We start from the raw sequence: 112,856 nt of genomic DNA on the forward strand, positions 1-112,856 counted from the left end.
TGGGGGGGTCCCTCTTTCTTCTGTTTAAACCCGCCGCTCTTTTTTTCACCCGCTTCCGCGACAGCCCCCACCCGCACTGGATTCGCCAACAGCATCGGAAGCGCGTCGCGGGGCCCAGCCGTTGTCCTGCCGTACATCACACAAGCGGCACGGTCACCGCGTTGTAAGAGGTGTTGTCATCCCGGTCCGGGGTGTTGAAGCGTGAGTTGGGAAGGTACAGCCGACCCCGGTAGGCGGCGGCCGTGGTGGGCTCGTCGAAGCTGTCGTCCCTGATCACCCCGATCGCGGTACCCCGCGACCCCGACCGGTTGAGCCGGATCACATCCACCTGGTTGCTGCCTGGCTGGACGACGTAGAGCGTACGGCCGACGAGCACCAGCCCGTCGCCGCTGGGCAGCGTGGTGTCACCCAGGTCGACCTTGCGGGCCACGCCGGTGCGCGGGTTGACGCGCATCAGCGAGCCCCCGTCGGCGGCCGCGTTGGTGACGAGCAGGGCGCTGCCGTCGGGGGTGAGGGCGATTCCGTTGGCGGCGAAACCCGTCTGCACCCAGTCACCGCTCAGCGTGAGGGTCTGCGGTTCGCCGAGGCGACCCCACCGCCCCAGCGGCAGCTTGTAGAGCCGTGCGCCGAGGGACTCGGTGAACCAGGCGGCGTCGTGGGTGAGCAGCACATCGTTGACGAAACTGCCCTCTCCGCCGACGGTGTGCGAAGCGAGCAGGGCGCCGTTGCGGCCGTCGACGACCCGCAGTTCACCACTGCCGCCGCCCGCCAGGAACAGCCGTCCCCAACCGTCCACCTTCAGCCCGACCGTGTGGCGTCCGAAACCCTCGTGGACCACCTTCCCCTTGCCGGTCGCCAGGTCCGCCCGGTACACGCCACCGGTGGCGAGCGATCCGAAGTAGGCGTACGGCGCGTAGCCGATCGCGATTCCCTCAGGCCCCCAGCCGTTGGGCAGCGCGAGCTCCGAAGGCCATGACCCGGAGGTGCGCCCGGGGGAGGCCTGTGCCGTACCGCCGACCAGGGCTGTCGCCCCAACGGCGAGGCCCGCGCCGAGAAGCTGCCTGCGTGCGAGTGAACGGGTCATGATCATCCTTCCTCGGAAAACGGACGCGGTGTGCGCCGTGCGAACTCAATTATTGAGAGTTCAACGAGATTCCCCCAGAGACGAATGTCCTGACTCTCGGCGGCACAATCGCCCGAACACGCGTGGCTACTACTGCCAGACGTAGAAACAGCGGTGGTACGAACCGCGGACGTACTGACCCGGAGTTATACAAACGCTGCTCGCTGGTTGTCCCGCGCCGCCTGCCGCAAGGTGGACGCCGCGCACACGATCGTTTCCCGGTACGCCACCCAACTCCCGCCGACCAAGAGAGTGGGCATGACCACCGAACTTCCCGAGTCAGCTGTTTCCCCTTCCGAAGGATCTCCGCCGGCCCCTTCCCGGCGCACGTTCATCGCGACCACCACCGTCGGCGGTGCCGTCATGGCGGGCGGCCTGGTCACCGGACCTTCCGCGTTCGGCGCCGAGGCGACGGCCACCGCCGAACCGCCCACCGGCCGCCTCTCCTTGACCGTGAACGGCGAGCCGCACACCGTCACGGTCGACAACCGGACCTCGCTGCTGGACCTCCTGCGCGAACGCCTCGGCCTGGCCGGCACCAAGAAGGGCTGCAACGCCGGTGCCTGCGGGGCCTGCACGGTCCTGGTCGACGGACGCCGGGTCAACTCCTGCCTGACACTGGCGATACGGCTGGAAGGCGCCGAGGTCACCACGATCGAGGGCCTGGCCGACGGCGACGAACTGCATCCCCTGCAACAGGCGTTCATCGACGAGGACGCGTTCCAGTGCGGCTACTGCACCCCCGGCCAGATCATGTCCGGCGTCGGCTGCATCCAGGAGGGCCACACCGGTTCCCCGGCGGAGATCCGCGAGTGGATGAGCGGGAACATCTGCCGCTGCGGCTGCTACGTGAAGATCGTGCGCGCGGTCGAGCAGACCGCCCGCGGGAAGTGAGGTTCGGCCCTCCATGCATCCTTTTTCGTTCACGAAGGCCTCCGACACACAGGCCGCGCTCGCCGCCGGGCGACGCGGCGGCCGCTACATCGCCGGAGGCACCACCCTGGTCGACCTGATGCGCGAGACCGTCGAACGCCCCGAGACACTGGTCGACATCAGCGCACTGCCGCTGCGGGAAGTCACCGTCACCGAACGCGGGGGCCTGCGCATCGGCGCACTGGTACGGATGGCCGAGGCTGCCGCCCATCCAAGGGTGCGCGTCGCCTACCCCGTCGTCTCGGAGGCGCTGGAGCTGAGCGCCTCCGCGCAGCTGCGCAACATGGCCACCATCGGCGGCAACATCATGCAGCGCACCCGGTGCACGTACTTCCGCGATGTGACGGCCGCCTGCAACAAGCGCGAGCCGGGCTCGGGCTGCGCGGCACGGAACGGCTTCAACCGCACCCACGCGATCCTGGGCACCTCCGAGTCCTGCGTGGCCACGCACCCCTCCGACCTCGCCGTGGCCCTCACGGCACTGGAGGCGCACGTGCACCTGCTGGGCCCGGACGGCGAGCGGACCATTCCCTTCTCCAGGTTCCTGCTCAAGCCGGGCAGCACCCCGAACCGCGAACAGGCCCTACGGCAGGGCGAGTTGATCACGGCGGTCGAGGTCCCGGCCCACCCGCGCCCGCTCAAGTCGGGCTATCTGAAGGTCCGCGACCGGCAGTCGTACGAGTTCGCCCTGACCTCGGCGGCCGTCGCGCTGCACATCCGCGGCGGCGTGATCCGCGGGGCGAAGGTCGCCGCCGGAGGCGTGGGCACTGTGCCCTGGAAGCTGCCCGCCGTCGAGCGGTACCTCATCGGCGAACGGCCCACGAACACCCTGTGGGCCAAGGCGGCGAAACGGGCGGCGGACGGGGCCCGCCCCCTGGAGCACAACCGCTTCAAGGCCGAGTTGCTCAAACGCACCGTCGAACGCCAGCTGCGCGTCGTAGGAGGTACCAAGTGAGCCGCCAGCCGCAGGCAGCCGTCGGAGCGCCGCTCTCCCGGGTGGACGGGCGGCTGAAGGTCACCGGCCAGGCCAAGTACGCCGCCGACCACGACATCGAGGGTGTCGTCCACGCCGTCGTCGTCGACAGCACCGTCGCGCGCGGACGCATCACCCGTATCGACACCGGGGGCGCCGAGGCCCAGCCCGGCGTCCTGAAGGTGATCACCCACCTCAACGCGCCCACGCTGCCGTACCACGACTACCCGGGGATGAACCCTCCGGGACGGCGGCAGCGTGTCTTCCAGGACGACCGGGTCCTGTTCTTCGGCCAGCCGGTCGCCGTCGTGGTGGCCACCACCCTGGAGGTCGCGCAGCACGCCGCCGACCTGGTGAAGGTCCGCTACGACGCCGAACACCCCACGACCGACATGGCCGGCGCACCCGCCAACGAGGCCCAGACCTATGAGCGGGGTGACGCGGACAAGGCCCTGGGCTCCGCGGACGTCCGGCTGGAGACGACCTACCGGCTCGCCCGCAACCACCACAACGCGATGGAACTGCACGCGGCCATCGCCCGCTGGGACGGCGACCGGCTCACCCTGTGGGACAAGACGCAGTGGGTGCAGGGCGCGCAGATGGAACTCGCCGCCGTGTTCGGCATCCCCCGGGAATCGGTGCGCGTCATCTCGCCGTTCGTCGGCGGCGCGTTCGGCAGCGCCGGACGGACCTGGTCCCACGCCCCCATCGCGGCCCTCGCCGCCCGCGAGACGGGCCGCCCGGTGAAGCTGGTGCTGACCCGCCGACAGCTGTTCTCCTGGATCGGGTACCGGCCCGCGTACGAGTACAAACTGCGCCTGGGCAGCGACCGGCGCGGGCGGCTGAGCGCGATGGTCCACGACCTGCGGGGCGAGACCTCCCGCCACGAGGACTTCCGGGAAGCCGTCCTGGTGCTCGGGCAGATGCTCTACGCCACGCCCCACGTCAGCCAGGAGTACCGGACGGTACCGCTCGACGCGAACACCCCGCTGTGGATGCGCGGCCCCGGCTACGGCAGCGCCGCCATCCCCATCGAGTGCGCGATGGACGAACTCGCCTACGAGCTGGGTGTCGACCCGATCGCGCTGCGGCTGCGCAACGAACCGGAGGAAGACCCGTCGAACGCACGGCCGTTCTCCACCCGGCGGCTGCGCGAGTGCTTCCGTGTCGGCGCCCGCGAGTTCGGCTGGAGCCGCCGCAACCCCCGGCCGCGCTCCACCCGTGACGGCGACTGGCTGATCGGCACCGGCGTGGCCACCGCCTGCTACGACATCGGGCGCAGCCCCGCCGAGGCCCACGCCCGGCTCGACGCCGACGGCACCGCGGTGGTCCAGTCGGCGGCCACCGACATGGGCCCGGGAACGTACACCTCGATGACCCAGGTCGCTGCCGACGCCCTCGGCCTGCCCTGGCGGAGCGTCGAGTTCCGGCTCGGCGACACCGATATGCCGCCGGCCCCGCCGCAGGGCGGCTCGCAGCTCATGGCGAGCGTGGGCTCCGCCGTCCAGGACACCTGCGACAAACTGCGGCGGCAGGCGATCACGCTGGCCGTCGAGGACGAGGACTCGCCGCTGTACGGCGTCGCTCCCGACGCCGTCGTCGTACGCAACGGCCGACTGCACGTGAAGCGCAACCCGGCACACGGCGAGAACTACCGGCAGCTGCTGGCCCGCCACAACCTCACCCACCTCGAAGCGCGTGGGTCCTGGACCCCCGATCAGTCCCGGTTCTCGCTGTACGGCTACGGCGCGGTGTTCGCCGAGGTCGCCGTCGACGCCCGCCTCGGCCTCGTCCGGGTGCGGCGGATGCTCGGCGTCTACGACGCGGGCCGGATCATCAGCCCGAAGCTCGCCGACAGCCAGGCCCTCGGCGCCATGGTCGGCGGTATCGGCGCGGCCCTGCTTGAGCACACGGTCACCGACCACCGCGACGGCCGCATCGTCAACGCCAATTTCGCCGACTACCTCGTGCCCGTCAACGCCGACATCCCCGATCTGAAGGCGATCTACCTCGACGGGGAGGACCCGCACGCCGACCCCATCGGCGTCAAAGGACTGGGCGAGCTGGTACAGATCGGGGTGGCGCCCGCCGTCGCCAACGCGGTCTTCCACGCCACCGGACGCCGGGTCCGTGAATTTCCCATCACCGCCGAGGCCCTGCTCTGAGCCGCACGAGACCGTCCGGCGGCAGGTGAACGGACCACCGCGACGGACCCGAGGGCCGCCGCCGCGACCTCCGTACCCATGGCGCGGCGGCGGCCCGCCCACATCGCCCCCACCACCGGCCAGGAAGACCCCGTCCATGCTGAACATCGCGGACACGCTGCACACCTGGTGCCGCGAGGACCGCCCCTTCGCCCTCGCCACCGTCGTCCAGGTCAGCGGCAGCGCACCCCTGCCCGTCGGCACCGCACTCGCCGTGGACGCCGACGGCACCGTGGTCGGCAGCGTGTCCGGCGGCTGTGTGGAAGCGTCCGTCTACGAGCTGTGCCGACAAGTGCTGGAGACCGGCGATCCGCCCGCACGGGCATGGTTCGGCTACTCCGACGACGACGCCTTCGCCGTGGGCCTGACCTGCGGCGGCGAACTCGAAGTCCTGGTGCAGCGCGTGGAACCCGCAGCCCGGCCCCACCTCACCGCGGCCCTCGGACAAGCCGTGGCCGGTCGGCCCGTCGCGGTGGCGCAGATCGTGGACGGCCCGGAAGACCTGCTCGGCCGCACCCTGTCCGTCCTCGGGGACGGCAGAGCGTACGACGGAACCCTGGGCCGCGAGCGCGAGGACCGTGCGGTGCTCGCGCAGGTCCGCGCGCTGCTGCGGGCGGGGCGTACGGCTCTCGTCGAGGTCGGCGGGGACGCCGACACCTGCCCGGAGCAACTGTCCGTCGTCGTCCACACCCACGCGTCCCGCCCCCGCATGCTGATCTTCGGCGCCGTCGACTTCGCGGGCGCGCTCAGCGAGGCGGGACGGTTCCTCGGCTACCGGGTCACCGTGTGCGACGCCCGCCCCGTCTTCGCCACCGCGGCCCGCTTCCCGCACGCGGACAAGATCGTGACCGACTGGCCCCACCGCTACCTCGCCGACACAGAGGTGGACGCCCGCACCGCCGTCTGCGTCCTCACCCACGACGCCAAGTTCGACATCCCGCTGCTGCGCCTGGCAATGAGCCTCCCGGTCGGCTATGTCGGCGCCATGGGCTCCCGGCGCACCCACGCCCGCCGTCTGGAACTGCTGCGAGAGGCGGGCGTACCCGAGGAGCACCTCGCGCGCCTGCGTTCACCCATCGGGCTCGACCTCGGCGCCCACACGCCCGAGGAAACCGCGGTCTCCATCACCGCGGAGATCATCGCCCACACCCACCACGGCACCGGCCTGCCCCTGTCCCGCAGTACGGGACCCATCCACCACCCCGACCACGCTGACCGGCGGTCGTCCGCCGCGCTCAGTGACGCGGCTCCGTTCCCCAATCGGCCAGCGTCCGCAGGGCTTTCTCCGACCGGGAGCCCGGCTCGGCATGGAAGGTGACCAGGAGTTGTACGGTGTCGTCGGGCAGCGACATGGTCTCCTGGCAGACGTCGAACTCTCCCACCAACGGGTGCCGCATCCGCAGGGTGCCGTAGCTCTTGCAGCGCACGTCGTGCCGTGCCCACAGCCGCCGGAACTCCTCGCTCTTCTCCGACAACTCCTTGATCAGGCAGGCGAGTTGCGGGTCGTCCGGGTGGGCGCCCGCGTCCATGCGCAGAACGCTGAGGATCGACTGTGCCATGACGCCCGGGTCGGCGAAGCGGTCACGTGTCCTGGGGGAGAGGAGGATCAGCCGGGGCCAGTTGCGTTCGCCGGGCGACAGTTGCGCCCAGTCACCGAAGAGGGCGGCGGCCAGGCGGTTCCAGCCCAGGATGTCCATGCGCCGCCCCGCGACGTACGCGGGTACACCGAGTGAGTCGAGCAGATGCCGAACGGCGGGCCGCAGCCGTTGCGGCGGGGAATCCTCCTGCGTCGCGCCCTGCCGTCCGGGCTGGGCCAGCCGGACCAGATGGGCGCGCTCGTCCTCGTTCAGGCGCAGCGCCTGGGCGACGGCGTCCAGCACCTCGGGCGACATGTTGTCGCCGTAGCCCTGCTCCAGCCGCGTGTAGTACGCGAAGGACACCCCCGCCAGCTGCGCCAACTCCTCGCGCCGCAACCCGGGAACGCGTCGCCGCCCGTACGACGGCAGCCCGAGGTCCTCGGGTTTGAGCCGGGCCCTGCGGGAACGCAGGAACTCCTTCAGCTCGGCACGCCGGTCGAGTCCGGACGCCGCCTCTTCACCGGGCGCGACATGAATCGCCATCTCTGCTCTCCAGTCGTCGGACGTGGCATGGAAGACATTAAACGTTTTCGGGGGCGAAGGTGATCGAGGTGCCCTGCGGCGGGGAAGGGGGAGGCGACCGGGGAGAAAGACGACCCTGATGATCGCTCGCCGCAAGGCCTCGTGGAAGCTTGTCGTGACCAACTCTCCGAGGAAACAGGGGACATGATGCGCGGACTGTCGCGTAGGACGGTGCTGGGCGGGGCCGCAGGCGCCCTGGCTGTCGGCATGACCGGAACGAGTGCCGCGTCGGCACGGGCGGCGGGGGACCGGAGCGGTGGCGTCCGTGGCGCGGGCGGGGAACCGTACATGCCGGTGGAAGTGGGCGACGGCGGGGGACCGGCGGGGACGAACCGTGTGCATGTGCTCAAGGTCGGACCCGGGCGGGCGGAGACGGTACTGGTCCTGGTGCCGGGCATGTTCGGCGCGGCCAATGACTTCCGGCTGCTGGCCCGGGACCTGGTCGAGGCGGTCCCGGGGCTTCAGGTGTGGGCCCTCGACCGGCGCGAGGAGAACCTGGCCGACCGCTCCGGCTTCGCCGGCCCCGACCCCGTCGGCTACTACCTGGACGGCCGCTACCGCTCCCAGGACCCGGCCGCGTCCGGGTACGTCGCGGGCTGGGGCCTCGGGCTCGTCCTCGACGACCTGCGCGCGGTCGTGCGGGCCGCGAGTGGCGGCGGCCGGCGGCGGGTGGTGCTGGGCGGCCACTCCTGGGGCGCGACCACCGCGTTGGCGTACGCGGCCTGGGACTTCGGCGGGCGCCCCGGGTACCGGGACCTCGCAGGGCTGGTCGTGATCGACGGGGGAGTGCGCGGGGCGTTCACCGGGACGGGACAGCCGGTGCGGGACTCGCCGGAGGAGGTACGGGAGCGGCTGGCGGCGATCGACGCCGGGGCGGTCTTCGACATGACCCTGAGCGCGGTCGGGCTGGGCGGCCGGGCGGAGAGCACACAGATCTGGTACCAGCTGGCCGGGTGGTACGCCCACCTCGACCCGGAGGGCCGGTCGGTGCTGCAGCCCCGGCTGCCCGACGCACTGCGGCCGTCGTTCCCGGTCACCAACGCCGCCCTGCTGGGCATCCTGGTGGACGCGGGCTTCGGCTGGCCGAACGACATCAGCGTGCACTCGGGCCGCCTCGCCGACAGCGGCGACGTACGCGGCTGGGTCGACGAGGGCATCACCCCGATCAGCCGCGTCGCCATGTCGTACGCGGGTCCGGTGCCGGCGGTCTGGGAGTGGTACTGGCCCTCCCGGCTCTCCGTGGACCTGGACGTCGCCGACGCCTACGCCGACACCGAGTTGGCCCGCTCCCTGGGCCTGCGCCTGCGGCACGCGACGGAGTTGGACGTGCCGCTCTACGCCTTCGGGACGAGCTACGCCAACGGCACGATCGAGACGGCGGCGCGCGAGGTCGTGGCCGACTCCCGCATCCCGTACGCCGCTTACGAGACCGACGAGGGCATGAACCACCTGGATCCGCTGTTCGCCGCGCCGTCCCACAACACCCTGACACGCACACTCGCCCCGTTCCTCTTCCATGTCCAGCGAGGTTTGCGTGGGACCGGCGGGACGTGATCAGGGTTGCGGGGATGTTGTGCGCCGACACAGAACCCGCATTGGCTGAAGGACGCGCGATCGTCGGCCCGGACCGTTCAGGGAGGGCCGATGCGTGACACCGCGCGCCCGGCCGCCGACCGGACCCGGGACGGGCAGACGCAGACCGGAAGGCCGCCTCCGAGGGCCACGCCGTCCACGACGGGAACCCCAACCGAGAGCGCGGCACCGAAGGGCCCGAACGGTCCGAACAGCCCGAACGGGGAGGACAAGCGGCGCGACGCGTTCTTCGACAACGCCAAATACCTTGCCATCGTGCTGGTGGGGCTGGGCCACGCATGGGCGCCGCTGTACAGCGGCAGCCGGACCGCGGCCGCGCTGTACATGGCCGTCTACGCGTTCCACATGCCGGCGTTCATCGTCATCTCCGGCTACTTCTCGCGCGGCTTCGACGCGAGTCCGGGTCGGATCAGACGCCTGGTGACCGGCGTCGCCGTCCCGTACGTGGTCTTCGAGACGGCGTACGCGCTGTTCAAGCGGTGGGCCGTCGACGACCCCGCCCACCCCGTCAGCCTGATCGACCCCGGCTACCTGACCTGGTTCCTCGTGGCGCTGTTCGTGTGGCGGCTCACCACTCCGCTGTGGCAGACCGTGCGCCGTCCACTGTCGATCGCGCTCGTCATCGCGGCCCTGGCGTCCCTCTCGCCCGACATCGGCGGCAACCTCGATCTGCAGCGCGTCCTGCAGTTCCTGCCGTTCTTCGTGCTCGGGCTGCGCCTGAAGCCGGAGCACTTCCAACTGGTCCGCCGCAGGGAGGTGCGGCTGCTGTCACCGCTCGTCTTCGCGATGACGCTGATCGTGGCGTACTGGGCGGTCCCGCGGATGAACGCGGCCTGGTTCTTCCATCGCGACAGTGCCCAGGAACTCGGTGCACCGGCCTGGGCCGGACCCGTGATGACCCTGTTCCTCTTCGGCTGCTCGCTGCTCCTCACGGCGTGCTTCTTCGCCTGGGTGCCCCGGCACCGGACCTGGTTCACCGCCCTCGGCACGGGCACGCTGTACGGCTACCTCCTGCACGGTTTCGTCGCCAAGGGCTCCCGCTTCTGGGGCTGGTACGACCACGACTGGATCCACACCCCGTTCGGCGAGATCGCCGTCACCGTCCTCGCCGCCGCGCTGATCACCGCGCTGTGCACGTCGCCGGTCCGGCGGATCTTCCGGTTCGTGATGGAGCCGAAGATGGAGTGGTCCTTCCGCCGGGACCCGGCCGAACTCGTCCGTGGGCGGCTCTGAGCGGCTCCGGCGCTCGCGGGCTCTTCGCGAGTTCCGTTGTGGCCGGGGTCCGTTGGCCTCCGACCTGCGCCTAAAGTGGTGGCGTGTCCTCAGGAAACTCCGTGGTGTCACGCAATGTGCGCCTTCTCAGAGAGCAGCGTGGCCTGTCCCTGGCCGAACTGGCCCGGCAGGCGGGGCTCGCGAAGCAGACGCTGTCGAAGCTGGAGCAGGGTACGGGCAATCCCACGGTGGACACGCTGTTCTCGATCGCGGCCGCACTCGGCGTGCCGGTCACCAGGCTGGTGGCCGAGCGGGAGCAGGTGATGACCGTGCAGCGGGGCGACGAGGTCGTCTGGGAGCAGCGCGGCGGATACGAGTCCCGGTCGCTGGACCATGTGTACGGCTCCGGCGTCATCGAGAACTACCTGGTACGCATCGGCCGCACCCCGCAGGGCGCGGGCAAGCCGTCCGACCCGCACCCGGTGGGCACCTTGGAGCACCTGTACGTGATCAGCGGCCGGGTGCGGGTCGGCCCCGTCGACAGCCCGGTGGAGCTGTCCGCGGGCGATTTCGTGCGTTACCCGGGCGACCGGCCGCACGTGTACGAGTCGCTGGACGCGGAGAGCCTGGTGCACATCGTGGTGAGCGTGCCCCGTGTCCAACCCGGCACCGGCAGCCCGAACCTCGCGCGAACCCATGGGGAGAGCCGGGGCTGAGACCGCCCGGAGCGGCCCCGAGGGCCAGGGCCTGCCCGGCGGGTCACGCCTGGGCCGCGGGGTCTGGCACGCGCTCCCCAGGGGGTGCCCCCCAGCCGCGTTGCCGTGCCGTCGGTCGCCGACGCTCCGCGTCGCCCGCCGCGGCGGCGGGCGACGTCACAGCCTCCTCCGCCTCGCAGCCGCGTGCTCTCCCACGCGCGAACCGGCTTCGCCCGGCTCGCGCGCAAGCACCGGGGGCACCCCCATGCCCCCGCTCACCGGCGCTTTCAGGGGCATCGCAGGTCGAAGCCGACGTGATCCGCCGGACAGACCCTGGCCGCGGACGCGTCGCGCCGTCCGGACGCCGGGCCGGGGGAAACCGGCGGCCGGACGGCGTTCCACAGGGGGCCATACGGGGCTCAGGCCACGGGCAGGCCGCTGAGTCCGGGCGGCGTTGCCGTGTGCCGTGCTCTGGCCGCGGTGACCGCTCGTGCCGCTTCATGGGCGACGCGGCGCAGGGCGGGGGCGAAACGGGCGGGGTCGAAGCGGTGGTCGGCGCCCGCGACGGAGAGCGCCGCCACGGGGCGGCCGAGGGGGCCCATGATCGGTACGGCGACGCAGGTGAGGCCGAGGGAGACCTCCTGCCGGTCGTAGGCGATGCCGTCCTGGCGGATGCGGAGCAGGTCGGCCCGGAAGCGGTCGGGATCGGTGAGGGTGTACTCGGTGCGGGCGGGAAGCCCCGCCTCGATGGCCGCCTCGGCGGCGTCGTGGTCGAAGGCCAGCAGAGCCTTGCCGACACCCGTGCAGTACGCGGGCAGCCGGGCGCCGATCCTGGAGGGGGAGCGGGCCGCACGGTGACCGTGGATCTTGTTGACGTACACGATCTCGGTGCCGTGCAGCACGGCCAAGTGCACGGTCTCGTGGGTCAGTTCGTACAGATCCGCGAGATGGGGCAGCAGCCGTTCCTGGAGCAGCAGGGGAACGGGGCCGTAGACGCGGTTGCCGATGTCGAAGAGCTGCGTGCCCAGTCGGTAGTTGCTGCCGACCCGCTCGACGAGTTCGTTGCGCTGCAGGATGCCGAGCAGACGGAAGGCCGTGGACTTGGTGAGCCGGGCACGGCGGGCCAGTTCGCTGACCCCGACCTCCCGGTCGTGCTCGGCGAGCGACTTGAGCAGGACCAGCGCCTTGTCGACGGCGGTCTGCTGGTCGGACGCGGTGGTCGGCCCACAGGGGCGCGGGGTGTCGGCAGGCTCGGACACAGGGGTGGGCATGGGCGGACTCCGGGGACGTACCGAATGCGACCATTGAAGTGGACGCGTGTCCAATCTAGGAGACTGTGTCGGCCTTGTAAACGGCTCGCGCAAAACGACCGCCCGTAGCGCCGCTGGGGCACTACGGGCGGAACGACGGCTGTCCGCGGACCGGCGTCAGAGGGCGAACTCCCGGTCACGGGTCTCGGGCAGGGCCAGCACGCAGCCCAGGCTGATCAGACACAGTCCGCCGGCGTAGGCGCCGAGGACGAGCGGCGACTGCCAGTGGGCGTTGAGCCAGGTGGCGACCAGCGGGGCGAAGCCGCCGCCGAGGGTGTTGGCGAGGATGAAGGTCGCCGATGCGCCGGTGTACCGCAGCCTCGCCGGGAACAGCTCCGGCAGGAACGCCGCGATGGGGGAGAACATCAGGGTGAACAGCACCAGGCCGATGGTGAAGGCCCCGGTGATCAGCACACCGTTGCCGGTCTTCAGGGAGCCGAACATGGGCAGGGCCCACAGGACGCTGCCGACCGCGCCGGTCAGCATCACGGGGCGTCTGCCCACGCGGTCGGCCAGCCGTGCCGCCGGTATGGTGGCGGCCGCTCCGGCCGCGGCGGCGATGCTCGCGGCGGTCAGCATCGTGGGCTGCGGAATGCCGAGCGCCACCGGCCCGTACGACAGGCTGTAGACGATCGTCAGGTAGTAGACGGCCGAGCCACCGATCGCCGCGCCGATGCCGAGCAGCAGCCGACGGGGGTGCTCCTTGATCAGGGTGCCGAGGGGGAAGCGCGGCGCCGACGCGCTGTCGGCGGCGTGCCGCTCGCTGAACACCGGGGACTCGGTGACCCGGGTGCGGACCCAGAGGCCGATGACGATGAGCACGGTGCTCAGGAGGAAGGGGATGCGCCAGGCTCCGGCGGCGAAGCCGTCCCGGCCCGCGATGGCCATCGTCGGCAGGATCACCGCGCTGGACAGCAGGAAGCCGAGCGGCGGGCCGGCCTGCGGAATCGATGCGAACAGCGCCCGGCGTCCGGCGGGCGCGTGCTCGGCCGCCAGCAGCACCGCGCCGCCCCACTCGCCGCCCATGCTCACGCCCTGGAGCAGTCGCAGGGCGACCAGGAGTACCGGGGCGGCGAGGCCGGCGGTCTCGTACGTCGGCAGCAGTCCGACGCCGACCGTGGCCGCGCCCATGAGCATCAGGGAGAGGACCAGCGCCCGCTTGCGGCCGAGCCGGTCACCGATGGTGCCGAAGAGCACCACACCGATCGGGCGGGCCAGGAACGCGGCGGCGAAGGTCAGGAAGGCGGCCAGTGTCGACACCGTGGCGTTTCCGGACGGGAAGAAGGCCGGGCCCAGCACGAGTGCGGCTGCCGTGCCGTACACGGCGAAGTCGTAGTACTCGATCGTGGTGCCGATGAGGCTGGCGACGGCGACCCGGGACACATTGGGCTTCTGTGCGGCGGGTTCCGCGGAGCGGGTGGCGGCGCCGACTGCTGTGGCGTCGCTGGTGGTCTCGGACATGAGCGACTCAATTCCGATCAGGCCCGGATCATGAGTGATCCAGGGCACAGTGGGGACTGAGCGGGGACTGTAAGGCCCGGGCCGCCGAGCGTCGGATGCGTGTTCCGCTCTGCGGCACGAAGGAAACGAGTCGCTGTCCGAGGGTTGGTTTCGCCCCCGCCGCCCCTACCCGTCCCATCCCTGGGGGCTGCCGCCCCCCAGACCCCCGCATCGGCCTGAACGGCCTCGTCCTCGAACGCCGGACGGACTGGGTATGTCAGCCTCTCCGGCGTTTGAGGAGCGGGGGTTCGGGGGCCGGCCCCCGAGGAGGGGACGGGTAGGGGCGGCGGGGGCTACCACCGGCAGTGCCCCACCCGCGCACCGGCGTGTCGCACCACGGAACAGCGACTGGGCTGCCCCTGCCCGGGTGGCGTCTGCTGGGCGCATGCAGCGAGACCACACCGCCGACGCCATCGCCCCGGCGCGCACCACCGAGGCCCGGAACGCGCCGTCCTCCGAGGCCGCGTACGGCTACGGCGTCGGCACCGTCCCGGACCCGTGGACAGCCACCCGGACCGACGGCCCCGGCCCGCTCGGCCACCGCCGCGCGGCGGGCAAGGCACTGCCCGAGGAGGCCCAGCGATGACGTCCACCCCTGCCCGCCGCGCGTCGCACCGCCTCGCTCGCGCCCCCGAGCCGTCCGTCGACGTCAGCGCGTACTTCGACCTCGACCACGGCCTCGTCGACCGCACGATCTTCGGTGACGCGGCCCTCTACCGGCAGGAGCTGCGCCGCGTCTTCGCGCCGAGCTGGCTGTTCCTCGCGCACGAGAGTCAGTTCAGGAAGCCCGGTGATTTCTTCAGCACGTACATGGGCGAGGCCCCGGTCGTCGTCGCCATGGGCCGCGACCGGAAGCTGCGGGCCTTCCTCAACGCCTGCCGCCACCGAGGCATGCGGATCTGCCGCGCCGACGCGGGCGCCACCAAGGCGTTCACGTGCAGCTATCACGGCTGGGCGTACGACACCTCCGGAAAGCTCGTCAGCGTGCCCAACGGCGAGGACTACCCGGCCGGCTTCGACCAGGACCAGTGGGGACTGATCGAGTCAACGGCAGCATCCGCGTCTGGTACCCCAAGGGCCCGGACAAGATGGAGGTCTGGGCCTGGACGATCGTCGACAAGTCCATGCCGGACGAGGTCAAGGACGCCCAACGGCTCTACAACCTGCGGACGTTCGGGCCGACCGGCATCTTCGAGCAGGACGACGGCGAGAACTGGAGCGAGGTCCAGGCCACCTCCCACGGCTTCATGTCCGGTTCGATGACCCTGAACTACCAGATGGGCCTGGGCCTGGAAACCGAGGACGACATCCACCCCGGAACCACCGGCCGCCTCTACACCGACGGCGCCGCCCGCGGCTTCTACGCCCGCTGGCGCGACCTGATGAACACGCCCGCCTGGCACGAGAAGGACACCCCATGAGCACGACCAGCACCGGTACCGGTATCCAGGTAGCCGCCGTCGGCGACATCGAGGACGGCGAGGCCCTGAAGGTGCCCGCGGAGGCCACCGGCCACGGCGACGCCATCGCCGTCTTCCACGACGGCGGCGCCTACTACGCCCTCGACGACACCTGCTCGCACGGCCGGGCCTCGCTGTCCGAGGGCTGGATCGAGGACGGCGAGGTCGAGTGTCCGCTGCACAGCGCCCGGTTCTGCCTGACGTCGGGCCGGCCGCAGTGCATGCCCGCCACCCTCGACGTACGCACCCACCGCGTGGAGGTGCGCGACGGCGCCGTCCGGCTGCACCCCGGCGAGGAGGCCACCGGATGAGCCTCCCGCGCCGCGTCGCCGTCGTCGGCGCGGGCCTGGCCGCCGTCTCCGCCTGCGACGCCCTGCGCGCCCAGGGCTACGACGGAGAACTCGTGCTGTACTCCGCCGAGCACGGACTGCCGTACGACCGGCCGCCCCTCAGCAAGGACACGGGACAACTCGACGACCTCCCGGACGGTGTGCTCGGCATCCCCGGTGACGTACGCTCCCCGGACGATCTGCACCACGCAGTGGAGGCCACCGTCGACAGGTTCGGCAAGCTGGACATCCTCGTCCCGAACGCGAGAATCTGGGACTACCACCGCAGCGTCACCCGGCTGACCGGCAAGGAGCTCTCCGAGGCGTTCGACGAAGTCTTCGGTATCAACGTCAAGGGCTACGTCCTGGCCGTCGAGGCCGCCTGGCGGCGGCTCGTCGCCACCAGCGGAAGCATCGTGATGACGCTGTCCAACGCCTCCTTCCACACCGACGGCGGCGGCGCCCTGTACACCGCCAGCAAGCAGGTCTGCCTCGGCCTGGTCCGCCAGTTCGCCTACGAGCTGGCGCCGAAGGTCCGCGTCAACGGCGTCGCCACCGGCGGCATGCGCACCGGGCTGCGCGGCCCCGAGAGCCTGGGCCTGCAGGACCGTACGCTGGCTGCGTCCTTCGCCAGGAACGAGGCGTCGGGCCACAAACAGCCGCCGCTCATTCCGCTGTACGACTCCGGCGTCGAACCGGAGGACTTCACCGGGCCCTATGTCCTGCTCGCCTCCCGCGCCAACAGCGGGAGGCTCGCCTCCCGCGCCAACAGCGGCACCGTCACCGGTGCCGTGATCCCCGCCGACGGCGGCATCGCAGTCCGCGGTTTCCGTGCTCCAGCCGGCGGCGCCGGCCTCTGAACCGTCCCGCTTCCCGCTCGACAGCCCACGAAGGAGCCGCCGCCATGGCCAGCGTCGACATCAGCCCCGCCGCGGCACTGCACCGCAGAACCCAGGCGGACGTCTCCGGCTTCCTGATGATGAGCCACATGGCCCCGGCCGCCGAACTCGCCTCCCAGGCCCAGCTCATGGAGTCCTACGGCGCGCACTGCGTGTACGTCACCGACTCCGGCGGCCGGCTCACCATGGACGGCATGCGCGACCGCGTCCGCGCCTACCGCGACGTACTGGATCCGGCCACCGAAATCGGTGTACACGCGCACGAGAACCTCTCCCTCTCGGTCGCCAACAGCGTCGTGGCGGTCGAGGAGGGCGTCACACGGATCGATGCCTCCCTCGCCGGGCAGGGCGCGGGTGCGGGCAACTGCCCCATGGAGGCCTTCGTCGCCGTCGCCGACCTCCAGGGCTGGAAGCACGGCTGCGACGTCTTCGCCCTCCAGGACGCCGCCGACGACCTGGTCCGCCCGCTGCGCGACCGCCCGGTCCAGGTGGACCGCGAGACCCTCACCCTCGGCTACGCGGGCGTCTACTCCTCCTTCCTCCGCCACGCCGAGATCGCCGCCGCCCGCTACGGCGTCGACGCCCGGTCGCTCCTGCTGGAGGTCGGCCGCCGACGGCTGGTCGGCGGCCAGGAGGACATGATCGTGGACATCGCCCTCGACCTCACGTGGGGCAACACGGCCGCTGCCGCGGGCTGAGCGCGGGAACCTCTCCGACGGGTGAGCGAGGCTCCGGCGGGAGAGTGGTTGCGCTGGGCATGGGCGGCGCCGATGCGGAGGAGTACGGGGGCGGCCCGCGCCCGGCCCGGCGTCGCCCTCGCCCCTCGTGCGCGCCCCTGGTCGCGGCGACTTCGCTCGGTGCCGCACTCCGCCGGGCAGGGCGGCCCGCCGGCGGGTGCCCTCGCCCGTGAACGAACCATCCCGCGCGCCTTCGTCGGCCGCGGCCACCGCCTGGGTCTCGAACACGTCGGCCCGGACCGCGCCCCGCAGCGGGATCGCCGCCCGCCGCTGCCCTGTACCCGGCCCGCCCGGGCTGCCCGCGAGGCGCGGCAGCCCGGGTTCTTCTGCGGTGCGTGAACGGAAAGAAGCCGCCCCGGCCGGAAGTGATCCCGGCCGGGGCGGCTACGACGTCGAAGTCAGGAGCGCCAGGCTCCGGTGACGGAAGGTCAGGCGAGCGTCGCCAGCGCCTCGTTCCACGTCGCCGACGGGCGCATGACCGCCGAGGCCTTGGCGACATCAGGCTGGTAGTAGCCGCCGATGTCGGCCGGCTTGCCCTGGACGGCGAGCAGCTCCTCGACGATCTTCTGCTCGTTCGAGGTGAGCGTCTCGGCGAGCGGGCCGAAGGCCTTGGCGAGGTCGGCGTCGTCGGTCTGCCTGGCCAGCTCCTGAGCCCAGTACAGGGACAGGTAGAAGTGGCTGCCGCGGTTGTCGATGCCGCCGACACGGCGGGTCGGGGACTTGTCCTCGTTGAGGAAGGTCGCCGTGGCGCGGTCCAGGGTGTCGGCGAGGACCTGGGCGCGGGCGTTGCCCGTGGTCTGCGCCAGGTGCTCGAAGCTGGCCGCCAGCGCGAAGAACTCGCCCAGGCTGTCCCAGCGCAGGTAGTTCTCCTTGACCAGCTGCTGGACGTGCTTCGGGGCGGAGCCGCCGGCGCCCGTCTCGAAGAGGCCGCCGCCCGCCATCAGCGGGACGACCGACAGCATCTTGGCGCTGGTGCCCAGCTCCAGGATCGGGAACAGGTCCGTCAGGTAGTCACGGAGCACGTTGCCGGTGACGGAGATCGTGTTCTCGCCGCGGCGGATGCGCTCCACGGAGAGCTTGGTCGCCTCGACCGGGGACAGGATCTTGATGTCCAGGCCCTCGGTGTCGTGCTCCGGCAGGTACCGCTTGACCTTCTCGATGAGCACGGCGTCGTGGGCGCGGCCCTCGTCCAGCCAGAACACGGCCGGGTCGCCGGTCGCGCGGGCGCGGGTGACGGCCAGCTTCACCCAGTCCTTGATCGGCGCGTCCTTGGTCTGGCAGGCGCGGAAGATGTCGCCGGCGGCGACCGGCTGCTCCAGGACGACGTTGCCGGCCTGGTCGACGAGACGGACCGTACCGGCGGCCGGGACCTCGAAGGTCTTGTCGTGGCTCCCGTACTCCTCGGCCTTCTGCGCCATCAGGCCGACGTTCGGGACCGAGCCCATCGTCGACGGGTCGAAGGCGCCGTTGGCGCGGCAGTCGTCGACGACGGCCTGGTACACGCCGGAGTAGCTGCTGTCCGGCAGAACCGCGAGGGTGTCGGCCTCCTGGCCGTCCGGGCCCCACATGTGGCCGGAGGTGCGGATCATGGCCGGCATGGAGGCGTCCACGATGACGTCCGACGGGACGTGCAGGTTGGTGATGCCCTTGTCGGAGTCGACCATCGCCAGCTCCGGGCCCTCGGCGAGCTCGGCGTCGAAGGAGGCCTTGATCTCGGTGCCCTCGGGCAGGGACTCCAGGCCCTTGAGGATGCCGCCGAGGCCGTCGTTGGCAGAGAGGCCGGCCGCGGCGAGCGTCTCGCCGTACTTCGCGAAGGTCTTCGGGAAGAAGACGCGTACGACGTGGCCGAAGACGATCGGGTCCGAGACCTTCATCATCGTGGCCTTGAGGTGGACCGAGAACAACACGCCCTGGGCCTTGGCCTGGGCGACCTGCTCGGCCAGGAACTCGCGCAGCGCGGCGACCCGCATCACGGAGGCGTCGACGACCTCGTCCTTCAGGACCGGCACGGACTCGCGCAGCACGGTGCTGGTGCCGTCCTCGGCGACCAGCTCGATCTTCAGCGCGCCGTCCTCTGCGATGACCGCGGACTTCTCCGTGGAGCGGAAGTCGTTCTCGCCCATGGTCGCCACGTTCGTCTTGGACTCGGCGGTCCAGGCGCCCATGCGGTGCGGGTGGGTCTTGGCGTAGTTCTTCACCGAGGAAGGGGCGCGGCGGTCGGAGTTGCCCTCGCGCAGGACCGGGTTCACCGCGGAGCCCTTGACCTTGTCGTAGCGGGCGCGGATCTCGCGCTCCTCGTCGGTCTTCGGGTCGTCCGGGTAGGCCGGCAGCGCGTATCCCTGGGCCTGCAGCTCGGCGACCGCGGCCTTGAGCTGCGGGATCGAGGCCGAGATGTTCGGCAGCTTGATGATGTTCGCCTCGGGCGTCTTGGCGAGCTCACCGAGCTCCGCGAGGGCGTCCGGGGTGCGCCGGCCCTCCTCCAGGTACTCCGGGAACACGGCGATGATGCGCCCGGCCAGCGAGATGTCACGGGTCTCGACGTTCACACCGGCCTGAGAGGCGTACGCCTGGATCACCGGCAGGAAGGAATGGGTCGCCAGGGCGGGCGCCTCGTCAGTGTGCGTGTAGATGATGGTCGAGTCAGTCACCGGGTGCTCCGCTCCACGTCTGCAACATTGCTCGACATCAAGATATCTCGTGAGCGATGGGGTCTCGACAGGGGTCCGGGCTTCGGGGGTGCCTACGGGTTGTGCGTGACTGGCCGTGCCCACGCGGCGGAGCCGCATATGTTCACAGCCCGGGCCAAGCTCCATCAGCCCGTCCGGCGTTTGAGGACGAGGCCGAAGGCCGATCCACCACCCACCGGCCCGCACACTTCCAACCCACCCCAGGCCCCCTCAGCCCGTCCGGCGCTTGAGGACGAGGCCGTTCAGGCCGATCACACAGCAACCCCCACCCACCCGCACACACCCCACCCACCCTGAGCCCTCTGGCGGGGTCGAAGGGGCGGCAGCCCCTGGGGATGGGACGGGTAGGGGCGGCGGGGGCGAAAACCGGTCCGGGCGACCCAGGGCACGGTCAAGGCCCGAAAGGAACCCCCTCCGGCGCGATCTCCGTGGTCGTCTCCCGCTGGTGGGGAATCCCCACGCCGCCCTGCTGGAGGGCGATCGTCCGAGCAGGAGCGGGGATACGGATGCCCTCGGCGCGATAGCGCTTGTGGAGCCGTTTGATGAACTCGTGCTTGATCCGGTACTGATCGCTGAACTCCCCGACACCGAGAATCACGGTCATTCCGATCCGCGAGTCACCGAACGTGTGGAAGCGGACGGTCGGCTCATGCTCGGGCACGGCACCGCTGACGTCGGTCATGACCTCGGCGACGACCTCGTTGGTCACCTGCTCGACATGCTCCAGATCGCTCTCGTAGCCGACACCCACCTGAACGAGCAGGGTCATCTCCTCCTCGGGGCGGTTGTAATTGGTCATGTTCGAGCCGGCGAGCTGACCGTTGGGGATGATGACCAGGTTGTTGGAGAGCTGGCGGATGGTCGTCTGCCGCCAGTTGATGTCGACGACATAGCCCTCCTCGCCGCTGCTGAGCTTGATGTAGTCGCCGGGCTGGACCGTCTTCGAGGCGAGGATGTGGATGCCGGCGAAGAGGTTGGCGAGGGTGTCCTGAAGGGCCAGGGCGACCGCCAGGCCGCCGACGCCCAACGCCGTGAGCAGCGGCGCTATCGAGACGCCCAGCGTCTGGAGCACCACGAGGCCGCCGATCGCCAGCACCCCGATCCGGGTGATGTTGACGAAGATCGTGGCCGAACCGGCGACCCCGGACCGGGACTGCGTGACCGTACGCACCAGACCGGCGATCACCCGGGCAGCCGTCGCCGTCGTCACGACGATGAGCAGCACCGTCAGGACCTGGTTGACATGGTGGCCGACGGTCCTGGTGAGCGGCAGCACCGCCGCCGCGGCTGCCACGCCCCCGGTGACCGCCGCCCACGGCACCAGCGTCCGCAGCGCGTCGACGATCACGTCGTCCCCGCTCCAGCGCGTCTTCGTCGCATGCTTGCCCAGCCACCGCAGCAGCATGCGCAGCAGGAACGCGCCCAACAGGCCCGCGGCCAGGGCGATCCCGGCCATGACGAAGTCGTCGACGGTGAGGCCCCGGTTCATCGGCTGCCCCCCGAAGGACGCGTCACCGAAGGACACGTCACCGAAGGACGCGGAGAGCGGCCCACGGGCCGGATGTGATGTGTCGTCACCTTGCCACCTGCTCGAATCCGGTTTGCACGACTCACGCCCGGACGCGTGTGTGGCGCGGGCGCGACGGCTCATCCTGCCGTATCCGCCGGCCCATTCGTCACCAGGCCTGCACGGACCGGCCATTGAAGCGACACAGCTCACGGCGTCGCACAGCTCGCCGCACATCCCGTACCGCCCGGCACCCGCAGCGAACCCGGCCGTCCCCCTCCTGAGCTGCCACCAACACCCCCGTACCGTAATGGAGTTCACCCCGCAGGCCGGCGGCCCCTTCCGGCCCCTCCTGGTCGAGGACGAAGGCACGGTCGACCCGTGGACAGGACGGACTGGGAGAAGCAGGCGACGGCGGCGGCCAGTCGCTCGGCCTCCGCGCGGGTGCGGCCGGTCGGTACGACGCGGCTGGCGAGCCCCACGCCGTACGCCCCGGCTACGGGTACGGGGCGTCCGTTGAGGATCATGCCCATCGCGCTGCCGGTGCCGATCAGGTGGGGGAGCCGTATCGTGCCGCCGCCGACGAGCGGCACGCCCCAGCGGCGGCAGAAGACCCGAAGCCCGCGTCCTCCTCGGCGACCCGCAGATCGCGCCGGAGGGCCGACTCCAGGCCGCCGGCGACGGCGTTGTCCCGCGACCGCCACGATCACCGGCTCGGACAGCCACAGCCGGGTCGCCCCCTCGGCCCGTCACCGTCCTCCGCGACGGGGCTGCCGCGCTCCGTGCCCATCGCCTTGGGATCGCCGCCCGCGCAGAACACACCGCCCTCGCCCTACAGCACCACAGCACCACCACCTGTGCTCCGCCCACGACCGAGGTGGCCGTGCGGGCAAGCCACGCCCCGCCCGGGGCCGGCCCAAGGTCGGGCCCGGCCTCAGATCACCTTCAACCGCACCAGCGCCCCCAGCGTCAACGCCCCCGGCAGCAGCGGCAGCCACACCGTGATGATCCGGTACGCCAGTACCACCGCCGTGGCCACGGCCACCGGACCGCCGGCCGCCACCAGCGCCACGACGAGCGCGGCCTCCACCGAGCCGAGGCCGCCCGGCGTCGGCACCAGGGCCACCGCGACCGTGGCGGCGAGATACGCGACGATCACGTGGGTCACGGGCACGTCGAGCCCCAGCGCCAGCCCCACGGCGACCAGTCCGGAAGCCTGGAGCGTGGGAAAGGCCAGCGAGCCGCCCCACAGTGCGAGGGCGCGAGAGGGCCGCGTGTGCACGGAACGGGCCTCGCCCAGCGCCGTACGCAGGAAGGACACCACGGCTGTACGGACGCGGCGTACGAGAAGCAGGACCGCCACCGCCCCGCAGAGCACGATCGCGACGACGGCCGCCAGCGGGCCGAGCGCGCCCTCGGGGAGCAGCGTGCCGAGGCGCAGCGCGCCCGGGAAGGCGAGCAGCAGGGCCAGGAGCAGGCCCACACGGGCGATCGACTCCGCCAGCAGGTACAGCGCGAGCGCCGCCGAGGAGCGGGCGAGCGGTACCCCGTGCACCGTCATGAACCGCAGGTTGACCGCGCTCGCGCCCAGGCCGGTGGGCAGCAGATGGTTGGCCGCGCCCGCCGCGAACTGCGTGGCGAGCAGCCGGCGCGCGGGCAGACGCTCGACGAGCGCGCCCTGCCGGGTGAAGGCGGCGGCGACCCAGGTGAGGCAGGTCGCCCCGACGGCCGCCGCGAGCCATGGCCACCGGGCCGTCGCCAGGTGGGCGAAACCGTCGGTGAGGACGGAGCGATGGCGCACGGCGACGAACAGGACCAGGGCGAGGGGGAGCAGGCACAGGATCCGGCGGACCGGGATACGACGGCTGAGACGGCTGAGCTGTCCCTCGGGCAGCTCGGGCAGTCGGGGGCGTCGTATCGCTGTCACACCGGGAGAGGTTTCCCGGCACGCGCCAACGGGGGGTTGCGGATGCGGGGACGGCGGCTGACCGGCGGCGGACTTCACCGAGTCCGTGCGTACGTCGGCGCGCGTGTTGACCTCAACGTTGCTTGAGGTTCTAGCGTCCTTCTCATGAGCATGGAAACCACCGCCTGGACCCAGCTGTACAGCGTCATGAACGCCAACGAACAGCGCCGCCCCCTCGCACGCGCCACACTGCGCCGTATCGCCGCCTTCGCCCGCCCGCACCGCCGCCGTATCGTGCAGTTCCTGCTGCTGAGCGTGGTGACCGCGCTGCTCGCGGTCGCGACGCCGGTGCTCGCGGGGTACGTCGTCGGCGCGATCGTGTCGGGTGCCGAAGCTGACACTGTCGTACGCCTTGCCGTGCTCATCGCCCTTATCGCACTCGGCGAAGCGGCGCTGGGACTGCTCGGGCGGTGGCTGTCGTCGACGCTCGGCGAGGGACTCATCCTCGATCTGCGGACGGCTGTGTTCGATCATGTGCAGCGCATGCCGGTCGCGTTCTTCACACGTACTCGTACGGGCGCGCTCGTCAGTCGTCTCAACAACGACGTCATCGGCGCGCAGCGCGCCTTCAGCAACACCCTCTCCGGAGTGGCGAGCAACCTGGTGACGCTGCTGCTCACCCTCGCCGTGATGCTCACCCTGTCCTGGCAGATCACCCTGCTCGCGCTCGTGCTCCTGCCCGTCTTCGTCGTGCCCGCCCGGCGGATGGGCCACCGCATGGCCCGGCTCCAGCGCGAGGCCGCCGACCTCAACGCGGCGATGGGCACCCGGATGACCGAACGCTTCTCGGCGCCCGGCGCCACACTGGTCAAGCTCTTCGGGCGGCCTGACGACGAGTCGGCGGAGTTCGCCGCGCGGGCCCGGCGGGTGCGGGACATCGGAGTGCGTACGGCGATGGCGCAGTCGGCGTTCATCACCGCGCTCACCCTCGTATCGGCCCTGGCGCTGGCCCTGGTCTACGGCCTCGGCGGCTGGTTCGCGCTGCGCGGCAGCCTGGAGCCGGGCGCGGTGGTGTCCCTGGCTCTGCTGCTGACCCGTCTGTACGCGCCGCTCACCGCGTTGGCCGGGGCACGCGTCGAGGTCATGAGCGCCCTGGTGAGCTTCGAGCGGGTCTTCGAGGTGCTGGACCTCAAGCCGCTCATCGAGGAGAAGCCGGACGCGCGGAAGGCACCGGACGGCCCGGTCGCGGTCGAGTTCGACAACGTCCGCTTCGGCTACCCGTCCGCAGACAAGGTCTCCCTCGCCTCCCTGGAGGAAGTGGCCTCCCTCGACACCCGTGGCGGCGCCGAGGTCCTGCACGGCGTTTCCTTCCGCGCCGAACCCGGCCAGACCGTCGCCCTCGTCGGCTCCTCCGGCGCGGGCAAGTCGACCATCGCGCAACTACTGCCCCGGCTGTACGACACCGACGAGGGCACCGTCCGCATCGGAGGCGTCGACGTACGTGACCTGAGCGCCCGGTCGATGCGGGAGACCCTCGGCATGGTCACCCAGGACGGCCACCTCTTCCACGACTCGGTGCGCGCCAACCTGCTCCTGGCCCGGCCCGGGGCGACGGACGCCGAACTGTGGGACGTCCTGCGCCGGGCCCGCCTGGACACCCTCGTACGCTCCCTGCCCGACGGCCTCGACACCGTCGTCGGCGAACGCGGTTACCGCCTCTCCGGCGGCGAGCGCCAGCGCATGACCATCGCCCGCCTGCTGCTGGCCCGTCAGCGCGTCGTCATCCTCGACGAGGCCACGGCCCACCTGGACAACACCTCGGAGGCGGCCGTGCAGGAGGCGCTCACGGAGGCTTTGCAGGGGCGGACGGCGGTGGTCATCGCCCACCGGCTGTCGACCGTGCGGGCCGCCGACCTGATCCTCGTCGTCGAGGCCGGGCGGATCGTGGAGCGGGGGACGCACGAGGAGTTGCTCGCGGCGCAGGGGCGGTACGCGGAACTGCACCGGACGCAGTTCGAGAAGCATGTGGGCGTGGTCGACGAGCCGGCAGCCGGCGACGAACAGGCCGAAGCGGCATAGACAGTGGAGGTACTGAACGCCCGGCCGGCGTAGTGCGCCGGCCGGGCGTTCGACCGGAACCACAACGCCGCGACGAACAGCAGGCTCCGGTCGCTCCGGCCGCATGCCGCCGTAGGCTCACGGCATGGAGATCAGAGGACCGTGGCGACAACACCGCCAGGAAACCCTGTGCGCGACCCCGCGCCTGGTGGCCTACCGGGACGAGGTCACCCTGCCGGACGGCGGGGCGGGCCACTACGACTGGGTCCAGGTGCCCGATCTGGTCCGGGTCGCCGCGCTGGTCGACGGGCGCCTGCTGCTGATCGAGCAGTACCACTACCTCGCCGGGCCGATGTGGCAGCTCCCGGGCGGGAGCGTCGACGCGGACGACCCGGACAGCGGTGCGGCGGCGCGACGTGAACTCGCCGAGGAGACCGGCTACCGCGACGGCCGCTGGAGGGCGCGCGGCGCGCTCCACCCCCTGCCCGGCCTCACCCCGGCACGCGTCCACCTCTGGAGCGTCGACGGCCTCACCCCGGGCGAGCCGACTCCGGAGGCCGGGGAAGCGGACCTGAAGGTGCATCACGTCCCCCTGGACGAGGCGGTCCGGGCGGCCCGCGACGGCCGTATCGGCTGCGCGGCCAGCGCCGCCCTCGTCCTGGCCGTGGCCACCGAGGACACCGCCGGGGCGGCGGCCACCTGAGGGACCGTCCGCCCGGACGGCAGCCCGGTCAGTGAGCGACCCGGCGAGGTTGAGCAGTACCACGCCGCCGATGACCGTCACTGAGCAGCCTGTCGTCCGTGACGGGGCGCAACCGCACCCGGTCGTCGTCGAGGCCGCCCTCCGGACAACTGCCTCCGTCGGCGCCGAAGTCCACGATGGCCGATGACGCTGGGTGCGCCGGTCCACTGTCCGGCGGCCGGCTCCCAAGTCGTACGCCGCCGTCGGCCTCGTGGATCGTGGGTACCCGGCCGTCCGGCGGTCGGCCCGAGTCGGTCCGGTGGTGGGTGGCCGCGTCCCGGGGCCGACAGGCACGGTCGGCAACGCTGAGCAGGTTGCGGCCGGAGTCGGTGAGGAAACGGGAGGGGCCGTTCCCGGGCGCTGGGTCGATGAAGCGGCCCCGCTCGGTCTTGCTCGGAGAGGTGACGCTCGCCCTGATGGGTGTCGGGGGAGGGGCCCCGATCGCCGGTGCCCTGCTGGAGACGAAGTCCTGTGGGGACTGCCGCTCTTCCCCTACATGGACATCACGGTCACGCCGCTCGCCCGGCACCCTTCGGCCATCCACTGAGCCTTCGTGAGAGAAGGGGCTCCGACCGCCAACGCGGTCGGAGCCCCTTCTCTCTGCTCGCCCTGCTCAGCAGTAGACCGACTGGATCTGCAGGTACGATTCCAGGCCCTCGGGCCCGAGCTCGCTGCCCAGCCCGCTCGCCTTGACACCGCCGAAGGGGGCGACGGGATCGGGCAGGTAGCGGTTCACGCCGATGGTGCCGGTACGCACGCGCCGGGCGACGGCCGCTCCCCGTTCGGGGTCCGAGGTCCACACCGTGCCGCCGAGGCCGTAGTCGGAGTCGTTGGCGATGCGTACGGCGTCGTCGACACCGTCGTACGGGATCAGGCAGAGCACCGGCCCGAAGATCTCCTCCTGCGCGACGACGAAGCCGTTGTCGATGTCGGCGAAGACCGTGGGTTCGACGAACCAGCCCTTGTCCCGGCCGGCGGGGCGTCCACCGCCGGTGGTGAGGCGGGCCCCTTCGCCGCGTCCCTTCGCGATGTAGCCCTCCACGCGGTCCCGTTGCTGCGGTGTGGCCATCGGGCCGACGAGAGTGCCCTCGTCCAGGGCGTCCCCGACGGGCAGGGTGCGGACCAGGTCGGTGACCAGGTCGACGATCTCGGTGTAGCGGCTGCGCGGGGCCAGGAGGCGGGCGCTGAGGAAGCAGGTCTGGCCGTTGTTGGTCAGCGTGGCGGCGACCAGGTCCTGCCCGATCTTCCCAGGGTCCAGTACGGCGTCGTCCAGGACGATGTCCGCCGACTTGCCGCCGAGTTCCAGGGTCACCGGGCGCAGCAGCCGGCCGCAGGTCTCGGCGATGGCCCGGCCGGCCGCCGTGGAGCCGGTGAACGCCACCTTGTCCACGCCGGGGTGGGATACGAGATGGGTACCGGCCTCGCGGCCTCCCGGCACGACATTGAGCACTCCGGCCGGGACCCCGGCGGCCTCGGCCGCCTCGGCGACGAGGAACGAGTCGAGCACGGCCTCGGGGGAAGGCTTGAGGACCACCGTGCAGCCGGTGGCCATCGCCGGTGCGATCTTGAACATGGACAGTACCTGCGGGTAGTTCCACGGCACGATCGCCGCGACGACCCCGACCGGTACCCTGCGCACCTCCACCGAGCCGCCGAGCAGCCCGGCACGTACCTCGGAGAAGGCCGTCGCACGGGCCAGCCCGGCGTAGTAGCGCAACACCGCGGTCGGATAGCCGACCTCCAGCTGCCGGGCCATGCTGATCGGCATGCCGTTCTGGCTGCTGACCGGCTCCGCCATGCGGCCGGCTCGTGCCTCCAGCTCCGAGGCGAAGCGCTCCATCACCTCGGCTCGGCGCTCCGGCTCCCAACTCGCCCATCCGCCCGGCTCGTCGAAGGCCCGACGCGCGGCGTCGACCGCGGCATCGACGTCCGCCGCCAACGCTTCGGGCACGCTGCCGAGCACGTCCTCCGTGCTCGGGTTGACAGGGGTGATGGCACGGCTGCTGGAGGGCCGCACCCACTCCCCGCCGATGTAGAGGCGTTCGTAGCGTTGATCCATCAGCACTCTCCTGGCGATCCGGCGCCCGCTCCGGAATCGGGTACGGGACTTTCGTCGACCTTCGCCCGATCCGTTGGCGGCGGGGTGCCGCCGGGTGCACGGGTAGTCACCAGGAAATGCATGCGATCGCAGTGTGAGGCGCCTCTCCGCGGAGCGCGGGGCCCTCGGTGTGCCTGCGCCGTATCACCACACAGGGACACCGTCCTCGTGTGGCGGTCGGCCGGCGACCGTGCCGTCCCGTCGTCAGGAAGGTCAGCAATGGATCAGTGTGAGTCCTGAAACACCTGGGGACAGCTGACCGAACATGCGGATCGTTATAGGGTGCGGAGACCGCCTCTGACCTGCATATAACGGGCAGAGAGCAGATAGATCGGGAGTTTCTCCGTGTTTCGTACAATGTTCAAGTCGAAGATCCATCGCGCCACGGTCACCCAGGCCGACCTGCACTACGTCGGGTCTGTGACGATCGACGCCGAACTGCTCGACGCGGCGGATCTGCTGCCGGGTGAACTCGTCCACATCGTCGACATCACCAATGGCGCCCGCCTGGAGACGTACGTCATCGAGGGCGAGCGGGGCTCGGGTGTGATCGGGATCAACGGGGCGGCGGCCCACCTCGTGCGTCCCGGGGACCTGGTGATCATCATCAGCTACGCCCAGGTTTCCGACGCCGAGGCGCGGACCCTGAAGCCCCGGGTCGTGCACGTGGACCACGGCAACCGGATCGTGGCCCTGGGGGCCGATCCGTCCGAGCCGGTGCCGGGGTCGGACCAGGAGCGCAGCCCGCAGGCCGTCACGGTCTGAGCCGCAGACCGAGCTCTACGAGCGAGCCGCACGACCGAGCCGAGGAGCGGCCATGCGCGACATCGAGATCCGCGACGACCGGGCGGCCGGCCGGCTGGAGGCCCTCGCCGGGGAGGAAGGGGGCGAAGTCGTCGGCCACATCCAGTACTTCGTCCTCGCGGAACCCGAGCGCGCGCTCGTCCCGGTCCACACGATCGTCGAGCCCGAGCACGAGGGGAAGGGCATCGCGGGCTCGCTCGCGCGGGAGCTGTACGGCATCGCCGCCCGCGAGGGCAGCGCGGTCGCCCCGCTGTGCCCGTACGTCGTGAGGTGGGCCGCCCGTCACCCCGAGGAGGCCCCGGCAGCCGCCCCGGAGCTGCTGCGGGCCGCGGAGGAGTGGCTTGTCGCACACCCCGAAGGGTTCTGACGCGAGGCCCGGTGCGCGCCCTGCCGCGCCCCTCACCCATGACCGTGAGCCTTCGACGGGCACGCGCCGGAGGCTCACGGCCGCCGTCGACACGGTCACCGGCGCCGACGCGACCGTCCTCGCTCAGACCTCCATGGACCTGGTCCAGCGCGCCTCGCCACGACCGGGATTCCGGTTCCGTCGAGCCCCGGCCGGGACCGACGGTGGGTGCGAAGGCGGGGCCCTCCGGCTGACCGGCCGTCTGCCAACGGGGTGACTGCCCGTGCGGGCGCCGGGTACACGTGGGAAGAGTCCAGAGCCGACGTACCGACTGGCTGGAGGACACCATGACGCATCCGCACCCCGACCCCACGAAGCCGGGGCCTCCGCCCGGCCCGGGGCCCGACCGGCCGCAGCCGTATCCGGACCCCCAGCCGTTCCCGGACCCGGTGCCGAGCCCGGAACCGCGTCCTTCCCCGGAGCCCCCGCCGTCCCCGATCCCCAAGCCACCGGGTCCGGACCCGGTCCCGGAGCCCGAACCGAAGCCGGTCCCTTAGCGGTTGCGCCGGTGGCCCGGCGCGGAGCGGGCGTCGCTCCGCGCCGGGCCACCGGCGTACGTATCCCTGGGCGGAGCCGCGCCCCTTGAGGGGCGCGAGCAACCACACACGGTCCGCGGTCTCAGAACTACCCCTCGACGAACTACCCCTCGACCTCGGAGCGGTCCCCGCCCCACAACGTGTGGAACGACCCCTCCCGGTCCGTCCGCCGATACGTGTGCGCCCCGAAGAAGTCCCGCTGCCCCTGCGTGAGCGCCGCGGGCAACCGCTCGGCGCGCAGGGCGTCGTAGTAGGCGAGGGCGGCGGCGAAACCGGGGGTCGGGACGCCCTGGCGGGTGGCGGCGACGAGGACCTCGCGCCAGTCGTCCTGGGCCGCCGCGATCTCCTGGGCGAACGTCTCGTCGGCGAGCAGGCTCGGAAGGTCGGCCCGGGTGTCGTACGCGGCGCGGATGCGGTCCAGGAAGGCCGCGCGGATGATGCAGCCGCCGCGCCAGATCGAGGCCACCTTGCCCAGGTCGATGTCCCAGCCGTACTCCTCGGTGGCCGCGGTGATCTCGTGGAAGCCCTGGGTGTACGACACGATCTTCGACGCGTACAGCGCCTGCTCCACCCGGTCCGCGAACGCCCCGGCCTCCGCCTCGCTCAGCGGGGAGGCCTTCGGACCCGCGAGGGAGCGTGAGGCATCCCGCAGCGCGCTGTGGCCCGACAGCGAGCGCGCGAACACGGCCTCGGCGATACCGGACACCGGCACGCCCAGGTCCAGCGCGATCTGGACCGTCCAGCGGCCCGTGCCCTTCTGCTCGGCCCGGTCCTGGACAATGTCCACGAACGGCTTGCCCGTTGCCGCGTCCACGTGCGCCAGCACCTCGGCCGTGATCTCGATCAGATACGAGTCGAGCCGGCCGGTGTTCCAGGTGCGGAAGATCTCCGCGATCTGCGCGGGGGTGTATCCGGCCACGTCGCGCAGCAGTTGGTACGCCTCGCCGATCAGCTGCATGTCCGCGTACTCGATGCCGTTGTGCACCATCTTCACGAAGTGCCCGGCGCCGTCCGGACCGACATGGGTCACACAGGGCGCCCCGTCCGCCGCCTTCGCGGAGATCTTCTCCAGCATCGGACCGAGCGAGTCGTACGACTCGGCGGGGCCTCCCGGCATGATGCTCGGCCCGTGCAGCGCGCCCTCCTCGCCGCCCGAAACGCCCATGCCGACGAAGTGGATGCCCTGCTCACGCAGGTCGCGCTCACGGCGCCGGGTGTCCGCGAAGTGCGCGTTGCCGCCGTCGATGATCATGTCTCCGGGCTCCAGGAGGGGCGCGAACTCCTCGATCACCGCGTCCGTGGGCCCGCCGGCCTTCACCATGATGACCAGGCGCCGGGGCCGCTCCAGCGCCGCCACGAACTCCTTGGCGGTCTCCGCCGCGATGAAGTCGCCCTCGTGCCCGAACCCCTCCACCAGCGCGTGCGTCCGTGACGCGGTGCGGTTGTGCACGGCGACCGTATAGCCGTTGCGCGCGAAGTTGCGGGCGAGGTTGCGTCCCATGACCGCGAGACCCGTGACGCCGATCTGGGCTGTTGTGCTCATACGGTTGGCTCCTATGGATCCTGGAATAGGTGGTGCCGTTGTGTCGTGCACTGGTGGTGCCGATTGGTCCTGATGTCGGCAGCAGTACCCGTGCCCGCCAGTATTGCCCCTCGGGCCATCCTGACGTGCCGGTACGCCGACCGCACATCGTGACGTGACGAGGTTGAATACGCAGAAGAGGCCCCGCCTGCCTCAGCGGTCCGCGAGATCCAGAACCGGTCGTGCCGAACGAGGGGCGTTTCCCGGTCAGTTGGCGGGAAAGGGCGGCTGATTGCCGTCTTGTCACGGCCTGTTGACGGCGCTTATTTTTGCGGCTCCTGGCATATGTGCGTGAGGGGGCCCAGTCATGGCCGTACGCGGTCGGCACCGCCGGTACCAGCCCAACAGAATCAACCGCGCCTCACTCACCGTCACGGCGGGCGGTGCCGGTATGGCGCTCCCGCTGATGGGCACCGGCGCCGCCCACGCGGCCGACGTGGACACCTGGAACAAGGTCGCGGCCTGCGAGTCCAGCAACGACTGGAACATCAACACCGGCAACGGCTACTACGGCGGGCTCCAGTTCAGCCAGTCGACCTGGGAGGCGTACGGCGGCACGGGCTACGCGCAGCGCGCGGACCTGGCCACCAAGGACCAGCAGATCGCCATCGCGGAGAAGGTGCTCAAGGGCCAGGGCCCCGGCGCCTGGCCCGTCTGCTCGGTCCGCGCGGGCCTCACCCCGGGCGGCGACACCCCCGACATCAACCCGTCGGGCACGTCGCAGTCCACCCCGGCGTCTACCCCGACGTCCACCTCGACGCAGGGGGCGCCGAAGCGCACGGTCCGCGACGTCACCCCGCAGACCACCCCGCAGTCCCAGGCGGGCAGCGTCGAGATGTACACCGTCGTCCGCGGGGACACTCTCTCCGGCATCGCCGACACCCGGAACGTCCCGGGCGGCTGGCAGAAGCTGTACCAGGCCAACCGCAAGACCATCGGCGGAGACCCGGACCTGATCATGCCGGGGCAGCGGCTGAGTCTGCGCCCGTCGTCGGGAACCTCCTCGTCCACCGGCAACTCCTCGAACCAGAGCACCGGTTCGCAGACCAAGGACAAGGACGACAAGAAGGGCCGGACCGGGCGGACGGCCACGTCGCCGACCCGCGTCGCACCGGTGAACGCCTCGACCGGCACGGCCTACCGGACCGCGGGCTCCTCCTGGTCGAAGGGCTACCACACGGGTGTCGACTTCCCGGTACCCACCGGCACCTCGGTGAAGGCCGCGGCCGCGGGCAAGGTCGTCACCGCGGGCTGGGGCGGCTCGTTCGGCTACCAGGTGGTGATCCGGCACGCCGACGGCCGCTACACGCAGTACGCGCATCTGTCGGCGATCACCGTGAAGTCCGGGCAGAGCGTGGACGCCGGCCAGCGCATCGGCCGCTCCGGGTCCACGGGCAACAGCACGGGCCCGCATCTGCACTTCGAGGTGCGGACGGGGCCCGGCTTCGGCAGCGACATCGACCCGATCGCCTATCTGAGGGCGGGGGGAGTACGGGTCTGACGCGCGGTCGTCCACTGTGCCCGCCGTGCTCGCCGTCATGCCTGTCGTCGTGCCTGTCGTCGTGCCTGTCACGAAGGGTCGGCTCAGGAATTGACACGGGTGCGCTGCCGGTCGACGACGGGCATCGGCACGTACGGGCCGCCGTAGAACGGGCCGTAGTGCGGCGGCGGCTCGTCGCCGGAGGGCCGCCCCCGGTCCCCGTTCCCGTACGCGACGTCCATGTCCGGAACCGGCGCCGGTACGAAAGCGTCCTCGCGGGCCACCTGCCGGGGAAGCCGCCCGGCGAGCAGTTCCTCGACGGAGGCGGAGGCGGCCGCGGACGCGGAGGTCGACTCGGCCTCGGCACCCTCCCTCGCGGCGGCCGGCGCGCCCACGGGCTCGGGGTGTGCGCCGCCGAGCCGCTCCGTGGTCAGCAGGATCAGGCCGCCCGCGGCGACGACTCCGCAGCTCAGCGCGAGGACGGTGCCGGTGGTGCCGTAGCGGAAGGTCTCCCCGAACATCGTGATGCCCACGGTGGCCGCCACCACCGGGTTCACCACCGTCAGGATGGCGAGGGGAGCCGCGAGTCCGCCACTGCGGTAAGCGGCCTGCGACAGGAGGAGACCGGCGACGGCGAACACGCCTATCGCCGCCAGGCTGGGCAGATCGCCGAGCGAGACCCCGCCGGTCCAGTCGACGGCGACCGTCTTCGTGAACACCGAGGACATACCGAAGGCCACACCGGAACCGATCGCCAGCAGCACACCGCGCACGGCCGGGTGCCGGTGCACCGCGCGCGCCGCCACCATCAGCGCCACCACACCACCGCCGGTGACCACGGCCACGGCCACCTGCTGGGCGCTGCCCAGGGACTGGGAGTCCGCCGATCCGACCAGCGACAGCAGGCCCGCGAGACCCACCGTGGCCATGATCGCGCCCCGCCACGCCGTCGCCCCGGCCTTGCGGCCCACGAAGAGCGCCGCCATCGGCAGTGCGAACACGATGGTCAGCGCGCCCAGCGGCTGCACCACGCTCAGCGGCCCGTAGGCGAGCGCCGCCACGTGCAGCAGTCCGCCCAGGCCGTTCAGCGCGACGGCGGCCCACCAACTCGGCCTGCGCAGCGGCGCGTACGCCTCGTCCGAGGACTCCGCGACCCGCTCCTGCACGATCGCCCCGCCCGCGTAGGCCACGGCGGAGACGAACGACAGCAGCACGGACAACGCGAGGGCGCTCATGAGTGTCTCCCTCGCGGGCGGCGGGGGCCCTTGGCCCGGCGCGACGAACGGTCGGCTTCCATGACCTCTACGATGCCTCGCAAAAGCCCCGGCGTCGTCGTACCTGAGCACGCATTGAGTCCTACTGCCGATGGAGTACGACCCGGCCTCCGTCATACCCCAGTCGGGGGTCCCCCCTGCAACCCGCCCGGTGAAGACCCCTAGGGGTCTTGGTACTACTGCTCTTCGTGGACCTCGACCCCCGGCTCACCGCCCTGCGCTCCCTCGGCGGCTTCTTCGTCCTCCGCACGGGCGTACCGCCGCACGGCCCGCTGCCGACGCTCGCGGAAGCGTACGCGGCACGGAACGCCGACGGCGGCGAGGAGGTTCCCCCGGATCCGATGACCTTTCGTGTCCGGAAAGTCGCGGAAAGCCTTCGCGTGCCCGAGCCGCGGATCGCGGTCTCCGTGGCGCAGCAGGGGTTCGTGGCCCGGCTGTGGTCGGTCGTGCTCGGCTCCGCCTGCCTCTACGGGTGCGTCCCCGACCTCGCCCCGGGGCTGCTGCGCTGGGACCCGAACGGCAGCGCTCCGGACGACCTGTGGCTGACCGAGGTGCGGGCGCTTCCCGCGGGGATGATCGGTGAGGCCGTGGTGGAGGGGCACCTCAGGCCCCTGTCGGCGGCGCTGCGCGCTCAACACCGCATGTCGGAAGGGCTGTTGTGGGGCAACGCGGGCTCCGCGCTCGCCGGTGCCGTGCGGCAGCTCGACCGGTGGGCCCGCGCGGGCGGCCGTACGGACGTGGGGGACCGGGCACGCGCCCTGGGCGCCCAACTCCTCACGTACCCCGGCCTGTCCGGCACCCTCGATCCCGCCACTCTCCGGCGCCGCAGCTGCTGCCTCTACTACCGTGTGCCCGGTGGCGGACTGTGCGGGGACTGCTGCTTCGACCGCCCGCCCCGCCGGTCCTGACCCACGGGCCCCGGACGACCGCGGTCTTCCCCAACCGCCACATCTGGGTGACCATGGGAACCGATCGCGAGAACAGGGGGTTCCGGGTGCGAGTGGGACTGCTGACCCGGGAGTACCCGCCGGACGTGTACGGCGGCGCGGGGGTCCATGTCGAGTTCCTCGCCCGGGAGTTGAGATCCCTCGTCGACCTGGACGTGCACTGCTGGGGCGAGGGCGCGTCGGGCGGAGTCGTACGGCACCGGCCCTGGACCGCGCTCGACGGTGCCAACGACGCGCTGCGCACCTTCTCCGTGGACCTCTCCATCGCCGCAGGCCTCGAAGGCCGCGAACTCGTCCACTCGCACACCTGGTACGCGGGCCTCGCCGGTCACTTCGGCAAGCTGCTGCACGGCATCCCGCACGTGATGACCGCCCACTCGCTGGAGCCGCTGCGCCCCTGGAAGGCCGAGCAGCTCGGCGGCGGATACGCCCTGTCCAGCTGGGCCGAACGCACCGCCGTCGAGGCCGCCGACGCGGTGATCGCCGTGTCCGGCGCCATGCGCGAGGACATCCTCGGCTGCTACCCGGCCCTGGACCCGGCCAAGGTCCGCGTCGTGCACAACGGCATCGACACCTCCCTCTACAAGCCGGACCACGGCACGGACGTCCTCGACCGCGTCGGCCTCGACACCGGCCGCCCGTACGTGCTGTTCGTAGGCCGCATCACCCGCCAGAAGGGCGTGCCCCATCTCCTGCGCGCCGTACGGGACATCGACCCGTCCATCCAGGTGGTGCTGTGCGCGGGCGCGCCCGACACCCCGGAGATCGACCAGGAGTTCCGCGAGCTGTTCCAGGAGCTGAGCCGCGTACGGGAAGGCGTGCACTGGATCCCGCAGATGCTGCCGCGCCCGGATGTCATCCAACTCCTCACGCACGCGGCCGTGTTCGTCTGCCCGTCGGTGTACGAGCCGCTCGGCATCGTCAACCTGGAGGCGATGGCGTGCGGAACCGCCGTCGTGGCCTCCGGGGTCGGCGGCATCCCCGAGGTCGTCGAGGACGGCGTGACGGGTCTCCTCGTACCGACCGGGGACGCCTTCGAGGCGGAGTTGGCCCGGGCCCTCGACTCCGTGCTCGCCGATCCGGAGACCGCCGCGCGCATGGGCGAGGCCGGACGGGAGCGCGCGGTACGGGAGTTCGGCTGGGACGCGGTGGCCCGGCGCACGGTCCACCTGTACGAGGAAGTCCTCAAACAGGGGTAACACAGGGGTAGTCAGCGAACAGGGCACAGCAGCACAACCGGGTGTAGAGGGGCGGCGGCATGCGGCGCGGTGGACCTTCGGTGCTGGGAATCGTACTGGCGGGCGGCGAGGGCAAGCGGTTGATGCCCCTGACCGCCGACCGTGCGAAACCCGCGGTGACCTTCGGCGGGACGTACCGTCTCGTCGACTTCGTACTCTCCAATCTCGTCAACGCGGACATCCTGCGCATCTGCGTGCTCACGCAGTACAAGTCGCACTCGCTCGACCGGCACATCACCACGACCTGGCGGATGTCGAGCCTGCTGGGCAACTACGTCACACCGGTCCCGGCGCAGCAGCGGCTCGGCCCGCGCTGGTACCTGGGCAGCGCGGACGCGATCCTGCAGTCGCTGAACCTGGTGCACGACGAACAGCCCGAGTACGTCGCGGTGTTCGGCGCCGACCACGTCTACCGCATGGACCCGCGGCAGATGCTCAAGCAGCACATCGAGGGCGGCGCGGGCGTGACGGTCGCCGGCATCCGCGTCCCGCGCTCGGAGTCCTCGTCCTTCGGTGTGATCAGCCCGGGTTCGGACGGCCGGAGCATCGAACGGTTCCTGGAGAAGCCCGCCGACCCGCCGGGCCTGGCGGACGACCCCGAATGCGTGTTCGCCTCGATGGGCAACTACCTCTTCACCACCAAGGCCCTCGTGGAGGCCCTGCAGCGGGACGCCGAGGACGAGACCTCCGTGCACGACATGGGCGGATCGATTCTGCCGCAGCTCACCGACCGCGGCGAGGCCCAGCTGTACGACTTCAGCGCCAACCACGTCCCCGGTGAGACCACCCGCGACCAGGGCTACTGGCGTGATGTCGGCACCCTCGACGCGTACTACGACGCCCATATGGACCTGATCGCCGAGCGCCCGGTCTTCAACCTCTTCAACCGCAGCTGGCCCATCTACACCCACTCCTACCAACTGTCCCCGGCCCGCTTCAACGCCGGCGGCATCGCCAGCGAGTCGATCATCAGCGCCGGATGCCTGATACGGGGGCAGGTGACACGGTCCGTCCTCTCGCCGGGCGTCGTGGTCGACCCGGGAGCCGTGGTCCAGGGCTCGGTCCTGCACGACAACGTCCACATCGGGCGGGGCGCGGTCGTCCGGGGCGCGGTCCTCGACAAGAACGTGCAGGTCCCGCCGGGCGCGACGATCGGCGTCAACCCGGAGCGGGACGCCGAGCTCTACACGGTCTCCAAGGGCGGGGTGATCGCGCTGGGCAAGGGGCAGCGGGTGTCGTAGCCCTCGCTCCGGAGAAGGACCGCCCGGGCCGAGGATGCTGCCCCGGGGCGTACGTACGCTCCACCGACGGCGGCCGCACCCGGTCCGAGCCCGTGAAAAGTGAACCGGACCCCGACCGGCGTCCCCGTGCCGAACCAGCAGACCTTCACCGTCACCCTGGCCGTCGGGCGGGACGGAACGGTCGCGGTCTCGTACTCGGACTTCCGCCACGACGATACGGGCGTCCCGCTTCTCACCGACCGCTGGCCGGAGCGCTGCCGCCCGCAGCGCTCCGCCGGCGCAAGCGACAGGGTGACATGGCGGGAGACCCGGCTGGCCCCGGCGTCGTACGACATGCGCCAGGCGCCCCGCATCCCCGACGAGGCGAGCCCTCGCGGGTACTTTCTGGGCGAGCAGACGGGCCTGGTCGCCACGGGACACGGGTTCACCTCGGCGTGGGCCGAACCGGACGCGCCGGGCAGGGCGGCCGTCCACGCCACCACCGTGCGGTGACACCACGGGTGCCGGTGACCTGGATATCGAACGCTTGCTCTAAGGGCTCCGCCTCATGGGTCCCTCTGGCCCCTTAAGTTCCGCCTCCCTCGCGGTGGCGGGACTTAATCTGCTGTTAACTGTGCGTAGCTTGATCGTACTTGACCGTAATCGCCCGAGGGCGATTGACTGCTCACCCACCCGTCGTCGACGCGAGAGCAAGCCATTGACCTCTGACCTTCTCGCACCACTCGACCTGGCGTTCTGGAACATCGAGTCCGCCGAGCACCCGATGCACCTGGCCGCACTCGGTGTGTTCACGGCGAACTCGCCCACCGCGGGCGCCCACGCGGCCGACCTGCTCGCCGCCCGTGCCGCCGCCGTGCCGGGGCTGCAGATGCGGATCCGCGACGTGTGGCTGCCCGACGTACGGCTGCCACTGGCCTTCGGCGGTGCGGCCCGCGTACCCGTGGACGACTTCGAGCCCTTCGACCACGTACGGCTGCACGCGCCGACCGCCGACTTCCACGCAGTCGCCGGGCGGCTGATGGAGCGCCCGCTGGAGCGCGGCCGGCCGCCGTGGGAGGCGCACGTCCTGCCGGGGGAGGACGGGGTGTCCTTCGCCGTGCTGTTCAAGTTCCACCACGCGCTGGCCGACGGACTACGGGCGCTGACGCTCGCCGCCGCGGTCATGGACCCCATGGAGATGCCCGAGCCCCGACCGCGCCCCGCGGAGCCACCGCGGAGCCTCTTCCCGGACGTACGCAAGCTGCCGGGACTCGTCCGCGGCACGCTCTCCGACGTCGGCCGTGCCCTCGACATCGGGGCCTCCGTCGCCCGCTCCACGGTCGGTGTGCGTACCTCGTCCGCGCTGACCGCCGAACCCAGCGGAACCCGCCGTACCACGGGCGTGGTCCTCGACCTCGACGAGGTGCACCGGGTGCGCAAGACCGTGGGCGGCACCGTCAACGACGTACTCATCGCGATCGTCGCGGGCGCCCTGCGCCGCTGGCTCGACGAGCGCGGCGACGGCAGCGACGGCGTCGCGCCCCGGGCACTCATCCCCGTCTCCAAGCGCCGCCCGCGCACCGCGCACCCGCAGGGCAACCGGCTCTCCGGCTATCTGATGCGGCTGCCCGTCGACGACCCCGACCCGCTCGGCCGGCTGCGGACGGTGCGGACGGCCATGGACCGCAACAAGGACGCCGGGCCCAACCGAGGAGCGGGCGCCGTGGCGCTGCTCGCCGACCATGTGCCGGCGCTCGGCCACCGGCTCGGCGGGCCGCTGGTCGGCCAGGCCGCCCGGCTCTGGTTCGACATCCTGGTCACCAGCGTGCCGCTGCCGAGTCTCGGCCTGAAGCTGGGCGGCTGCCCGCTCGCCGAGGTCTACCCGCTCGCCCCACTGGCCCGCGGGCAGTCCCTCGCCGTCGCCGTGTCGACCTACCGCGGGCATGTGCACTACGGGCTCGTCGCCGACGCGGAGGCCGTACCGGACCTGGACCTGCTGGCCAAGGCCGTGTGCCGGGAGACGGAGGAGCTGCTCGCCGCCACCGCTCCTTGATCATCCCGTTTTTGGTGACCCGGCCCGGCGCTCCGTACAATTCCCCGTTCGAAAGCGAGCGCGGTCGGAGCGCCGCGGGTGACCAGGGAAACGGCAACGCGATGACGGTGACAGAGGACGGCCCGGCGACCACGGACGAGGTGGCGTACGGCCCTGGTATCGACCCCGAGCGGCTGGCCGTCTGCCTCAGCGTGCTGGAGGAGCTCGACAAGCTGGAGGTCGACCATCCGGACGCGATCGCCGTGCGCCGGGCCACCGCGGGCGTCTACCGCGCGGTCAAGCAGCGCCGCCGCCAGGAGCGCCGGGCGGCGAAGACGGCGCACGACAAGGCGGTCACCGAGGCCACCGCCACCGGCTCCGCCCAGCGCATCGACGACGAGACCGAGGGCATCCTGCCGTCGTCCGCCGTCGACGACGGGCAGATCGCGGGGATACTCCAGCGCCCGCGCTCCTGCTACGTCTGCAAGACCCGCTACGTCGAGGTCGACTACTTCTACCACCAGCTCTGCCAGAAGTGCGCGGCCGAGAACCGGGCCCGCCGCGACGCCCGCGCCGACCTCACCGGCAAGCGCGCGCTGCTCACCGGCGGCCGCGCCAAGATCGGCATGTACATCGCGCTCCGGCTGCTGCGCGACGGTGCCCACACCACCGTCACCACGCGCTTCCCGAACGACGCGATCCGCCGTTTCAAGGCCCAGCCCGACAGCGCCGACTGGATCCACCGGCTGAAGATCGTCGGCATCGACCTGCGCGACCCGGCCCAGGTCGTGGCCCTCGCCGACTCGGTCGCCGCCGAGGGCCCGCTCGACATCCTCATCAACAACGCCGCGCAAACCGTACGCCGCTCCCCGCAGGCCTACAGCGAACTCGTCGCCGCCGAGTCCGCCCCGCTGCCCGCGGGCGAACTCCCCGCCGCCGAGGTCATCGGCACCTTCGGCTCCGGCGCCGTGGCCGCGCTCCCGGTCGCCGGGGGCGGCGCGCTCACCGCACAGGACGTCACCGACCTCGCACTGGTGTCCGGCTCGGCGTCCCTGGAGCGCATCGCGGCCGGTACGGCGATCGACGCGGGCGGCCTCGTGCCCGACCTGCACGACACCAACAGCTGGATCCAGGCGGTGGAGGAGGTCACCCCGGTCGAGCTCCTGGAGGTCCAGCTCTGCAACTCGACGGCTCCCTTCATCCTGATCAGCCGCCTGCGTGCGGCGATGGCGGCCTCCGGGGCCCGCCGGACGTACATCGTGAACGTCTCCGCGATGGAGGGAGTCTTCAGCCGCGGCTACAAGGGCGCGGGCCACCCGCACACCAACATGGCCAAGGCCGCCCTGAACATGCTCACGCGCACCAGCGCCCAGGAGATGTTCGAGAAGGACCGCATCCTGATGACCGCCGTCGACACGGGCTGGATCACCGACGAGCGCCCGCACCCGGACAAGCTCCGCCTCGCCGACGCGGGCTTCCACGCCCCGCTCGACCTTGTCGACGGCGCGGCCCGCGTGTACGACCCGATCGTGCGCGGCGAGCAGGGCGAGGACCTGTACGGCGTCTTCCTGAAGGACTACGCGCCGGGCAAGTGGTGAGGCGCCCGGGTACGGAGCCGGTCATGGACGGCGTACGCCGCTGAGCCGGGCGTTCCTGGGGTGCGCGCTCTTGAGGTGTGCGCCGCTCGTACCCGTGTCCCGCCGTCCACCAGCAGATCCGCCCCGGTGACCCACTCCGCCGCGTCCGACGCCAGCCACACCACGGCCCGGGCGACATCGGCGGGCTCCCCGATCCGGCCGAGGGGCAGCCCGGCGGCCACGTCCTCCTCGGCGCCCTCCCAGACGAAGCGGGCCATGTCGGTGCGGACGAGCCCGGGGGAGACGGAGTTGACCCGGACCCCGGGCGCCAGTTCACCGGCGAGCTGCCGGGTGAGGTGAACCAGCGCTGCCTTGCTGGTGCCGTAAGCGCCCACGTTCGGGCCCACATGGGCGGCGCCCTCGGTGCAGACGTTGACCACCGCCCCGCCGTGCTCGTTCATCCACGCCCGCCACACGCACTGCGTCAGCCGCAGCGGCGCCTCGACGTTGACGGCGAAGGCGTCCCGCCAGCGGTCCGGGTCGGCGTCCATCAGCGGTCCGTACGGCTCGTTGGTCGCCGCGTTGTTCACGACGACGTCGATCCGGCCGAACTCCCGCAGCGCCAGCTCGGTCAGCTCCCGGAGGTGGGCGGGATCGGCAACCGACCCCGCGAGCCCGACGGCACCGAGATCCCCGGCGACCCGCGCCACGGCCGCCGGATCACGAGCGGTCACACATACCCGCGCGCCCGCCTCAACCAGGGCCTCGGCGACGGCCAGCCCGATCCCACGTGTGGCCCCGGTGACGATCGCGGCCTTTCCTTCCAGCCCGTACGGCGATGTCATCCGCGTACGTTCTCATGACGGGCCATGAGGCAACAGCCCCAGGTGTGTGCGGGCGCGACGGTCTCGTGGGCCTCCCTGCCCACGGGGTGCTTCACCCGTTCGGCGGTGTGCGGCGGTCCGCTTTGGCTCGACAGGGCACACTCGTGCCCTGGTCACCCGAGGGAAAACGGTTCGACCTCGTACGACTTGAGACAGTAGCCTCGTGTTTTCGGCCCTATCGAGCGGGCGCCCGCTCATATGGGTACTCTGTAACGGACGGACAGCAGTATTTGGGTCCCACCCACACCCACGGTCCGTCCCGGGACAAGCCAGTCATCACGGCCTGCTCTCACACAAGTTGACAGGCGCCACCGCGTCCGAACCGAAATCGACTCAGACCCGAGCGGACGTCAGGCGCACAGCAGCAGAGTGGCCGATGAGTCCCGAGGGTGACCCGACACATAAGGAGTGCGCGGTGACACCGGAGAAGAGCAATCGCGATCAGCGCCCCAAGGAACGCACGGAGCGTGCGGTCCGCCGGCCGAAGAAGGACCTCGGAAGCCTCGACGTGTGGGCCAGGTCCGCCCCGATCCGCCTGGCAGGATACGAGGACGACCTCGCGGAGCCCCACATCCTGCCCAGCGTGGACTGACCCCGGCAGGACCATCGCGATCGCTGACGGCATGGGCGTGCCAGACTCACGTCCATGCCGATCAGAGAAGCCACGGCCGACGACTGGCCGCGCATCTGGCCCTTCTGGCACCGCATCGTCGCCGCGGGCGAGACCTACACCTGGGACCCGGACACCTCCGAAGAGGCAGCCCGCGCCCTGTGGATGGCCCCCGCCAAGCGCGTGTACGTCGCCGAGGACCACACCGGAGCCGTCGTCGGCTCCGCCTACGTCACCCCCAACTACGGCGGTCCCGCCGCCCGTATCGCCAACGCCGGCTTCATGGTCGACCCCGACCACGGCGGCCACGGCATCGGCCGCGCCCTCGCCGGGCACATCCTCGCCGCCGCCAAGGCCGACGGCTACCGGGGCATGGTCTTCAACGCCGTCGTCGAGACCAACCCGGCCGTCAGGCTGTGGACCTCACTCGGCTTCACCATCCTCGGCACGGTGCCGGACGCGTACGAGCACCCGCGGCATGGGCGGGTCGGGCTGCACATCCTGTACAAGGCGCTCTGAGCGACCCCGGGGAAGTGCGGGCCCGCCCCTACGCCGCCCGGCACGCCGAGAGCACGCACCGGCGGCGACACGAGCCGCTGCCGCGGCGGGCGCGGGAACGCACCCTCACTTCCCCGGCGCCGCTGAGCCACCCGGAAAATGGCTGGGGGCGTGCCCCCTCCCCGTGCTTGCATGTGCCGCATGGTGCCCACCGACCGCCTCCTCGCCTTCGCGGCCATGTCGTTCCTGCTGATCGTGATACCCGGCCCCAGCGTGCTCTTCGTGATCGGACGCGCGCTCGCCCAGGGCCGCCGCGCCGCGATCACCACCGTCGCCGGCAACACGATGGGCGCGTACGCGCTCGTCGTCGCCGTCGCCCTGGGGATCGGCTCCGTCGTGGAACGCTCGGTCCTCGTCTTCACGGCCCTGAAACTGACGGGCGCCGCCTACCTCGTCTACCTCGGCGTGAAGGCGTGGCGGCAACGAGGCGCGCTCCAGGCCTCGTTCACCGCCGACACCCCCACGTACGGCAACCGGCGCACCCTGTGGGAAGGGTTCGCGGTCGGCGTCGCCAATCCCAAGACCATCGTGTTCTTCGCCGCCGTACTGCCGCAGTTCGTCGACCGCGACCAAGGGCACGTCGTGCTCCAAATGCTGCTGCTCGGCCTCGTCTTCAACGTCATCGCGATCGTCTCGGACAGTGTGTGGGGAGTGGCCGCGGCCACCGCACGGGACTGGTTCGCCCGCTCACCGCGGCGGCTCTCCCTCGTCGGCGGAGTCGGCGGCCTCACGATGATCGGCCTCGGCGTCACCGTCGCCGTGACGGGCCGCAAGGAGTGACGCGGCGCGCTACGCGAGCGGTGCCGTACGCCGCCACGGGCGCAGCTCCTCCAACTGTCCGGCCAGCGCGAGCAGTTCGAACTCGGAGCCGGGACGTCCGACCAGCTGTACGGCACACGGCGCACCGGACGGCAGCGTGCCGAACGGCACCGACATGGCCGGCCAGCCGGTGAGGTTCCACGGCGGCGTCAGCGGCGAGTAGTTCGTGTTGGCGAGCAGATTGCGCAGCCATCCCCTCTCGTGCCAGTTCGCGGAGGCGGGCCCGCGCCGGGCGAGCGCCGGGGTGAGTAGAACATCGTGCTCGGCGAAGAAGGGCTCCAGACGCTGACGCAACCGCTCCCGTCCGGCACGTCCGGCACCCTCGCGTACGCCCTTGACGAAGCGCCGCCCCACGGCCGCGTGCACCCGCGTACGCCGGGTGAGCCGCCACCGGTCCAGGCCCACGGCGTCCACCGCGGTACCCGCCGTCCAGTGCGCGAGCGATGTGGTGGCCAGCGAGAGAGGGTACGGCGGATCGGCGGGCCGCACCCGGTGACCGGCCCCGGCCAGCAGTTCGGCGGCCTCGCGGGCAGCGGCGGCGTACGGGCGGCTGACGGTGACGCCGAGGAGGGGGCTGCGCACGGAAAGGGCGATCCTGCGGGCGGCTGACTCGGGCGGAGGTACGGCCTCCGTGCCGGCCAGCACCGAGAACATCAGCCGGGCGTCCTCGGCCGTCGTCGCGAGCGGCCCGTTCTCCGACATGCCGAACCAGTCGCCGTGGCCGATGTCCGCCGGGACGACACCGAAGCCCGGCTTGAACCCGACCAGCCCGCAGTTGGCGGCCGGTATGCGCAGCGAGCCCATGCCGTCGTTGCCGAGCGCGATCGGCACCATCCCGGCGGCGACCGCGGCCGCGCTGCCGCCCGACGAACCGCCCGCCGTGCGGGAAAGGTCCCACGGATTGCGCGCCACGCCGTGCACGCCGTCGGTGGTGCCGAAGACACACAGCTCGGGCACGTTCGTCTTGCCCACGACCACCGCCCCCGCGGCACGCAGCCGGGCCACCGTGACGTGGTCGTGCCCGGCCGGGGTGTCGGAGGTCGCCGCCGAGCCGTTGCGGGTGGCCTCACCCCGTACCGGCAGGTTGTCCTTGACCGCCACCGGCACGCCCGCGAGGGGCAGTCCGGCCAGGTCGTCGCGGGCCGCCAGCTCGTCGGCCTCGGCGAGCGCGGCCTCGGCCCGCACCGTGCGGAACGCACCGACCCGGGCATCGAGCCCCTCGATCCGCGCCAGATGCTCCGCCAGCACCTCACGGGGCGCGACCCGCTTCTCCCGTACGGCGGCGGCGATCTCGGTGGCGGTCCGGCCGACCCAGCTGGTCACGAGCGCTCCCTCGTTCCTGTCCTACGTGACGTGTGCGTGCGTACTCGCCAGTAGCGGGTGAGTACGAGGAGCACTGTGCCCTGCTGAACCGCACCGCGTCGAGAGGTGTTCCGCGTGCTCGACACCGACCAGTGGGCCCGCGCCCCGTACGCACCGAGCACACCATCCCCCCCCGGTCCCCGGCGACGACCGCACCCACGGGAGTACGGGCGTGCGAGACGCGGGCCCACTTCGCCTCACTCGGGCCCGAGTTGGGCCCGCAGCCACTCCTCCACCTCGCCCACGTGCGCGGCCGCCGCCGCGCGTGCCGCCTCCGGGTCGCGGGCGACCAGGGCGCGGTGGATGGCCGCGTGTTCGCGACGGGTGCGTGCGAAGGCGCCCTCCTCCTGGTAGCCGCGCCAGACGCGGGCGCGGAAGGTGCGGGAGGACAGGCCCTCCGGGATCGCGGCCATCGTCTCGTTGCCGGCGGCGGTCACGATCGCGCGGTGGAAGGCGAGGTCGTGGGCGAGGATCTCCTCGGGATCGTCGGTGGCGTTCATCGCGGTCAAGTGCTCCTCGACCTCGGCCAGTTGGTCCGGGGCGATGCGCGCGGCGGCGAGCGCGGTCGCCGTCGACTCCAGGATGCGGCGCACTTCCAGCAGCTCGGCCAGACGGGGGCCCCGGGAGAGGTCGGCCACGACACCGAAGGTCTCCAGCAGGTCCCCGGCCTCCAGCCGGGTGACGTGGATGCCGGACCCGTGCCGTGCCTCCAGGACACCGAGGACGGTGAGCGCGCGGATCGCCTCCCGCATCGAGCTGCGCGACATGCCCAGCCGGGCCGCGAGGTCACGTTCGGTCGGCGGCCGCTGCCCGGGCTCCAGCCGGCTCTCGGCGATCATCGCCTTGATCCGCTCGATGGCGCGCTGCGTCACGGTGCCCTTCTGGGGAGCGACCTCGGTTGCCGGGGCGGTGTCTCGTCCACGCCACTCGTCCTGTCGTCGGTGCGCGGCAGTCCAGCCACCCAGGTGGTCGGACCTCTGAGGCCGGAAAGGGAGGGTATTTGACTCGGAAGGTTGTTCTGATGGCGAAGTGGTCTGATAAATAACAGACACCAGCTCAGATCCTGCTCGACGAGGCGCCTCCCGTACGCGACCCGAAGGGCCATCCGTGTCACCGACCAGCGCCCGCGTCACCGCGGTCGAGACCTACGACATCCGCTTCCCCACCTCGCGTGAGCTCGACGGCTCCGACGCGATGAACCCGGACCCCGACTACTCGGCCGCGTACGTCGTTCTGCGCACCGACGCGGCCGACGGCCCGGAGGGACACGGCTTCACCTTCACCATCGGGCGGGGCAACGATGTCCAGGTCGCCGCGATCGACGCGCTGCGCGACCATGTGGTCGGACGACCGGTCGACGAGCTGTGCGCCGACCCCGGCTCGCTGTTCCGGGACCTGATCGGGGACAGCCAACTGCGCTGGCTCGGCCCGGAGAAGGGCGTGATGCACATGGCGATCGGCGCGGTCGTCAACGCGGTGTGGGACCTGGCCGCCAAGCGCGCCGGGAAGCCGCTGTGGCAGCTGCTCGCCGACGCCGAGCCGGAGTGGCTCGTACAGCAGGTCGACTTCCGCTACATCACGGACGCGCTGACGCCCGAGGAGGCGCGGGAACTCCTGCGGCGCGGCAGGGAAGGGGCCTCCGGCCGTGCGGAGCACCTGCTCGACCAGGGTCTTCCCGCGTACACCACCTCGCCCGGCTGGCTCGGCTACGACGACGAGAAGCTCAGCCGCCTCGCCGCCCAGGCCGTCGCCGACGGATTCCGGCAGATCAAGCTGAAGGTCGGCGCGGACCTCGCGGACGACGCACGCCGCTGCCGGGTCGCCCGCTCCGTCGTCGGCCCCGGCATCCGTATCGCGATCGACGCCAACCAGCGCTGGAACGTCGACGAGGCGATCGCCTGGACGAAGGCCCTGGCCGAGTTCGGGCCCTACTGGATCGAGGAACCGACCAGCCCCGACGACGTCCTCGGCCACGCGGCCGTACGCAAGGCCGTGGCTCCGGTGAAGGTCGCCACCGGCGAGCATGTGCAGAACCGCGTCGTCTTCAAGCAGTTCCTCCAGGCCGGTGCCATCGACATCCTGCAGATCGACGCGGTCCGCGTCGGCGGGGTCAACGAGAACCTCGCGATCCTGCTGCTGGCCGCGAAGTTCGGCGTGCCGGTCTGCCCGCACGCCGGCGGCGTCGGCCTGTGCGAACTCGTCCAGCACCTCTCGATGTTCGACTTCGTGACGCTCTCGGGGATCACCGAGGACCGGGTCATCGAGTACGTCGACCATCTGCACGAGCACTTCCTCGACCCGGTGGTGATCCGCGAGGGTCACTACACGGCACCCACCGCACCGGGCTTCTCGGCCACCATGTGCCCGGAGTCCATCGCGGAGTACACGTATCCCGGCGGCGTCTTCTGGGCCGCCGACCTGGAACGGCAGAAACTCGACGAGCGGAACGAGCAGAAGAACGAGCAGAAGAACGAGAAGGGGGCAGCGGCATGACGGGCACTCAGGGACTGGCCGGGGCTCAGGACTTCGAGGGTCTCAAGGTGCTGGTCACCGGCGGCGCCTCCGGCATCGGGCCGGGCCACCGCGGAACTCCTCGCCGCCCGCGGCGCCCGGGTCGCCGTGCTCGACCTCGACCGGCGCCCGTACGCCGCCCTGGTCCTGGAAGCCTTCGGCCTGGGCCGGGTGATGCTCGGCTCGGACTGGCCGTGTGCACGCTGGCCGCGCGGCTTACGGCCAAGTCGATGCTCTCACCGGGCAGTTGACCTCCTCCCTTCTCGACGACAGCGAGCGCGAGTCGGTTTTCGACGGCACCGCGACCAGCGTCTACGACCTGTAGGCCGGTGTGTCCAGCCTGGTCGGCGGCATGAACTCCCGTACGTACGTCCGATCCCAGCACGCGCCCGTCTCCCGCAGCTCACGCCAGGTCGTGAAGCGGTAGCGGAAGAGCCGGGCGCGGACGTAGCGGGGCGGGGCGTCCGGCGGGAACGGGGAGCGGCGCAGCAGGCGGAGCGTGTCGCGGTCGTTCTCCAGGAGCCGTTCCACCAGGCCGCCGAACCAGGAACCGGCGTACGCGGGGGAGAGCGCCGCGAACCACATCAGCCAGTCCAGCCGCAGATGGTACGGCGCGAACTGGCGCGGCCAGTGCCGTGGATCGCCCGGCTTGCCCTTGAACTCGTACTCCCGCCAGTCCGAGTCCGCACGCGGTACGTCGTCCGCCGTGCCCTCGATCACGACCTCGTACCGGATACGGCTGACGCTGCCGAACGCGCCGTAGGTGTTGACCAGCTGGAGCGGGTCGAAGGAGCGGTTCATGACCTGGCGGCGGGAGACCAGGTTGCGGGCCGGGCGGTAGCTCAGCGCCACCAGGCCCGCGGCGACGGCGAGAACGACGACCTCGTACCAGAGCGGTGCCCCGTCGGACACGTGCGAAGGCGTGGTGGTCCCGAAGTCGACGGCGGACAGGGCCACCACGATCGTGATCCAGTTCAGCCAGGAGAAGTTGCCCGACAGGATCAGCCACAGCTGGGTGACGATCATCAGGGAGGCGGCGGCCGTGGCGATCGGCTGGGGCGTGAACAGCAGGACGGGGACGACGAGCTGGGTGAAGTGGTTGGCCGCGACCTCCGCCCGGTGGACCGGTTTCGGCAGGTGGTGGAAGAACCAGCTCAGCGGGCCCGGCATCGGCTGTGTCTCGTGGTGGTGGTACAGGCAGGTCAGCTTCCGCCAGCACTCGTCGCCGCGCATCTTGATCAGCCCGGCGCCGAACTCCACCCGGAACAGCACCCAGCGCAGCAGGAACAGGACGACGATCGGCGGCGCCACCTCGTCGTTGCCGAGGAACACCGCGAGGAAACCGACCTCCAGCAGCAGGGACTCCCAGCCGAACGAGTACCAGGTCTGGCCGACGTTCACGATCGACAGGTACATCACCCACGGCACGAGCCACAGCAGCATGCCGCCCCAGAGGGGGAGTTGGGAGTCCAGGCCTGCGATCAGGGCGACCGACACCGCGCAGCCCGCCCAGGCCCAGGCCGCGAAGAAGCGGTCGGAGTAGTGGAAGTGGAACACGCTGGGCGAGCGGCGGAACGGCACCAGCCGGACGAAGCGGGGCACCGGCAGCATCCCGCGCTCGCCGATCAGCGCCCGGAACTGGAGGGCCGCGCCGAGGAAGGCGACCAGATACACGGCGGCCAGAGCACGCTGGAAGAGCAACCGGCTCGTCCAGTAGTCGGGTGCGGTGAACCATTCCACGGTTCTCGCGCTCCTGGTCTGTCTTCCTGAGTTGCGGGTCAAACGGGTCTACTGCTGACAATAGTGAACGAATTGCCCGGACTGAAGCGGGAGAACGACGGGAGAACGTCGTGCGCACATCCAGCAGAGCTTGCGTCACGGCCGGTGCGCTGTCGGCCGCCCTCGTCGCCGGAGGCCCCGGTGCCTTCGCCGACTCCACGAACACTACGGGCGTGACCCCGTCGCCCGTCACCCGAACAGTGCAGTCGGACGACGTGCAGTCGCCCGACGGTTTCGCCGCGGAGGACCCGGACGAGTTCACCGTCGGGGACCTGTGGGGCGAGGACGTCGAGGACGTCGAGGGTCTGTGGGACGAGGACCTGGCCGTCGAAGACCTGTGGGACGAAGACGACCTGTGGGACCAAGAAGACGAGGACCTGTGGAGCGAGGACCTCTCCGACGAGATCGGCCCCGACCTGGTCCCGGAAGTCCCCGACCTCCCCGACGGCGGCGGCCTCATCCCCGACCTCGCCGGTCTCGCCGACTTCTCCGACTCCACCGACGGCATGTTCGAAGAGATCCCCTGAGCAGGTCGGGCGAAGTCCGCTCCGGTTCGGCAGCGCCCTGAAGGGACGCGGGGCTGTGGCATATGCGGCTCCGCCGCGGGGGCGAGACCAGCCACGACGGCGCCGCAGACGGCCGCAGACGATCGACGCACGACGACGGCACCGCCCTGCCCGACCGTTCCGGGGTCGAAGAATCGGACAAACCCTGGCAATGTTGCCCTATGAGTGATCGGGGAGCGAACGAGGAGTCACTCCCTGAGGACTGGCCGCCCCACCCGGACTCGGTCCTCGCGCTCAACCGGATGGGAGGCTTCGACTGGGACCTGGACACCGGTCAGTTCCACATGGACGCCCAGGCCCACGAGGTCTTCGACCTGATCCCGGCCGAATACGACGGCAACCCCGAGACCCTGTCCGCGCGGGTGCCACCGATGGAGGCCCGCCGGCTCGACACCCTGGTCGCCCGGGCACTCAAGGACGGCAGCGAGAACTACGGGGCGTACTTCCGCATCCGGTTGCGCGACGGCAGCCTGCGCTGGACGCACACCCAGGGCTACATCCGCCGCGACGAATCCGGCCGTCCGCGCCGGATCATCGGCATCGTCCGCGACGCCACCCAGGAACTGCGCGAGAGCGAGGCGCGCCGCGATCAGGTCGCCCAGGACGAGGCCCGCCGCCAGCAGACCAACATCGTGCAGATCATCACCGCCGCCCTCGCGCACGCCCGCACCGTCCAGGACGTGATCGACGTACTGGAGGACACCCACGGCGTCACCCACCTCGGCGCGACGAGCCTGGTCATGGGCCTGGCGGAGGCCGGACGCATCCGCATGGTCGCCGAGGGCCCCGAGGACAGCTACGTGCCCGGCACCCGGATCACCCGGCTCGACGCGAAGTACCCGATGAACGAGGTCGTACGGAACCTCGCGCCGCACTTCATCGAGTCGCCGGAGGAGTTCGCCGAGTCGTACCCCCGGCTGTGGCCGCACATCACCGACCTGAAGATCACCTCGGCCGCGTATCTGCCCCTCATCGTGCAGGCCAGGCCCATCGGCGCGATGGGCCTGCTCTACAACGACCGGCGCGGCTTCACCCCGGAGGAGCGCAACGTCCTCATCGCGCTCGGCAGCAGCATCGCCCAGAGCCTCCAGCGGGCCATGTTCTACGAGCGGGAGATGGACCTCGCCCAGGGCCTCCAGCAGGCCATGCTGCCCCGCTCCATCCCCAGCGTCCCCGGCGCCGACATCGCCGTCCGCTACCGGGCCGCCTCCCTCGGGGGCTCCCTCGGCCGGGACATCGGCGGCGACTGGTACGACCTCATCCCGCTGCCCGGCGGCCGCGTCGGCGCCGTCATCGGCGACGTCCAGGGCCACGACACGCACGCGGCCGCCGTCATGGGCCAGCTGCGCATCGTGCTGCGCGCGTACGCCGCCGAGGGGCACACCCCGGCCACCGTGATGGCCCGCGCCTCGGTCTTCCTGCACGAACTCGACACCGAGCGCTTCGCGACCTGCCTGTACGCGGAGGCCGACCTGTCGACCGGAGTCGTCCAGGTGGTCCGGGCCGGGCACATCGACCCGCTGGTCCGGCAGGTCGACGGCACCGCCCGCCGGGTCCCCGTGGAGGGTGGTCTGCCGCTCGGCCTGTCCGCCGAGTTCGGCAGCCCCGAATACCCGGTCGCCGCCCTCGAACTCGACCCCGGCCAGACCCTGCTGCTGTGCACCGACGGCCTCGTCGAGCAGCCCGGCGCCGACCTCGACGACGGCATGCGCACCCTGAAGACGGTGATCGCCGCGGGCCCGGCGGACGTGCGCGGCCTCGCCGACCGGCTCATCGACGTGGCCGAGGACCTCGGCGGTGACGACGACGTGGCGCTGCTGCTCCTGCGCCGCCGGAGCCTGGCCGCCCCGCAGGCCGGTGAGCGCCTCCAGCAGCACGTGGCGCCCGGTGACCCGGAGGCGCTCGCCGAGGCGCGGCACCTGATCCGGGCGGCCGTCCGGGCCTGGGGCGCCCGCGAGCGCGCCGACGAGATCGAACTTGTCGCCGACGAACTCGTCACCAACGCCCTGATGCACACCGAAGGCTCCGCCATCGTCACCCTGCGGGTCCTCACCGGCTCCGAACGGCGGCTGCGCGTCGAGGTCGAGGACGCCTCCAGCGCCCTGCCGCGCCGCCGCGACGCGGGGGAGTCGGGAGTCTCCGGGCGGGGCCTGCTGCTCGTGGACCGTCTCGCGGATGTGTGGGGGGTGGAGGCGCGCGGCGGCGGAAAGTGCGTGTGGTGCGAGTTCCTCGTGCCGCCACGGACATGAGGGCGGCGCAAAACGCAGGTGACGGCCGGTGCGCAGGGCACTGTCCGTCCGCGGTGGCACTCTGGACGTATGCCGGAACTGCCCGAGGTCGAAGCACTCAGGGACTTCCTGGCCGATCAGCTCGTCGGCCACGAGGTCGTCCGGGTGCTGCCCGTCGCCATCAGCGTCCTCAAGACGTACGACCCGCCGGTGTCCGCCGTCGAGGGCCGCGAGGTCACCGCCGTACACCGGTACGGCAAGTTCCTCGACATCGACGCGGACGGCCTGCACTTCGTGACTCACCTGGCCCGCGCGGGCTGGCTCCGCTGGCGCGACCGCCTCCCCGACGGGCCCACCCGTCACCCGACCACCACCCCTCACCGACGCGCTACGCGCGACCCCTTCTTGTCGCGCCCCGGCAAGGGTCCCCTCGCCCTCCGGGTCGCCCTGGAGACCGGCGAGGGCTTCGACCTCACCGAGGCGGGCACGCAGAAACGGCTCGCGGTGTACGTCGTACGGGATCCGCAGGAGGTCCCGGGCATCGCCCGCCTGGGCCCCGACCCGCTGGCCGACGACTTCGACGAGACACGCTTCGCCGAGCTCCTCGCGGGCGAGCGGCGGCAGATCAAGGGCGCGCTGCGCGACCAGAGCCTGATCGCGGGGGTGGGGAACGCGTACAGCGACGAGATCCTGCACGCGGCCCGGATGTCCCCCTTCAAGCCGGCCTCCTCGCTGCGGCCCGAGGAACTGCACCAGCTGTACGAGGCTCTGCGGGCCACCCTCACCGAAGCCGTGGAACGTTCCCGTGGGCTGGCGGCCGGGCGGCTGAAGGCCGAGAAGAAGAGCGGTCTGCGGGTGCACGGCCGCACCGGGGAGCCCTGCCCGGTGTGCGGTGACACCGTCCGCGAGGTCTCCTTCAGCGACTCCTCACTGCAGTACTGCCCGACATGCCAGACGGGCGGCAGGCCGCTCGCGGACCGAAGGCTTTCACGACTGCTGAAATGACACTCGCGTACCCGTGGGTCAGGGCGACTTGAGCGTCACCAGCCGCTCCCCGTCCCGCGTGCGCACCTCGAACCGACTGATCTCCTGGCGCCGCATGGCGGCACCGCCCTGCATGCTGGACGGACCGTCGGCCCCGTCGGGCACCATCCAGCTCGTCACCGTCTCCTCGGACCCGTCCCTGCCGATCGCGACGAGCCGGCACGGGCGGGGGCCCGAGGCGTCCTTGACCTGGAGGTCGATCTGGCTGCCCCAGACCCGGTCCTCGGCCCTGACCTCGGCCCACACGCCCGAATCCGGGTCGGTCGCCTCGACGGTGGCGGACTCGGACCCCGACCCCGCGACGATCGCGGCGGCGGGCCCGCCCACGGCGAACACCACGGAGGCGGCCACCGCGAACAGCCAGCGCCTGCGCCCGACCCGGTTCCGTGCGGCCACCTCGCCGAGCAGCCGCTCCAGCAGCCGCGGCCCGGGAGCCGCGAAGGGATGCACGGCGCGCGGGGTCGCGTTCCGGTACAGCATCAGCTGCCGGGCGGCCGGACGAAACTCGGTGACCCGCACCGCGCACTGCGGGCAGTCGCGGAGATGGTCCTCGAAGTGGAACGCGTCCACCTCGTCCAGCACGCCCAGTGAATAGGCGCCGACGTCGTGATGACGATCCAGGGACCACATGGCAATTCCTCGAGCCGGTGATGCGGTGGGGGTTGCTTCTTGCTACCACCGGTACGGACCAGACCGACGAATCACTCAAGTCCTCTGCGGAATGCCGACCAAAAGCTTTCGGAGCCGGCGGGGCAGCGGATTGGTCGAAGTCGGTGAAGGGCTAAAAAAGATGGATCGCCAGGTGTCCCAGCGGCAGCCCGAGCCGCCAGGCCGGCGTCCACACCTTCGGTCCTTCGTCCTCACCGAAGACCGCACCACCGCCCGGCACCGCGTCCAGGTCGGGGGCGAGCAGCTCCGTCTCCTCCAGCCATCGCCAGGCCGCGTCGGCCAGGTCCAGGTCCGGCGCGGGACCGCCCGCCTCGACCGCGTCGGCCGCGAGCCGCGCCATCCGCTCGCGCACCCAGTCCCGCCACGGCTGGTCGTACGCCGTCAGCGACAGCCAGGTCTCCAGCTGGGAGACGACCCGGATGCCGGAGAGCTCACCACCGCTGTCCGCGAGGAAGATGGTCAGGGCCAGGGCGTCCCGCCCCGCGCGGTACTCGAAGGACGTCGGCGGCATCAGGTCGCCGGTCCGCAACAACTCGTCGGCGATGTACTCGGCGTACAACCACGCCATGGGAACGGTCAGTTCACCGCCGCCGGTACCGTCCGTGCTCTCGTGACCTCTGTGCAGCATCCCTTCCTGCCTTCCTCCGGTGCGTGCGCGTCGCCCGACCCCGGGCCCTGGGGTCCTGTCGCCGGATTCCCGGCGACAGGACCCCATCCGGAACACGGCTGAAGACAGACGATTGCTCAACCGGAGCCGTCAGCAAGGCGCTTTACGGAGGTTTGACCCAACCATTGGTTTCACAGCAGGTCGGCCGCGTATCCCGGCAGCACCCGGCGCAGGGCGCGCAGCGCGTAGTACGCGCGGGACTTGACGGTACCGGGTGGTATCCCGAGCGCGGCGGCGGCCTCCGCCACACTCGCCCCCTGGAAGTACACCTGCACCAGGACTTCACGGTGCTCCGGTGTGAGTGTCTTCACAGCTTCCCGTACGTCGAGTGCCGCGGCGGCCCGGTCCGCGTGATCGTCGCACACCCGGGCGTTCTCCAGTACGGCGTCCCCGACCTCGGCCGGCCGTGCCTGCCGGGCCCGCCGCGCGTCGATGGCGAGCCGCCGGCCGACGGTCAGCAGCCAGGGGCGCACGGAGTCGAAGTCGTCGGCGCGCAGCGCTTCGGGGTGCTGCCAGGCGCGTACGAAGGTCTCCTGCACCAGGTCCTCGGCACGGTGCCGGTCCCCGTCGGAGAGCCGTAGGAGCAGGGCGAAGAGGGGGCGGCCGTGTTCGCGCTGGAGCGCGGCCAGCTCGTGCTCGGCGGTCGTCGTCCCGTTGGTGATCGTGGTGGTTCCGGCCGTCATGGCCGTATGGGAACGCGGGCCGGAGCGTGTGCACAGAGAGCGGTCACGAGTGTGCGGCGGACGGTCGAACGCGTCGACGAACGGTGCGACGAACGGTCTGCCGGGCGCTCCGGGCGGTCGCCCCGCGCCCCGCCGCCGATCTCGCCCGCATCCGCGGCCGTGTGGGTGACGTGACCGGTTCGGGTTCTTGACTCTACTTTCCCTCTTATGCGGATTCTTGGTGGTTCATACGTAAATACGATCGCAATGGGGTGTCTTGATGACCGCACGCAGGCGACAGACGACCGTGGCCCTCGGGGGCCTCCTGCTCATGGCGACCGCCGCCTGCCAGGCCCAGGGCTCGGTCCCCCGTCCGCCGGGCTCCGGGCAGCGCGCGCCCTCCGCCGAGGGCGCGCGCGGCTTCACCCTGGTCGCCTCCGGCGACGTCCTCCCGCACAGCTCGATCATCGACCGGGCCCACGCGGACGCGGACGGCGACGGATACGACTTCCGGCCCATGCTCGCGGGCGTACGACCGGTCGTCTCCGCCGCCGACCTGGCGATCTGCCACATGGAGACGGTGTACGGAGCGGACGGCGACTACACCGGCTACCCCACCTTCAAGTCCCCGCCCGAGGTGGCCGAGGCCCTCGCCGCCACCGGGTACGACGCCTGCTCCACTGCCTCGAACCACACGCTGGACGCCGGCGCCGCCGGTATCCACCGCACCCTCGGCGCCCTCGACCGTGCCGGCGTACGGCACGCCGGATCGGCCCGCACGGCCCAGGAGGCGAGCAGCCCGGCCCTGCTGCGCGCGGGCGGCGCCCAGGTCGCGCACCTCGCGTACACGTACGGCACGAACGGCATCCCGCTGCCGTCGGACCGGCCCTGGGCCGTCAACCTGATCGACCCCGACCGCGTCCTCGCCGACGCCCGGGCCGCACGCCGGGCGGGCGCCGACGTGGTCGTCGTATCCCTGCACTGGGGCACCGAATGGCAGGACGAGCCCGACGCGCGGCAACTCGGTCTGGGGGAGCGGCTGACCGCGGCCCGGACGGACGGGCGGCCCGACATCGACCTGATCCTCGGCACCCACGCCCATGTCCCGCAGGCGTACGAGAGGGTCAACGGCACCTGGGTCGTCTACGGCATGGGCGACCAGATCGCGGGTGCCATGGTCAACCACGCCGGCGCCCACGACCCGCGCGGCAACGAGGGCACCCTCGCCCGCTTCACCTTCGCCCCGCCCGCCCGCGAGGGCGCCCGCTGGGAGGTGACACGGGCCGAATTCGTCCCGCAGCGGTTCGACCTGGCCTCCGGCCGTGTCGTCAACCTCAACTCCGCGGCGGCGCGAGGGGCGGACATGGCGGCCGTACGCGACCGGATCCGCGCCGTCGTACTGAGCCGGGGCGCCGCCCAGGACGGGCTGGTCATGGGGCGGTAGACGGCGCAGGTGTGGCTGACGCGGAGCCGTGAACCGTGCCGGAGCGCTACGGCACGACCGTCACCGGCCGGCGCCCCGCCTTCACCGGCCGGACGGCCGCGATGTTCCGTCGTTCGTCTGCGGCGCGGTCGTGGCCGGCCGCGCCTCGCGGCGGAGCCGCATATGTACACAGCCCCGCGCCCCTTCGGGGCGCTGCCCAACCGCAGCGGCCTTCGCCCGACCTGCTTGGTACCTGCCCGGCGAGGGCGTGCCCGGCGCACCCTTCGGCTGCCGGGGCGCAAGCGACCGCGCACGCGTGCGTACGCGCTGCTCCCATCGGGTGCTTCGGGCGCTCGTACCGGTGTCGCTCCAGCGCGTCGGGGTTCCGCTGAGCGACTGATGAATCATGACGAAGGATCAGATGTTCACGCGGCGCCGGATGCTGATGGCGGGCGCCGCCGCCCTGGGGGCGGCCGGTGCGGTGGGCACGGCCGCCGGTCTGTTCACCGGCGACCGGACACCGAAGCCGGCTCCGACACGCGCCGCCGCCCCGGCCGCCGGGCCGAAGGCACGCCGTGTGCTGGGAGCCTCCGCATACCGTCTCCAGCCCATCACAGGATACGGCCCGCAGCGCAGCGCCCCCGCCCGGACCCCGGTCCGGACCCCGGTCCGGGCCAAGCCGCTGCTGAAGCTGGACGGGCTGGGTCGGAGCATGGTGCTGACCTTCGACGACGGCCCCGACCCGCGCTACACCCCGGACATCCTGCGCACCCTGCGCACCCACGACGTCCGCGCGATGTTCTTCGTGTGCGGCGAGATGGTGGCCGCCAACAAGGACCTGCTGCGCGAGATGGCCGACGACGGGCATGTCGTCGGCAACCACACCTGGTCGCACCCGCTGCTCACCAGGCTCTCCCGCTCCGCGATCCGCTCCCAGATGGAACGTACCTCCGAGATCATCCAGGAGGCCTACGGCGAGGCGCCCCTGTGGTTCCGTGCGCCCTACGGCGCCTGGAACCGGGCGGTCTTCCAGCTCGGCGCCGAACTCGGCATGGAGCCCCTCGCCTGGACCGTCGACACGCTCGACTGGAAGACTCCGGGCGCGCGCGCCATCGCCGACCGGGTCGAGAACGGCGCGGGCCCCGGCGTCGTGGTCCTCTCGCACGACGCGGGTGGCGACCGCTCGCAGAGCGTACGGGCGCTGCGCGACTATTTGCCGGACCTGCTGGACGCGGGCCATCACATCACCGTGCCGCGACGGGAATTCGCCTGAGCGCTCCGCCGGAAGCACGGTGACGAGCCCGCGGGCCGGTGGGGGCTGCCTGGCTCTCGCACGAACACACGAACACCTGAATTCGGTCGGGCCTTCGCCCACCCGGCCGGGGAACGCTCAGCGAACCTCGACCAGGTGGGCGAACACCACGACGTTTCCGGCGTAGCCGTTCTGCTTGGAGAAACCTCCCCCGCAGGTGATGACCCGCAATTCGGGGACGCCTGTGTTCCCGTAGACGCGATCACCCGGGAAGCTGTGCTTCTCGAAGACCTCGATGCCGTAGATCTCGAATACCGCCGTCTTTCCGTCCTGGCGCAGAACCTCGACCCGGTTTCCCTTGCTCAGGGCCCCGAGCCCGTAGAAAACGGCGGGGCCCTGCTGGTTGTCGACGTGGCCCACGACCACGGCCGTGCCTTTCTCGCCGGGGGAGACCGAACCGGTGAACCAGCCGGCGAGGTTGGGGTCCTCGGCGGGCGGCGCGTCGACCCAGCCCTCGATGTCGAGGCCCACGGGCATGACGGGCGCGTCGACCTGGATCGCCGGAATCCTGACCCGGTCGGCCACGGCGTACGGCAGCGGGTCCGGCACCCTGGCGAAGGTGCCGTTGAAGGGCATGCGGCTGTCGGCGGCGGCCGCGGAGGCAGGCTGCGGCGGGCCCACGTCGAACTCACCCGAACCATTCCGGATGAGCGCGAGGCCGGTCAGCAGAACAAGCGCTATCACGCCCCACGGGGCGCGCTTCCTGCGCCGTTCCTCCTCTTCGGCCTCGGCCGGCTCGGACCAAGACATTCGCCATCCCCTCTCGACACGGCCGTCGCCGTATTCCATCGCGCATACGAGAACGCTAAGCGCAGCGCACGCCACCGGCGACGGCTCAGGTGCGAACGGGTGGCGGAACACACACGTCCTGCGCCATCCGAGTTGCCGCGGACAGGAAATTTCCGACGGTTCGTGACCTGCGGGAATATCCGATTGTGCGGAAATCTCGCGGCGTGTTCTCTCACCAGGACGGACCATTCTCGAAATGCGGCCCCGTGCCCGGCATCTGAGGGTCTGTCTGGGAGGCGCTTTCTCGCCGATCCACCGGGGACGGTTCCCGGGGCGTCTTCCGCGGAGGATCACATGCGTACTACTCGTGCCCTGGCGGTCTCTGCCGCCGCGGTCGCCGCGGTGGGGCTCGCCGCCCCGACGGCCGCCGCGTGGGACCAGCCCACCTCGGTCACCGCCGCGCCCAACGTCATCGCCCGTGGCGGTCAGCTGACCCTCACGGTCAGTGGCGGTGACGCGTGCACGACGCCCGGCAGCACGATCAGCTCGAACGCCTTCCCGACCACCAAGCTCACGTCCATGGACGGCAGAACGGCCACCGCGAGGGTGACGGTCAACTCCAACGCCACCACCGGTTCGCACAGTGTCACCACCAACTGCGAGGGCAAGACGAAGACGTTCAACGACGTCTTCACGGTCATCGGCGGTGTCCGCGGCGGTCTCGGCGGCAGCAGCTCCAGCGGGGCGACACCGACCGACATGGCGATCGGCGGCGGGCTCGTGGCCGCCGCGGCCATCGGCGGTGGCCTGTTCTGGATGCGCCGCCGCTCCGAGAACCGCCTCTGAGTGAAGGTCGTCCGGATACGCCTTCCCCTCGGAGATTCGGATCGCACGTCAACAGCCCTTCGCCCCGGACCCTTGAGGGAACCGGGGCGAAGGGCTGTTGACGTGTGCCGTCAGGAGTGGTCGTCGGTCGTGCGACGGCGCGAGAAGCGGTACGCCACCCCGAGCGAGCCCGCGATCAGTGCGGCCCCCAGGCCGATCTCCTTCAGGTCGAAGCCGTCCGAACCACTGCCCACACCGGCCTTGACCCCTCGGGGGACGGGCGTCCGCGTGGGGTGCTGGGTCGGCCGGCCGGCGGCGATGGTGAGGTCGGTCCTGCCGCTCTCGTCGCCGCACTTGAACGTCACCTCGAACACGGCACCCGGTTTCGCGTCCCGGTCGACCGTGGCCGTGGCCGACGACTGCCACTTGGGGATCGTGACCGTGTCGAAGACACCCGAGGACACCGTGGTGTCGGACTTGCAGCCGTCGACGTGCAGGGTGACCTGTCCGCCGGCCGCTACGGTCGAGGGCGAGAGACTGAAGCCGAACGACGTGATGTCGCCCGCGACGGCCGCCTGCGAGGCGGGAGCGGTGAGGGTGAGAGCGGCCACGCCCAGCAGTGCGGCCGAAGCGGCGCGTATCGCGTGCATGATGGAGCCTCCGGGTCCCCGAGGAGCCTGCTGCGGACTTTTTCCGCCTGCGCCTGAAATGCCCCTCGATGGTCGAAACGCTAGGAAGGTGTGTACGAGAGCGCGATCGCAGTCGCGCGAACGGGTCATCCGTGTGGGCCGCTCAGAGGACACCGTGCGCGTGGCCGGGGTACGGGCGCGGCGTGGCACCCGTACCCCGGCCGCCGGGCCGCTGTTGAAGGACCGTCACCCGCCCGCGTTCGGGAACAGGGCCAGGAACGGGTCCGTCCCGGCCGTGATCCCCCGGCTGTACGGGGCGTCGAAGTCCCAGATCAGGAAGAGCAGGAAGGCGATCAGGGCGGAGAACAGCCCGGCGAGGACCAGCTCGCGCGGTGTGCGCCGGATCTGCAGGGCGAAGACCATGCCGACGGTCACGACGGCGCCGGTGATCAGCCCGAACCACACCACGCCGGGCATGGTCGCGTCGGTCGAGTCGGCCCGGGCGATACGCGCCGCGACGGCCACGGACACCTGGTCCACCAGAGGCTGGTAGGCCTGTGCCTCGAAGTCCGTCCTCGGCTCGTAGTCGGTGACGTCCGCGCGAATGCGCTCGATGAGCTCGTTGCCCCGCTCGGTCACCTCGCCCTTCTCGGACATCACCTTCCACTCGGTGTCGAGGACGTGGCCGACATAGACGTCGATGTCCTCACGGACGCGGTCGCGGACGTCGTCGGGGTAGACCCGCACCCGCTCCGAGATCTCGAACAGGGCCGTGGCCTCCGTCTGGACATGGTCCTGGGCGACCCCGCGCCCCTCCCACACCCCGGCGATGGCCAGACCCAGGACGATGGCGTACACCACGCCGATCATCATGGTGATGTACTCGATCACGTCCGGGGTCTCGGACGGGTCGTCGTCCTCGGTGGCCGCGCGATGCCGTACGACGGTCACGATGACCACGACGAGGCACGCGGCCGCCATCGCGAGGGTGAGAACAAGCCATTCCGACAAGAGGGTTCCCTCCAGGTGTCAGGTATTACGGGGATCAGGGGTCAGCGGGGGCGCAGCGCGGCCACGGCGAGGATCGCGGGCGCGGTGATGAGCAGGGCGATCGAGATGAGCGACGGGCCGGAGCGCGGCACGTGCCTATGGGACGTGGGGCGGTACGGCGGATAGCTCACCGGTGTCGCCGAGGGCTGGGGGCGCGCGCTCGGTGTGGGCGGCGCGGGAGTGGGCGTAGGAGTGGGGGTGGGCGTCGGCCTCGGTGCCGGGGCGGCGGGCCGTGGCGTCGGGGGCGGAGGCGGAGGCGGTGGATCGGGCCTCGGCGCCACCGTGGGCGGGGGCTTCGGAGCGGGCGGCTCCGGCGTGGGTGTGGGCGTGGGCTTCGGGGGAGTCGGGGTCGGTGTCGGCTCGGGTGGTGGAGTGGGCGTCGGCGTAGGCGTCGGTGTTGGAGGACACGACGGCGTCGGGTGCGGTGTGGGTGTCGGCGTGGGCCAAGGCGATGGCGTGGGCCAGGGCGACGGCGTGGTCGCCGGCGTCGGTTCGCAGGAGCCGCTGCCCGCGACCGCCTCGGCGACCACACTGCCGCCGGGGCCGGTGGAGGCGTACGCGCAGGCGTCGGCGGCGGCCGTTCCGCTCGGCGTCGCGGCGAGGAGCCAGGAGAGCGCGAGCAGGGCCGACAGCCGTATGGCGAGGGCGGATCGGGTCCGCTGGGGTCCATGCACGACGGAGATCATGGAGGCCGCCGTGCCCGCGCACGCCGGAGCGGCGCCTATTTGGTCCGAACGGGGGACAACGGCGCCTGCGGGGTTTTACGGGCACCGGCACGGTTGACGTCGGCGCGCGCCGCGGCGTCGCAGATCGCCGTCACAGGGCACCGCGCGGGTCGCCGTCACAGGTTTCGTAAAGAAATTTGCGCCACGGTTGAACACATCCACCACTCCCGCTCGTACCTAGGGCCATGCGAGCGGCGCAGTAGGGCGCTGCAACACCCAAGGAATTACGGGGAGTTGACATGAAGACCTCCTGGCGGAGCGCCTCACTCGCAGCGACAGCTGCGGCTGTCCTGGCGCTGACGACGGCATGTGGTCAGGAGAGCCCGCCGGTGAACAGCCAGAGCGTGGGATCCGCCGCCGATGGCCTTGGTACCGGCACCGATGGTTTGGGTGCCGCCGCCACTGCCGGTGCGGGAGCCCAGCAGGGGCAGGGCTCCGCGGCCCAGCCCCAGACGGCGGGTCAACTGACCGTGTGGAACAACCAGGAATACGGCAAGGTTCTCACCGACAGCACCGGGCGTACTCTCTACCGCTTCGACAAGGACACGGCCGAGCCGCCGAAGACCACCTGCGAGGGCGAGTGCGCCACCGCTTGGCCGCCCGTCCCCGCCTCGGGCGCCACGGCGGCCGCCGGCGTCGACAAGGCGCTCCTCGGCGAGATCACCCGGCCCGACGGCACCAAGCAGCTGACGGTCGGCGGCTGGCCGATGTACTACTACGCCCAGGACGCCAAGGCCGGCGACATCAACGGCCAGGGTGTGAACGGCACGTGGTACGCGTCGGCCCCCGACGGCAAGAAGGCCTCCACCAACGCGGGTGGCAATGCGGGCGGCAACGAGGCCGGCGAGATCGGGGACCTGCCCGGCCTCTCGACCCGTAACGACCCCGAACTCGGCGAGATCGTCGTCGACAAGAACGGTATGACGGTCTACCGCTTCGAGAAAGACGTGCAGTGGCCGATGAAGTCCAACTGTGTCGATGCCTGCCTGGAGAAGTGGCCGGTCGTGGAGCCCGTGGACGCCGCCGACACCAAGGGCATCGCCACCGAGATCAACGGCAACGGCAGGGGCTACGTCGTCCTCGACCGCCCGGACGGGCTCAAGCAGCAGAGCATCGACTGCTGGCCGATGTACACCTTCGCGGACGACAAGAAGCCCGGTGACACCAACGGCCAGGGTGTCGGCGGCACTTGGTACGCCATGGCGCCCGACGGCAAGCCGGTCGGCAAGCCGTAGGAGACGATCCCCCTCCCCAGGGATCACCGCCCACCGCCCGGATCGCGAAGGGAGGTGTTCGAGAGCCAGAAGTGCCGGATGCGCAGAGCCAGGCACAACCCCCGGTCCGCCCCCTCCGCATGGAGGGGGCGGACCTCTTGGCATGCCCGCTCGCCTGTCTTCGTACACACGCCGTTCCGTAAGTCGCTTTCGCAGGGCGACAATTCGGCAATTGCCGGAGGCAGTGCCCTGGAACGGACGGTCAATTTCCGTTTTGGCTCGCTCGTTTGGCGAGCGATCAGTAGCCTCTGGTCGAACACTGGATCGCCTGCGCCACCCACGACGCGTTGGAGTGATAGATGGAGCGTCCCGCCTGGGCCCCACGGAGCATCGACATCACGGTGCCGTCCGTCGCCCGTATCTACGACTACTACCTGGGCGGTTCGCACAATTTCGAGGTCGACCGGGAAGCCGCCCGCAGGGCCATGGAGTTCATGCCGGGCCTGCCGAAGATCATGCAGGCGAACCGCGCGTTCATGCGCCGCGCCGTGCGCTACGCCGCCGACCGGGGCGTCACTCAGTTCCTGGACATCGGCTCCGGCATCCCGACCTTCGGAAACGTCCACGAGGTCGCCCAGGCGGCCCGCCCCGGGGCACGGGTCGTGTACGTCGACCACGACCCGGTGGCCGTCGCGCACAGCCAGGCCGTACTGGCCGGGAACGAGGACACGGACGTCGTCGCCGCCGACTTGTGCAAGCCCGAGGAGATCCTGGCGAGCCCTCAGGTGACGCGGCTGATCGACCTGAACCGGCCTGTGGCGCTCCTCCTCGTTGCCATACTGCACTTCGTGGAGGACGCGGACGACCCGTACCGGGCGGTGGCCGAGCTGCGCGCCGCGCTCGCGCCCGGCAGCCTGCTCGTGCTCACGCATGCCTCGTACGAGGGAATCCCGCTTCCGCCGGAGCGGGCCCAGGGCACGGTCGACGTGTACAAGGACATCCGCAATCCGCTGATCATGCGCTCGCGCGACGAGATCGCGCGGTTCTTCGAGGGGTACGACATGGTGGAACCCGGACTGGTGCCGATGCCGATGTGGCGACCCGACACGGCGCCCGAGGAGGAGGATCCGTATTCCTTCTCCGGATTCGCCGGCGTGGGGCGTACGGCGTGACCGCGGAGCCGGACGGGCCGGAGGACAGACTGCGCAGGTTCGCGGCGATCTGGAGCCGGGCGGTCTACCCGGCGACCTCGACGTCGCTGACCCGACCGGAGTTCGAGGAGCAACTCCTGCCGCTGGCCCGCCGGTTGAGCGAGGCACTGCGGGCCAGGACCTTCGACGCGGACACGGGCAGGGCGGTCGGCGCCGCACTCGTCGACGCGCACTGCACCGACCCGGAGACGCTCAGCCGCTCGCTCGACTGCGTCGAGGCCTACCTGGTGCTCTACTGCGGCGAGGACGGCCCTCAGGAGGACCTGCGCGCCCGCGCCGCCCGTCTGCAGTCCGCCATGGCCGCCGGGTACGCGCGAGGGCTGCGGGAGCGGACGCTCGCCGAGCAGGAGGCGATCTCCCGGGCCGCCCTGGAAGCCCAGGGCGCGGTGGCCAAGGCGCTGCACGCCAGCGAGGCCCGGTTCCGCGCGGTGTTCGAGGGTGCCGCCATAGGCATCGGGATCGCCGACCTCGAAGGCAACGTCCTCCAGATCAACGGCGCGCTCCAGCGCATGTTCGGGGTCGCCGACCAGACGATGGGCGGACGCAATGTCACCGACTGGACGCACCCCGAGGACGCGCCCCAGGTCTGGCGCCTGTACGAGGAGCTGGTGAGCGGCGAGCGCGAGCACTACCACGTGGAGAAGGCGTTCTACCGACCCGACGGAACGGTCCTGTGGACCAATCTGACGGTCTCCCTGCTGCGGGACGCCGACGGCCGCCCCCAGTACCAGCTGGCGCTCATGGAGGACACCACCGAGCGCCGCCTGCTCAACCTCCGGCTGCGCTACGAGGCCACGCACGACGCGCTCACCGGACTGCCCAACCGGACCCTGTTCTTCGAACGCCTGGAGAAGGCCCTCTCGGCGGGCGACGGCCAGCGCTTCGGCCTCTGCTACCTGGACCTCGACGGCTTCAAGACCATCAACGACAGCCTCGGACACGCGGCCGGCGACCGGCTGCTCGTCGAGGTCGCCGACCGGCTCCAGTCCTGCGCGACCGCGCCCGGCGAGATGGTGGCCCGGCTCGGCGGCGACGAGTTCGTGGCGCTGACCACCGGCCCCGACACCCAGCGCGAGGTCGACGACCTCGCCGACCGCATCATGAACGCGCTCGTCACCCCGGTCCGCATCGACGGCCGGGAGCTCCTGGTCCGCGGCAGCATCGGCATCGTCGAGGGCCCGGCCGGGGAGCGCGGCCCGGCGGAGGTGCTGCGCAGCGCCGACATCACCATGTACCGGGCCAAGTCGGCGGGCGGCAACCGCTACGAGGTGGCCGACGCGGAGGCCGACGCCCGCGCCATCACCCGGCACGGGCTCACCACGGCACTGCCCGCGGCCCTCGACCGGGGCGAGTTCTTCATCGAGTACCAGCCGCTGGTCCACCTCGACGACGGAAGCGTCCGCGGCGCCGAGGCCCTGGTCCGCTGGCTGCACCCGCAGCACGGCGTCCTCAGCCCCGACCGCTTCATCCCCCTCGCCGAGCACACCGGGCTGATCGTCCCGCTCGGCCGCTGGGTCCTGGAGCAGTCGGTCCGCCAGGCCCGCGAGTGGAAGGAGCGCCACGGCGGGAACGGCGGGATCGGCGGGAGCACAGCCACCGGCCCGCTGCGCGTCAACGTCAACCTGTCGCCGTGCCAGCTCACCCACCCCGGGCTGGTCCAGGACACCGTCGAGATCCTGGAGCGGGAGGGCCTGGAGCCGGGCGCGCTCTGCCTGGAGGTCACGGAGTCCGCGCTCATCGGCGCCGACGACGACCTGCTCAAGCCGCTGCGCCGGCTCGCCGAGATGGGCGTCGACATCGCCCTCGACGACTTCGGCACCGGCTACTCCAACCTCGCCAACCTGCGCCGCCTGCCGGTCAGCATCCTCAAGCTGGACCGCTCCTTCACCCAGGGCATGCAGCAGTTCCCGGCCGACCCCGTCGACCTCAAGATCGTCGAGGGGATCGTTTCACTCGCCCACAGCCTCGACCTCGCGGTGACGGTCGAGGGCGTGGAGACCGGCGCCCAAGCCGAGCAGTTGCGGATACTGGGCTGCGACACGGCCCAGGGCTGGTACTACGCCCGCCCCGGCCCACCGGACCGACTTCACCAACTGGCACTGGTGGACGCGACGGGCTGACGGCCGTCGCCCCGTAGGAGCGCGGGGCTGTATCAATTTGCGGCTCCGCCGCGTGGGCGCGACCAGCCACATCGGACCCGCAGACCTGGACGAAGCTCACAGAAACGGCGCTTCCAGGAACGGCGCCCCAGCCAACCGTCACCGTTCCAGCAACATCCGCTGCAACTCCCGCGCGGCCCGAGGCGGAGCCACATCGCTGCGGTGGGCCAGGGCGATCGTGCGGTTGAGGCCGGGCCGGGCCAGCGGGGTCACCCGCAGCCCGCGCCCGGAGCGGGTGGCGACCATGCGCGGTACCACAGCGACCCCCAGCCCCGCCCGTACGAAACCCAACACCGCGTCCATCTCCCCGCCCTCCACCGCGAAGTCCGGTTCGAAGCCCTCGGCACGGCAGGCCGCGACGGTCAGTTCACGCAGGTCGTAGCCGTGCCGGAACATGACGAGGCGTTCGCTCTCCAGGTCGGCGATCCGCACCGTACGGCCGTGTCCGGGGGCCGGAGACTCCGGGGAGGACACGACCACCAGGTCCTCGCGCAGCACCTCGACCGTGGTGAGGGCGGGCGACGGGGTCGGCAGGGGGAGTACGACGAGGGCCAGGTCGAGGGCGCCGCGGGCGAGGAGCCGTACGAGATCGTGCGAGCCGCCCTCCTCGACCAGGAGCCGGATGCCGGGATAGCGGTCGTGGTAGGCGCGCAGCACGTCCGGGAGCAGGCCCGTGCACAGGCTCGGGGTCGCGCCGAGCCTGATCCGGCCGCTGCGCAGCTGGGCCAGCTCCTGCACCTCGTGCCGGGCCGTGTCCGCGTCGGCCAGGATGCGGCGGGCCAGCGGCAGCAGGGCCTCGCCGGCGTCCGTGAGCGTGATGTTGCCGCGGGCCCGCTGGAACAGATCGGCGCCCAACTCCCGTTCCAGCGCCCTGATCTGCTGGGACAGGGACGGCTGCGCGACATGGACCAGTTCGGCGGCACGGGTGAAGTGCCGGGTCTCGGCGACCGCCACGAAGTACTGGAGTTGCTGGAACTGCACCCTGCCACGATAGGCCATGGCTATTGAATCGAGCCGGACCATGTCTTGGACCGATGGGGCCGTTCGGCCCTAGCGTCTTGTGCCATGGCTCTGGCAACGCGGACGGACCGACGGCCGTCCATGGCACGCACGGTGTGGGACAGCTCCGTCGGCAAGAAAACGGTCATGGCCGTCAGCGGCCTGATCATGCTGGCGTACCTGGCCGTCCATATGCTGGGCAACCTGAAGATCTTCTTCGGCTCGGACGAGTTCAACGGCTACGCCCACTGGCTGCGCACCCTCGGCGAACCCTTCCTGCACTACGAGTGGGCCCTGTGGATCATCCGCGTGGTCCTCGTCGCGGCCGTCGTGGCGCACGCCACGTCCGCATACCAGCTCAGCCGCCGTGACATCAAGGCGCGCCCCAGCAAGTACGTGCACAACAAGCCCCGCGCCAGTTACGCGACGCGCACCATGCGGTGGGGCGGGACCATCCTCGGCCTCTTCATCGTCTGGCACATCCTCGACCTGACCACCGGCACGGTCCACTCCGGTGGCTTCCAGGAGGGCCGTCCGTACCAGAACGTCATCGACACCTTCTCCACCTGGTACGGCAACACCATCTACCTCGTCGCGATGCTCGCCCTCGGCCTGCACATCCGGCACGGCTTCTGGAGCGCCGCCCAGACGCTCGGCGTGGGCAGCCGGACCCGCGACCGCGTCCTCAAGACCACGGCAAACGTCCTCGCGCTGCTGCTCACGGTGGGCTTCGTCGCCGTACCCGTGGGCGTCATGACCGGAGTGGTGAGCTGACATGACTTCCTACGCGGAATACGCGGACTACGCGACCGGTGAGCCGGTCGTCGACGGCAAAGCCCCGTCCGGTCCCATCAACGAGCTCTGGGACAAACGCCGGTTCGAGGCGAAGCTGGTCAACCCTGCCAACCGGCGCAAGCACACCGTCATCGTCGTGGGCACCGGCCTCGCCGGCGGTTCCGCGGGCGCCACGCTCGCCGAACAGGGCTACCACGTCGTGCAGTTCTGCTACCAGGACTCACCGCGCCGGGCCCACTCGATCGCCGCGCAGGGCGGGATCAACGCCGCGAAGAACTACCGGAACGACGGGGATTCCATCCACCGGCTGTTCTACGACACGGTCAAGGGCGGGGACTTCAGGGCACGCGAGTCCAACGTCCACCGGCTGGCGCAGATCTCGGTCGAGATCATTGACCAGTGCGTCGCGCAGGGTGTGCCGTTCGCACGGGAGTACGGCGGATTGCTGGACACCCGTTCCTTCGGCGGCGTCCAGGTGTCGCGGACGTTCTACGCCCGGGGCCAGACGGGGCAGCAACTGCTGCTCGGCGCGTACCAGGCGTTGTCCCGCCAGATCGCCGCGGGCAACGTCGAGATGCATCCGCGGACCGAGATGCTCGACCTGATCGTGATCGACGGGCGGGCGCGCGGGATCGTGGCGCGGGATCTCATCACCGGCCGTATCGACACCTACTTCGCCGACGCCGTCGTACTGGCGAGCGGCGGTTACGGCAACGTCTTCTACCTGTCGACGAACGCCATGAACTCCAACGCCACCGCGATCTGGCGGGCCCACCGGCGCGGCGCGTACTTCGCCAACCCCTGCTTCACACAGATCCATCCGACCTGCATCCCACGCACCGGCGACCACCAGTCCAAGCTCACCCTCATGAGCGAGTCGCTGCGCAACGACGGCCGCATCTGGGTGCCGAAGGCCATGGGGGACACCCGGCCCGCGAACGAGATCCCCGAGGACGAGCGCGACTACTACCTGGAGCGGATCTACCCGTCCTTCGGCAACCTCGTCCCGCGCGACATCGCCTCCCGCGCCGCGAAGAACGTCTGCGACGAGGGGAGGGGGGTCGGTCCCGGCGGGCAGGGCGTCTACCTGGACTTCGCCGACGCCGTCGAGCGGATGGGGCGGAAGGCCGTCGAAGCGAAGTACGGCAATCTCTTCGACATGTACCAGCGGATCACCGACGAGGATCCGTATCAGGTGCCCATGCGGATCTACCCCGCCGTGCACTACACGATGGGCGGCCTCTGGGTCGACTACGACCTCCAGACCACCGTGCCCGGCCTGTTCGCGATCGGTGAGGCCAACTTCTCGGACCACGGGGCGAACCGGCTCGGCGCGTCGGCCCTGATGCAGGGGCTCGCGGACGGCTACTTCGTGCTGCCCGCCACGATCAACGACTACCTCGCCCGCAACCCGCACCACGACGAGATCGACACCCGACACCCTGTCGTACAAGAGGTGCTGGCCGAGACCGAGGACCGCCTGAACCTGCTGCTCGCCGTCGACGGCGACCGCACCCCCGACTCGTTCCACCGTGAACTCGGCGAGGTGATGTGGGAGTTCTGCGGCATGGCCCGTACGGAGACGGGGCTGCGCAAAGCCCTGGAGCGCATCCCGCAGATCCGCGAGGAGTTCTGGCGGCGCATCAAGGTGCCCGGCACCGGCGAGGAGTTCAACCAGTCCCTGGAGAAGGCCAACCGCATCGTCGACTACCTGGAGCTCGCCGAGCTGATGTGCCTCGACGCGCTGCACCGCACCGAGTCCTGCGGCGGCCACTTCCGCGAGGAGTCCCAGACGCCGGACGGCGAGGCGGCGCGCCGGGACGAGGAGTTCGCGTACGCGGCGGCCTGGGAGTTCACGGGTACGGGCGAGGCCCCGACCCTCCACAAGGAAGACCTGGTCTTCGAGTACGTCCACCCCACCCAGCGGAGCTACGCATGAAGCTCACCCTGCGCGTCTGGCGGCAGAAGAACGCCGACGCCGACGGAGCGATGTCCACGTACGAGGTGGACGGCATCTCGTCCGACATGTCCTTCCTGGAGATGCTGGACACCCTCAACGAGGAGCTCATCCTCAAGGGCAAGGACCCGGTCGCCTTCGACCACGACTGCCGCGAGGGCATCTGCGGCGCATGCAGCCTGGTGATCAACGGCGACGCGCACGGGCCCGAGCGCACCACCACCTGCCAGCTCCACATGCGGTCCTTCGAGGACGGCGACACGATCGACATCGAGCCGTGGCGGGCGTCGGCGTTCCCGGTGATCAAGGATCTGGTGGTGGATCGCTCGGCGTTCGACCGGATCATCCAGGCCGGGGGTTACATCACCGCGCCGACGGGGTCCGCGCCGGAGGCGCACGCGACGCCGGTGCCGAAGCCGGACGCCGACTTCGCCTTCGAGCACGCCGAGTGCATCGGGTGCGGGGCGTGTGTGGCGGCTTGTCCCAACGGGGCGGCGATGCTGTTCACGTCCGCCAAGATCAACCACTTGAACGTGCTGCCCCAGGGCGCGCCGGAGCGTGAGACCCGCGTCCTGGACATGGTGGGGCAGATGGACGAGGAGGGCTTCGGGGGCTGCACCCTCACCGGTGAGTGCGCGACCGCCTGCCCGAAGGGCATTCCCCTGGTGTCCATCACCAGCATGAACAAGGAGTGGCTGCGGGCGACCCGCAAGGTTGCCCGGCGATAGAGGCCGCAGCTCAGAAACGTTCGCCGACAGGGTGCGGACGGGCGGGACCGGGCGTGGTGCTCAAACCCGGTCCCGCCAGGCACCCCTGGCATTCAACAAGCCCACACCCGCGCTCTCTTCGAGGGTCACGCACAGGACAGCCGGCATCGGAAGAACTGTGGCGGCCGGACGTACGACACCGGCACCGCTGTTGCACCGCCGTCCCCGGCACGTGACCAGGAGAGAGCCATGACCGGCGTATCCACGCTCGACAGCCCACCGCAGGCGACCGCACCCACCCGCTACACCGTCACCCTCGCCCGCAGCGAGGACGACGTGCGCGCCGCCCAGCGGCTGCGCCACGACGTCTTCGCCGACGAGATGGGCGCACTCCTGTCCACCCCGCGGCCGGGCCTCGACGCCGACGCCTTCGACGCGTACTGCGACCACCTGCTGGTCCGCTCCACGGAGACCGGGCAGGTCGTCGGCACCTACCGGCTGCTGCCGCCCGAGCGGGCCGCGGTCGCAGGGCGGCTGTACTCGGAGAGCGAGTTCGACCTCGCCGCGCTGGACGCCGTCCGCCCAGGGCTCGTCGAGGTCGGCCGCTCCTGCGTCCACCCCGACCACCGCGACGGTGCCGTCATCGGCCTGATCTGGGCCGGGATAGCCCGCTACATGGTGGACCGCGGCCACGAGTGGCTGGCCGGCTGCTGTTCCATCCCGCTCGCCGACGGCGGCACGCTCGCCGCGGCCACCTGGGACCGGGTCCGGGCCAAGCACCTGGCTCCCGAGGAGTACCGCGTACGTCCGCTGCTGCCCTGGAAGCCGGACGGCACCGCTGCGGCCGGCCGCATGGAACTCCCCCCGCTGCTGCGCGGCTACCTCCGCCTCGGCGCCTGGGTGTGCGGCGAGCCCGCCCACGACCCGGACTTCGGGGTCGCCGACCTGTATGTACTGCTGTCGATGCGCCGGGTCGACCCGCGCTATCTGCGGCACTTCCTGTCCCTCGTCCCGGCGTGATGAGCGCCCTGCGTACGGGGCTGCCGCACCGCCTCCGCCCGGGCGCGGCGGTCCTGCCGACGGGCGGGCGGGTTCTGACGGTGGCTGTGGCTCGCCCGGTTGCCACGCCGGTCGGCTCCCCGTGGCTGCCCACCGCCCCGTGCTCCCCGCAGGCCTGCGTCATGGCCGCCTCCCGGTCCGTGACGGCCGTGCCGCGAGCCGTACTGCGACTCTTGGCGCTGCTGGTGCTGCTCCTCGTGGGGATCGGGCTGGCCCCGGCGCTGGGGCGGCTCCCCGCGGTCCGGCGCGATCCGCTGATCCGCGGCTGGTGCCGGACCGTCGTGCGGGCCTCCGGAGTCCGGGTCCGCGTCACCGGCGCGGCCGCGCCCACCGGAGGGCTGCTCCTCGTCGCCAACCACATCTCCTGGCTGGACATCCCGCTGCTCGCCGCCGTGCGCCCGGCCCGCATGCTCGCCAAGGCGGAGATCCGGCGGTGGCCGGTGGCGGGTGCACTGACCGCGCTCAGCGGCGCCCTGTTCATCGAGCGGGACCGGCTGCGGGCGCTTCCGGACACGGTCGCGCGTATGGCCGAGGCCCTGCGCGGCGGGGCGGCGGTCGCGGCCTTCCCGGAGGGCAGCACATGGTGCGGCCGGGCCCAGGGACACTTCCGCCGGGCGGTGTTCCAGGCCGCGCTGGACGCGGGCGTTCCCGTGCAGCCGGTCCGGATCCACTACCGGGTGCTGGAGGGAACGGCGAGCACGGCGCCCGCCTTCGTCGGGGAGGACTCGCTGCTCACCTCACTGTGGCGGGTGGCGACGGCTCGCGGGCTGGTCGCGGAGGTGGAGGTACGGCCCGCACTCGCGCCGGGCACCCATCCCGACCGCCGGGGTCTGGCCCGGGCCGCGCAGACCGTGGCGCCCTGCGGGGAGCACGTCTAAGCAGGTCGGGCGAAGGCCGCTGCGGTCGGGCAGCGCTCCGAAGGGGCGCGGGGCTGTGTGCATATGCGGCTCCGCCGCGGGGCGCGGCCGGCCACGACGGCGCCGCGGACGAACGACGGCACATCGCGGCCCCGCGGCGGAGCCGCATATCGACACAGCCAGCGGAGCGCTCAGGCGCGGGCGAGATACGGGGCTGTCCGGCTCTCCTCCGCCCGCGCCACCTCCGCCGGGGGCCCTGCCGCGACGATCCGCCCGCCCGCGTCACCGCCGCCCGGTCCCAGGTCGATCACCCAGTCCGCACCGGCGACCACCGTCATGTCGTGCTCGACGACCACGACCGTGTGCCCCGCGTCCACCAGACCGTGCAACTGCCGCATCAGCACCTCGACATCGGCCGGGTGCAGCCCGGTCGTCGGCTCGTCCAGCAGGTAGAGGGTGTGGCCGCGCCGTATCCGCTGCAGTTCGCTCGCCAGCTTGATGCGCTGCGCCTCCCCGCCCGACAGTTCGGTGGCGGGCTGCCCGAGCCGCAGATAGCCGAGCCCCACGTCGAGCAGGGTGACCAGGCTGCGCGCGACGCCCGGCGTGTCCGCGAAGAACTCCGCCGCCGTCTCCACCGTCAGGTCCAGCACCTGCGCGATGGTCCGCCCGCGGTACGTCACGTCGAGCGTCTCGGGGTTGTAGCGAGCCCCACCGCAGTCCGGGCAGGGGGCGTACGTACTTGGCAGGAACAGCAGCTCGACGCTCACGAACCCTTCGCCCTGGCACGTTTCGCAGCGCCCGCCGGCGACGTTGAAGGAGAAGCGCCCGACGCCGTAGCCCCGCTCCCGTGCCGCCTCCGTCGCCGCGAACACCTTGCGGACGATGTCGAACAGGCCCGTGTACGTGGCCAGATTGGACCGCGGGGTCCTCCCGATCGGCTTCTGGTCGACCGACACGAGCCGCTCGACCCCCGGCAGGTCCTCCGTGATCTCCCCGATCAGGGTGGACTTGCCGGAGCCGGAGACACCGGTCACCGCCGTGAACACACCGAGCGGGAACTCGGCGGTCACCCCGCGCAGGTTGTGCCGGCTGACCGGGCCGACCTTCAACCGGTCACGGGGCGTACGGACTTCACGTTCCCGAGTGGGAGAGTCGGCGAAGAGGAAGCGCGCCGTCGCGGAATCCCCGACGCCCTCCAGCTTCGCCACCGGCCCGCTGTGCAGCACCCGCCCACCGTGCTCGCCCGCCCGCGGCCCCACGTCGACGAGCCAGTCCGCACCGCGTACGACATCGAGGTGATGCTCCACGACGAACACCGAGTTGCCCGCCGCCTTGAGTCGGTCGAGGACCGTGAGAAGGGCCTCCGTGTCCGCCGGGTGCAGGCCCGCCGACGGCTCGTCCAGGACGTACACGACGCCGAAGAGCCCGGACCGCAACTGCGTGGCCAGCCGCAGGCGTTGCAGTTCGCCCGCGGAGAGGGTGGGCGTGGCGCGGTCGAGACTCAGATAACCCAGGCCGAGTTCGACGACCGGGGCGATACGGGCCAACAGGTCCTCGGTGAGGACCCGCGCGGTCTCGCCGTCCGGGACCAGGGAATCGGCCAGGCCGGTCAGCGGCAGTGCGGCCAGGTCGGCGATCGTACGGGCCGCGAACGTCACCGCCAGGGCTTCCGGGCGCAGGCGCGTGCCGCCGCACGCCGGGCACGGTGTGCTCGTCAGGAAACGCTCGGCCCTGGCCCGCAGGGTCTGGCTCTTGGAGTCCGAGAAGGTCTTGAGGACATAGCGGCGGGCGCTCATGTACGTGCCCTGGTAGGGGCGTTGGATGCGGTCGGCGTCCCGGACCGGGTGGACGGTGACGACCGGCTGCTCGTCGGTGAAGAGGATCCACTCGCGCTCGGCGGCCGGCAGGTCGCGCCACGGCCGGTCCACGTCGTACCCGAGCGCGTCGAGGACGTCCCGCAGGTTCTTGCCCTGCCATGCGCCCGGCCACGCGGCGATCGCGCCCTCCCGGATCGACAGCGAGGGATCAGGGACCAGCAACTCCTCGGTCGTACCGTGGACTTGGCCCAGCCCATGGCAGGACGGGCAGGCACCCGCCGCCGTATTGGGGGAGAAGGCGTCGGAGTCCAGGCGCTCGGCGCCCTCCGGGTAGTCGCCCGCGCGGGAGAACAGCATGCGCAGGGAATTGGAGATGTTCGTGACCGTGCCGACCGACGAACGCGATGTCGGCGCCGAGCGGCGCTGTTGCAGGGACACCGCGGGCGGCAGGCCGGTGATGTCGGCGACCTTGGGCGCCCCGACCTGGTGGATCAGCCGTCGCGCGTACGGGGCCACCGACTCGAAGTACCGCCGCTGGGCCTCCGCGTAGATCGTCCCGAAGGCCAGCGAGGACTTCCCGGAGCCCGACACGCCCGTGAAGACGGCCAGCGTGTTGCGCGGGATGTCGACGTCCACGCCCTTGAGGTTGTGCTCCCGGGCGCCGCGTACGCGGACGTACGGGTCATGGGGGTCCTGGGGGGCGTGCATGCGGAACTCCAGAGGTGCGGGGGACAAACCCCACGATCCTAGGCCGTGACCAGACCCGCGACCCGGGCCAGCCTCCGGTAGGAGTCGAGCAGCGCCCCGCGGTCGTACGTGCTGGTCGTGACCAGGATCTCCTGCGCCCCTGTCTCCTTGAGCACCGTCTCCAGCTCGTGGGCCACCTGCTCCTCGGTGCCGACGATGTGCCCGGCGAGCCCGGACTCGTACAGATCGCGCTCCTTGGCCGTCATCGCCCGGCGCCCGATCTCCCCGGCCGGGGCCAGCGGCGGGAAGGTGCCGTGCGTGCGGGAGTGCGCCATGGCCCAGGCCTCGGGGAGGAGGATGCGGCGGGCGTTCTCCGGGGTGTCGGCCACGGCGACCGTGCCGGAGATCACGACATACGGCTCCCGCGCCCACGGGGAGGGCCGGAACAGGGCCCGGTAGCGGTCGGTGCCGCGCCGCATGCGGTCACGGCCGCGAAGGTCCCCGATCACCATCGGCAGACCCGCCCGGGCGGCGATCTCGGCGCCCTCACCCATCGCGAGCACGAACGGCGGCACGGTCAGGCACTCCGACGGCCGCGCGTGCACCCCCGTCGGGGACGTGCCCCGGAACCAGCCCAGCAGCTCCGTGAGCTGCCCCTCGAAGTCCTCGGCGACCTCCTTGTCCCGGCCCAGCGCCCTGCGCACCCCGTCCGTGAAGCCGACGGAGCGGCCCAGACCCATGTCGATCCGCCCGGGGAACAGCGACTCCAGCACCCCGAACTGCTCGGCCACGACCAGCGGTTGGTGGTTGGGCAGCATCACGCCGCCGGTACCGACCCGCATCCGCCGGGTGTCCGCCGCCACCGCCGCGGCCAGCACCGTCGGCGCCGACCCGGCGACTCCGGGCACGCTGTGGTGTTCCGACACCAGGAAGGAGCGGACACCCCCATACTGCCAATGACCAGCGATGATGGGGACGCCATGACAGAGATTGATCTGTACCTACGCAAGTCCGCACGCGACCGTGAAGGGGGCCGCGCGCTGACCTTCCGTGCCCAGGAGGCCCGGGGCCGACAGTGGGCCGATGACAACGGGTTCACGGTCCGGAAGGTCTGGAAGGACAACATCGGCGCCTGGTCCGACACGAACAGGCCAGACTTCGACAACGCCCTGGCCGCGCTGGCGGACGGGGAAGTCCACGCCCTTTGGTGCTACGCCGTGGACCGCTGGAGCCGTAAGGGCGCCGGGTCCGTCGTCCCCCTCCTGGACCGGGGCCGCCGCATCATCGCCGACTACGAGCGGCTGGACTCTGCGGAGCCGCGCGACCGCCGCGGCGATCGACGCTGCGGAGCAAGCGAAGGAGTACAGCGACCTCCTGTCGTACCGGGTAAAGGGGACGAAGCGTCATCAGCGTGAAGAGGGCGCCTGGGTCGGCCTGGTCCCGTTCGGGTACCGCATCGCTGACAAGCGCACGCGGAAGCTGGAGCACGTCCCCGCCCCGTGGCGAATCGTCCTGATGATCTTCCGGGCAGCGGCCAACGGCGTGTCCTCCCGGGGCATCGCGAAGCGCTTCAACCTGGCTGGCATCCCGTCGCCTTCGGGGAAGCAGTGGCGCGCCGGCATGGTCCAGAAGGTCATCCACCACCCGGTTTACGAGGGCCTCCAGGTGGAGGCTGCGGAGGGGAACTCCCGCGTCAGCCGTCCGTACCGCAACAAGCACGGGCAGAGGGTCAGCGTCCTGGCTGACGGCGTCCAGCCGGTCCCGCCGGAGCTGGTCCGCGCCGCCCGCCTCACGTTGACCGGCCGCCGGGTCATCGGTACCGGCGAGGGGAAGGCTACGCAGCTCCTGACCGGCCTGGTCCGCTGTGCCGGGTGCGGCGGCTCGATGTCGTCCACGGGGGAGTCGTACCGGTGTGGCCGTGTCGCGGCAGGCGCGCACTGTCCCGCGCCGGCCATGGCCCTGGTCGCAAAGCTGGACTCCTTCGTGACGGAGTCGTTCCTGGCCAGGCTCGACAGCGGCGACCCTGAAGACGAACTCCTGGGCATCGTCGCGAAGCGCTGGAACGCACTCTCCCGGCCAGGAGAGACGGAGGAGGTGAAGGAGGCCCTGGACGCCCTGAAGGAGGCTCAGGCCGCCCGTGAACGCCTTCTGAGGGACCGTCAGGCGGGCCTCTATGAAGGGGCGGACCTCCTCTTCTACGAACTCCACGACGAAGCGAAGCGGGACCTGGAGGCGGCCCAGGAGCGGGCCAGCGTTCACGCTGCCCACGTCGTGGACGTCAGCTTCCTTCTGGGCCATGCCTGGCTTCAGGAGACCTGGGACGCAGCGGACCTCCCCATGAGGCGGGACCTCCTCCGTCTCGCTGTCGCACGCGTCACCGTGCTGAAGGCTCCGCGACCCGGCGCACGGTTCGTCGGGGAGGAGCGCGTAACGGTGGAGTGGTTGGCGGAGGCGCCGGAGGTGACCCGGTGAGCGCTGAAGCGGTGACCGTTGACGAGATCGAGGCGCGCGCGTACCTCCACATGGAGATCCTGGAGCTACGGCGCCAGTCCCGCGCCCTCTGGCGCCGTCTGGCGAGAGGCGAGGACAACCCGAGGATTCGCGCCCGCTGGTCACCTGCAAGCTGTACGGCCAGCCGTTCCTCCAGCGCGGCAGGGGCCGCCGCACCATGTGCCCGTACGACGACGCCGACACGTTCTGTCAAGAGCTTCAGGACGAAGCGGAGGACGCGGAGCCCCGCCTGATGGCCACTCGCGCCGAAGCCGTGTGCCAGGGCCCTGACTGCGAGGAGCCCGTTCCCTACAAGGGCCGTGGCCATCCGCCGAAGTTCCACTCTGCCGCATGTAGGACCCGCGCCTACCGCTCGACCTCGAAGGGAGTCTGACCGTGAACGCTGCCACGCTGACCACGATCGTGAACGACCTCACCGCCGCTGGCTGGCACAACATGGCACTCCAGTTCGCGGGCCTTGCCGTGGGCCCGGACGGCTCGCTGCTCGTCTCGGCCAACGGCGAGGGCAGCGTGCTGCACCTGACGCCACCGGCCCGCTGACGACCCGACGACCGGGCAGTCACCCCGGCGTGGTCGGGGCGGGTGCCCGCGCTCACCCCGTGCGGTAGAGCGCCGTGACCAGTTCGATCGCGGCCTGGGTGGCGGGATGCGGGTCGTCGCGCCACCAGGCGAGCCGCACGGCGATGGGTTCGGCGTCGCGGAGCGGCCGGTAGACGACACCGGGCCGTGGGTACTGGTTGGCGGTGGACTCCGCGGTCATACCGATGCACCGGCCTGTGGAGATCACATTGAGCCAGTCGTCGATGTCGTGCGACTCCCGGGTCGCCGGGCGGGAATCGGGCGGCCACATGTCCGTGCTCGTGGTGCCGGTCCGCCGGTCGACCAGCAGCGTACGGTCGCTGAGGTCGGCCAGGCGGACCGAACGGCGCCTGGCCAGCGGGTCGTCGGCGGCCAGCGCGCACAGCCGGCGCTCCAGCCCCACGATGGCCGAGTCGAACCGGCGCTCGTCCAGCGCTCTGCGGACGACGGCGAGGTCACAGGCCCCCTCGGCCAGCCCGGCCGTGGCGGAGTTCGTGCGCACCAGCTGAACATCCGTGCCGGGGTGCGCGGCGCCCCAGCGGCGCTGGAAGTCCAGGGTGTGGCGGCCGAGCGCCGACCAGGCGTAACCGATCCGCAGCCGGACATGACCGGACGTGGCCTCCCGGACCAGGTCGTCCACCTCGCCGAGCACTCGCCGGGCGTGCGCGACCACGCGCAGACCGGTCACCGTCGGCGTCACCTCGCGGGAGGTCCGCCGCAACAGCCGTACCCCCAGGGCCCGTTCGAGCGAGGCCAGCGTGCGGGAGACGGCGGCCTGGGAGACGCCGAGCGCGATCGCGGCGTCGGTGAAACTTCCCTCGTCGACGATCGCGACGAGACAGCGCAACTGCCGGAGCTCCACATCCATGACTCCATCGTATAGATCGAGTGGCTGATGCATTTTGCGCAAGGACTGTACGGCCGCACGATCGGGGCATGAAGACAGCGACCGCACCTCGCACCGCCTCCGCACCTCGCATCATCACCTCCGCCCCGCCCGTCGCCCCGAAGTCCGGTGGAGCCGGCCTCGTCGGTGTGGCCACGATGGTCGGCAGCGGTGTCTCCAACCAGGTGGGTGCCGCGATCGGGTCCCTCGCCTTCCCGGTGCTCGGGCCCGTCGGAGTCGTCGCGGTGCGGCAGTACGTCGCCGCCTTCGTCCTGCTCGCCGTCGGACGCCCCGACCTGCGGACCTTCACGGCTCGGCAGTGGTGGCCGGTGCTGCTGCTGGCGGTGGTCTTCGGGACGATGAACCTGTCCCTCTACACGGCCATCGACCGCATCGGCCTCGGGCTGGCGGTGACCCTGGAGTTCCTCGGACCGCTCGTCATCGCCCTGGCCGCCTCGCGCCGCCGCGTGGACGCGTGCTGTGCGCTGATCGCCGCGGCGGGCGTCATCACCCTGATGCGTCCGCAGCCCTCCGCCGACTACCTCGGCATGGGCCTGGGCCTGCTGGCCGCCGCCTGCTGGGCCTCGTACATCCTGCTCAACCGCACCGTCGGCCGGCGCATCCCCGGAGCGCAGGGCTCGGCTGCCGCCGCCGCGGTCTCCGCCCTGCTGTTCCTGCCGGTCGGTGTCGTCCTCGTCGTCCGGCAGCCGCCGACCGTGGGGGCCCTCGGCTACGCCGTCGCCGCCGGTGTCCTCGCCTCGGCCGTGCCGTACCTCGCGGACATGTTCACCCTGCGCCGGGTGCCGGCCCAGGCGTTCGGGCTTTTCATGAGCGTCAACCCCGTCCTCGCCGCCCTGGCCGGCTGGATCATCCTCGGGCAGAACCTGGGCCTGACCGAGTGGGCCGCCATCGCCGCCGTCGTCGCGGCCAACTCGCTCAGCATCGTCTCGCGGCGCGCGTAGAGGTCCTGTCGGCGATACGCAGAACAAAATTGTTGACAATCCTGTTCGCCTAGATTTACGTTCGACACGCACTCACACAGGGAGGGCACCATGCCGAACGAAGCCCGTCCGGGCACCGGCGAACAGGCGAAACAGCTGGCGCTCACGCGGCTGCGGCAGGCGATTCTGCAGGGCGACATGGCACCGGCCCAGCGGCTGGTGGAGAACGAACTCGCCGAGCAGTTCGATGTGACACGGGCCAGCATCCGCGCCGCGCTGATCGATCTGGCCGCCGAGGGTCTGGTCGAGCGGATCCGCAACCGCGGCTCGCGGGTGCGGGTGGTGAGCGTCGAGGAGGCGGTCGCCATCACCGAGTGCCGCATGGCCCTCGAAGCGCTGTGCGCGGCCAAGGCGGCCGTCGAGGCGAGCGACGACCAACTGACCCAGCTCACCGAGATCGGTACGGCCATGTCCAAGGCCGTGGCCGACGGCGAGCCGGTGACGTACTCGGAGCACAACCAGCAACTGCACGCCCGGATCAGGGAGTTCTCCGGCCAGCAGGTGGCGGTGGAGCTGCTGGAGCGGCTCAACGCGCAGCTGGTGCGTCACCGTTTCCAGCTGGCGCTGCGGCCGGGACGGCCTCAGCAGTCCCTGAACGAGCACCTGGCCATGATCGAGGCGATCAGGTCCCGGGACCCGCAGGCGGCCGAAGCGGCCGTCCGCGCCCACCTCACGAGCGTGATCGACGCGCTGCGTGAATGACGCACCGCGCGCATGACGCTCCCGGGTGGGCCAGCCGGCCCGTCCACCACGGCGAGTGAGCCGAAGGGGCGCACAGGCCGCAAGCGCCCCGGACGTGAACCGAGCCTGAAAGAGGAGAGATTCACCCATGACGCACGGCACGGCGCCCGCTGCCCCACGGTCGACACTGGTTGTCACCGCGCACGCGGGGGACTTCGTGTGGCGGGCCGGCGGCGCCATCGCCCTGGCGGCCTCGCGCGGGGAGAAGATCACCATCGCGTGCCTGACCTTCGGGGAGCGCGGCGAGTCCGCCAAGGCGTGGCGCGAGGGCAGGAAGCTGGAGGAGATCAAGGCGATCCGCCGGGACGAGGCCGAGCGCGCCGCCGCCACCCTGGGCGCCGAGGTCCGCTTCTACGACGCCGGCGACTACCCCCTGGTCACCACCCCCGAGCTGACCGCCAGACTCGTCGAGGTCTTCCGCGAGACCCAGCCCGACGTCGTCCTCACCCACCCCGCCGAGGACCCCTACAACGGCGACCACCCCGCCGCCAACCGGATGGCACTCCAGGCCCGTGTCCTTGCCCAGGCCATCGGCTACCCCGGCCCGGGCGAGATCATCGGCGCCCCGCCCGTCTTCTACTTCGAGCCGCACCAGCCCGAGATGAGCGGCTTCAGGCCCGAAGTCCTCCTCGACATCACCGAGGTGTGGGCGACCAAGCGCAAGGCGATGGAGTGCCTCGCCGCCCAGCGGCACCTCTGGGACTACTACACCGACCTCGCCGTCCGCCGGGGCGTCCAGCTCAAGCGGAACGCGGGACCCAACCTGGGCCTCGCCCACAAGACCATGGCCGAGGCCTATATGCGCCCGTACCCGCAGATCACGAAGGAGCTGGCATGAGCGGCGTCATCGTCACCAACCCGCCGAAGGCCGGGGCCGAGGACGTCGAGGCCCTGTCCGGCCACGGCGTCGCCACCGTGCACGAGGCCCTCGGCCGCACCGGCCTCCTCGGCCCCGAACTGCGCCCCGTCCAGCAGGGCGCACGGATCGCCGGAACCGCCGTCACCGTACTCAGCTGGCCCGGCGACAACCTCATGATCCACGCGGCCGTGGAGCAGTGCGGCGAGGGCGACATCCTCGTCGTCACCACCACCTCGCCCTCCACGGACGGCATGTTCGGCGAGCTGTTCGCCACCGCCCTCCAACAGCGCGGCGTCCGCGGCCTGGTGATCAACGCGGGCATCCGCGACACCGCCGAACTGCGCGGCATGGGCTTCCCCGCCTGGGCGAAGGCCGTCTCCGCACAGGGCACCGTCAAGGCCACCGGCGGCTCCGTCAACGTGCCGGTCGCCATCGGCGGGCAGGTCATCCGCGCCGGTGACGTGATCCTCGCCGACGACGACGGCGTGATGTGCGTCCCGCGCGAGCGCACCGCCGAGGCCGTCAAGGCCGCCGAGGCACGCACGGCGAAGGAGGAGGCGACCCGCGCCGCCTTCATCGAGGGCCGACTCGGCCTGGACCGCTACGGGTTGCGCGAGACGCTGGTACGCCTGGGGGTGCGGTACCAGCCTTACGAGGACTACGTCCGGGGTGACACGTACGTCCGCGAGAAGGACGACTCATGACCCCGGAGGAGGGGCTCCGCTGCATGCTGATGCGCGGCGGCACCTCCAAGGGCGCCTACTTACTGGCCCGGGACCTCCCGGCCGACCCCGCGAACCGAGACGAACTGCTGCTGCGGATCATGGGCAGCCCCGACCCCCGGCAGATCGACGGCCTGGGCGGCGCGCACCCCCTGACCAGCAAGGTCGCCGTCGTCTCCCCGTCGGCCGACCCCCGGGCCGACGTCGACTACCTGTTCCTCCAAGTCGCCGTCGGCAAGCACGAGGTGACGGACCGGCAGAACTGCGGCAACATCCTGGCCGGCGTCGGCCCCTTCGCCGTGGAACGCGGCCTGGTCACGCCTCAGGACGGACACACCTCGGTACGCGTCCACATGGTCAACAGCGGCAACCTCGCCACCGCGACCTTCCCCACGCCCGACGGACGCGTCGACTACACCGGCTCGACCGGGATCTCCGGCGTGCCCGGCACCGCCGCGCCGGTGGTCATCGAGTTCGAGCGGGGCAGCGGTCCTCTGCTGCCCACCGGCAACGCCCGGGACACCGTCGCCGGTGTGCCGGTGACCTGCGTGGACAACGGCATGCCCACCGTGCTGATCGCCGCGTCGTCCCTCGACGTCACCGGCTACGAGGAGCCCACGGACCTGGAGAGGAACGTGTCCCTCCGCGAACGCCTCCAGGAGATACGGCTGGAGGCCGGACGGCTCATGGGCCTGGGTGACGTCGGCGGGACGACCGTGCCCAAGCTCAGCCTGCTCGCCCCGCCCGTGCACGGCGGCACCGTCATGACCCGCACCTTCATCCCGGTCCGCTGTCACACCGCCATCGGCGTCCTGGGCGCCGCCGGCGTCGCCGCCGGGCTGCGCGTCGTCGGCGGAGTCGGCCAGGGCGTGGCCCGCCTGCCGGACGAGGGGGACCGGATGCGCATCGAACACCCCACCGGATTCCTGGACATCGAGAGCGCCCTCGACCACGGAACCGACGGGACCACCCCCGTGGCCCGCCGTACGGCCGTCGTACGCACTGCCCGAAAGATCTTCGACGGCACGGTCTTCCCCCGGCCCGCCGAACCCGCACCACACCTGTGACCCCGGCCCGCCGAACCGCACCCCACCTTTGAGGAGTCGCTGATGGCCCCGCCGCTCGGCGACATCGCCCACCTCGGGCATGTCGAACTGCTCACCCCCGACCTCGACCACAGCCTGTGGTTCTTCACCGAGATCCTCGGCCTGACCGAGAACGGCCGCTCCGGCGACTCGGTCTACCTGCGGACCTGGGACGACTACGAGCACCACAGCCTCGTCCTCACCGCCCACTCGACCTCCGGCATCCGCCGCACCGCCCTGCGCGCCGCCGGCGAGGAAGCACTCCAACGCCGGGTGAGGGAACTGGAGAACACGGGCCACGCGGGCCGTTGGGTCAAGGACGAACCAGGCATCGGCCCGCTCTACGTCACCACCGATCCCGACGGCCACGAAGTCGCCCTGTACTGGGAGAGCGAGTGGTACCAGGCACCGCCCGACCTCAGGCCCGGCCTGAAGAACCAGCCCCAGGCCAAGCCCGGCCACGGCGTGGGCGTACGCCGCCTGGATCACGTCAACTTCCTCGCCGCCGACGTGCGGTCCAACGCCGAGTTCATCGAACACGGCCTCGGCGCCCGCCCCACCGAGCAGATCAGGCTCGACACCGGCAGGATCGCCGCCCGCTGGCTGACCTTCACCAACAAGTCGTACGACGTCGTCTACACCGAGGACTGGACCGGGTCCAACGGCCGCCTGCACCACATCGCGTTCGCCACGGACACCCGCGAGGACATCCTCCGCGCCGCCGATCTCTGCCTCGACCAGGGCGTGTTCATCGAGACCGGCCCGCACAAGCACGCCATCCAGCAGACGTTCTTCCTGTACGTCTACGAGCCGGGCGGCAACCGCATCGAGCTGTGCAACCCGCTCACCCGCCTGGTCCTCGCCCCCGACTGGCCCCTGATCACCTGGACCCAGGCCGAGCGCTCCAAGGGGCAGGCGTGGGGCCTGAAGACCATCGAGTCCTTCCACACGCACGGCACACCGCCGGTCGACTGAACCCTCTCGGCCCGTCCGCACGGTCAGAACCGTCAGATGACACGGTTCAATAGTCACTGTCAACAATTATGTCCTACATATTGCCGACAGCTTGGTTCCCGAGTACGGTCGCGGCCGTCCCTTCGCAGTTGTCCACGCTCAGCACGCCCACAGCCAGCAGGGAGCGATGAGACGGATGAGACTTCGAGACAGAGCAGGCGCCGCCTTCGCGCTCGCGGGCCTGATCGGCCTGGGGCTCAACTCCGCGGGCCCCGCGGGTGCCCGGGTGGACGGCTCGGCCTCCGCGAGTCCGCAGCGGCCGACGTCCACCGTGGTGAGCACCACCAACGGCAAGGTCCGCGGCGCCGACCGGACCGGCTACGACGAGTGGCTCGGCATCCCGTACGCCGCCGACCCGGCCGGCAAGCTGCGTTGGACCGCGCCGAAGCCCGCGCCGAAGTGGTCCGGGGTGCGCGACGCCACCCGGTTCGGTGACCGCTGCGCCCAGTCCTCCGGCTGGGACCCCGGCTACGAGCAGCCGATCGCCACCGAGGACTGCCTCTCCCTCAACGTGTACGTACCGGACGGCGCCAAGGGTCGCCTGCCCGTCCTCGTCTGGATCCACGGCGGCGGCTACTCCGGCGGCGCCGGGCAGGACACCAACCCGCGCCGGCTCGTGCGGCAGACGGGCTCGGTCGTCGTCACCGTCAACTACCGCCTGGGCCCGCTCGGTTTCCTGAACCTGCCCGAGCTGCGCGAGGAGAGCGCCGACGGTCCCGGCACCTATGGCCTGATGGACCAGCAGGCGGCGCTGCGCTGGGTCCGGTCGAACATCTCCCGCTTCGGTGGCGACCCGAAGAGCGTCGCCATCGCCGGCCAGTCCGCCGGAGGCGGCTCGGTCTGCGCCCAGCTGACCTCGCCCACCGCCAGGGGCCTGTTCGCTCGGGCCGTCATCATGAGCGGCAGCTGCGGCATTCAGTCCGCCGCCGCGGGCGAGACGCAGAGCCGCGCCTTCGTCGAGGAGATCGGCTGCGCCACCGCCCCGGACGTCCTGGTCTGCCTGCGCGCCAAGCCGGCCTCCGCGATCGTCGCCGCCCAGCAGAAGGCCGGCGTCCGGCCCTCCCTCGGCGGCGCCGCCTTCCCGACCGACCCCGCCGAAGCGGTACGGACGGGGAAGTTCACCCGCGTACCGGTGATGCTGGGTCAGACCAACAGTGAGCGGGGTCTGTCCACGTTCCAGAACTACGACTACACCGGCAACCCGATGACCGCCGCACAGTACGAGGCGGCCGTGAAGTCGGCCTACGGTGACGACGCCGACGCGGTGCTCGCCGAATACCCGCTCGGCGCCTACGACACTCCCGGCGAGGCATGGACCGACGCGCAGAACGGCTCCACCTCGTACGCACGCCAGCGGTTGATGGGCACGCTGTCGAAGTGGGTGCCGACGTACGCCTACGAGTTCGCCGAGAGCGACACCCCGCACTTCACCTCCATCCACCTGATCCAGCAGCGCAGCGAAGCGGCCCGCGGCTTCCCGTTCGGCGGCGCCATCCACGTCGACGACCTCGGCTACCTCTGGGACTACCTGGGCCAGACATTGCCGTACGACGACGACCAGCTCGAACTGGCCGAGCAGATGATCACCTACTGGGGCAGGTTCGCCGCGAAGGGCGACCCGAACGGCCCGCGCACGCCGAAGTGGCCGAAGTACAGCACGAGGACGGAGGAGTTGATGTCGCTGTCCGCCTGCGACACCGCACCGGCCGGCAACGAGGCACCGGCCCCGTGCTCGGAGGCCGGAGACGACTTCGGCACCGAGCACAACCTCGACTTCTGGACGGAGCTCGACTCCTGAGAGCGAACCTGTCGGCTCAGCCCATTTGATCCTGCGCCGAGAGGTGCTCGACGGTCACACCGGTCTCGGTGAACGTGCGGGTCACCGTGCCCGACGTATAGACCCACAGGATGCGCAACGGGGTGTTGCCGATATTCCTGAAGAGATGGGGGATCGGTGACGGAATGTAGGTGGTGTCGAACCGCTCCAGCTTTGTCGTCTCGCCGTCGACCCAGACCTCCGCCTCACCTTCGAGAACCGTTACGTGCTCGTCGCAGTTGTGCGAGTGCAGCGGCGCGCCGGAGCCCACCGGATACACACTCATCCCGCTCGTGATCCGGTTCTCCCCGCCCGCCGACGGCGTGGTGATCAGCGGTGTCGTCACGACGGAGCCGCCCCGGTCGAGCAGGGGCACGGACGCGACCTTGATGATCGTGGTCATCCGGATTTCCTCTCCAACTTCTCGTTCCCGGTGATGCGTTCTCGGTGACGTGTCGATCGACGTTAGGTCGCGGACCGGCGAATGGGTGCCCTCCGTCGTGCAGCTTTACCTTGCATTCCGGGAGGGGTGAGCTTCGGGCCCCCGGTTGTACCGTCGGCTGGCGTCGCACGGCGTCCCGTTCCGTGCCGGAAACGAGCCGGAAAGAAAAGGCAGGTATCGGCCAGATGAGGCTCCCCGTTCTCAGCGATGAGGAAATGAATCCGCGGCAGCGGGAACTCGCTGCCCGTATCGCCGGCCGCCGCGGAGCCGTCCGCGGCCCGTTCCGGGTCTGGCTGCACAGTCCGGAGATGTGCGAACGGGCCGAGTCCCTCGGTGCCTTCGCCCGCTTCGACTGCGACCTCCCCAAGCATCTGCGCGAGCTGACGCTGCTGATGGCCGCCCGGAACTGGGACGCCCAGTACTCCTGGAACGCGCATGTGCACCAGGCGATCGAGGCCGGCATCCCGGAGGCCGCCGTCAAGGCCATCGCCGAGAAGCGGGAGGCGGTGTTCGAGGACGAGGTGGATCAGGCCTTCTACCACTTCTGCCGCGAGGTACTGGAGCAGCACTTCGTCTCCGACGCCACCTTCACCCGCGCCCTCGGCCACTTCGGGCCGAAGGGGCTGGTCGACACAATCGGCGCCCTCGGCAACTTCACCATGCTCGGCATGTGCCTGAACACCTTCCAGGTCGACCTCCAGCCCGACCGGGAGCCCCCCTTCCCGGACATCCGCGGCTTCGAGCACGTCGCCCCCGACCCCGACGACACCGACCGGACGCGGTCGTGACCCGCCTCACCGACCGGAGCACGCAGGGAGGTTCCGCCGTGACCCCCAGGACACCGGCCAGGCCCACGGCCGACGGCGGTGCCGCCCCTTCACCCGGGGCCGTCCTCCGCCTCCGAGGCGTCACCAAGAGCTTCGGCGGGGCGGCCGCGCTGAAACAGGCGGACCTGGATGTGAAGCCGGGCGAGATCCACGCGCTGATGGGCATGAACGGGGCCGGCAAGTCGACCCTCGTCCACGTCCTCGCCGGGGTCCACCAGGCCGACGAGGGCAGGATCGAACTCGACGGCCGCACCCACGGGTCCCTGACGATGCGCCAGGCCCGCCGCCTCGGGGTCTCGTTCGTGCCGCAGCGCCGCGAACTCGTCATGGGCCTCACCGTCGCCGAGAACATCCTGCTGGGCGACCTGCCGCTGAGGCACGGCCGGGTCAGCTGGCAGGCTGTGCGCGCCGAGGCCCGCACAGCTCTCGACGACCTGGGCATCGCGCTCGACGTGGACCAGCCGGCCGGGGCGCTGACCGTGGCCGAGCAGACCATGGTCGAGGTCGCCCGCGAGGTGCGCCGCGGCGGCCGGGTGCTCATCCTCGACGAGCCGACCGCGTGCCTGGGGGCCGAGGCCGCACAGCAGGTCAAGACGCTCGTGCGCCGGCTGCGGGACGAGGGCATCGCGATCATCTACATCTCGCACTACATCGACGAGGTGCTGGAGGTCGCCGACCGGGTCACCGTGATGCGCGACGGACGCATCGTGCACACCGCCCCCACCCGCGAACTCGACGGGCCCGTCCTGGTCCGCCACATGGTCGGCCGTGACGTGGTCTCCCGGCGCCCCACCCGCCCGGCGCCCAAGGACGAGATCGGCCTTCAGGCCCGGGGCCTGAGCCGGGGCCGCTTCATCCGTGACTTCAGCGTCGAGGTGCGCAAGGGCGAGGTGGTCGGTGTGCTGGGGGCCGCCGGCGACGCCCAGTCCTTCCTCTTCGACGTGCTCTCCGGCAGGGTCCGGCCCGACGCCGGGGAACTGCGTGTCGAGGGCCGCCGGGTGCCGCTCGGCCGGGTGCGCCACTCGCTGCGCAGCGGGCTGCGCTGCGTCACCGGTGACCGCCGCAACCTCGGCGTCGTCCCGGCGCTGTCCGTCGACGAGAACCTGATGCTCGCGCGCGACCGCTTCGCCCGCCTGCGGCTGCACCGCGAATCCGCGCTGGCCCGCCGCGCCGCCCCGCTCCGCGGGGCGTACGGCGTGGTCACCCTCTCGCGCAACCCGGCGGTCAGCACGCTGTCGGGCGGCAACCAGCAGAAGGTCCTCCTCGCCAAGTGGCTGGAGACCTCGCCCACGGCCGTCTTCCTCGAAGACCCCACCAACGGGGTCGACGTGGCCGCCATCGCCGACATCCACTCCATCATCGACGACCTTGCGAGCCGGGGTGTGGCGGTCCTGCTCGCCTCCTCGTCCGCCGAGGAGGTCATGCGCCTGGCCGACCGCGCGGTGGTCGTCCGCTCCGGCCGCATCGTGGCCGAGCACGCCATCGCCGCCATCACGAGCGACGAACTCGTCGCGACCGCTCTGGGAGGTAATCGCTCATGAGCCTCAAAACCGCACCCGAGGCCCCGCATCCGGTCGACTCGCCGCCGCGGGAGAAGACACGGAGCGGACTGCCGGCGAGCCTGCGGCGCATCCCGCACCTCGGACTGCTCAGCGTGCTGGTCCTGGTGGCGGTCATCGCCGGTACCCAGAGCGACGCGTTCCTCACCAGTGACAACCTCATCAACGTCCTGCGCCAGGTGAGCATCGTCGCCGTACTCGGCGCCGCCCTGACCCTGGTGATGACCGCGGGCGGCATGGACTTCTCGATGGGCAGCAACGTCGCCGTCGTCACCGCCTTCGCCGCGCAGCTCATTCACGGGGGCACGCCCGTCACGGTCACGATCCTCGCCTCGACCGTGCTCTCGACCGCGATAGGCCTGGTCAACGGGCTCATCGTCACCTACACCAACGTGGCGCCCTTCGTGGTGACCCTGGCGACCGCCACCATCCTGGACGGTGTCGCGCTCGTCGTCCTCGACGGTACGACCGTGTCGATCGGCGACTCGCTGTCCGGCCTGGGCACCGGATACACCCTCGGCCTGCCCAACCTGACCCTGGTCGCGCTCGTCGTCCTCGTACTGACCGGTCTGGTCATGAAGTACACGACGTTCGGCCGCGACGTCTTCGCGATCGGCGGCAACGAGCACGTCGCCCGCCTCAGCGGCATCGCCGTCAACCGCAACAAGCTGGTGCTGTACGCGGCCGCGGGCACCCTGTCCGGACTCGCCGGCGTCATGCTGCTCTCCCGGCTGGCGGCGAGCAGCCCCGGCACGGGCGGCCTCCTGCTGCAGCTGAACGCCGTGGCGGCGGTCGTCATCGGCGGTACGGCACTGGCGGGCGGCCACGGCACGATCGTCGGCACGGCCTTCGGTGTCCTGCTGCTCGGTGTCGTCGCCAACTCCCTGAACCTGCTGCAGATCTCCTCCTTCTACCAGCCCGTGTCGGTCGGCACCGTGCTCGTGATCGCGGCCGTCGCCAACCAGATCCAGAAGTCCCGCCACAGTCACGCGCATTGACGCCCGGCACGTCCCCGACCTCCCCCACAGGCTTCGACGGCCGAGGGCGCCCGGTGATCCCGCGAGAGCCGCCCGGCCCACCCCAACACCCTCCATGCGACCGTCCCGCGCCGCGTCTCCGTGCGCCCGGGTCAGGCGCGTGTCCGACAGGAAAGGCACCACCATGAGAATCACTCACCGACACCGCCGAGCCCTCCTCGCCGCCGCCCTCGGCACCGGGCTGCTGCTCACCGGCTGCGGAAACGACAGCGCCACGGTGGGTGCCGACGGCGACGCCAAATACACCATCGGCTTCGTGAACGGCAGCAACACCGAGTTCCACACCTGTCTGCAGAATTCCATCGAGCTGAAGGCGAAGGAGCTGGGCGTCGAGCTCTACACGGCCAACTCCGCGCAGGACGCGGGCAAGGAACTGTCCAACATCGAGGACATGATCTCCCGCAACGTCGACGCGGTCATCGTGCAGACGGTCAACGTGGACGCCCTGGAGGCGGACATCGCCAAGGCCAAGGCCGCCGACGTGCCGATCTTCCTGACCTCGGTCCTCCTCGACGACATGGCGGACGTGCTCGGCGCCTCGGTCGTGCCGCTCGCCGACGTCGGCAAGATGGACGCCCAACTGGTCGCCGACGACGCCAAGGGCACGGACGTCAACGTCGGCGTCATCGCTGGCGCCCCCGGGGCAGCCTCCGACGTCCTGGTGGGCGGCTTCACCGACAACCTCCCCGACAACGCCGAGGTCGTCGCGAACCAGCCGGGCATGTTCAACACGGCCAAGGCGCAGGAGGTGGCCGAGAACATGATCCAGTCCCACCCCGACCTGGACTACGTCTTCGTCGCCAACGAGGAGATGGCCTTCGGCGCGCTCAACGCCTTCAAGGCGGCCAAGGCCGACGTCAAGATCGTGACCAACAACGGCACCGAGCGCGGCGTCGAGGCCGTCAAGGACGGCAGCTTCCTCGGCACGGTCTCCAACCCGGCGGCGGAAACCGGGGCCAACGCCCTGGACAGCACCGTCAAGCTGCTCGACGGCGACCAGGGCACCGAGAAGATCACGCGCACACCGCTGCATCTGGTGACCGCCGGCACCGCGGACGAGGCCCCGGCGTACTGCGCCGAGTAAGCAACGCACTCCGTACAGCCGGCGTCAGAGCCACCTGCCGCCAGAGGTCTTGAGAGGAACCATGGACCGACTTCTCCTCATGCACAGCTTCGTCACCGTCGCGCAGGTCGGCAGCTTCAGCGGAGCCGCCAAGAAGCTGGGCTCGTCCGGCTCGCTGGTGTCCCGCCATGTCGCCGAGCTCGAACGGCAGGTCGGCGTCCGTCTCGTCAACCGCACGGCCCGGTCGGTGAGCCTGACCGAACCGGGCCAGCGGTACGCGGAGTTCGCCGCGCGCATCCTGGAGGAGATCGAGGCCGAGGACGCCGGCATCGCCCAACTGCACGACCGGGCGGAAGGAACGCTCAGCATTATCTGCCCCAAGTGGATAGGCAGTCTGGATCTGGGAGACGCCATCGCCGCGTTTTCCGCGGAACATCCAAGAATCCAGGTCCGCTTCGAACTCGGCGGAATGTCCGACCGCACCTACGATTTCCTCGACAGCGGATTCGACGTCGCCTTCCACACCCGCGACCTGCGGGACTCCAGCGTCCGCCTCAAGAAGATCGCCTCGCTGCCGTTCGTGCTGTGCGCGTCGAAGGAGTACCTGGACCGGGTCGGGCCGCTCACCGAACCGAACGGCCTCGCGCACCACGACTGCCTCGTCCACGTCAACGACCCGGTGTGGCGCATCGGCCACGGACACGCCTCCACCCTGCACAAGATCCGCAACGTGGCGTTCTCGTCCAACTCCTACATCGCCATCCAGAAAGCGGCCGTGCACGGACGCGGCATCGCCCTACTGCCCCAGCGGCCGGCGTACGACGACCTCATGTCCGGCGCGCTGAAGGTCCTGCTGCCCGAACTGGCCGTGCCGGACCGCCCCTTGTTCGCGATCTACGGTCCCGGCCAGGCCACACCCCGCAAGATCAGCGTATTCCTGGACTTCCTCACCAATTGGTTCTCGCGGAATCCCATCCCCACCATCCAGCCGTAACCGTAACCGTAACCGTAACCGTAACCGTAGCCGCAATCCGCAATCCGCGATCCGCGATCCGCAAGAAACGATTGCACATCCCGTCGAGCCCGGGCCATTGAGGTTCGGCGATCGAGAAATCTACGCTCACAGGCGATCCGCGAAGCGAGGAATCCATGGGAATCCAGAGAATCGAATCGGTCACCTACAGCATCGACGACCTCGACGAATGCGTCCGGTTCTACGACGACTTCGGACTGTTCCCGCTGGAGAGGACCGACGAGCACGCGGTGTTCGAGACACTCACCGGGCAGACCCTCCACCTGGACACCCGCCCGGATCCGCGGTTGCCGCCGCCGGTGGAGGCCGGTCCCACCCTGCGCGAGGTGGTGTGGGGCGTCGACAACCCGCAGGAACTGGAGCAGTTGGTGACGGCGGCGGGCCGCGACCGCACGGTCCGCGAGAGCGCCGACGGCGTTCACCACACCGTGGACGAGACCGGCTTCGGGGTCGGCTTCACCCTCGCCCGCCCGAAGCCCGCGAAGGTCACGCCCCGGCCGGCCAACGCACTCGGCAACGTCGACCGCTGGAACACCGCCCTGGAACCGATCACCCGGGTACGGCCGCTGCGCATGTGCCATGTGGCCCTCAACATCCGCAAGGAGGGACGCGAGGGCGCCGTCGGGTTCTACGTGGAGCGCCTCGGCTTCCGGCCCACCGACATCGTCGAACCCATGGGCGTCTTCCTGCAGGCACCGGACGACGACGACCAGCACACCATGCTGCTGTGCCACCGCCCCGACCGGGCCGGTGTCAACCACATCGCGTACGAGGTCCCCGGCTTCGACGACGTGGTGGAGGGCGGCAACTACATGATCGACCACGGTTGGCGGGAGGCCCGCAAGCTCGGCCGCCACACTATCGGCTCCAACGTCTTCCGCTTCCTGCACGCCCCGAGCGGAGGGCGCGTCGAGTACGCCGCCGACATGGACCGCGTCGACGACACCTACGAGACCCGCGTCCACGAGACCACCCCGCCCCACCACATCTGGGCGCTGCGCACCAACCGCGACCAGGAAGCCCCCGCATCCTGACCCCTTGAGAGGGCACCCACTCATGACCACCGACCACGGCCACCCCGCCGTCCGCATGTACATCGCGGGCGAGTGGTGCCAGGGCGGCACCGGATGTACCGCCCCGATCGTGAACCCGGCCACCGAGGAGACGATCGGAGAGGTACCGCTCGCCACCCCCGCCGACCTGGACCGCGCCCTCGGCGCGGCCGCCGAGGGCTTCAGGACCTGGCGCGACACCCCCATGGCCAGGCGCACCGCAGTCCTGCACACCGCCGCCGAGCTGCTCACCGAACGCGCCGCCGAGGTCGGCCGGACCATGACCCGGGAGCAGGGCAAACCCCTCGCGGAGGCCACCGGAGAGGCCCGCCGCGTCGCGGACACCCTGCGCTGGCATGCCGACGACGCCCGCCGCGCGTACGGCCGGATCATCCCCTCCGCCCCCGGCACCCTGCTCTCCGTACGCCGCGAACCCATCGGTCCCGTCGCCGCGTTCGTGCCCTGGAACTTCCCCGCGGGCGGCCCGATGCGCAAGATCTCCTCGGCCCTGTCCGCCGGCTGCTCGATCGTCATCAAGGCCTCGGAGGAGACCCCCGCCACCGCCTGTGCCCTCGTGCGCTGCTTCGTGGACGCCGGTCTCCCCGCCGGAGTGCTCAACCTCGTCTTCGGTGAACCGGCCGAGGTCTCCGCCCACTTGATCGCCTCCCCGGTCACCCGCCTCGTCGCCTTCACCGGCTCGGTCCCCGTGGGCAAGCTCCTCGCCGCCGAGGCCGGCAAGGTCATGAAGCCCTCCCTGATGGAACTGGGCGGCCATGCCCCGGTGATCGTGTGCGCGGACGCCGCCCCGGCCGTGGCCGCCCGCCGCGCCGCGCAGGCCAAGTTCGTCAACGCCGGGCAGGTGTGCACCTCGCCGAGCCGGTTCCTGGTGCACGAGAGCCTCGTCGAGGACTTCACCGCCGCGTTCGTGCAGGCTGCCGAGGCCGTGGTCGTCGGTGACGGTCTGGCGGAGGGCACGACCATGGGGCCGCTCGCCAACGAGCGCCGCCTGAAGGCCATGGAGCGCCTGACCGCCGACGCCGTGAGCCGGGGCGCCAAGGTGCTCACCGGCGGCGAACGCCCGGACCGCGCCGGGTACTTCTTCGCGCCGACCGTCCTTACCGACGTACCGGCGGACGCCGAGCTGATGCACGAGGAGCCGTTCGGGCCGATCGCCCCCATCGTCCCCTTCACCGACCTCGACGAGGCCCTCGCGACCGCCAACGGACTGCCGTACGGCCTCGCCGCCTACGCCTTCACCGAGTCCGCCGCCACCGCCGAACGCCTCGCGGGCGGGCTGGAGGCCGGGATCCTGTCCCTCAACCACTGCGGCGGCTCCGTCAGCGAGGCACCCTCCGGCGGCGTCAAGGACAGCGGCTACGGCAGGGAGGGCGGGCCGGAGGCGCTGGACGCCTACCTGGTCACCAAGCGGGTCTCCCATCTGCTGACGGCGGGCTGAGGCGGATGAGGTACACCCGTGTCTCGGTCGGCGGCAGGGCGATGTGGGGCCGCGTGGGGTGGGCGGACATCGAGTTGCTGTCCGACTCCCCACTGGACGGCGACCCGACCGTCGTCGGCACGGTGCCGCGCGCCACCGCCACCTGGCTGCCCGTCGTCGTCCCGCCCGTGTTCTACGCCGTCGGCATGAACTACCGGCGCCACATCGAGCACGCACGCGCCGAGGTCCCCACCCGCCCCGAAGTGGGATACAGAGCCAACAACGCGCTCGCCGGCCACCGTTCACCGATCGTCAGACCACGAGAGGTGGAGGGCCGCTTCGAGGCCGAGCCGGAACTCGTCGCCGTCATCGGCCGCACCCTGCGCCACGCCACGTACGAGGAGGCGCGCAAGTCCGTCTTCGGCTGGACCATCGGCAACGACGTCAGCGCCCGCACCTGGCAGCACCAGGACCGCAGCTTCTGGCGCAGCAAGAACAGCGACACGTTCAAGCCGATGGGCCCCTGGATCGAGACCGACGTCGACGCCCTGGCCCAGACGACCACGCTCCGCGTCAACGGCGAGGTCCGTGCCGCCTTCGCGACCGGCGACATGGTCTTCGACCCCTTCGACCACATCGTCGAGATCACCAAGCACATCACCATGCACCCCGGCGACGTCCTGTGGATGGGCGCGGAGTCCACCTGCCAGATCGAGGCGGGCGACACCGTGGACATCGAGATCAGCGGCATCGGCGTGCTGTCCAACCCCGTACATCTCGAAGGGAACCACGCATGAGCAGGGAACCCCGCTACATCCACCACGTCAACTTCCCCACCACGGACCCCGACCGCACCGCCGAGTGGTACACGAAGGTCTTCGGGATGAAGAGGATCATGCCCAAGTCGAACACACGCGTGGTGCTGATGACCCGCGGCAACTTCGACCTCCACTTCACCCCGGTCGAGGAGATGGAGCGGATGGCGCCCTACCACTTCGCCGTCGAGGTCGACGACTGGGACGAGTTCCTCGCCCACCTCAAGGACCTGGGCATCCGGCACACCCGGCCGATCGAACGCCCCGAGAACCAGTCCAAGTTCTGCTACATCCACGACCCCGACCACACCATGATCGAGCTGGTCTACCACGGCAAGCGCCCCAACTGACCTGCCCTCGCGAGGAGTTGCTCCCATGCCCATCGCCGACTCCGACGGCACCTCCATCTACTACGAACGCCACGGCAGCGGCGCGGCGATCCTCTTCGTGCACGGCTCCGGGGGCCACCACGCCGCCTGGTGGCAGCAAGTGGCCGCACTCCGCGAGGAGTTCACGGTCGTCACCGTGGATCTGCGAGGCTTCGGCAAGTCCGATTCTTCGATGTCCGAGTTCGACGGACAGGACTTCCCCGGCGACGTCGTCGCCGTCCTGGACGCCGAGGACCTCACCGACGTCATGCTCGTCGGCCAGTCCATCGGCGCCGTCGCCGCGCTCCGCGCCGGTCTGCTCCGCCCGGACCGGGTCGGCTCCGTCGTCCTCGGCCACTCCCTCGGCGGCGTCAGCCACCCCGAGCTGAAGGAACTGGCCGCCGCCGACCGCGCCGAGGCGGTCAGGCTCCCCGTCATCGACCGCCTGCTCACCCAGCGGTTCCAGCGGGAGCGCGCCGACCTCACCTTCCTCTTCCAGCAGATGGGCACCTTCAACGTCGCGAAGATGGCCGACCTGCGCAACCTCGACACCAACGGCCCGTCCCTGGAGGACATCCGGAAGTCGGGCGTCACAGTCGCCTTCCTGGCCGGTGAGAAGGACGCGGTGCTCGGCGTGAAGACCGTGACCCGCGCCCACGAACTGCTGCCCGGCTCGCACCTGGAGATCGTCCCGGACGCCCCGCACTCCATGTACTGGGAGGCGCCGGAGAAGTACAACGCGGCCGTCGCCCGCCTGCGCCGCACCCTCACCGCACCGAAGGAAGCCGCATGAGCTCCGCCCCGAAATGCCGCATGAGCCCCGCCCTGAAGGAAGCCGTATGAGCAGCCTCACCCTCGACGCCGCCGAAGAGATCGTCGACGCCGTCTTCAAGCGCGCCCAGTCCGTCGGCAAGGCGGTGAGCGTCGCGGTGGTGGACGCCGGCGGCTTCCCCGTCGCCATCCGCCGCTCGGACGGCGCCCGCCCCCTCACCCCGGACATCGCCCGCGCCAAGGCGTACACCGCAGCCGTGATGCAACGCCCGGGCAAGATGCTGAAGAAGTGGCAGGAGAGCCAGCCCGTCTTCTTCTCCCAGCTCTCCCAACTCCCCGGCGCCGCCCTGCCGATCATGGCCACCGAGGGAAGCATCACCCTCAAGAAGGACGGCGAGATCCTCGGCGGCCTTGGCGTCGCCGGCGGTACCGCCGACGAGGACCAGCAGATCGCCGACGACGTCCTCGCCTCCCTCGGCTACGAGCTGGAGTTCGCCGCCTGGGGCGTCGCGGGAAGCCCGGCCGCATCCGGAAAGGACTGACCACCATGGCGGACACGTTCAACTACCGCATCGACCACCACGGCAGCCTGGTCCGCCCCGCAGGCCTGTCACTCGACGAACCGGAAGCGGTGGAGGGTGCGGTGCGTGACACGGTCGTGTACCAGCGCAAGCTGCGCTCCACGGTGGTCACCGACGGAGACTTCCCCCGTGAGGACTTCCGCAGCACGGTCCTTGACGCTGTGTCAGGTTTCCGGCGTACGGGCGAGACCGTGGGCGGCCTGACCCGCTGGGTGGCGGAGTCCCTGCCCAAGGCGGGCGGCCCACTGCTGGCCGACTGGGCAGCGCGCCTCGCCGAGCAGACCGTCATCGCCCCCAAGGCGTCCCTGCCGTCCCCGGCCTACCTGGCCGCCACCACCTTCGAGCCGGGCCTCGGACCCGCCTCGGCCCGTGAACTCGGCGAAGCCCTGGCGGAGATCATTCACGCGGAGATCGAGCTGCTGGTCTCCCGCGGGGTCCGCCTGATCCAGCTGAACAACCCCCTCCTGCTCGACTGGGCCGACGACGGAGCGCTCTCCTTCGAAGACGCGCTCGCCGTCGAGGCTCTGGCCGTACGGCTGGACGAGCGCCCACAGGGCGTCCGCATCGGTGTCTGCCCCGGCTGGACGGCGCCCGCCACCGTGGACCTCGCGCGTGTGGAGAAGCTCTACGCCGCCGTCCCGGCCGACCGCTGGGTCCTGCCGTACGACCAGGGCACCGACGCCGAACTCGACCTGCTCAGGGCGCTGCCCGAGGACCGTGACGTGTGCCTGGGCGTGGTGGACGCGACCGTGCCCGCACTTGAGGACATCGACACGGTGCTGGCTCGCGTCGACGCCGGCGCCGAACTCAAGGACATCGAGGACATGGCCCTGTCGCCCTCCCGCGGCTTCGCCGACTCGGCGGCACGGCCGCTGCTGAGCGCCGAGGATCAGCGCCGCAAGCTCGTGCTGGTGGAGACACTGGCACGGTACTGCTGGGGCAACGAGTTCTGATCCGCGGTGAACGGCCGCCGGGGAGCAACATGTCAGGGGCTTCCCGGCGGCGCCCAAAGGGGCGCGGGGCTGTATCGACATGCGGCTCCGCCGCGCGGGCGCGACCAGCCACAGTCGACCCGCGCCCGCCGACGGACACAAACCCGGCAGACGCTAAAGCACTTCGCCAAAGGTCACCGTGCGCTCGGTCAGTAGCGGTCGCACGGTCCTCACGATCAGCTCGTCGAAGTAGTCGGCGGCCGCATGGGCCTCGAACCCCGCCCGGTCCGCATACACCTCGTACAGCACGAACCCACCCGCCCGGTCCGCCTCCGCGTGCACCTCGTACGCCAGGTTCGCCGGTTCGGCACGGGTGTGCTCACGCACCTTCAGCAGCGCGGCGCGCACGGTGGCCTCGTCGGCGGGCTCGCAGCGGTAGTGGGCGACGACTGCGTAGGCCATGGCTGTTCCTCCTCGGTTCCGGTCTGCCGGATCATCCCTCCGGCCCGCCGATTCCAGCACGGTTCATGCGCCCGCCGACCCGCACGCGGCGCAAGCAATGCCTGCCCCCGCGGGGCTGGTGGCCCCGCCCCGGCATGGTGTGTTGTCGCATCCGGCCCGCACGGCCGCTCCTGTGCAGCCCGCGGAACCCGCACCGCGGCGGACGAAGGAAGTGATCTTCATGCGAACCCTGGAAGCCCTCTCGGGAGGGGAATGGGTGACGACCGGCAAGTGGATCGACGTCCACGACCCGGCCGACGTCCGCGCTCCGATCGCCCGCATCCCCGCCCTCGCCGCCAAGGACGTCACCCGGGCCTACGACCACGCCGAGCGCGGCTTCGCCGTATGGAAGCGCACCAGCCCCTTCGAGCGGGCCCGGATCATGACCGAGGCCGCCCGGCTGATCCGTGAGCGGCTCGACGAGATCGCCGCCGACGTCACCGCGGAGAACGGCAAGACCCTGGCCGAGGCCCGCGGCGAGACCGGCAAGGCCGCCGACTTCCTCGACTACTACGCGGGCCTGGCCCGCCAGGGTTACGGCACGCTGCTGCACGACGCCCGCCCGGACACCCGTACGCACACCCAGCGGGAGCCGATCGGCGTGATCCTCGTGATCAGCCCGTGGAACGACCCGCTGATCACCCCGGCCCGCAAGCTCTCCCCGCTGCTCGCGGCGGGCAACGCGGCCGTGTTCAAGCCGGCCACCGAAACCCCGCTGTCCGGGCTGCACTTCGCCCGCGCCCTGCACGACGCGGGCCTGCCTGCCGGGGTCCTGAACGTGGTGACGGGCCGTACGGCTGAGATCGAGGAGGCGCTCCTCGACGACCGGCGGATCGCGGGCGTCACCTTCACCGGCTCCAACGAGGTCGGCGGCCGTATCCGGCGCCGCCTCGCCGACCGCAACGTCCGCTTCCAGGGCGAACTCGGCGGCAAGAACGCCTCTGTCGTCCTCGCCGACGCCGACCTGCCGGCCGCCGCGAAGGCCGTCGTCGCCGCCTCCTTCGGCCAGGCCGGGCAGCGGTGCACCGCCACCAGCCGGGTCGTCGTGGAGCGGCCGGTGTACGCGGAGTTCAACCGGCTCCTGGTCGCCGAGGTCGAGGCCCTGACGATCGGCCCCGGCAGCGACCCGGCGACCACCCTGTGCCCGCTGTCCAGCCCCAGGCACCGTGACACGGTCCTGGCCGACATCGACCGTGCGATCGAGCAGGGCGCCACCGTCCTCACCGGGGGAGCGGCGGACACCGAGGGCGACCGCACGCACGGCTGCTACGTGCTGCCGACCGTGCTCGCCGACGTCACCCCCGCGGCGGCGATCTGGCGCGAGGAGGTCTTCGGGCCGGTCCTGGCCGTCCGCGCGGTCGACGGCTTCGCACAGGCCGTCGAGGCGGTCAACGACTCCGAGTTCGGGCTCGCCGCCGCCGTCTTCACGCGTTCCCTGAAGAACGCCCACCGCTTCGCCGACGAGGCCGAGTGCGGGCAGATCGCGGTGAACACCACCACGACCGGCTGGGACGTCCACCTGCCCTTCGGCGGGTTCCGCGACTCCGGCACCGCCTACAAGGAGCAGGGCGACGAGGTTCTGCGCTTCTCCACCCGCGTCAAGACCGTGGCGATCCACTTCGGTGCCTGACGGGCTGACAGGCTGACAGAGAGGAGGTCACCGATGGCTGACGAGACGATCGGCGTCGTCGGCGCCGGCATCGTGGGCCTGGCCACCGCCCGTGAGATCGCCCTGCGCCGCCCCGGCACCCGCGTGATCGTGCTGGACAAGGAGCGCGAGGTCGCCGTCCACCAGACCGGGCACAACTCGGGCGTCGTCCACGCCGGGATCTACTACACGCCCGGCAGCCTCAAGGCCCGCCTGTGCACCAAGGGCATGGCGATGCTCCGCGAGTACTGCCAGGACCGGCAGTTGCCGTACGACGAGTGCGGCAAGCTCGTCGTCGCGGTCACCGGCGACGAAGTGCCGCGCATGGAGGCGCTGTACGCCAAGTCCCTGGAGAACAAGGTGCCCGGCGTCCGCAGGGTGTCGGAGGCCGAGATCCGTGAGATCGAGCCCCACGCCATGGGAAAGGCGGCCATCCACTCCCCGCGCACCGCCATCACCGACTACACCGCGATCGCCCGTTCCTTCGCCCAGGACATCGAGGAGTCCGGCGGCGAGGTGCGCCTCGGCTTCCCGGTCACCCGCCTGACCAGGCTGACGGGAGGCGGCATCGAGGTCGCCTCCCCGGCCGGGACCCTCCGAGTGGACCGGCTCGTGCTCTGCGCGGGCCTGCAGAGCGACAGCGTCGCCCGGCTCGCGGGCGACGGTGACGACCCCCGGATCGTCCCGTTCCGCGGCGAGTACATGACCGTGTCACGGGAGAAGTCCCCCATGGTGCGAGGGCTCATCTATCCCGTGCCCGACCCCCGTTACCCCTTCCTCGGCGTGCACTTCACCCGCCGCGTGAACGGAGAGGTGGAGGTCGGACCCAACGCGGTCCTCGCCTTCTCCCGCGAGGGCTACCGGCTGGGCGACATCGACCTGCGCGAACTGAGGCGCATCGCGGCCTTCCCCGGCATGTGGCACCTCGCGCGGCAGCACTGGCGCACCGGCATCAAGGAGATGCGCGGCTCGCTGTCCGTCAGGGCCTATATGAAGGCCGCCATGGCGTACGTCCCCGGCATCCACGCCCGTGACGTCGTACGCGGGGGAGCCGGCGTACGGGCCCAGGCGCTCGGCCGGGACGGTTCGCTCGTGGACGACTTCGCCATCCACCGGATCGGCGCCGTCACCGCCGTACGCAACGCGCCCTCGCCCGCCGCGACCTCCTCCATGGCGATCGCGGAGCACATCGTCGACAGCGTCTTCGACGACTCCCGCGCAACGTGAGATTGCCCTGCGTACAGCGGACTTCCGCGCAAGAACAGCTTGCGTTCCCGGGCCTTAGCAAGGGCTCACGGCCCGCCTAGCGTTCCCTCCGCACCACCACCGCACCGTCCTCGTCGAAGAGAAAGAAGAGACGGCATGTTCGTTGTCGACACGCAGATCCACATCTGGAAGGAAGAGACCCCGGACCGCCCGTGGGTCCCGGGGGCGCGTGAGCGCATCCGCCTCAACGGCCACCGCGAGGACCCCTTCTCCTACGAGGAGGCCCTGGAGCTGATGGACGAGGCCGGCGTCAACCGGGCGCTGATCCTGCCCCCTTCGTGGGAGGGCGACCGCATCGACTACGCCCTCGAAGCCTGCGAGGCGCACCCGGACCGCTTCGGCATCATGGCCCGCATTCCGCAGAACAAGCCCGAAGAGGGCAGGGCCATGCTGAAGGACTTCGCCCGGAACCCGTACGTGAAGGGCACCCGCCTCACCTTCCACCGGCCGATCGACCGCAACTGGATGATCGACGGCACCAACGACTGGTACTGGCCCCTCGCCGAGGAACTCCGCATCCCCACCATGGTCCACGCGCCGATCTGGAAGCGTGAGCTCGGCGAGATCGCCGCCAAGCACCCCGAGCTGAAGATCATCATCGACCACATGGGCATCATGGCCCGCTGCGTCGACGACGCGATCGGCTACTGGGTCCAGGAGACCGCCGACCTCGCCGTGCACCCGAACATCTATGTGAAGGTCTCGGCGCTTCCGGGCTACTCGACGCAGCCCTTCCCGAACAGCAACATCCAGAAGTACGTGCGCGAGATGGTCGACAAGATGGGTCCGCGGCGCTGCTTCTACGGCACCGACATCACCCGGCTGCTCGGCCACGGCATCACGTACACCGACACGATCGAGCAGTTCACCAAGCACTGGGACTTCACCCCCGAGGAGCTCGAATGGATCATGGGCCGGGGTATCAGCGAGGTCCTTGACTGGCCGATCGAGGGCTGAGGACGCGCACGAGATGACGGACACCGAGAACACACCGGGCACCGACGGCGGTGACGCCGTCGTCGCCGCCTTCAACGCCGCGGGCGCCGACTACCTGTTCTGCTCGTCGGGGTCCGAATGGGCCCCGGTGTGGGAGTCCCTGGCGCGGCGCCACCGCGACGGGGAGCCCGCGCCGGAGTACCTGGACCTCACCCACGAGACGGTCGCGGTCGGCATGGCCACCGGCTACGGCCTGGTCACCCGCCGCCCACAGGGGGTGCTCCTGCACGCCGCCCCCGGCCTGCTGCAGGGCTCGATGGCGGTGCACGGCGCGCTCCTCGCGGGCGTGCCGATGGTCGTCGCCTCCTCCGAGTCGACGACGTACGGCGACGGGCCCGGCCAGGACCCGGGCGGCCAGTGGTACCGCAACCTGTCGATCGTGGGCGGCCCGCACCATGTCGCCCAGCCGTTCACCAAGTGGGCCAACGAGGCCGCCAGTATCCACATCCTGCCCACGATGATCAGCCGGGCGGCGGAGCTGGCCTGGCGGGCTCCGGCCGGTCCCGCGTACCTCAACATCCCGCTGGAGATCCTCCTTCAGGAGTGGGACGGGCGCGAGGCCAGGCCCATCGCGGCGCCGGGCTCCACGCACAGCTCGCCCGAAGAGGTCGACCCCGTCGCCCGGATGATCCGCGAGGCCGCCAACCCGGTGATCGTCACGGAGACGGCAGGGCGAGAGGCGGGCGGCTTCGAGGCGCTCGTCGCCTTCGCCGAGGCGTGGAACATCCCGGTCGTCGAGCCCGACTCGGCGGTGTGCGGCAACTTCCCGCGCACCCACCCGCTGCACGCGGGCTCCGACGTCGGGCCGTGGCTGGAGGAGGCCGACCTCATCCTCCTCGTCAACTGCCGCGCCCCCTTCTACCCGCCCTCGCGTAGCCCCGCCGAGGCGAAGGTCGTCGTCATCGACGAGGTGCCGCAGCGCCCGCACGTCGTCTACCAGGTCCTCTTCGCGGACCGGTACCTGGAGGGCGACGTCGCCAACACCCTGCGCCAACTCGCCAAGCGGGCGAAGGATCTGGACGTGGCCGCCGTCACCGCACGGCGCGCGGCGCAGGAGGAGCGGCACGCCGACGAGCAGGCGGCGATCGCCGCGTCCGAGGCGAAGGCCGGACAGGCCGGCCCGGCCGACGGCATCGACCCGGTGCTCGTCGCCGCCACCCTGCGCGGGCTGCTCGACGGACAGGACGCGATCGTCGTCGACGAGACCATCACGCACAGCCGAGTCGTCAGGCGCCACCTCCAACAGGACGCCCCTGACTCGTACTTCTATGTGCAGGGCGGACTCGGCCAGGGCATCGCGGTCGCGCTCGGCGTCAAACTCGCCGCCCGGGAACGCCCGGTGGTGCTCACCATCGGCGACGGCGCCTTCGCGTACAACCCGGTCATCCCGTCGTACGACGCCGCCAAGGCGTACGAACTGCCGCTGCTGATCGTGGTGTTCAACAACCGTGTCTACAAGTCGATGAACCTCAACCACCGCAGATTCTACCCCGATGGCGCGGCCGCCGAGACCGGCGAGTGGCTCGGCACCGATCTGCACCGGCTGCCCCGGCTCGCCGCGTTCGCCGAGCCGTTCGGGATGCACACCGAGACGGTCGACACACCCGACGCGCTCACCCCCGCCCTGGAGCGCGCGCTCAAGGCCGTGGCGGAGGGCACCACCGCCGTCGTCGACGTACTCGTCACCCGCTGACGTAAGGAGGCACCCGCCACCATGTCCGACACCCCGACCCCCAAGCCGGGCAAGGTCCTTGTCCCCGCCGACGACCTGCGCACCTTCGCCGCCGCCCTCCTGGAGAAGGGCGGCCTCGGCCCCGAGCACGCCCGCACCACCGCCGACGTGTTCGTGTGGGCCGCCCTGCGCGGCGTCGACTCCCACGGCATCGCACGCGTCCCCGCCTATCTGGAACTGCTCGCCAAGGGCGTCGCCAACGCGAACCCCGAGATCAAGGTCGAGTCCGGCACACCGGCCGCCGCCGTCCTGGACGCCGACCGCGCGCCCGGCCCGGTCGCCCTCAGTGCCGCCGCCGAGGAGGCGGTGACCCGGGCCAGGGCGGGCGGTATCGCCGCCGTCGGTGTGCGCCGTACGGTCCACACCGGCGCCATCGGCTACTACGTCTCGAAGATCGCCGAACAGGGCCTGGTCGGCATCGGCTTCGTCGCCGGCATGCCGAACATGGGCTACACCGGGGTCAAGGGCGCCGCCGTGGCCACGAGCCCGCTGGCCATCGCCGTACCCGCCCGGAGCCACGCTCCCCTCCTGCTGGACATGGCCACCGCCACCATCGCCCTGGGCAAGATCAAGCAGGCCCGGGCGAACGGCACCCCGCTGCCCGAGGGGGCCGCCGCCACCGAGGACGGCACCCCCACCACCGATCCGGAGAAGGCGGTCATGCCGTTGCCGCTCGGGGGCGCCAAGGGGTCCGGCATGTCGCTCGCCTTCGAGCTGCTCACCAGCGTGCTCGTCGGGGCGCCGATCTTCTCCGCCTTCCACTCGGACGACCCCCAGGGCCGCAAGCACCGCCAGAACGCCCTGCTCATCGCTCTCGACCCGGCGGCTTTCGGTGACCCGGACGCCTTCACCTTGGCGGTGGACGCGACCCTCGGAACGCTCCACGGACTGCCCACGGCGGAGGGCTCGGCAGGCGTGTTCTACCCCGGTGAGCGCAGCGCCGCCGTGGCGGAGCAGCGGGCCGGGCAGGGGGTGCCCGTGGCGCCGAGGGTGTGGCGCGAACTGACGGAGAACGCCGGGAGGCTGGGCGTCACGCCTCCCGAAGTGGACGCATAGAGAAGAAGGGGGCGGGCGGAGGAGCCCGCGCTCACATGACGTCGGTCGCCCGCCGTACGTGCTCCGCGATGAGGCCGTAGACCTCCCGCGCCTTCTCCTCGTCCCTGCCGTCGTAGCCGTGGTCGGCTTCGCGTACGTCGTGGTGGTCGACCAGGGCGTCGGCCATGCGGAGGCGGTCGGCGTAGCGCTCGCCCTCGCCCCGGAGGAGGTCGTACTCCGCCGTGATCACCAGGGCCGGGGCGATGCCCTTGAGGCCGGCGGTGTCGGCCGGGTTGGCGGGGGACACGAGGCGGTCTGTGCGCTGCTTCGAGTCGGGCACGTAGGAGGTGTCGAAGACCTCCGCCATCCACGGCCGCAGCACCGGCTTGGCGATGGCGGCCCGCTTGTCCTTGGCGCCGGTCGCGAGGTCCAGCGGCGGGTAGTGGAGGACCTGGAGCGCGATGTCGGGGCCGCCGTCCTCCAGGGCCTGGCGGGCCACCGCCGCGGCGAGGCCGCCTCCGGCGCTCTGGCCGCCCACGGTGAGCCTGCCGCCGTCCCAGCCCTGCTCGGCACCGTGCTCGGCGACCCAGCGCACGACCTCGTACGCCTGGCGCGGCGGAGCCGGGAACGGGTGCTGCGGGGCGACGACGTACTCCACGTTGACCACGACCACGCCCGCCCGATCGGCGAGGCAGCGGCACAGCGCGTCGTCCATCGCCGCGCCCGGCACGACGTAGCCACCGCCGTGAAAGTTGACGTGGACCGGCGGCGGCGTGTCCGAGGCGGTGGGGGGCAGGTGCACGGTCGCCGGGGCCGGGGCTATGGAGGTGGGAATCGACAGCTCGCGCGTGTTGCGCGGGAACTCCGGAAGCCGTGCGAGCCACGAAGCGCTGGAACCCGGCCCGCTCGACCGTCGGCTCGCCAGCGCGATCAGACGTTGCATCGCCTTGGCGACAAGGGCGGCCACCGCGGGCCGGGCCAAGAGGGACATGGCACTCCTTGACGAGTCCAATCAACAGGTTTCCTGATGATTGAACGTGATACTAACAGCTCAGGCGGCCACCGGAAGCCCCGGAGTACGGAAGACCCGCCGCTCGGCGTCCACCGCGAACACCTCGCAGCCCTTCCGCCCGGCGGCCCACTCGACGCCCTCCGCGCCCATCGCGAAGGCCGCCGTCGCCGTGGCGTCCGCCTCGGTCATCGACGCCGCCACGACGGTCAGGCTGAGCAGCCCGGTCGCCGGTCGGCCGGTGCGCCCGTCGAGGATGTGGTCGCCGCGTTCGTAGCGCGCGGAGGTCGCCACCGCGCCCTCGGTGATGTCCAGCACGGTGCACAGCCGGTCGGCCTGCTCGGGGTGGCGTACGCCCACCCGCCAGGGGCCGCCGGAGGCGACCACGTCGCCTCCGGCGTTCAGGCAGAACGACCGCGCCCCGGCCGCCGTCAGCAGCTCGGCCGCCCGCTGCACCGACCAGCCCTTCACCACCGCGCAGGGGTCGAGACCGCGGCCGGGCAGCCGTACGTCGAAGGCACCGCCGGTCGCGGCCCGGTAGTGCTCGCACAGGTCGAGGACCTCGGCCAGGTCCGGGGTGAGCTCGGGGGTGGAGAGCTCACCCCGGCCGAGCCGGGACACCTCGCTGTCGGGCCTGAACGGGCTGAACCGCGCGTCGACCTCGCGCAGCCAGGCGAAGACCGTGTCCGTGGCCTCCGCGCCCCATTCGACGAAACCCTCGTCGTCGACCCGCAGCGAGACCGGGAACCCCATGACGTGCTCGACGCGACGCACGGTCAGGCGCTCTTGGCGTCGATGGCGGCCTGGAGGGACTCCCGGTAGCCGTTGCTGGTGATGGTCGCGCCGGACACCGTGTCGATGTCCGCGCTCTGTGCCTCCAGCGTCTGAGCGATCAGCGTCGGCACCGCGGCCGTGGTCTGCGGATGGTTGGGCTGCTGCAACATCCGCACCGAAGCGATCTCGTCGCCCTCGAAGGTCACCTCGACCTGCACGGGGCCCTTCTCGGTGTCGACGGTCGGACCGGCGACGACCTGAGTCGAGGAGCCCGAGGAAGAGCCCGATGAGGAGTCCGAGGACGAAGACGATGAGTAGGACGCGGAAGGCGTCGGCGCGGGCGTCGCGACCTGGGTGGACGACGTGGCGGCCGACGGGTCGTAGCGCCACACCGGGATCAGGCCCACGACGGTAAGGGCCAGGACAGGTATCGCTCGTTTCACAGTGCTTTCCTCTGTTTCCTCACTGCTTCTGTTTCCTCACTGCTTCCTCATCCCGCCAGGCTGAAGCGCTCGAAGTGGGTCTGCTGCTTGGGCACGTCCAGCTCGCGCAGGGTGCGCAGGACGGCGTTCATCATCGGGGGCGGTCCGCACAGGTAGACGTCCCGGTCGGTGATGTCCGGCACGAGCCGGGCCAGCTCCGGCGCCGCCAGCCGGTCCGGCACGGGCGGCCCGGTGACCAGGTGCAGTTCGGCGCCCTTGGCGTGGGCCAGCTCCCGCAGTTCGTCGTAGAGGACCGCGTCCTGCTCCCTGGACACCCGGTAGACGACCACCGCGTGGCCGTGCAGCTCCTCCAGCAGGGCCCGGATCGGGGTGACACCGACACCGCCGGCGATGAGCAGGGCGTCCGGCCGCGTCCGGTGCATCGTGGTGAAGGCGCCGTAGGGTCCCTCGGCGAACACGCGCGTGCCGACCTTCAGATGCCGCAGGGCCGCGGAGCCGTCGCCGGCCCGCTTGGCGGTCAGCCGGAGCGTGCGGCCGTCCGGGGCGGCGGACAGCGAGAACGGGTTGGCCTGCCACCAGCGGTCCCGGGTCAGGAACCGCCACAGGAAGAACTGGCCCGCCCGCGCGGGCAGCCGGTCCAGGTCACGGCCCGTGATGTAGATCGAGACGACGTCGTCGGACTCGGGCACGACGGCCGAGACACGCAGCTGGTGACGCATGTTCCGCCACAGCGGGAGCACCAGCCGGCCCAGGAACACCGAGCCCAGCGCCACACCCCACAGGGCGTACCAGTACGCCGTGGCCGCGTCCGACACGGCGAAGGTCGTACCGGCCGCGACCTGGTGGGTGAAGGCCAGCACCACGGCGAGGTAGGTGTAGAGATGGATGAAGTGCCACGTCTCGTAGCCCATGCGACGCCGGGCGAACCGTGCCGATGTCACCCCGATGACCATGATCAGCGCCAGCGCGACGACAGAGCGCAGCACACCCTCGACGGTCTCGGCGAGGTCCACCAGCTGGCTCACGGGGCCCAATGACGAGTACTCGGCGTAGCCGTAGGTGATGAACACGCCGTGCGCGACCAGCAGCCACAGCACGCTGAAGCCGACCCAGCGGTGCCAGGAGGTCAGCCGGTCCATGCCGATCCGGCGGTCGAACCACGGCAGCCGGGCGATCAGCAGCAGCTGGAAGGCCATCATGAGCGCGCCGAGCAGGCCGGCCAGCCGTCCCAGCACGATCAGGGCGTTCGAGTTGAAGCCCGCCTGGACGAAGAAGAACGTCACCACGCCGACGTTCGCGGCCAGCACGGCGTACAGGCCCGTACGGGCCACGACTTTGGGGCGTATCGCCGCCGTGGCCGGCGCGGGGGGTGATTGGACGGTCGTCACGGACGGCAGCTCCTTGATCGGATCGTGGGGCTTCTACCTTGTCCGGGGGAAGCTGTCGCTTTACTGTCGCTCAACTTTCAAGTTTTTATCGATCTGCTTCCGGAGCGCAGGCGGGTATGGCGACAGACGACACGTGAAGCACTATGAGCAGGTGGAAAAAGTACGACTGCTCGTCGTGGACGACGACCCGCCCATCGCCGACCTCGTCGCGACGGTCGCCCGCTACGAGGGCTGGGAGGCGGTCACCGCGTACTCCGGTGAGGAGGCGCTGACCCGGGCCGCCGAGTTCCAGCCCGACATCGTGGTGCTCGACCTGATGCTCCCCGGGCTGGACGGGTTCGGGGTGCTGGACGAGCTGCGCCGCTCCGGGACGATGGTGCCCGTGGTGTTCCTCACCGCCCGGGACGGCGTCGCCGACCGGGTCGCGGGCCTGACCCGGGGCGGCGACGACTACCTGGTCAAACCGTTCGCCGTGGAGGAGCTGATGGCCCGGCTGCGCACCGTGCTGCGGCGCAGCGCCGGCCCCGGCTTCCAGCGCTCCGTGCTCCAGGTCGCGGACCTGACCATGGACGAGGACACCCGCGAGGTCCGGCGCGGCGAGAAGCTGCTCACGCTCACCCCGACCGAGTACGAGGTGTTGCGCTACCTGATGCGCAAGTCGCCCACCGTGCTCACCAAGGCACAGATCCTCGACCACGTCTGGGAGTACGGCTTCGGGGGCCGCTCCAACGTCGTGGAACTGGTCGTCAGCCGGCTGCGCCGCAAGCTCGACGACACCGCTGAGGACGGGGCGCAGCTCATCCACACCGTCCGGGGCTTCGGGTACGTACTGCGGCAGGCCGCCGAGTGATCCGCCGGCTGGTCCGGGCGTACCGGCAGACGCGCCTGGGCACCCGGCTGGCGCTGGGCCTGGGCGCGCTGTCGCTGGTGGTGTTCGCCGTCGTCGGCACGGCCCTGACCGCGCACATGCGGGGCTATCTGTCGGCCCAGCTCGACGAGCAGCTGCAGCTCGCCCAGCTCGCCCAGGCCAAGAGCATCCAGGACAGCGGCACGCTGGAGGGAAAGAAGTACTACCGCTGGTACTACGCCGTGTACGACGTGTCGGACGGCACGCCCGTGCTCCGCACGCCCGAGGACGCCGCGGACGTGCCCGAGGACATCGACGACTTCACCGCCGTGGCCCGGGAGCAGGCCGGTGCGGACACGGAGATCCTCCGCACCGAGTACCTGAAGGGCCAGGGCCTCTACCGGCTGCGCGCCTGCGAGGTCGAACCCGGTGTGGTCCTGGTCAGCGCCGCGCCCATGGACGACATCGAGGAGATCGTGGGGCAGCTGATCACGGTCCAGGTCATCACGTTCGTGCTCGCGCTGCTGGCGCTGGTGGTGTTCGGCCGGGCCATGCTGCGGCGCGGTCTGCAGCCGCTGAGCGACATGGCGCACACGGCCCGCGACATCACCTCGCACAACCTGACGGGCTCGGCGGCCCGGCTGCCGGTGCGGGCCGGCGGCGGGGACGGCGGTCACGAGGTCGAGGAACTGCGCACCGCGTTCAACACCATGCTGGAGCACATTGACGACTCCCTGGCCGTCCGTACCGAGGCGGAACAGCGGCTGCGCCGGTTCGTCGCCGACGCCTCGCACGAGCTGCGCACCCCTCTGATGTCGGTACGCGGCTACGCGGACCTCTTCCAGTACGCGGCGGCCAACGAGCCCGAGGAGCGCGAGAAGCACCTGGCCCGGCTGCGCGCCGAGGCGGCCAGGATGGGCCTGCTCCTGGACGACCTGCTGCTGCTCGCCCGCCTGGACGCCGCCGAGGTGGAGACTCCGCTGTGCCCGAAGGACGTGGATCTGGTCGAGCTGGTGCACCAGGCGGCGGACGCGTTCCGGGCCGGCCGCCTGGACCATCCGCTGACCGTGACGGCCGAGCCCGACACCGTACGACTCCGTCTCGACGCCCTGCGCATCCGGCAGGTGCTGGACAATCTGCTCACCAACGCCGCCGTGCACACCCCCGCCGGTACGAAGGTGTCCGTGGAGGTGTCGGTGTCGTCCGGCGAGGCCGTCGTGCGGGTCGCCGACTCCGGGCCGGGCATTCCGGCCGCCGACCGGGACCGGGTCTTCGACCGCTTCTACCGCGTCGACAAGGCCCGCAGCCGCGACCGCGGCGGCAGCGGTCTGGGCCTCGCGGTCGCCCGCTCCCTGGTCCAGGCGCACGGCGGCACCATCGAGCTGACCAGCGGCCCGGGCTCGACGGTCTTCACCCTGCGCATCCCGCTCGGCCACACGGACCGAGGGGCAGGGGCGTCCGGAGAATTTACTTGAGTTAGGCAACAATATGTTAAAGTGGTGCGCATGCCCACACCACCGCTGCCCAACGTTCCCGCCTCGTCAGAAGTGATCGAGATCGAGCGAGCTCTCAACCGCATCACGTATCTGGCCACCCGGGCGCGGCACCACGAACGGCTCATGGCCCTGGCCGGAGTGCCCCTGGACCGTGCCGCCGTGGCGCTGCTGCGGCTGATGGCCGAATCCGAACCGCTGCGCCCGGGGGAGCTGGCCAACCAGCTGGGCGTGGAGGCCTCGCACGTCACCCGGCAGGTGCAGCAGTTGCAGAAATCCGGCTATGTGAGCCGGGTGCCCGACCCCGACGACCGCCGCGCCCAGCGCATCCAGCTCACCGAACTCGGCCAGGACGCCATCGGCCGCATCCGCGAGGCCGGCGCCCGCGGTATGCAGATCGCCCTCGCCGACTGGTCGCCGGAGGAACTGCGCCGGCTCGCCGGGCTGTTCCACCGCATGGTCGACGACTTCCTCACCCACGCCGTCGAGATCGAGGACACCGAGCAGACGGCCGCCGGAACGGCACGAACGGCCTGAGTCCCGACTCCGTGCCGGTTCCCGGGTGCGGCCCCGGCCCCGTGGGCCCGGGGCCGCCCCGCCGTCAGGACACGTACGTGGCGTTCTGCGCCGTGGTCACCACCTGCTGCCCGTCGGCCTGGCCGAGCAGGCCCGCGGACACCCACGCGTCCACCGTCGACCGCACCCGCGTGACCAGCGCGCCCTTGTCGCCGAACGGCGCCCCCGCCCAGATCTCGTCGAGGAGCGTGGTGCCGTCGGACTTCGCCGGGTTGGTGACACCGGAGTCGGTGTTCCCGAAGAAGACCCGGGGTTCGGAACGCCGGACATAGGCGTGCGTCGGG

At 71.1% G+C, this 112,856-nt stretch carries 105 protein-coding genes and 4 pseudogenes (1 of these 109 running past the window's edge); 76 read left to right on the forward strand and 33 right to left on the reverse strand.

Annotated elements, in window-relative coordinates; genetic code table 11:
- Positions 1–136: 136 nt before the first annotated feature.
- Complete coding sequence (locus ACWD3C_RS16520) at positions 137–1,084, reverse strand: superoxide dismutase (RefSeq protein WP_451144418.1); 948 nt, start codon at positions 1,082–1,084, stop codon at positions 137–139.
- Positions 1,085–1,381: 297 nt separating this feature from the next.
- On the opposite strand from ACWD3C_RS16520, the gene ACWD3C_RS16525 reads away from it, so the two are divergent.
- The 4 genes from ACWD3C_RS16525 to ACWD3C_RS16540 all read left to right on the forward strand — a co-directional run bounded on the left by ACWD3C_RS16525 (position 1,382) and on the right by ACWD3C_RS16540 (position 6,551).
- Complete coding sequence (locus ACWD3C_RS16525) at positions 1,382–2,017, forward strand: 2Fe-2S iron-sulfur cluster-binding protein (RefSeq protein ID WP_451144420.1); 636 nt, start codon at positions 1,382–1,384, stop codon at positions 2,015–2,017.
- Positions 2,018–2,030: 13 nt separating this feature from the next.
- On the forward strand, positions 2,031–3,011 hold the full coding sequence (locus ACWD3C_RS16530; protein ID WP_451144422.1) for an FAD binding domain-containing protein: 981 nt from the start codon (positions 2,031–2,033) through the stop codon (positions 3,009–3,011).
- Positions 3,008–5,194 (forward strand): xanthine dehydrogenase family protein molybdopterin-binding subunit, encoded by a 2,187-nt coding sequence (locus tag ACWD3C_RS16535; RefSeq protein ID WP_451144424.1) that lies wholly within the window; start codon positions 3,008–3,010, stop codon positions 5,192–5,194. The genes ACWD3C_RS16530 and ACWD3C_RS16535 overlap by 4 nt, the downstream gene beginning before the upstream one ends.
- Before the next feature lie 136 nt (positions 5,195–5,330).
- Complete coding sequence (locus ACWD3C_RS16540) at positions 5,331–6,551, forward strand: XdhC family protein (protein ID WP_451144426.1); 1,221 nt, start codon at positions 5,331–5,333, stop codon at positions 6,549–6,551.
- Here the strand turns inward: ACWD3C_RS16540 and ACWD3C_RS16545 are convergent.
- A complete protein-coding gene (locus ACWD3C_RS16545) occupies positions 6,469–7,353 on the reverse strand; it encodes a helix-turn-helix domain-containing protein (RefSeq protein WP_451144428.1) in 885 nt (294 codons plus the stop codon). The genes ACWD3C_RS16540 and ACWD3C_RS16545 overlap by 83 nt on opposite strands.
- A gap of 327 nt (positions 7,354–7,680) precedes the next feature.
- Between ACWD3C_RS16545 and ACWD3C_RS16550 the strand changes: the two genes are divergently transcribed.
- The 3 genes from ACWD3C_RS16550 to ACWD3C_RS16560 all read left to right on the forward strand — a co-directional run bounded on the left by ACWD3C_RS16550 (position 7,681) and on the right by ACWD3C_RS16560 (position 10,913).
- Positions 7,681–8,946, forward strand: coding sequence for an alpha/beta hydrolase (locus ACWD3C_RS16550; protein ID WP_451144430.1), 1,266 nt, complete (start codon positions 7,681–7,683; stop codon positions 8,944–8,946).
- A 90-nt stretch (positions 8,947–9,036) separates the two neighbouring features.
- Positions 9,037–10,218: an acyltransferase family protein gene (locus tag ACWD3C_RS16555; RefSeq protein ID WP_451144432.1), complete on the forward strand. Its 1,182-nt coding sequence runs from the start codon at positions 9,037–9,039 to the stop codon at positions 10,216–10,218.
- A gap of 116 nt (positions 10,219–10,334) precedes the next feature.
- Positions 10,335–10,913, forward strand: a complete 579-nt coding sequence (locus tag ACWD3C_RS16560) for a helix-turn-helix domain-containing protein (protein ID WP_451144434.1) — start codon at positions 10,335–10,337, stop codon at positions 10,911–10,913.
- A gap of 398 nt (positions 10,914–11,311) precedes the next feature.
- Here ACWD3C_RS16560 and ACWD3C_RS16565 read toward each other — a convergent pair whose 3' ends face one another.
- Both ACWD3C_RS16565 and ACWD3C_RS16570 read right to left on the reverse strand, forming a co-directional pair.
- Positions 11,312–12,163, reverse strand: a complete 852-nt coding sequence (locus ACWD3C_RS16565; protein ID WP_451144436.1) for an IclR family transcriptional regulator — start codon at positions 12,161–12,163, stop codon at positions 11,312–11,314.
- A gap of 156 nt (positions 12,164–12,319) precedes the next feature.
- Positions 12,320–13,663: an MFS transporter gene (locus ACWD3C_RS16570; RefSeq protein WP_451144438.1), complete on the reverse strand. Its 1,344-nt coding sequence runs from the start codon at positions 13,661–13,663 to the stop codon at positions 12,320–12,322.
- 424 nt (positions 13,664–14,087) lie between these two features.
- Between ACWD3C_RS16570 and ACWD3C_RS16575 the strand changes: the two genes are divergently transcribed.
- The 7 genes and pseudogenes from ACWD3C_RS16575 (at position 14,088) to ACWD3C_RS16605 (ending at position 17,466) form a co-directional block, all read left to right on the forward strand.
- Positions 14,088–14,288 carry a hypothetical protein gene (locus ACWD3C_RS16575; protein ID WP_451144440.1) on the forward strand — a complete coding sequence of 67 codons (201 nt, stop codon included), beginning with the start codon at positions 14,088–14,090 and terminating at the stop codon, positions 14,286–14,288.
- Positions 14,285–14,638 (forward strand): annotated as a pseudogene (locus ACWD3C_RS16580) (Rieske 2Fe-2S domain-containing protein); the annotation flags it as partial. The gene ACWD3C_RS16575 and the pseudogene ACWD3C_RS16580, both read left to right, overlap by 4 nt.
- Before the next feature lie 92 nt (positions 14,639–14,730).
- The gene (locus ACWD3C_RS16585) at positions 14,731–15,123 is read left to right on the forward strand and encodes an SRPBCC family protein (protein ID WP_451144442.1); all 393 of its coding nucleotides are present in this window, start codon (positions 14,731–14,733) and stop codon (positions 15,121–15,123) included.
- Positions 15,120–15,473, forward strand: coding sequence for a bifunctional 3-phenylpropionate/cinnamic acid dioxygenase ferredoxin subunit (locus ACWD3C_RS16590; RefSeq protein ID WP_451144444.1), 354 nt, complete (start codon positions 15,120–15,122; stop codon positions 15,471–15,473). The genes ACWD3C_RS16585 and ACWD3C_RS16590 overlap by 4 nt, the downstream gene beginning before the upstream one ends.
- A complete protein-coding gene (locus ACWD3C_RS16595) occupies positions 15,470–16,351 on the forward strand; it encodes an SDR family NAD(P)-dependent oxidoreductase (RefSeq protein WP_451144446.1) in 882 nt (293 codons plus the stop codon). The genes ACWD3C_RS16590 and ACWD3C_RS16595 overlap by 4 nt, the downstream gene beginning before the upstream one ends.
- 83 nt (positions 16,352–16,434) lie before the next feature.
- A pseudogene (dmpG, locus tag ACWD3C_RS16600) lies at positions 16,435–17,088 on the forward strand (4-hydroxy-2-oxovalerate aldolase); the annotation flags it as partial.
- Positions 17,089–17,109: 21 nt separating this feature from the next.
- The gene (locus ACWD3C_RS16605; RefSeq protein ID WP_451144448.1) at positions 17,110–17,466 is read left to right on the forward strand and encodes a hypothetical protein; all 357 of its coding nucleotides are present in this window, start codon (positions 17,110–17,112) and stop codon (positions 17,464–17,466) included.
- Between the two features lie 89 nt (positions 17,467–17,555).
- Here ACWD3C_RS16605 and ACWD3C_RS16610 read toward each other — a convergent pair whose 3' ends face one another.
- The 4 genes and pseudogenes from ACWD3C_RS16610 to ACWD3C_RS16625 form a co-directional block, all read right to left on the reverse strand.
- Positions 17,556–19,775, reverse strand: coding sequence for an NADP-dependent isocitrate dehydrogenase (locus ACWD3C_RS16610; RefSeq protein WP_451144449.1), 2,220 nt, complete (start codon positions 19,773–19,775; stop codon positions 17,556–17,558).
- A gap of 430 nt (positions 19,776–20,205) precedes the next feature.
- Positions 20,206–21,303: a mechanosensitive ion channel family protein gene (locus tag ACWD3C_RS16615; RefSeq protein ID WP_451144649.1), complete on the reverse strand. Its 1,098-nt coding sequence runs from the start codon at positions 21,301–21,303 to the stop codon at positions 20,206–20,208.
- Positions 21,304–21,558: 255 nt separating this feature from the next.
- Positions 21,559–22,153: pseudogene (locus ACWD3C_RS16620) on the reverse strand (enoyl-CoA hydratase-related protein); the annotation flags it as partial.
- Positions 22,154–22,255: 102 nt separating this feature from the next.
- Complete coding sequence (locus tag ACWD3C_RS16625) at positions 22,256–23,239, reverse strand: lysylphosphatidylglycerol synthase transmembrane domain-containing protein (RefSeq protein WP_451144651.1); 984 nt, start codon at positions 23,237–23,239, stop codon at positions 22,256–22,258.
- Between the two features lie 159 nt (positions 23,240–23,398).
- Between ACWD3C_RS16625 and ACWD3C_RS16630 the strand changes: the two genes are divergently transcribed.
- The 3 genes from ACWD3C_RS16630 to ACWD3C_RS16640 all read left to right on the forward strand — a co-directional run bounded on the left by ACWD3C_RS16630 (position 23,399) and on the right by ACWD3C_RS16640 (position 26,574).
- Positions 23,399–25,306 (forward strand): ABC transporter ATP-binding protein, encoded by a 1,908-nt coding sequence (locus ACWD3C_RS16630; RefSeq protein WP_451144653.1) that lies wholly within the window; start codon positions 23,399–23,401, stop codon positions 25,304–25,306.
- A gap of 124 nt (positions 25,307–25,430) precedes the next feature.
- Entirely contained in the window at positions 25,431–25,988 is a 558-nt protein-coding gene (locus tag ACWD3C_RS16635) for an NUDIX domain-containing protein (RefSeq protein WP_451144451.1), read from the forward strand.
- 301 nt (positions 25,989–26,289) lie between these two features.
- Complete coding sequence (locus tag ACWD3C_RS16640) at positions 26,290–26,574, forward strand: muconolactone Delta-isomerase family protein (protein ID WP_451144453.1); 285 nt, start codon at positions 26,290–26,292, stop codon at positions 26,572–26,574.
- A gap of 66 nt (positions 26,575–26,640) precedes the next feature.
- On the opposite strand, the gene ACWD3C_RS16645 is transcribed toward ACWD3C_RS16640, so the two are convergent.
- Complete coding sequence (locus ACWD3C_RS16645) at positions 26,641–28,086, reverse strand: aldehyde dehydrogenase (protein ID WP_451144454.1); 1,446 nt, start codon at positions 28,084–28,086, stop codon at positions 26,641–26,643.
- Positions 28,087–28,470: 384 nt separating this feature from the next.
- On the opposite strand from ACWD3C_RS16645, the gene panD reads away from it, so the two are divergent.
- Together panD and ACWD3C_RS16655 are read left to right on the forward strand one after the other, a co-directional pair.
- Complete coding sequence (gene panD / locus ACWD3C_RS16650) at positions 28,471–28,890, forward strand: aspartate 1-decarboxylase (RefSeq protein WP_451144456.1); 420 nt, start codon at positions 28,471–28,473, stop codon at positions 28,888–28,890.
- Positions 28,829–29,296, forward strand: coding sequence for a GNAT family N-acetyltransferase (locus ACWD3C_RS16655; RefSeq protein ID WP_451144655.1), 468 nt, complete (start codon positions 28,829–28,831; stop codon positions 29,294–29,296). The genes panD and ACWD3C_RS16655 overlap by 62 nt, the downstream gene beginning before the upstream one ends.
- A 678-nt stretch (positions 29,297–29,974) precedes the next feature.
- Here ACWD3C_RS16655 and gndA read toward each other — a convergent pair.
- Positions 29,975–31,414, reverse strand: coding sequence for an NADP-dependent phosphogluconate dehydrogenase (gene gndA / locus ACWD3C_RS16660; protein ID WP_451144458.1), 1,440 nt, complete (start codon positions 31,412–31,414; stop codon positions 29,975–29,977).
- A gap of 346 nt (positions 31,415–31,760) precedes the next feature.
- On the opposite strand from gndA, the gene ACWD3C_RS16665 reads away from it, so the two are divergent.
- Positions 31,761–32,954, forward strand: coding sequence for a transglycosylase family protein (locus tag ACWD3C_RS16665; RefSeq protein ID WP_451144460.1), 1,194 nt, complete (start codon positions 31,761–31,763; stop codon positions 32,952–32,954).
- Between the two features lie 83 nt (positions 32,955–33,037).
- On the opposite strand, the gene ACWD3C_RS16670 is transcribed toward ACWD3C_RS16665, so the two are convergent.
- Positions 33,038–34,168 carry a DMT family transporter gene (locus ACWD3C_RS16670; protein WP_451144462.1) on the reverse strand — a complete coding sequence of 377 codons (1,131 nt, stop codon included), beginning with the start codon at positions 34,166–34,168 and terminating at the stop codon, positions 33,038–33,040.
- A gap of 209 nt (positions 34,169–34,377) precedes the next feature.
- Here ACWD3C_RS16670 and ACWD3C_RS16675 point away from each other — a divergent pair, with 209 nt between their 5' ends.
- From ACWD3C_RS16675 to ACWD3C_RS16700, 6 genes are all read left to right on the forward strand, one after another.
- Positions 34,378–35,115, forward strand: coding sequence for a (2Fe-2S)-binding protein (locus ACWD3C_RS16675; RefSeq protein ID WP_451144464.1), 738 nt, complete (start codon positions 34,378–34,380; stop codon positions 35,113–35,115).
- A gap of 86 nt (positions 35,116–35,201) precedes the next feature.
- Positions 35,202–36,353, forward strand: a complete 1,152-nt coding sequence (gene glgA, locus ACWD3C_RS16680; protein ID WP_451144657.1) for a glycogen synthase — start codon at positions 35,202–35,204, stop codon at positions 36,351–36,353.
- A 59-nt stretch (positions 36,354–36,412) separates the two neighbouring features.
- A complete protein-coding gene (gene glgC, locus ACWD3C_RS16685; protein ID WP_451144466.1) occupies positions 36,413–37,633 on the forward strand; it encodes a glucose-1-phosphate adenylyltransferase in 1,221 nt (406 codons plus the stop codon).
- Between the two features lie 99 nt (positions 37,634–37,732).
- Entirely contained in the window at positions 37,733–38,125 is a 393-nt protein-coding gene (locus tag ACWD3C_RS16690) for a hypothetical protein (RefSeq protein ID WP_451144468.1), read from the forward strand.
- A 205-nt stretch (positions 38,126–38,330) separates the two neighbouring features.
- Positions 38,331–39,665 (forward strand): wax ester/triacylglycerol synthase family O-acyltransferase, encoded by a 1,335-nt coding sequence (locus ACWD3C_RS16695; protein ID WP_451144470.1) that lies wholly within the window; start codon positions 38,331–38,333, stop codon positions 39,663–39,665.
- Positions 39,666–39,766: 101 nt separating this feature from the next.
- Positions 39,767–41,242: an SDR family NAD(P)-dependent oxidoreductase gene (locus ACWD3C_RS16700; RefSeq protein WP_451144472.1), complete on the forward strand. Its 1,476-nt coding sequence runs from the start codon at positions 39,767–39,769 to the stop codon at positions 41,240–41,242.
- Here ACWD3C_RS16700 and ACWD3C_RS16705 read toward each other — a convergent pair.
- Positions 41,221–42,066 (reverse strand): SDR family oxidoreductase, encoded by an 846-nt coding sequence (locus tag ACWD3C_RS16705; RefSeq protein WP_451144474.1) that lies wholly within the window; start codon positions 42,064–42,066, stop codon positions 41,221–41,223. The genes ACWD3C_RS16700 and ACWD3C_RS16705 overlap by 22 nt on opposite strands.
- 454 nt (positions 42,067–42,520) lie before the next feature.
- On the opposite strand from ACWD3C_RS16705, the gene ACWD3C_RS16710 reads away from it, so the two are divergent.
- From ACWD3C_RS16710 to ACWD3C_RS16720, 3 genes are all read left to right on the forward strand, one after another.
- Positions 42,521–42,697: a hypothetical protein gene (locus ACWD3C_RS16710; RefSeq protein ID WP_451144476.1), complete on the forward strand. Its 177-nt coding sequence runs from the start codon at positions 42,521–42,523 to the stop codon at positions 42,695–42,697.
- 54 nt (positions 42,698–42,751) lie between these two features.
- Complete coding sequence (locus tag ACWD3C_RS16715) at positions 42,752–43,234, forward strand: N-acetyltransferase family protein (protein ID WP_451144478.1); 483 nt, start codon at positions 42,752–42,754, stop codon at positions 43,232–43,234.
- Positions 43,235–43,414: 180 nt separating this feature from the next.
- Positions 43,415–44,053: a LysE family translocator gene (locus ACWD3C_RS16720; RefSeq protein WP_451144480.1), complete on the forward strand. Its 639-nt coding sequence runs from the start codon at positions 43,415–43,417 to the stop codon at positions 44,051–44,053.
- Between the two features lie 9 nt (positions 44,054–44,062).
- On the opposite strand, the gene ACWD3C_RS16725 is transcribed toward ACWD3C_RS16720, so the two are convergent.
- Positions 44,063–45,415 carry an amidase gene (locus tag ACWD3C_RS16725; RefSeq protein ID WP_451144482.1) on the reverse strand — a complete coding sequence of 451 codons (1,353 nt, stop codon included), beginning with the start codon at positions 45,413–45,415 and terminating at the stop codon, positions 44,063–44,065.
- A 236-nt stretch (positions 45,416–45,651) separates the two neighbouring features.
- Positions 45,652–46,326: a FadR/GntR family transcriptional regulator gene (locus tag ACWD3C_RS16730; RefSeq protein WP_451144484.1), complete on the reverse strand. Its 675-nt coding sequence runs from the start codon at positions 46,324–46,326 to the stop codon at positions 45,652–45,654.
- Between the two features lie 235 nt (positions 46,327–46,561).
- Here ACWD3C_RS16730 and ACWD3C_RS16735 point away from each other — a divergent pair, with 235 nt between their 5' ends.
- Positions 46,562–47,947 carry an L-fuconate dehydratase gene (locus ACWD3C_RS16735; protein WP_451144486.1) on the forward strand — a complete coding sequence of 462 codons (1,386 nt, stop codon included), beginning with the start codon at positions 46,562–46,564 and terminating at the stop codon, positions 47,945–47,947.
- A gap of 214 nt (positions 47,948–48,161) precedes the next feature.
- Positions 48,162–48,290, forward strand: coding sequence for a hypothetical protein (locus ACWD3C_RS16740; RefSeq protein ID WP_451144488.1), 129 nt, complete (start codon positions 48,162–48,164; stop codon positions 48,288–48,290).
- Here ACWD3C_RS16740 and ACWD3C_RS16745 read toward each other — a convergent pair.
- Positions 48,278–49,705, reverse strand: coding sequence for a lipase maturation factor family protein (locus tag ACWD3C_RS16745; protein ID WP_451144490.1), 1,428 nt, complete (start codon positions 49,703–49,705; stop codon positions 48,278–48,280). The two genes, ACWD3C_RS16740 and ACWD3C_RS16745, sit on opposite strands and share 13 nt — an antisense overlap.
- Positions 49,706–49,815: 110 nt before the next feature.
- On the opposite strand from ACWD3C_RS16745, the gene ACWD3C_RS16750 reads away from it, so the two are divergent.
- The 3 genes from ACWD3C_RS16750 (at position 49,816) to ACWD3C_RS16760 (ending at position 53,543) form a co-directional block, all read left to right on the forward strand.
- Entirely contained in the window at positions 49,816–50,271 is a 456-nt protein-coding gene (locus ACWD3C_RS16750; protein WP_451144492.1) for a hypothetical protein, read from the forward strand.
- 200 nt (positions 50,272–50,471) lie between these two features.
- The gene (locus ACWD3C_RS16755) at positions 50,472–52,559 is read left to right on the forward strand and encodes a SpoIIE family protein phosphatase (RefSeq protein ID WP_451144494.1); all 2,088 of its coding nucleotides are present in this window, start codon (positions 50,472–50,474) and stop codon (positions 52,557–52,559) included.
- A 69-nt stretch (positions 52,560–52,628) separates the two neighbouring features.
- The gene (locus ACWD3C_RS16760; RefSeq protein WP_451144496.1) at positions 52,629–53,543 is read left to right on the forward strand and encodes an Fpg/Nei family DNA glycosylase; all 915 of its coding nucleotides are present in this window, start codon (positions 52,629–52,631) and stop codon (positions 53,541–53,543) included.
- Between the two features lie 18 nt (positions 53,544–53,561).
- Here the strand turns inward: ACWD3C_RS16760 and ACWD3C_RS16765 are convergent, their stop codons facing one another.
- The 3 genes from ACWD3C_RS16765 to ACWD3C_RS16775 all read right to left on the reverse strand — a co-directional run bounded on the left by ACWD3C_RS16765 (position 53,562) and on the right by ACWD3C_RS16775 (position 55,601).
- Positions 53,562–54,212 (reverse strand): hypothetical protein, encoded by a 651-nt coding sequence (locus tag ACWD3C_RS16765; protein WP_451144498.1) that lies wholly within the window; start codon positions 54,210–54,212, stop codon positions 53,562–53,564.
- Positions 54,213–54,363: 151 nt separating this feature from the next.
- Positions 54,364–54,879 (reverse strand): hypothetical protein, encoded by a 516-nt coding sequence (locus ACWD3C_RS16770; protein ID WP_451144500.1) that lies wholly within the window; start codon positions 54,877–54,879, stop codon positions 54,364–54,366.
- 170 nt (positions 54,880–55,049) lie between these two features.
- The gene (locus ACWD3C_RS16775) at positions 55,050–55,601 is read right to left on the reverse strand and encodes a sigma-70 family RNA polymerase sigma factor (RefSeq protein ID WP_451144502.1); all 552 of its coding nucleotides are present in this window, start codon (positions 55,599–55,601) and stop codon (positions 55,050–55,052) included.
- Positions 55,602–55,860: 259 nt separating this feature from the next.
- On the opposite strand from ACWD3C_RS16775, the gene ACWD3C_RS16780 reads away from it, so the two are divergent.
- Both ACWD3C_RS16780 and ACWD3C_RS16785 read left to right on the forward strand, forming a co-directional pair.
- Positions 55,861–57,024, forward strand: coding sequence for a CapA family protein (locus ACWD3C_RS16780; protein ID WP_451144503.1), 1,164 nt, complete (start codon positions 55,861–55,863; stop codon positions 57,022–57,024).
- Between the two features lie 385 nt (positions 57,025–57,409).
- Positions 57,410–58,276 carry a polysaccharide deacetylase family protein gene (locus ACWD3C_RS16785; RefSeq protein ID WP_451144505.1) on the forward strand — a complete coding sequence of 289 codons (867 nt, stop codon included), beginning with the start codon at positions 57,410–57,412 and terminating at the stop codon, positions 58,274–58,276.
- A gap of 117 nt (positions 58,277–58,393) precedes the next feature.
- On the opposite strand, the gene ACWD3C_RS16790 is transcribed toward ACWD3C_RS16785, so the two are convergent.
- Positions 58,394–59,065 carry a class F sortase gene (locus ACWD3C_RS16790; RefSeq protein ID WP_451144507.1) on the reverse strand — a complete coding sequence of 224 codons (672 nt, stop codon included), beginning with the start codon at positions 59,063–59,065 and terminating at the stop codon, positions 58,394–58,396.
- A gap of 333 nt (positions 59,066–59,398) precedes the next feature.
- Here ACWD3C_RS16790 and ACWD3C_RS16795 point away from each other — a divergent pair, with 333 nt between their 5' ends.
- Positions 59,399–59,890: a hypothetical protein gene (locus tag ACWD3C_RS16795; RefSeq protein WP_451144509.1), complete on the forward strand. Its 492-nt coding sequence runs from the start codon at positions 59,399–59,401 to the stop codon at positions 59,888–59,890.
- Positions 59,891–60,000: 110 nt separating this feature from the next.
- On the opposite strand, the gene ACWD3C_RS16800 is transcribed toward ACWD3C_RS16795, so the two are convergent.
- From ACWD3C_RS16800 to ACWD3C_RS16810, 3 genes are all read right to left on the reverse strand, one after another.
- Positions 60,001–60,519 (reverse strand): hypothetical protein, encoded by a 519-nt coding sequence (locus tag ACWD3C_RS16800; RefSeq protein WP_451144511.1) that lies wholly within the window; start codon positions 60,517–60,519, stop codon positions 60,001–60,003.
- Positions 60,520–60,744: 225 nt separating this feature from the next.
- Entirely contained in the window at positions 60,745–61,509 is a 765-nt protein-coding gene (locus tag ACWD3C_RS16805) for a bestrophin-like domain (RefSeq protein WP_451144513.1), read from the reverse strand.
- A 135-nt stretch (positions 61,510–61,644) separates the two neighbouring features.
- Positions 61,645–61,995 (reverse strand): hypothetical protein, encoded by a 351-nt coding sequence (locus ACWD3C_RS16810; protein ID WP_451144515.1) that lies wholly within the window; start codon positions 61,993–61,995, stop codon positions 61,645–61,647.
- A 9-nt stretch (positions 61,996–62,004) separates the two neighbouring features.
- On the opposite strand from ACWD3C_RS16810, the gene ACWD3C_RS16815 reads away from it, so the two are divergent.
- The 4 genes from ACWD3C_RS16815 to ACWD3C_RS16830 all read left to right on the forward strand — a co-directional run bounded on the left by ACWD3C_RS16815 (position 62,005) and on the right by ACWD3C_RS16830 (position 66,818).
- Positions 62,005–62,331 carry a hypothetical protein gene (locus tag ACWD3C_RS16815; protein ID WP_451144517.1) on the forward strand — a complete coding sequence of 109 codons (327 nt, stop codon included), beginning with the start codon at positions 62,005–62,007 and terminating at the stop codon, positions 62,329–62,331.
- Between the two features lie 181 nt (positions 62,332–62,512).
- A complete protein-coding gene (locus ACWD3C_RS16820) occupies positions 62,513–63,508 on the forward strand; it encodes an SCO0930 family lipoprotein (protein ID WP_451144519.1) in 996 nt (331 codons plus the stop codon).
- A gap of 338 nt (positions 63,509–63,846) precedes the next feature.
- Positions 63,847–64,659 carry an SAM-dependent methyltransferase gene (locus ACWD3C_RS16825; RefSeq protein ID WP_451144521.1) on the forward strand — a complete coding sequence of 271 codons (813 nt, stop codon included), beginning with the start codon at positions 63,847–63,849 and terminating at the stop codon, positions 64,657–64,659.
- Complete coding sequence (locus ACWD3C_RS16830) at positions 64,656–66,818, forward strand: putative bifunctional diguanylate cyclase/phosphodiesterase (RefSeq protein ID WP_451144523.1); 2,163 nt, start codon at positions 64,656–64,658, stop codon at positions 66,816–66,818. Before ACWD3C_RS16825 ends, ACWD3C_RS16830 begins: the two co-directional genes overlap by 4 nt.
- A 138-nt stretch (positions 66,819–66,956) precedes the next feature.
- On the opposite strand, the gene ACWD3C_RS16835 is transcribed toward ACWD3C_RS16830, so the two are convergent.
- Positions 66,957–67,838 carry a LysR family transcriptional regulator gene (locus tag ACWD3C_RS16835; protein WP_451144525.1) on the reverse strand — a complete coding sequence of 294 codons (882 nt, stop codon included), beginning with the start codon at positions 67,836–67,838 and terminating at the stop codon, positions 66,957–66,959.
- A gap of 120 nt (positions 67,839–67,958) precedes the next feature.
- On the opposite strand from ACWD3C_RS16835, the gene ACWD3C_RS16840 reads away from it, so the two are divergent.
- The 5 genes from ACWD3C_RS16840 to ACWD3C_RS16860 all read left to right on the forward strand — a co-directional run bounded on the left by ACWD3C_RS16840 (position 67,959) and on the right by ACWD3C_RS16860 (position 73,252).
- Complete coding sequence (locus tag ACWD3C_RS16840; protein ID WP_451144659.1) at positions 67,959–68,630, forward strand: succinate dehydrogenase; 672 nt, start codon at positions 67,959–67,961, stop codon at positions 68,628–68,630.
- A gap of 1 nt (position 68,631) precedes the next feature.
- A complete protein-coding gene (locus ACWD3C_RS16845; protein ID WP_451144527.1) occupies positions 68,632–70,590 on the forward strand; it encodes a fumarate reductase/succinate dehydrogenase flavoprotein subunit in 1,959 nt (652 codons plus the stop codon).
- Positions 70,587–71,336 carry a succinate dehydrogenase/fumarate reductase iron-sulfur subunit gene (locus ACWD3C_RS16850; protein ID WP_451144529.1) on the forward strand — a complete coding sequence of 250 codons (750 nt, stop codon included), beginning with the start codon at positions 70,587–70,589 and terminating at the stop codon, positions 71,334–71,336. The genes ACWD3C_RS16845 and ACWD3C_RS16850 overlap by 4 nt, the downstream gene beginning before the upstream one ends.
- A 228-nt stretch (positions 71,337–71,564) precedes the next feature.
- The gene (locus tag ACWD3C_RS16855) at positions 71,565–72,335 is read left to right on the forward strand and encodes a GNAT family N-acetyltransferase (protein ID WP_451144531.1); all 771 of its coding nucleotides are present in this window, start codon (positions 71,565–71,567) and stop codon (positions 72,333–72,335) included.
- A gap of 161 nt (positions 72,336–72,496) precedes the next feature.
- Complete coding sequence (locus ACWD3C_RS16860; protein WP_451144661.1) at positions 72,497–73,252, forward strand: lysophospholipid acyltransferase family protein; 756 nt, start codon at positions 72,497–72,499, stop codon at positions 73,250–73,252.
- A gap of 170 nt (positions 73,253–73,422) precedes the next feature.
- Here ACWD3C_RS16860 and ACWD3C_RS16865 read toward each other — a convergent pair whose 3' ends face one another.
- A complete protein-coding gene (locus tag ACWD3C_RS16865) occupies positions 73,423–75,756 on the reverse strand; it encodes an ATP-binding cassette domain-containing protein (protein WP_451144533.1) in 2,334 nt (777 codons plus the stop codon).
- Between the two features lie 38 nt (positions 75,757–75,794).
- Positions 75,795–76,667 (reverse strand): annotated as a pseudogene (locus ACWD3C_RS16870) (MsnO8 family LLM class oxidoreductase); the annotation flags it as partial.
- A 48-nt stretch (positions 76,668–76,715) separates the two neighbouring features.
- Here ACWD3C_RS16870 and ACWD3C_RS16875 point away from each other — a divergent pair.
- The 3 genes from ACWD3C_RS16875 to ACWD3C_RS16885 all read left to right on the forward strand — a co-directional run bounded on the left by ACWD3C_RS16875 (position 76,716) and on the right by ACWD3C_RS16885 (position 78,786).
- Positions 76,716–77,150 (forward strand): recombinase family protein, encoded by a 435-nt coding sequence (locus ACWD3C_RS16875; RefSeq protein ID WP_451144535.1) that lies wholly within the window; start codon positions 76,716–76,718, stop codon positions 77,148–77,150.
- Positions 77,151–77,250: 100 nt separating this feature from the next.
- Entirely contained in the window at positions 77,251–78,207 is a 957-nt protein-coding gene (locus tag ACWD3C_RS16880; RefSeq protein WP_451144537.1) for a recombinase family protein, read from the forward strand.
- Between the two features lie 414 nt (positions 78,208–78,621).
- A complete protein-coding gene (locus tag ACWD3C_RS16885; RefSeq protein WP_451144539.1) occupies positions 78,622–78,786 on the forward strand; it encodes a hypothetical protein in 165 nt (54 codons plus the stop codon).
- Between the two features lie 52 nt (positions 78,787–78,838).
- On the opposite strand, the gene ACWD3C_RS16890 is transcribed toward ACWD3C_RS16885, so the two are convergent.
- A complete protein-coding gene (locus ACWD3C_RS16890) occupies positions 78,839–79,693 on the reverse strand; it encodes a LysR family transcriptional regulator (protein WP_451144541.1) in 855 nt (284 codons plus the stop codon).
- Positions 79,694–79,761: 68 nt separating this feature from the next.
- Here ACWD3C_RS16890 and ACWD3C_RS16895 point away from each other — a divergent pair, with 68 nt between their 5' ends.
- From ACWD3C_RS16895 to ACWD3C_RS16925, 7 genes are all read left to right on the forward strand, one after another.
- On the forward strand, positions 79,762–80,673 hold the full coding sequence (locus ACWD3C_RS16895; protein ID WP_451144543.1) for an EamA family transporter: 912 nt from the start codon (positions 79,762–79,764) through the stop codon (positions 80,671–80,673).
- 90 nt (positions 80,674–80,763) lie between these two features.
- A complete protein-coding gene (locus ACWD3C_RS16900; RefSeq protein ID WP_451144545.1) occupies positions 80,764–81,414 on the forward strand; it encodes a GntR family transcriptional regulator in 651 nt (216 codons plus the stop codon).
- A gap of 127 nt (positions 81,415–81,541) precedes the next feature.
- On the forward strand, positions 81,542–82,291 hold the full coding sequence (locus tag ACWD3C_RS16905; RefSeq protein WP_451144547.1) for a PIG-L deacetylase family protein: 750 nt from the start codon (positions 81,542–81,544) through the stop codon (positions 82,289–82,291).
- On the forward strand, positions 82,288–83,016 hold the full coding sequence (locus ACWD3C_RS16910; RefSeq protein WP_451144549.1) for a 4-carboxy-4-hydroxy-2-oxoadipate aldolase/oxaloacetate decarboxylase: 729 nt from the start codon (positions 82,288–82,290) through the stop codon (positions 83,014–83,016). Before ACWD3C_RS16905 ends, ACWD3C_RS16910 begins: the two co-directional genes overlap by 4 nt.
- Positions 83,013–84,101, forward strand: a complete 1,089-nt coding sequence (locus ACWD3C_RS16915) for a 4-oxalomesaconate tautomerase (protein WP_451144551.1) — start codon at positions 83,013–83,015, stop codon at positions 84,099–84,101. The genes ACWD3C_RS16910 and ACWD3C_RS16915 overlap by 4 nt, the downstream gene beginning before the upstream one ends.
- A gap of 42 nt (positions 84,102–84,143) precedes the next feature.
- The gene (locus ACWD3C_RS16920; protein WP_451144553.1) at positions 84,144–85,094 is read left to right on the forward strand and encodes a catechol 2,3-dioxygenase; all 951 of its coding nucleotides are present in this window, start codon (positions 84,144–84,146) and stop codon (positions 85,092–85,094) included.
- Positions 85,095–85,269: 175 nt separating this feature from the next.
- Positions 85,270–86,931 carry a carboxylesterase/lipase family protein gene (locus ACWD3C_RS16925; protein WP_451144555.1) on the forward strand — a complete coding sequence of 554 codons (1,662 nt, stop codon included), beginning with the start codon at positions 85,270–85,272 and terminating at the stop codon, positions 86,929–86,931.
- Between the two features lie 16 nt (positions 86,932–86,947).
- Here the strand turns inward: ACWD3C_RS16925 and ACWD3C_RS16930 are convergent, their stop codons facing one another.
- Positions 86,948–87,352 (reverse strand): cupin domain-containing protein, encoded by a 405-nt coding sequence (locus ACWD3C_RS16930; RefSeq protein WP_451144557.1) that lies wholly within the window; start codon positions 87,350–87,352, stop codon positions 86,948–86,950.
- 254 nt (positions 87,353–87,606) lie between these two features.
- Here ACWD3C_RS16930 and ACWD3C_RS16935 point away from each other — a divergent pair, with 254 nt between their 5' ends.
- The 12 genes from ACWD3C_RS16935 (at position 87,607) to ACWD3C_RS16990 (ending at position 98,885) form a co-directional block, all read left to right on the forward strand.
- Positions 87,607–88,179 (forward strand): carboxymuconolactone decarboxylase family protein, encoded by a 573-nt coding sequence (locus ACWD3C_RS16935; RefSeq protein ID WP_451144559.1) that lies wholly within the window; start codon positions 87,607–87,609, stop codon positions 88,177–88,179.
- Positions 88,180–88,217: 38 nt separating this feature from the next.
- The gene (locus tag ACWD3C_RS16940; protein ID WP_451144561.1) at positions 88,218–89,759 is read left to right on the forward strand and encodes a sugar ABC transporter ATP-binding protein; all 1,542 of its coding nucleotides are present in this window, start codon (positions 88,218–88,220) and stop codon (positions 89,757–89,759) included.
- Positions 89,756–90,775: an ABC transporter permease gene (locus ACWD3C_RS16945; protein WP_451144563.1), complete on the forward strand. Its 1,020-nt coding sequence runs from the start codon at positions 89,756–89,758 to the stop codon at positions 90,773–90,775. The genes ACWD3C_RS16940 and ACWD3C_RS16945 overlap by 4 nt, the downstream gene beginning before the upstream one ends.
- A 163-nt stretch (positions 90,776–90,938) precedes the next feature.
- Positions 90,939–91,898: a sugar ABC transporter substrate-binding protein gene (locus tag ACWD3C_RS16950; RefSeq protein WP_451144565.1), complete on the forward strand. Its 960-nt coding sequence runs from the start codon at positions 90,939–90,941 to the stop codon at positions 91,896–91,898.
- Between the two features lie 61 nt (positions 91,899–91,959).
- Positions 91,960–92,871 carry a LysR family transcriptional regulator gene (locus tag ACWD3C_RS16955; RefSeq protein ID WP_451144567.1) on the forward strand — a complete coding sequence of 304 codons (912 nt, stop codon included), beginning with the start codon at positions 91,960–91,962 and terminating at the stop codon, positions 92,869–92,871.
- 155 nt (positions 92,872–93,026) lie between these two features.
- Entirely contained in the window at positions 93,027–93,944 is a 918-nt protein-coding gene (locus tag ACWD3C_RS16960) for a VOC family protein (RefSeq protein WP_451144569.1), read from the forward strand.
- A 22-nt stretch (positions 93,945–93,966) separates the two neighbouring features.
- Positions 93,967–95,418 (forward strand): NAD-dependent succinate-semialdehyde dehydrogenase, encoded by a 1,452-nt coding sequence (locus tag ACWD3C_RS16965; protein WP_451144571.1) that lies wholly within the window; start codon positions 93,967–93,969, stop codon positions 95,416–95,418.
- 5 nt (positions 95,419–95,423) lie between these two features.
- Complete coding sequence (locus ACWD3C_RS16970; RefSeq protein ID WP_451144573.1) at positions 95,424–96,194, forward strand: fumarylacetoacetate hydrolase family protein; 771 nt, start codon at positions 95,424–95,426, stop codon at positions 96,192–96,194.
- Entirely contained in the window at positions 96,191–96,562 is a 372-nt protein-coding gene (locus tag ACWD3C_RS16975) for a VOC family protein (RefSeq protein ID WP_451144575.1), read from the forward strand. The genes ACWD3C_RS16970 and ACWD3C_RS16975 overlap by 4 nt, the downstream gene beginning before the upstream one ends.
- Before the next feature lie 25 nt (positions 96,563–96,587).
- Entirely contained in the window at positions 96,588–97,373 is a 786-nt protein-coding gene (locus ACWD3C_RS16980; protein WP_451144577.1) for an alpha/beta fold hydrolase, read from the forward strand.
- Positions 97,374–97,419: 46 nt separating this feature from the next.
- The gene (locus ACWD3C_RS16985) at positions 97,420–97,893 is read left to right on the forward strand and encodes a GlcG/HbpS family heme-binding protein (RefSeq protein ID WP_451144579.1); all 474 of its coding nucleotides are present in this window, start codon (positions 97,420–97,422) and stop codon (positions 97,891–97,893) included.
- A 5-nt stretch (positions 97,894–97,898) separates the two neighbouring features.
- A complete protein-coding gene (locus tag ACWD3C_RS16990; RefSeq protein ID WP_451144581.1) occupies positions 97,899–98,885 on the forward strand; it encodes a methionine synthase II (cobalamin-independent)-like protein in 987 nt (328 codons plus the stop codon).
- A gap of 153 nt (positions 98,886–99,038) precedes the next feature.
- On the opposite strand, the gene ACWD3C_RS16995 is transcribed toward ACWD3C_RS16990, so the two are convergent.
- Entirely contained in the window at positions 99,039–99,326 is a 288-nt protein-coding gene (locus ACWD3C_RS16995; RefSeq protein ID WP_451144583.1) for a putative quinol monooxygenase, read from the reverse strand.
- A gap of 220 nt (positions 99,327–99,546) precedes the next feature.
- Between ACWD3C_RS16995 and ACWD3C_RS17000 the strand changes: the two genes are divergently transcribed.
- From ACWD3C_RS17000 to ACWD3C_RS17020, 5 genes are all read left to right on the forward strand, one after another.
- Positions 99,547–100,995 (forward strand): aldehyde dehydrogenase family protein, encoded by a 1,449-nt coding sequence (locus ACWD3C_RS17000; RefSeq protein WP_451144585.1) that lies wholly within the window; start codon positions 99,547–99,549, stop codon positions 100,993–100,995.
- A gap of 33 nt (positions 100,996–101,028) precedes the next feature.
- Complete coding sequence (gene lhgO, locus ACWD3C_RS17005; protein ID WP_451144587.1) at positions 101,029–102,240, forward strand: L-2-hydroxyglutarate oxidase; 1,212 nt, start codon at positions 101,029–101,031, stop codon at positions 102,238–102,240.
- 135 nt (positions 102,241–102,375) lie between these two features.
- Entirely contained in the window at positions 102,376–103,236 is an 861-nt protein-coding gene (locus tag ACWD3C_RS17010) for an amidohydrolase family protein (RefSeq protein WP_451144589.1), read from the forward strand.
- Positions 103,237–103,249: 13 nt separating this feature from the next.
- Positions 103,250–104,968, forward strand: coding sequence for a thiamine pyrophosphate-dependent enzyme (locus tag ACWD3C_RS17015; protein ID WP_451144591.1), 1,719 nt, complete (start codon positions 103,250–103,252; stop codon positions 104,966–104,968).
- A 21-nt stretch (positions 104,969–104,989) separates the two neighbouring features.
- Positions 104,990–106,063 (forward strand): Ldh family oxidoreductase, encoded by a 1,074-nt coding sequence (locus ACWD3C_RS17020; protein WP_451144593.1) that lies wholly within the window; start codon positions 104,990–104,992, stop codon positions 106,061–106,063.
- A 31-nt stretch (positions 106,064–106,094) separates the two neighbouring features.
- Here the strand turns inward: ACWD3C_RS17020 and ACWD3C_RS17025 are convergent, their stop codons facing one another.
- Genes ACWD3C_RS17025 through ACWD3C_RS17040 form a run of 4 tightly spaced genes read right to left on the reverse strand, consistent with a single transcriptional unit; the run spans position 106,095 to position 109,656 of the window.
- On the reverse strand, positions 106,095–107,033 hold the full coding sequence (locus ACWD3C_RS17025; protein WP_451144595.1) for an alpha/beta hydrolase fold domain-containing protein: 939 nt from the start codon (positions 107,031–107,033) through the stop codon (positions 106,095–106,097).
- A 60-nt stretch (positions 107,034–107,093) separates the two neighbouring features.
- A complete protein-coding gene (locus ACWD3C_RS17030; protein WP_451144597.1) occupies positions 107,094–107,825 on the reverse strand; it encodes an FAD:protein FMN transferase in 732 nt (243 codons plus the stop codon).
- 2 nt (positions 107,826–107,827) lie between these two features.
- Positions 107,828–108,268: an FMN-binding protein gene (locus ACWD3C_RS17035; RefSeq protein WP_451144599.1), complete on the reverse strand. Its 441-nt coding sequence runs from the start codon at positions 108,266–108,268 to the stop codon at positions 107,828–107,830.
- A gap of 47 nt (positions 108,269–108,315) precedes the next feature.
- On the reverse strand, positions 108,316–109,656 hold the full coding sequence (locus ACWD3C_RS17040; protein ID WP_451144601.1) for a ferredoxin reductase family protein: 1,341 nt from the start codon (positions 109,654–109,656) through the stop codon (positions 108,316–108,318).
- A gap of 151 nt (positions 109,657–109,807) precedes the next feature.
- On the opposite strand from ACWD3C_RS17040, the gene ACWD3C_RS17045 reads away from it, so the two are divergent.
- From ACWD3C_RS17045 to ACWD3C_RS17055, 3 genes are read left to right on the forward strand one after another with little or no spacing between them, the layout of a single operon-like run.
- Entirely contained in the window at positions 109,808–110,506 is a 699-nt protein-coding gene (locus ACWD3C_RS17045) for a response regulator transcription factor (protein WP_451144603.1), read from the forward strand.
- The gene (locus ACWD3C_RS17050; RefSeq protein WP_451144605.1) at positions 110,503–111,978 is read left to right on the forward strand and encodes a sensor histidine kinase; all 1,476 of its coding nucleotides are present in this window, start codon (positions 110,503–110,505) and stop codon (positions 111,976–111,978) included. Before ACWD3C_RS17045 ends, ACWD3C_RS17050 begins: the two co-directional genes overlap by 4 nt.
- A 30-nt stretch (positions 111,979–112,008) precedes the next feature.
- Positions 112,009–112,533, forward strand: a complete 525-nt coding sequence (locus ACWD3C_RS17055; RefSeq protein WP_451144607.1) for a MarR family winged helix-turn-helix transcriptional regulator — start codon at positions 112,009–112,011, stop codon at positions 112,531–112,533.
- 64 nt (positions 112,534–112,597) lie between these two features.
- Here ACWD3C_RS17055 and ACWD3C_RS17060 read toward each other — a convergent pair whose 3' ends face one another.
- Positions 112,598–112,856: the 3' end of a beta-L-arabinofuranosidase domain-containing protein gene (locus ACWD3C_RS17060; RefSeq protein ID WP_451144609.1), read on the reverse strand. The gene runs 2,549 nt beyond the window's last position; the window shows 259 of its 2,808 coding nt (coding positions 2,550–2,808); its start codon lies off the right edge, out of view — the gene reads right to left on this strand; the stop codon is at positions 112,598–112,600.

The sequence above is a fragment of the Streptomyces sp. NPDC002845 genome, assembly GCF_053591955.1.

Bases quoted from the DNA above. Each gene is read 5' to 3' on its own strand.
- ACWD3C_RS16880 (WP_451144537.1), top strand. From the start codon at position 77,251: ATGATCTTCCGGGCAGCGGCCAACGGCGTGTCCTCCCGGGGCATCGCG.
- ACWD3C_RS16955 (WP_451144567.1), top strand. From the start codon at position 91,960: ATGGACCGACTTCTCCTCATGCACAGCTTCGTCACCGTCGCGCAGGTC.
- ACWD3C_RS16765 (WP_451144498.1), bottom strand. From the start codon at position 54,212: ATGTGGTCCCTGGATCGTCATCACGACGTCGGCGCCTATTCACTGGGC.
- ACWD3C_RS16785 (WP_451144505.1), top strand. From the start codon at position 57,410: ATGACGAAGGATCAGATGTTCACGCGGCGCCGGATGCTGATGGCGGGC.
- ACWD3C_RS16865 (WP_451144533.1), bottom strand. From the start codon at position 75,756: ATGCACGCCCCCCAGGACCCCCATGACCCGTACGTCCGCGTACGCGGC.
- ACWD3C_RS17055 (WP_451144607.1), top strand. From the start codon at position 112,009: ATGCCCACACCACCGCTGCCCAACGTTCCCGCCTCGTCAGAAGTGATC.
- ACWD3C_RS17015 (WP_451144591.1), top strand. From the start codon at position 103,250: ATGACGGACACCGAGAACACACCGGGCACCGACGGCGGTGACGCCGTC.
- ACWD3C_RS16890 (WP_451144541.1), bottom strand. From the start codon at position 79,693: ATGGATGTGGAGCTCCGGCAGTTGCGCTGTCTCGTCGCGATCGTCGAC.
- ACWD3C_RS16520 (WP_451144418.1), bottom strand. From the start codon at position 1,084: ATGACCCGTTCACTCGCACGCAGGCAGCTTCTCGGCGCGGGCCTCGCC.
- ACWD3C_RS16570 (WP_451144438.1), bottom strand. From the start codon at position 13,663: ATGTCCGAGACCACCAGCGACGCCACAGCAGTCGGCGCCGCCACCCGC.
- ACWD3C_RS16960 (WP_451144569.1), top strand. From the start codon at position 93,027: ATGGGAATCCAGAGAATCGAATCGGTCACCTACAGCATCGACGACCTC.
- gndA (WP_451144458.1), bottom strand. From the start codon at position 31,414: ATGAGCACAACAGCCCAGATCGGCGTCACGGGTCTCGCGGTCATGGGA.
- ACWD3C_RS17000 (WP_451144585.1), top strand. From the start codon at position 99,547: ATGCGAACCCTGGAAGCCCTCTCGGGAGGGGAATGGGTGACGACCGGC.
- ACWD3C_RS16905 (WP_451144547.1), top strand. From the start codon at position 81,542: ATGACGCACGGCACGGCGCCCGCTGCCCCACGGTCGACACTGGTTGTC.
- ACWD3C_RS16985 (WP_451144579.1), top strand. From the start codon at position 97,420: ATGAGCAGCCTCACCCTCGACGCCGCCGAAGAGATCGTCGACGCCGTC.
- ACWD3C_RS16530 (WP_451144422.1), top strand. From the start codon at position 2,031: ATGCATCCTTTTTCGTTCACGAAGGCCTCCGACACACAGGCCGCGCTC.
- ACWD3C_RS16900 (WP_451144545.1), top strand. From the start codon at position 80,764: ATGCCGAACGAAGCCCGTCCGGGCACCGGCGAACAGGCGAAACAGCTG.
- ACWD3C_RS16670 (WP_451144462.1), bottom strand. From the start codon at position 34,168: ATGAGCGCCCTCGCGTTGTCCGTGCTGCTGTCGTTCGTCTCCGCCGTG.
- ACWD3C_RS16760 (WP_451144496.1), top strand. From the start codon at position 52,629: ATGCCGGAACTGCCCGAGGTCGAAGCACTCAGGGACTTCCTGGCCGAT.
- ACWD3C_RS17010 (WP_451144589.1), top strand. From the start codon at position 102,376: ATGTTCGTTGTCGACACGCAGATCCACATCTGGAAGGAAGAGACCCCG.
- ACWD3C_RS16775 (WP_451144502.1), bottom strand. From the start codon at position 55,601: ATGACGGCCGGAACCACCACGATCACCAACGGGACGACGACCGCCGAG.
- ACWD3C_RS16575 (WP_451144440.1), top strand. From the start codon at position 14,088: ATGCAGCGAGACCACACCGCCGACGCCATCGCCCCGGCGCGCACCACC.
- ACWD3C_RS16790 (WP_451144507.1), bottom strand. From the start codon at position 59,065: ATGTCTTGGTCCGAGCCGGCCGAGGCCGAAGAGGAGGAACGGCGCAGG.
- ACWD3C_RS16925 (WP_451144555.1), top strand. From the start codon at position 85,270: ATGAGACTTCGAGACAGAGCAGGCGCCGCCTTCGCGCTCGCGGGCCTG.
- ACWD3C_RS17020 (WP_451144593.1), top strand. From the start codon at position 104,990: ATGTCCGACACCCCGACCCCCAAGCCGGGCAAGGTCCTTGTCCCCGCC.
- ACWD3C_RS16990 (WP_451144581.1), top strand. From the start codon at position 97,899: ATGGCGGACACGTTCAACTACCGCATCGACCACCACGGCAGCCTGGTC.
- ACWD3C_RS16555 (WP_451144432.1), top strand. From the start codon at position 9,037: ATGCGTGACACCGCGCGCCCGGCCGCCGACCGGACCCGGGACGGGCAG.
- ACWD3C_RS16915 (WP_451144551.1), top strand. From the start codon at position 83,013: ATGACCCCGGAGGAGGGGCTCCGCTGCATGCTGATGCGCGGCGGCACC.
- ACWD3C_RS16875 (WP_451144535.1), top strand. From the start codon at position 76,716: ATGACAGAGATTGATCTGTACCTACGCAAGTCCGCACGCGACCGTGAA.
- ACWD3C_RS16950 (WP_451144565.1), top strand. From the start codon at position 90,939: ATGAGAATCACTCACCGACACCGCCGAGCCCTCCTCGCCGCCGCCCTC.
- lhgO (WP_451144587.1), top strand. From the start codon at position 101,029: ATGGCTGACGAGACGATCGGCGTCGTCGGCGCCGGCATCGTGGGCCTG.
- ACWD3C_RS16980 (WP_451144577.1), top strand. From the start codon at position 96,588: ATGCCCATCGCCGACTCCGACGGCACCTCCATCTACTACGAACGCCAC.
- ACWD3C_RS16850 (WP_451144529.1), top strand. From the start codon at position 70,587: ATGAAGCTCACCCTGCGCGTCTGGCGGCAGAAGAACGCCGACGCCGAC.
- ACWD3C_RS16540 (WP_451144426.1), top strand. From the start codon at position 5,331: ATGCTGAACATCGCGGACACGCTGCACACCTGGTGCCGCGAGGACCGC.
- ACWD3C_RS17025 (WP_451144595.1), bottom strand. From the start codon at position 107,033: ATGTCCCTCTTGGCCCGGCCCGCGGTGGCCGCCCTTGTCGCCAAGGCG.
- ACWD3C_RS16615 (WP_451144649.1), bottom strand. From the start codon at position 21,303: ATGAACCGGGGCCTCACCGTCGACGACTTCGTCATGGCCGGGATCGCC.
- ACWD3C_RS16995 (WP_451144583.1), bottom strand. From the start codon at position 99,326: ATGGCCTACGCAGTCGTCGCCCACTACCGCTGCGAGCCCGCCGACGAG.
- ACWD3C_RS16935 (WP_451144559.1), top strand. From the start codon at position 87,607: ATGAATCCGCGGCAGCGGGAACTCGCTGCCCGTATCGCCGGCCGCCGC.
- ACWD3C_RS16855 (WP_451144531.1), top strand. From the start codon at position 71,565: ATGACCGGCGTATCCACGCTCGACAGCCCACCGCAGGCGACCGCACCC.
- ACWD3C_RS16630 (WP_451144653.1), top strand. From the start codon at position 23,399: ATGGAAACCACCGCCTGGACCCAGCTGTACAGCGTCATGAACGCCAAC.
- ACWD3C_RS16945 (WP_451144563.1), top strand. From the start codon at position 89,756: ATGAGCCTCAAAACCGCACCCGAGGCCCCGCATCCGGTCGACTCGCCG.
- ACWD3C_RS16715 (WP_451144478.1), top strand. From the start codon at position 42,752: ATGCCGATCAGAGAAGCCACGGCCGACGACTGGCCGCGCATCTGGCCC.
- ACWD3C_RS16930 (WP_451144557.1), bottom strand. From the start codon at position 87,352: ATGACCACGATCATCAAGGTCGCGTCCGTGCCCCTGCTCGACCGGGGC.
- ACWD3C_RS16705 (WP_451144474.1), bottom strand. From the start codon at position 42,066: ATGACATCGCCGTACGGGCTGGAAGGAAAGGCCGCGATCGTCACCGGG.
- ACWD3C_RS16965 (WP_451144571.1), top strand. From the start codon at position 93,967: ATGACCACCGACCACGGCCACCCCGCCGTCCGCATGTACATCGCGGGC.
- ACWD3C_RS16550 (WP_451144430.1), top strand. From the start codon at position 7,681: ATGCCGGTGGAAGTGGGCGACGGCGGGGGACCGGCGGGGACGAACCGT.
- ACWD3C_RS16970 (WP_451144573.1), top strand. From the start codon at position 95,424: ATGAGGTACACCCGTGTCTCGGTCGGCGGCAGGGCGATGTGGGGCCGC.
- ACWD3C_RS16795 (WP_451144509.1), top strand. From the start codon at position 59,399: ATGCGTACTACTCGTGCCCTGGCGGTCTCTGCCGCCGCGGTCGCCGCG.
- ACWD3C_RS16595 (WP_451144446.1), top strand. From the start codon at position 15,470: ATGAGCCTCCCGCGCCGCGTCGCCGTCGTCGGCGCGGGCCTGGCCGCC.
- ACWD3C_RS16840 (WP_451144659.1), top strand. From the start codon at position 67,959: ATGGCACGCACGGTGTGGGACAGCTCCGTCGGCAAGAAAACGGTCATG.
- ACWD3C_RS16975 (WP_451144575.1), top strand. From the start codon at position 96,191: ATGAGCAGGGAACCCCGCTACATCCACCACGTCAACTTCCCCACCACG.
- ACWD3C_RS16920 (WP_451144553.1), top strand. From the start codon at position 84,144: ATGGCCCCGCCGCTCGGCGACATCGCCCACCTCGGGCATGTCGAACTG.
- ACWD3C_RS16590 (WP_451144444.1), top strand. From the start codon at position 15,120: ATGAGCACGACCAGCACCGGTACCGGTATCCAGGTAGCCGCCGTCGGC.
- ACWD3C_RS16665 (WP_451144460.1), top strand. From the start codon at position 31,761: ATGGCCGTACGCGGTCGGCACCGCCGGTACCAGCCCAACAGAATCAAC.
- ACWD3C_RS16635 (WP_451144451.1), top strand. From the start codon at position 25,431: ATGGAGATCAGAGGACCGTGGCGACAACACCGCCAGGAAACCCTGTGC.
- ACWD3C_RS16780 (WP_451144503.1), top strand. From the start codon at position 55,861: ATGACCGCACGCAGGCGACAGACGACCGTGGCCCTCGGGGGCCTCCTG.
- ACWD3C_RS16525 (WP_451144420.1), top strand. From the start codon at position 1,382: ATGACCACCGAACTTCCCGAGTCAGCTGTTTCCCCTTCCGAAGGATCT.
- ACWD3C_RS16860 (WP_451144661.1), top strand. From the start codon at position 72,497: ATGGCCGCCTCCCGGTCCGTGACGGCCGTGCCGCGAGCCGTACTGCGA.
- ACWD3C_RS16820 (WP_451144519.1), top strand. From the start codon at position 62,513: ATGAAGACCTCCTGGCGGAGCGCCTCACTCGCAGCGACAGCTGCGGCT.
- ACWD3C_RS16700 (WP_451144472.1), top strand. From the start codon at position 39,767: ATGACGGTGACAGAGGACGGCCCGGCGACCACGGACGAGGTGGCGTAC.
- ACWD3C_RS16545 (WP_451144428.1), bottom strand. From the start codon at position 7,353: ATGGCGATTCATGTCGCGCCCGGTGAAGAGGCGGCGTCCGGACTCGAC.
- ACWD3C_RS16895 (WP_451144543.1), top strand. From the start codon at position 79,762: ATGAAGACAGCGACCGCACCTCGCACCGCCTCCGCACCTCGCATCATC.
- glgC (WP_451144466.1), top strand. From the start codon at position 36,413: ATGCGGCGCGGTGGACCTTCGGTGCTGGGAATCGTACTGGCGGGCGGC.
- ACWD3C_RS16645 (WP_451144454.1), bottom strand. From the start codon at position 28,086: ATGGATCAACGCTACGAACGCCTCTACATCGGCGGGGAGTGGGTGCGG.
- ACWD3C_RS16910 (WP_451144549.1), top strand. From the start codon at position 82,288: ATGAGCGGCGTCATCGTCACCAACCCGCCGAAGGCCGGGGCCGAGGAC.
- ACWD3C_RS16800 (WP_451144511.1), bottom strand. From the start codon at position 60,519: ATGCACGCGATACGCGCCGCTTCGGCCGCACTGCTGGGCGTGGCCGCT.
- ACWD3C_RS16755 (WP_451144494.1), top strand. From the start codon at position 50,472: ATGAGTGATCGGGGAGCGAACGAGGAGTCACTCCCTGAGGACTGGCCG.
- ACWD3C_RS16845 (WP_451144527.1), top strand. From the start codon at position 68,632: ATGACTTCCTACGCGGAATACGCGGACTACGCGACCGGTGAGCCGGTC.
- ACWD3C_RS16720 (WP_451144480.1), top strand. From the start codon at position 43,415: ATGGTGCCCACCGACCGCCTCCTCGCCTTCGCGGCCATGTCGTTCCTG.
- ACWD3C_RS16770 (WP_451144500.1), bottom strand. From the start codon at position 54,879: ATGCTGCACAGAGGTCACGAGAGCACGGACGGTACCGGCGGCGGTGAA.
- ACWD3C_RS16565 (WP_451144436.1), bottom strand. From the start codon at position 12,163: ATGCCCACCCCTGTGTCCGAGCCTGCCGACACCCCGCGCCCCTGTGGG.
- ACWD3C_RS16825 (WP_451144521.1), top strand. From the start codon at position 63,847: ATGGAGCGTCCCGCCTGGGCCCCACGGAGCATCGACATCACGGTGCCG.